This window comes from Pseudomonas sp. DG56-2 (assembly GCF_004803755.1).
GTDB lineage: Bacteria > Pseudomonadota > Gammaproteobacteria > Pseudomonadales > Pseudomonadaceae > Aquipseudomonas > Aquipseudomonas auratipiscis.
Genome location: NZ_CP032311.1, coordinates 4,308,716 through 4,420,835, shown reverse-complemented (window position 1 = coordinate 4,420,835; position 112,120 = coordinate 4,308,716). Strand labels below are relative to the sequence as shown.

109 protein-coding genes (2 of these 109 cut by a window edge) are annotated in these 112,120 nt (G+C 59.3%); 55 read left to right on the top strand and 54 right to left on the bottom strand.

What is annotated here, in order from left to right; all coding sequences use genetic code 11:
- A protein-coding gene (locus tag D3Z90_RS20280) for a LysR substrate-binding domain-containing protein (protein ID WP_136477713.1) crosses the window boundary here: on the top strand, positions 1–844 show its 3' portion. It extends 53 nt beyond the left edge of the window; 844 of the gene's 897 nt are visible here — the last part of the coding sequence; its start codon lies off the left edge, out of view; the stop codon is at positions 842–844.
- Here the strand turns inward: D3Z90_RS20280 and D3Z90_RS20275 are convergent, their stop codons facing one another.
- Entirely contained in the window at positions 845–2,242 is a 1,398-nt protein-coding gene (locus D3Z90_RS20275) for an amino acid permease (protein WP_136477712.1), read from the bottom strand.
- A 202-nt stretch (positions 2,243–2,444) separates the two neighbouring features.
- Between D3Z90_RS20275 and D3Z90_RS20270 the strand changes: the two genes are divergently transcribed.
- Positions 2,445–3,248 carry a phytanoyl-CoA dioxygenase family protein gene (locus D3Z90_RS20270; RefSeq protein ID WP_136477711.1) on the top strand — a complete coding sequence of 268 codons (804 nt, stop codon included), beginning with the start codon at positions 2,445–2,447 and terminating at the stop codon, positions 3,246–3,248.
- A gap of 69 nt (positions 3,249–3,317) precedes the next feature.
- Here the strand turns inward: D3Z90_RS20270 and D3Z90_RS20265 are convergent, their stop codons facing one another.
- Complete coding sequence (locus D3Z90_RS20265) at positions 3,318–3,545, bottom strand: YdcH family protein (RefSeq protein ID WP_136477710.1); 228 nt, start codon at positions 3,543–3,545, stop codon at positions 3,318–3,320.
- A 115-nt stretch (positions 3,546–3,660) separates the two neighbouring features.
- Between D3Z90_RS20265 and D3Z90_RS20260 the strand changes: the two genes are divergently transcribed.
- From D3Z90_RS20260 to D3Z90_RS20240, 5 genes are all read left to right on the top strand, one after another.
- The gene (locus D3Z90_RS20260) at positions 3,661–4,026 is read left to right on the top strand and encodes a 5-carboxymethyl-2-hydroxymuconate Delta-isomerase (RefSeq protein WP_136477709.1); all 366 of its coding nucleotides are present in this window, start codon (positions 3,661–3,663) and stop codon (positions 4,024–4,026) included.
- A 173-nt stretch (positions 4,027–4,199) separates the two neighbouring features.
- On the top strand, positions 4,200–5,828 hold the full coding sequence (locus D3Z90_RS20255; RefSeq protein WP_136477708.1) for a phosphoethanolamine transferase: 1,629 nt from the start codon (positions 4,200–4,202) through the stop codon (positions 5,826–5,828).
- 96 nt (positions 5,829–5,924) lie between these two features.
- Positions 5,925–7,058 carry a ribonuclease D gene (rnd, locus tag D3Z90_RS20250; protein ID WP_136477707.1) on the top strand — a complete coding sequence of 378 codons (1,134 nt, stop codon included), beginning with the start codon at positions 5,925–5,927 and terminating at the stop codon, positions 7,056–7,058.
- On the top strand, positions 7,055–7,348 hold the full coding sequence (locus tag D3Z90_RS20245) for a YcgL domain-containing protein (RefSeq protein ID WP_136477706.1): 294 nt from the start codon (positions 7,055–7,057) through the stop codon (positions 7,346–7,348). The genes rnd and D3Z90_RS20245 overlap by 4 nt, the downstream gene beginning before the upstream one ends.
- A 71-nt stretch (positions 7,349–7,419) precedes the next feature.
- Entirely contained in the window at positions 7,420–8,352 is a 933-nt protein-coding gene (locus tag D3Z90_RS20240; RefSeq protein ID WP_136477705.1) for a D-2-hydroxyacid dehydrogenase, read from the top strand.
- 75 nt (positions 8,353–8,427) lie between these two features.
- Here D3Z90_RS20240 and D3Z90_RS20235 read toward each other — a convergent pair whose 3' ends face one another.
- On the bottom strand, positions 8,428–9,021 hold the full coding sequence (locus tag D3Z90_RS20235) for a nitroreductase family protein (protein WP_136477704.1): 594 nt from the start codon (positions 9,019–9,021) through the stop codon (positions 8,428–8,430).
- Positions 9,022–9,178: 157 nt separating this feature from the next.
- On the opposite strand from D3Z90_RS20235, the gene D3Z90_RS20230 reads away from it, so the two are divergent.
- Positions 9,179–9,628, top strand: coding sequence for a YcgN family cysteine cluster protein (locus D3Z90_RS20230; protein WP_136477703.1), 450 nt, complete (start codon positions 9,179–9,181; stop codon positions 9,626–9,628).
- Positions 9,629–9,683: 55 nt separating this feature from the next.
- Positions 9,684–10,898 carry a hypothetical protein gene (locus D3Z90_RS20225; protein ID WP_136479007.1) on the top strand — a complete coding sequence of 405 codons (1,215 nt, stop codon included), beginning with the start codon at positions 9,684–9,686 and terminating at the stop codon, positions 10,896–10,898.
- Here the strand turns inward: D3Z90_RS20225 and D3Z90_RS20220 are convergent.
- From D3Z90_RS20220 to D3Z90_RS20210, 3 genes are all read right to left on the bottom strand, one after another.
- Positions 10,895–11,254, bottom strand: coding sequence for a DUF2892 domain-containing protein (locus D3Z90_RS20220; protein WP_168198489.1), 360 nt, complete (start codon positions 11,252–11,254; stop codon positions 10,895–10,897). The two genes, D3Z90_RS20225 and D3Z90_RS20220, sit on opposite strands and share 4 nt — an antisense overlap.
- Positions 11,255–11,320: 66 nt before the next feature.
- Positions 11,321–11,791, bottom strand: a complete 471-nt coding sequence (locus tag D3Z90_RS20215) for an RNA methyltransferase (RefSeq protein ID WP_136477701.1) — start codon at positions 11,789–11,791, stop codon at positions 11,321–11,323.
- A 65-nt stretch (positions 11,792–11,856) separates the two neighbouring features.
- Positions 11,857–12,228, bottom strand: coding sequence for a YajD family HNH nuclease (locus tag D3Z90_RS20210; RefSeq protein WP_136477700.1), 372 nt, complete (start codon positions 12,226–12,228; stop codon positions 11,857–11,859).
- Positions 12,229–12,354: 126 nt separating this feature from the next.
- Here D3Z90_RS20210 and D3Z90_RS20205 point away from each other — a divergent pair, with 126 nt between their 5' ends.
- The gene (locus tag D3Z90_RS20205; protein WP_136477699.1) at positions 12,355–12,633 is read left to right on the top strand and encodes a hypothetical protein; all 279 of its coding nucleotides are present in this window, start codon (positions 12,355–12,357) and stop codon (positions 12,631–12,633) included.
- A gap of 33 nt (positions 12,634–12,666) precedes the next feature.
- On the opposite strand, the gene D3Z90_RS20200 is transcribed toward D3Z90_RS20205, so the two are convergent.
- Positions 12,667–14,718 carry a S9 family peptidase gene (locus tag D3Z90_RS20200; RefSeq protein ID WP_136477698.1) on the bottom strand — a complete coding sequence of 684 codons (2,052 nt, stop codon included), beginning with the start codon at positions 14,716–14,718 and terminating at the stop codon, positions 12,667–12,669.
- A gap of 84 nt (positions 14,719–14,802) precedes the next feature.
- Here D3Z90_RS20200 and D3Z90_RS20195 point away from each other — a divergent pair, with 84 nt between their 5' ends.
- Genes D3Z90_RS20195 through D3Z90_RS20185 form a run of 3 tightly spaced genes read left to right on the top strand, consistent with a single transcriptional unit; the run spans position 14,803 to position 16,620 of the window.
- The gene (locus D3Z90_RS20195; protein ID WP_136477697.1) at positions 14,803–15,291 is read left to right on the top strand and encodes an MFS transporter; all 489 of its coding nucleotides are present in this window, start codon (positions 14,803–14,805) and stop codon (positions 15,289–15,291) included.
- 23 nt (positions 15,292–15,314) lie between these two features.
- Positions 15,315–16,088 carry a class II glutamine amidotransferase gene (locus D3Z90_RS20190; RefSeq protein ID WP_136477696.1) on the top strand — a complete coding sequence of 258 codons (774 nt, stop codon included), beginning with the start codon at positions 15,315–15,317 and terminating at the stop codon, positions 16,086–16,088.
- A gap of 10 nt (positions 16,089–16,098) precedes the next feature.
- Positions 16,099–16,620 carry a DUF2937 family protein gene (locus D3Z90_RS20185; protein ID WP_136477695.1) on the top strand — a complete coding sequence of 174 codons (522 nt, stop codon included), beginning with the start codon at positions 16,099–16,101 and terminating at the stop codon, positions 16,618–16,620.
- On the opposite strand, the gene D3Z90_RS20180 is transcribed toward D3Z90_RS20185, so the two are convergent.
- Positions 16,617–17,528 carry a LysR family transcriptional regulator gene (locus D3Z90_RS20180; RefSeq protein WP_136477694.1) on the bottom strand — a complete coding sequence of 304 codons (912 nt, stop codon included), beginning with the start codon at positions 17,526–17,528 and terminating at the stop codon, positions 16,617–16,619. The genes D3Z90_RS20185 and D3Z90_RS20180 overlap by 4 nt on opposite strands.
- A gap of 141 nt (positions 17,529–17,669) precedes the next feature.
- On the opposite strand from D3Z90_RS20180, the gene D3Z90_RS20175 reads away from it, so the two are divergent.
- From D3Z90_RS20175 to D3Z90_RS20160, 4 genes are read left to right on the top strand one after another with little or no spacing between them, the layout of a single operon-like run.
- Positions 17,670–18,956: an MFS transporter gene (locus tag D3Z90_RS20175; RefSeq protein WP_136477693.1), complete on the top strand. Its 1,287-nt coding sequence runs from the start codon at positions 17,670–17,672 to the stop codon at positions 18,954–18,956.
- A 25-nt stretch (positions 18,957–18,981) separates the two neighbouring features.
- Positions 18,982–19,734, top strand: a complete 753-nt coding sequence (locus D3Z90_RS20170) for a 5-oxoprolinase subunit PxpA (protein WP_136477692.1) — start codon at positions 18,982–18,984, stop codon at positions 19,732–19,734.
- Positions 19,731–20,435 carry a 5-oxoprolinase subunit PxpB gene (gene pxpB / locus D3Z90_RS20165; RefSeq protein ID WP_136477691.1) on the top strand — a complete coding sequence of 235 codons (705 nt, stop codon included), beginning with the start codon at positions 19,731–19,733 and terminating at the stop codon, positions 20,433–20,435. The genes D3Z90_RS20170 and pxpB overlap by 4 nt, the downstream gene beginning before the upstream one ends.
- On the top strand, positions 20,432–21,349 hold the full coding sequence (locus D3Z90_RS20160) for a biotin-dependent carboxyltransferase family protein (RefSeq protein WP_136477690.1): 918 nt from the start codon (positions 20,432–20,434) through the stop codon (positions 21,347–21,349). The genes pxpB and D3Z90_RS20160 overlap by 4 nt, the downstream gene beginning before the upstream one ends.
- Positions 21,350–21,403: 54 nt before the next feature.
- On the opposite strand, the gene D3Z90_RS20155 is transcribed toward D3Z90_RS20160, so the two are convergent.
- The 3 genes from D3Z90_RS20155 to D3Z90_RS20145 all read right to left on the bottom strand — a co-directional run bounded on the left by D3Z90_RS20155 (position 21,404) and on the right by D3Z90_RS20145 (position 24,656).
- Positions 21,404–22,582, bottom strand: a complete 1,179-nt coding sequence (locus tag D3Z90_RS20155) for a VWA domain-containing protein (RefSeq protein ID WP_136477689.1) — start codon at positions 22,580–22,582, stop codon at positions 21,404–21,406.
- Positions 22,583–22,599: 17 nt separating this feature from the next.
- Positions 22,600–23,445, bottom strand: a complete 846-nt coding sequence (locus tag D3Z90_RS20150; protein ID WP_136477688.1) for a MoxR family ATPase — start codon at positions 23,443–23,445, stop codon at positions 22,600–22,602.
- 125 nt (positions 23,446–23,570) lie between these two features.
- Positions 23,571–24,656, bottom strand: a complete 1,086-nt coding sequence (locus D3Z90_RS20145) for a DUF748 domain-containing protein (RefSeq protein ID WP_136477687.1) — start codon at positions 24,654–24,656, stop codon at positions 23,571–23,573.
- Positions 24,657–24,785: 129 nt separating this feature from the next.
- Here D3Z90_RS20145 and cysK point away from each other — a divergent pair, with 129 nt between their 5' ends.
- The 4 genes from cysK to D3Z90_RS20130 all read left to right on the top strand — a co-directional run bounded on the left by cysK (position 24,786) and on the right by D3Z90_RS20130 (position 28,147).
- Entirely contained in the window at positions 24,786–25,760 is a 975-nt protein-coding gene (gene cysK / locus D3Z90_RS20140; protein ID WP_136477686.1) for a cysteine synthase A, read from the top strand.
- 161 nt (positions 25,761–25,921) lie between these two features.
- Positions 25,922–26,857, top strand: coding sequence for an aspartyl/asparaginyl beta-hydroxylase domain-containing protein (locus D3Z90_RS20135; protein WP_136477685.1), 936 nt, complete (start codon positions 25,922–25,924; stop codon positions 26,855–26,857).
- Between the two features lie 132 nt (positions 26,858–26,989).
- Positions 26,990–27,151, top strand: coding sequence for a hypothetical protein (locus D3Z90_RS26865; RefSeq protein WP_168198488.1), 162 nt, complete (start codon positions 26,990–26,992; stop codon positions 27,149–27,151).
- A 105-nt stretch (positions 27,152–27,256) separates the two neighbouring features.
- A complete protein-coding gene (locus D3Z90_RS20130) occupies positions 27,257–28,147 on the top strand; it encodes a DMT family transporter (RefSeq protein WP_136477684.1) in 891 nt (296 codons plus the stop codon).
- A 41-nt stretch (positions 28,148–28,188) separates the two neighbouring features.
- Here the strand turns inward: D3Z90_RS20130 and D3Z90_RS20125 are convergent, their stop codons facing one another.
- A complete protein-coding gene (locus D3Z90_RS20125) occupies positions 28,189–29,418 on the bottom strand; it encodes a hypothetical protein (RefSeq protein WP_136477683.1) in 1,230 nt (409 codons plus the stop codon).
- A gap of 52 nt (positions 29,419–29,470) precedes the next feature.
- On the opposite strand from D3Z90_RS20125, the gene D3Z90_RS26975 reads away from it, so the two are divergent.
- On the top strand, positions 29,471–29,701 hold the full coding sequence (locus tag D3Z90_RS26975) for a hypothetical protein (protein WP_218571409.1): 231 nt from the start codon (positions 29,471–29,473) through the stop codon (positions 29,699–29,701).
- A gap of 223 nt (positions 29,702–29,924) precedes the next feature.
- Here D3Z90_RS26975 and D3Z90_RS20120 read toward each other — a convergent pair whose 3' ends face one another.
- The 20 genes from D3Z90_RS20120 to D3Z90_RS20025 form a co-directional block, all read right to left on the bottom strand.
- Positions 29,925–30,884: a PDR/VanB family oxidoreductase gene (locus tag D3Z90_RS20120; protein WP_136477682.1), complete on the bottom strand. Its 960-nt coding sequence runs from the start codon at positions 30,882–30,884 to the stop codon at positions 29,925–29,927.
- Positions 30,885–30,887: 3 nt separating this feature from the next.
- Positions 30,888–31,325 (bottom strand): Rid family hydrolase, encoded by a 438-nt coding sequence (locus D3Z90_RS20115; protein WP_136477681.1) that lies wholly within the window; start codon positions 31,323–31,325, stop codon positions 30,888–30,890.
- Complete coding sequence (locus D3Z90_RS20110; RefSeq protein ID WP_136477680.1) at positions 31,322–32,356, bottom strand: aromatic ring-hydroxylating dioxygenase subunit alpha; 1,035 nt, start codon at positions 32,354–32,356, stop codon at positions 31,322–31,324. Before D3Z90_RS20110 ends, D3Z90_RS20115 begins: the two co-directional genes overlap by 4 nt.
- A gap of 21 nt (positions 32,357–32,377) precedes the next feature.
- A complete protein-coding gene (locus D3Z90_RS20105; RefSeq protein ID WP_136477679.1) occupies positions 32,378–32,605 on the bottom strand; it encodes a recombinase-like helix-turn-helix domain-containing protein in 228 nt (75 codons plus the stop codon).
- Position 32,606: 1 nt separating this feature from the next.
- Positions 32,607–32,924, bottom strand: a complete 318-nt coding sequence (locus tag D3Z90_RS20100; protein ID WP_136477678.1) for a hypothetical protein — start codon at positions 32,922–32,924, stop codon at positions 32,607–32,609.
- A 10-nt stretch (positions 32,925–32,934) separates the two neighbouring features.
- Positions 32,935–34,077, bottom strand: coding sequence for an FAD-dependent monooxygenase (locus D3Z90_RS20095; protein WP_136477677.1), 1,143 nt, complete (start codon positions 34,075–34,077; stop codon positions 32,935–32,937).
- A gap of 13 nt (positions 34,078–34,090) precedes the next feature.
- Positions 34,091–35,056: a VOC family protein gene (locus D3Z90_RS20090; RefSeq protein ID WP_136477676.1), complete on the bottom strand. Its 966-nt coding sequence runs from the start codon at positions 35,054–35,056 to the stop codon at positions 34,091–34,093.
- Positions 35,053–36,543, bottom strand: a complete 1,491-nt coding sequence (locus tag D3Z90_RS20085; protein ID WP_136477675.1) for an aldehyde dehydrogenase — start codon at positions 36,541–36,543, stop codon at positions 35,053–35,055. Before D3Z90_RS20085 ends, D3Z90_RS20090 begins: the two co-directional genes overlap by 4 nt.
- Positions 36,544–36,553: 10 nt before the next feature.
- Positions 36,554–37,357 carry an aspartate dehydrogenase gene (locus D3Z90_RS20080; RefSeq protein WP_136477674.1) on the bottom strand — a complete coding sequence of 268 codons (804 nt, stop codon included), beginning with the start codon at positions 37,355–37,357 and terminating at the stop codon, positions 36,554–36,556.
- A 10-nt stretch (positions 37,358–37,367) separates the two neighbouring features.
- Positions 37,368–39,050: a thiamine pyrophosphate-binding protein gene (locus D3Z90_RS20075; RefSeq protein ID WP_136477673.1), complete on the bottom strand. Its 1,683-nt coding sequence runs from the start codon at positions 39,048–39,050 to the stop codon at positions 37,368–37,370.
- On the bottom strand, positions 39,043–39,843 hold the full coding sequence (locus D3Z90_RS20070; RefSeq protein WP_136477672.1) for an SDR family oxidoreductase: 801 nt from the start codon (positions 39,841–39,843) through the stop codon (positions 39,043–39,045). Before D3Z90_RS20070 ends, D3Z90_RS20075 begins: the two co-directional genes overlap by 8 nt.
- A 1-nt stretch (position 39,844) precedes the next feature.
- Positions 39,845–40,669, bottom strand: coding sequence for an IclR family transcriptional regulator (locus D3Z90_RS20065; protein WP_136477671.1), 825 nt, complete (start codon positions 40,667–40,669; stop codon positions 39,845–39,847).
- The gene (locus D3Z90_RS20060; protein WP_136477670.1) at positions 40,666–41,535 is read right to left on the bottom strand and encodes an alpha/beta fold hydrolase; all 870 of its coding nucleotides are present in this window, start codon (positions 41,533–41,535) and stop codon (positions 40,666–40,668) included. Before D3Z90_RS20060 ends, D3Z90_RS20065 begins: the two co-directional genes overlap by 4 nt.
- Positions 41,536–41,539: 4 nt before the next feature.
- Complete coding sequence (locus D3Z90_RS20055; protein WP_136477669.1) at positions 41,540–42,079, bottom strand: cupin domain-containing protein; 540 nt, start codon at positions 42,077–42,079, stop codon at positions 41,540–41,542.
- A 14-nt stretch (positions 42,080–42,093) separates the two neighbouring features.
- Positions 42,094–42,858: an SDR family oxidoreductase gene (locus D3Z90_RS20050; RefSeq protein ID WP_136479006.1), complete on the bottom strand. Its 765-nt coding sequence runs from the start codon at positions 42,856–42,858 to the stop codon at positions 42,094–42,096.
- Positions 42,858–43,634, bottom strand: coding sequence for an ABC transporter permease (locus D3Z90_RS20045; RefSeq protein ID WP_136477668.1), 777 nt, complete (start codon positions 43,632–43,634; stop codon positions 42,858–42,860). The genes D3Z90_RS20050 and D3Z90_RS20045 overlap by 1 nt, the downstream gene beginning before the upstream one ends.
- A 29-nt stretch (positions 43,635–43,663) precedes the next feature.
- Positions 43,664–44,662: an ABC transporter substrate-binding protein gene (locus tag D3Z90_RS20040; protein WP_136477667.1), complete on the bottom strand. Its 999-nt coding sequence runs from the start codon at positions 44,660–44,662 to the stop codon at positions 43,664–43,666.
- A 39-nt stretch (positions 44,663–44,701) separates the two neighbouring features.
- On the bottom strand, positions 44,702–45,538 hold the full coding sequence (locus tag D3Z90_RS20035; protein WP_256658393.1) for an ABC transporter ATP-binding protein: 837 nt from the start codon (positions 45,536–45,538) through the stop codon (positions 44,702–44,704).
- A 325-nt stretch (positions 45,539–45,863) separates the two neighbouring features.
- Complete coding sequence (locus D3Z90_RS20030; protein WP_136477665.1) at positions 45,864–46,751, bottom strand: DMT family transporter; 888 nt, start codon at positions 46,749–46,751, stop codon at positions 45,864–45,866.
- Between the two features lie 162 nt (positions 46,752–46,913).
- Positions 46,914–47,156, bottom strand: coding sequence for a pyocin S6 family toxin immunity protein (locus tag D3Z90_RS20025; RefSeq protein ID WP_136479005.1), 243 nt, complete (start codon positions 47,154–47,156; stop codon positions 46,914–46,916).
- A 240-nt stretch (positions 47,157–47,396) separates the two neighbouring features.
- Between D3Z90_RS20025 and aceK the strand changes: the two genes are divergently transcribed.
- A complete protein-coding gene (gene aceK / locus D3Z90_RS20020) occupies positions 47,397–49,118 on the top strand; it encodes a bifunctional isocitrate dehydrogenase kinase/phosphatase (protein WP_136477664.1) in 1,722 nt (573 codons plus the stop codon).
- 41 nt (positions 49,119–49,159) lie between these two features.
- Here aceK and D3Z90_RS20015 read toward each other — a convergent pair whose 3' ends face one another.
- Entirely contained in the window at positions 49,160–50,029 is an 870-nt protein-coding gene (locus tag D3Z90_RS20015; RefSeq protein ID WP_136477663.1) for a DUF6279 family lipoprotein, read from the bottom strand.
- A 110-nt stretch (positions 50,030–50,139) separates the two neighbouring features.
- Here D3Z90_RS20015 and D3Z90_RS20010 point away from each other — a divergent pair, with 110 nt between their 5' ends.
- On the top strand, positions 50,140–50,976 hold the full coding sequence (locus tag D3Z90_RS20010) for a S1 RNA-binding domain-containing protein (protein WP_136477662.1): 837 nt from the start codon (positions 50,140–50,142) through the stop codon (positions 50,974–50,976).
- Here the strand turns inward: D3Z90_RS20010 and D3Z90_RS20005 are convergent, their stop codons facing one another.
- Positions 50,977–51,360 carry a hypothetical protein gene (locus D3Z90_RS20005; RefSeq protein WP_136477661.1) on the bottom strand — a complete coding sequence of 128 codons (384 nt, stop codon included), beginning with the start codon at positions 51,358–51,360 and terminating at the stop codon, positions 50,977–50,979.
- A 177-nt stretch (positions 51,361–51,537) separates the two neighbouring features.
- Between D3Z90_RS20005 and D3Z90_RS20000 the strand changes: the two genes are divergently transcribed.
- From D3Z90_RS20000 to def, 3 genes are all read left to right on the top strand, one after another.
- Positions 51,538–51,717 (top strand): CsbD family protein, encoded by a 180-nt coding sequence (locus tag D3Z90_RS20000; RefSeq protein ID WP_136477660.1) that lies wholly within the window; start codon positions 51,538–51,540, stop codon positions 51,715–51,717.
- 156 nt (positions 51,718–51,873) lie between these two features.
- Positions 51,874–52,860 carry a YihY/virulence factor BrkB family protein gene (locus D3Z90_RS19995; RefSeq protein ID WP_136477659.1) on the top strand — a complete coding sequence of 329 codons (987 nt, stop codon included), beginning with the start codon at positions 51,874–51,876 and terminating at the stop codon, positions 52,858–52,860.
- Entirely contained in the window at positions 52,850–53,389 is a 540-nt protein-coding gene (def, locus tag D3Z90_RS19990; RefSeq protein ID WP_136477658.1) for a peptide deformylase, read from the top strand. The genes D3Z90_RS19995 and def overlap by 11 nt, the downstream gene beginning before the upstream one ends.
- Here def and D3Z90_RS19985 read toward each other — a convergent pair.
- On the bottom strand, positions 53,341–53,793 hold the full coding sequence (locus tag D3Z90_RS19985; RefSeq protein WP_371922216.1) for a GNAT family N-acetyltransferase: 453 nt from the start codon (positions 53,791–53,793) through the stop codon (positions 53,341–53,343). The two genes, def and D3Z90_RS19985, sit on opposite strands and share 49 nt — an antisense overlap.
- Positions 53,794–54,077: 284 nt before the next feature.
- Between D3Z90_RS19985 and D3Z90_RS19980 the strand changes: the two genes are divergently transcribed.
- Positions 54,078–54,335 carry a DUF2790 domain-containing protein gene (locus tag D3Z90_RS19980; protein ID WP_136477657.1) on the top strand — a complete coding sequence of 86 codons (258 nt, stop codon included), beginning with the start codon at positions 54,078–54,080 and terminating at the stop codon, positions 54,333–54,335.
- Positions 54,336–54,369: 34 nt separating this feature from the next.
- Here D3Z90_RS19980 and ada read toward each other — a convergent pair whose 3' ends face one another.
- The 3 genes from ada to D3Z90_RS19965 all read right to left on the bottom strand — a co-directional run bounded on the left by ada (position 54,370) and on the right by D3Z90_RS19965 (position 57,474).
- Entirely contained in the window at positions 54,370–55,431 is a 1,062-nt protein-coding gene (gene ada / locus D3Z90_RS19975) for a bifunctional DNA-binding transcriptional regulator/O6-methylguanine-DNA methyltransferase Ada (protein WP_136477656.1), read from the bottom strand.
- A 76-nt stretch (positions 55,432–55,507) separates the two neighbouring features.
- The gene (locus tag D3Z90_RS19970) at positions 55,508–56,131 is read right to left on the bottom strand and encodes a DNA-3-methyladenine glycosylase (RefSeq protein ID WP_136477655.1); all 624 of its coding nucleotides are present in this window, start codon (positions 56,129–56,131) and stop codon (positions 55,508–55,510) included.
- Positions 56,128–57,474, bottom strand: a complete 1,347-nt coding sequence (locus D3Z90_RS19965) for a PLP-dependent aminotransferase family protein (RefSeq protein ID WP_136477654.1) — start codon at positions 57,472–57,474, stop codon at positions 56,128–56,130. Before D3Z90_RS19965 ends, D3Z90_RS19970 begins: the two co-directional genes overlap by 4 nt.
- Positions 57,475–57,561: 87 nt before the next feature.
- On the opposite strand from D3Z90_RS19965, the gene D3Z90_RS19960 reads away from it, so the two are divergent.
- The 8 genes from D3Z90_RS19960 to D3Z90_RS19925 all read left to right on the top strand — a co-directional run bounded on the left by D3Z90_RS19960 (position 57,562) and on the right by D3Z90_RS19925 (position 62,851).
- On the top strand, positions 57,562–58,518 hold the full coding sequence (locus D3Z90_RS19960; protein WP_136477653.1) for a threonine dehydratase: 957 nt from the start codon (positions 57,562–57,564) through the stop codon (positions 58,516–58,518).
- Positions 58,519–58,575: 57 nt separating this feature from the next.
- Positions 58,576–58,830, top strand: coding sequence for a type II toxin-antitoxin system HicA family toxin (locus tag D3Z90_RS19955; RefSeq protein ID WP_136477652.1), 255 nt, complete (start codon positions 58,576–58,578; stop codon positions 58,828–58,830).
- Positions 58,827–59,159: a type II toxin-antitoxin system HicB family antitoxin gene (locus D3Z90_RS19950; protein WP_136477651.1), complete on the top strand. Its 333-nt coding sequence runs from the start codon at positions 58,827–58,829 to the stop codon at positions 59,157–59,159. Before D3Z90_RS19955 ends, D3Z90_RS19950 begins: the two co-directional genes overlap by 4 nt.
- A 94-nt stretch (positions 59,160–59,253) precedes the next feature.
- Positions 59,254–59,910 carry a LysE family translocator gene (locus D3Z90_RS19945; protein ID WP_136477650.1) on the top strand — a complete coding sequence of 219 codons (657 nt, stop codon included), beginning with the start codon at positions 59,254–59,256 and terminating at the stop codon, positions 59,908–59,910.
- A 335-nt stretch (positions 59,911–60,245) separates the two neighbouring features.
- On the top strand, positions 60,246–60,680 hold the full coding sequence (locus D3Z90_RS19940; protein WP_136477649.1) for an SgcJ/EcaC family oxidoreductase: 435 nt from the start codon (positions 60,246–60,248) through the stop codon (positions 60,678–60,680).
- 86 nt (positions 60,681–60,766) lie between these two features.
- Positions 60,767–61,111: a YciI family protein gene (locus D3Z90_RS19935; protein WP_136477648.1), complete on the top strand. Its 345-nt coding sequence runs from the start codon at positions 60,767–60,769 to the stop codon at positions 61,109–61,111.
- Positions 61,112–61,130: 19 nt separating this feature from the next.
- Complete coding sequence (locus D3Z90_RS19930) at positions 61,131–61,616, top strand: SRPBCC family protein (protein ID WP_136477647.1); 486 nt, start codon at positions 61,131–61,133, stop codon at positions 61,614–61,616.
- Positions 61,616–62,851, top strand: coding sequence for an RNA polymerase sigma factor (locus tag D3Z90_RS19925; RefSeq protein WP_136477646.1), 1,236 nt, complete (start codon positions 61,616–61,618; stop codon positions 62,849–62,851). The genes D3Z90_RS19930 and D3Z90_RS19925 overlap by 1 nt, the downstream gene beginning before the upstream one ends.
- A 3-nt stretch (positions 62,852–62,854) precedes the next feature.
- Here the strand turns inward: D3Z90_RS19925 and D3Z90_RS19920 are convergent, their stop codons facing one another.
- Complete coding sequence (locus D3Z90_RS19920; protein ID WP_136477645.1) at positions 62,855–63,325, bottom strand: MaoC family dehydratase; 471 nt, start codon at positions 63,323–63,325, stop codon at positions 62,855–62,857.
- A gap of 35 nt (positions 63,326–63,360) precedes the next feature.
- On the bottom strand, positions 63,361–64,305 hold the full coding sequence (locus tag D3Z90_RS19915) for an alpha/beta hydrolase (RefSeq protein ID WP_136477644.1): 945 nt from the start codon (positions 64,303–64,305) through the stop codon (positions 63,361–63,363).
- A gap of 207 nt (positions 64,306–64,512) precedes the next feature.
- Between D3Z90_RS19915 and fadD2 the strand changes: the two genes are divergently transcribed.
- A complete protein-coding gene (fadD2, locus tag D3Z90_RS19905; protein WP_136477642.1) occupies positions 64,513–66,201 on the top strand; it encodes a long-chain-fatty-acid--CoA ligase FadD2 in 1,689 nt (562 codons plus the stop codon).
- Positions 66,202–66,500: 299 nt separating this feature from the next.
- Positions 66,501–68,198, top strand: coding sequence for a long-chain-fatty-acid--CoA ligase FadD1 (gene fadD1 / locus D3Z90_RS19900; RefSeq protein ID WP_136477641.1), 1,698 nt, complete (start codon positions 66,501–66,503; stop codon positions 68,196–68,198).
- Positions 68,199–68,274: 76 nt separating this feature from the next.
- On the opposite strand, the gene D3Z90_RS19895 is transcribed toward fadD1, so the two are convergent.
- Together D3Z90_RS19895 and D3Z90_RS19890 are read right to left on the bottom strand one after the other, a co-directional pair.
- Positions 68,275–69,582 (bottom strand): FAD-binding oxidoreductase, encoded by a 1,308-nt coding sequence (locus D3Z90_RS19895; protein ID WP_136477640.1) that lies wholly within the window; start codon positions 69,580–69,582, stop codon positions 68,275–68,277.
- Positions 69,583–69,612: 30 nt separating this feature from the next.
- The gene (locus D3Z90_RS19890; RefSeq protein WP_136477639.1) at positions 69,613–70,977 is read right to left on the bottom strand and encodes a glutamine synthetase family protein; all 1,365 of its coding nucleotides are present in this window, start codon (positions 70,975–70,977) and stop codon (positions 69,613–69,615) included.
- Between the two features lie 440 nt (positions 70,978–71,417).
- On the opposite strand from D3Z90_RS19890, the gene hrpA reads away from it, so the two are divergent.
- The 6 genes from hrpA (at position 71,418) to D3Z90_RS19860 (ending at position 80,277) form a co-directional block, all read left to right on the top strand.
- Positions 71,418–75,323: an ATP-dependent RNA helicase HrpA gene (hrpA, locus tag D3Z90_RS19885; protein WP_136477638.1), complete on the top strand. Its 3,906-nt coding sequence runs from the start codon at positions 71,418–71,420 to the stop codon at positions 75,321–75,323.
- Positions 75,324–75,526: 203 nt separating this feature from the next.
- Positions 75,527–76,648, top strand: coding sequence for a beta-ketoacyl-ACP synthase III (locus D3Z90_RS19880; RefSeq protein WP_136477637.1), 1,122 nt, complete (start codon positions 75,527–75,529; stop codon positions 76,646–76,648).
- Between the two features lie 60 nt (positions 76,649–76,708).
- Positions 76,709–77,320, top strand: coding sequence for an RNA polymerase sigma factor (locus D3Z90_RS19875; protein WP_136477636.1), 612 nt, complete (start codon positions 76,709–76,711; stop codon positions 77,318–77,320).
- A complete protein-coding gene (locus D3Z90_RS19870; protein WP_136477635.1) occupies positions 77,314–77,553 on the top strand; it encodes an anti-sigma factor in 240 nt (79 codons plus the stop codon). Before D3Z90_RS19875 ends, D3Z90_RS19870 begins: the two co-directional genes overlap by 7 nt.
- A gap of 198 nt (positions 77,554–77,751) precedes the next feature.
- On the top strand, positions 77,752–79,065 hold the full coding sequence (locus tag D3Z90_RS19865) for an OprO/OprP family phosphate-selective porin (RefSeq protein ID WP_136477634.1): 1,314 nt from the start codon (positions 77,752–77,754) through the stop codon (positions 79,063–79,065).
- A gap of 84 nt (positions 79,066–79,149) precedes the next feature.
- Complete coding sequence (locus tag D3Z90_RS19860; protein ID WP_136477633.1) at positions 79,150–80,277, top strand: GNAT family N-acetyltransferase; 1,128 nt, start codon at positions 79,150–79,152, stop codon at positions 80,275–80,277.
- A 27-nt stretch (positions 80,278–80,304) separates the two neighbouring features.
- On the opposite strand, the gene D3Z90_RS19855 is transcribed toward D3Z90_RS19860, so the two are convergent.
- From D3Z90_RS19855 to D3Z90_RS19840, 4 genes are all read right to left on the bottom strand, one after another.
- Entirely contained in the window at positions 80,305–82,137 is a 1,833-nt protein-coding gene (locus tag D3Z90_RS19855; protein ID WP_136477632.1) for an ABC transporter ATP-binding protein, read from the bottom strand.
- Positions 82,138–82,200: 63 nt separating this feature from the next.
- Entirely contained in the window at positions 82,201–82,758 is a 558-nt protein-coding gene (locus D3Z90_RS19850; protein WP_136477631.1) for a peptidylprolyl isomerase, read from the bottom strand.
- Entirely contained in the window at positions 82,752–83,564 is an 813-nt protein-coding gene (locus D3Z90_RS19845; RefSeq protein ID WP_136477630.1) for an alpha/beta fold hydrolase, read from the bottom strand. Before D3Z90_RS19845 ends, D3Z90_RS19850 begins: the two co-directional genes overlap by 7 nt.
- Positions 83,565–83,578: 14 nt before the next feature.
- Positions 83,579–84,502, bottom strand: coding sequence for a LysR family transcriptional regulator (locus tag D3Z90_RS19840; RefSeq protein WP_136477629.1), 924 nt, complete (start codon positions 84,500–84,502; stop codon positions 83,579–83,581).
- 49 nt (positions 84,503–84,551) lie between these two features.
- On the opposite strand from D3Z90_RS19840, the gene D3Z90_RS19835 reads away from it, so the two are divergent.
- The 3 genes from D3Z90_RS19835 (at position 84,552) to D3Z90_RS19820 (ending at position 87,136) form a co-directional block, all read left to right on the top strand.
- The gene (locus D3Z90_RS19835) at positions 84,552–84,866 is read left to right on the top strand and encodes a 3-phosphoglycerate kinase (protein WP_136477628.1); all 315 of its coding nucleotides are present in this window, start codon (positions 84,552–84,554) and stop codon (positions 84,864–84,866) included.
- A 144-nt stretch (positions 84,867–85,010) separates the two neighbouring features.
- Positions 85,011–85,610 carry an FMN-dependent NADH-azoreductase gene (locus D3Z90_RS19830; RefSeq protein ID WP_136477627.1) on the top strand — a complete coding sequence of 200 codons (600 nt, stop codon included), beginning with the start codon at positions 85,011–85,013 and terminating at the stop codon, positions 85,608–85,610.
- Between the two features lie 647 nt (positions 85,611–86,257).
- Positions 86,258–87,136, top strand: coding sequence for a carboxylate/amino acid/amine transporter (locus tag D3Z90_RS19820; protein ID WP_136477626.1), 879 nt, complete (start codon positions 86,258–86,260; stop codon positions 87,134–87,136).
- On the opposite strand, the gene D3Z90_RS19815 is transcribed toward D3Z90_RS19820, so the two are convergent.
- Complete coding sequence (locus D3Z90_RS19815) at positions 87,077–88,378, bottom strand: mechanosensitive ion channel family protein (RefSeq protein WP_136477625.1); 1,302 nt, start codon at positions 88,376–88,378, stop codon at positions 87,077–87,079. The two genes, D3Z90_RS19820 and D3Z90_RS19815, sit on opposite strands and share 60 nt — an antisense overlap.
- Positions 88,379–88,519: 141 nt before the next feature.
- On the opposite strand from D3Z90_RS19815, the gene D3Z90_RS19810 reads away from it, so the two are divergent.
- Positions 88,520–89,845 (top strand): DEAD/DEAH box helicase, encoded by a 1,326-nt coding sequence (locus D3Z90_RS19810; protein WP_136477624.1) that lies wholly within the window; start codon positions 88,520–88,522, stop codon positions 89,843–89,845.
- Between the two features lie 108 nt (positions 89,846–89,953).
- On the opposite strand, the gene D3Z90_RS19805 is transcribed toward D3Z90_RS19810, so the two are convergent.
- Positions 89,954–90,223 carry a hypothetical protein gene (locus D3Z90_RS19805; protein WP_136477623.1) on the bottom strand — a complete coding sequence of 90 codons (270 nt, stop codon included), beginning with the start codon at positions 90,221–90,223 and terminating at the stop codon, positions 89,954–89,956.
- A 119-nt stretch (positions 90,224–90,342) separates the two neighbouring features.
- Between D3Z90_RS19805 and D3Z90_RS19800 the strand changes: the two genes are divergently transcribed.
- Together D3Z90_RS19800 and D3Z90_RS19795 are read left to right on the top strand one after the other, a co-directional pair.
- A complete protein-coding gene (locus D3Z90_RS19800; protein ID WP_136477622.1) occupies positions 90,343–90,735 on the top strand; it encodes a transcriptional regulator in 393 nt (130 codons plus the stop codon).
- A gap of 105 nt (positions 90,736–90,840) precedes the next feature.
- Positions 90,841–91,767 (top strand): DMT family transporter, encoded by a 927-nt coding sequence (locus D3Z90_RS19795; RefSeq protein WP_136477621.1) that lies wholly within the window; start codon positions 90,841–90,843, stop codon positions 91,765–91,767.
- On the opposite strand, the gene D3Z90_RS19790 is transcribed toward D3Z90_RS19795, so the two are convergent.
- The gene (locus D3Z90_RS19790) at positions 91,718–92,899 is read right to left on the bottom strand and encodes a YbfB/YjiJ family MFS transporter (RefSeq protein WP_136477620.1); all 1,182 of its coding nucleotides are present in this window, start codon (positions 92,897–92,899) and stop codon (positions 91,718–91,720) included. The two genes, D3Z90_RS19795 and D3Z90_RS19790, sit on opposite strands and share 50 nt — an antisense overlap.
- Positions 92,900–93,005: 106 nt before the next feature.
- Between D3Z90_RS19790 and D3Z90_RS19785 the strand changes: the two genes are divergently transcribed.
- Both D3Z90_RS19785 and D3Z90_RS27160 read left to right on the top strand, forming a co-directional pair.
- Complete coding sequence (locus D3Z90_RS19785) at positions 93,006–93,899, top strand: LysR family transcriptional regulator (RefSeq protein WP_136477619.1); 894 nt, start codon at positions 93,006–93,008, stop codon at positions 93,897–93,899.
- A 123-nt stretch (positions 93,900–94,022) separates the two neighbouring features.
- Positions 94,023–94,148, top strand: a complete 126-nt coding sequence (locus tag D3Z90_RS27160; RefSeq protein ID WP_256205393.1) for a PA1414 family protein — start codon at positions 94,023–94,025, stop codon at positions 94,146–94,148.
- A gap of 54 nt (positions 94,149–94,202) precedes the next feature.
- On the opposite strand, the gene D3Z90_RS19780 is transcribed toward D3Z90_RS27160, so the two are convergent.
- Together D3Z90_RS19780 and speB are read right to left on the bottom strand one after the other, a co-directional pair.
- The gene (locus D3Z90_RS19780; protein ID WP_136477618.1) at positions 94,203–95,582 is read right to left on the bottom strand and encodes a sodium:solute symporter; all 1,380 of its coding nucleotides are present in this window, start codon (positions 95,580–95,582) and stop codon (positions 94,203–94,205) included.
- 144 nt (positions 95,583–95,726) lie between these two features.
- Positions 95,727–96,677 (bottom strand): agmatinase, encoded by a 951-nt coding sequence (gene speB, locus D3Z90_RS19775; protein ID WP_136477617.1) that lies wholly within the window; start codon positions 96,675–96,677, stop codon positions 95,727–95,729.
- Positions 96,678–96,900: 223 nt separating this feature from the next.
- Here speB and D3Z90_RS19770 point away from each other — a divergent pair, with 223 nt between their 5' ends.
- Both D3Z90_RS19770 and D3Z90_RS19765 read left to right on the top strand, forming a co-directional pair.
- Positions 96,901–97,794: a LysR family transcriptional regulator gene (locus tag D3Z90_RS19770; protein WP_136477616.1), complete on the top strand. Its 894-nt coding sequence runs from the start codon at positions 96,901–96,903 to the stop codon at positions 97,792–97,794.
- Positions 97,795–97,889: 95 nt separating this feature from the next.
- A complete protein-coding gene (locus D3Z90_RS19765; RefSeq protein WP_136477615.1) occupies positions 97,890–98,492 on the top strand; it encodes a tRNA-uridine aminocarboxypropyltransferase in 603 nt (200 codons plus the stop codon).
- Positions 98,493–98,572: 80 nt separating this feature from the next.
- Here D3Z90_RS19765 and D3Z90_RS19760 read toward each other — a convergent pair whose 3' ends face one another.
- Genes D3Z90_RS19760 through D3Z90_RS19750 form a run of 3 tightly spaced genes read right to left on the bottom strand, consistent with a single transcriptional unit; the run spans position 98,573 to position 103,499 of the window.
- Entirely contained in the window at positions 98,573–99,928 is a 1,356-nt protein-coding gene (locus D3Z90_RS19760; RefSeq protein ID WP_136477614.1) for an HlyD family type I secretion periplasmic adaptor subunit, read from the bottom strand.
- An 11-nt stretch (positions 99,929–99,939) separates the two neighbouring features.
- Positions 99,940–102,087 (bottom strand): type I secretion system permease/ATPase, encoded by a 2,148-nt coding sequence (locus D3Z90_RS19755; protein WP_371922328.1) that lies wholly within the window; start codon positions 102,085–102,087, stop codon positions 99,940–99,942.
- Between the two features lie 38 nt (positions 102,088–102,125).
- Positions 102,126–103,499 (bottom strand): TolC family outer membrane protein, encoded by a 1,374-nt coding sequence (locus tag D3Z90_RS19750; protein WP_136477612.1) that lies wholly within the window; start codon positions 103,497–103,499, stop codon positions 102,126–102,128.
- A gap of 517 nt (positions 103,500–104,016) precedes the next feature.
- On the opposite strand from D3Z90_RS19750, the gene D3Z90_RS19745 reads away from it, so the two are divergent.
- Positions 104,017–112,120: the 5' portion of a retention module-containing protein gene (locus D3Z90_RS19745; protein WP_256658260.1), read on the top strand. It continues 2,690 nt past the right edge of the window; 8,104 of the gene's 10,794 nt are visible here — the first part of the coding sequence; it begins with the start codon at positions 104,017–104,019; the stop codon falls past the right edge of the window.

The window sequence follows — 112,120 nt, the reverse complement described above, 5'->3', positions numbered from 1 at the left end:
GGGCAGTGTCAGTGCTGCGGCACGGGCCAAGCATATCTCTCAGCCGTCGGTGTCGTTGGCGTTGTCGCAGTTGGAGGCCACGCTGGGTGAGAAGCTTTTCCATCGCCAGGTAAGCCGTGGCCTGGAACTGACGCCAGCGGGGCGCAAGCTGCTTGAGCAGACGCGAGACATGCTCAGCCTTGCCGCCTCGATCAGCGGCAAGGGCATAGAGCAGGATGTGGTGCGCGGATCGTTGAGTCTAATCTGCTTTCAGGACCTTGGCCCCTACTATGCGCCGCGCCTGCTCAGCGGTTTTCGTCGACGTTATCCGGACGTCACCATAACGTTGCTGGAAGCTGACCTGGCCGAGGTAAACCGTCGCCTGGCCGATGGCAAGGCCGAGCTGGCGCTGACCTACGATGTCGGGCTGGATTCACCGATAGAGAAACGCGTGCTGGCGCAATTGACGCCCTACGCCTTGCTGCCCGCCGACCATCCACTGGCGTTGCAGGAGCGGGTATCCCTGGTGGATCTGGCCAATGAATGCCTGATCCTCGAAGACATCTCGCGAACCCGTGAGTACTTTCTCTCGCTGTTCTGGGCCCACGACCTGCAACCGGGATCGTTGCAATTGACCCAGACATTCGAAATGCAGCGCGGTCTGGTCGCGCACGGTTATGGCGTGGCGTTGTCGTGCACCCGGCCGGTGGCAGATTGTAGCTACGACGGTCAGCCATTGGCTTGCCGGCCGCTGCTCGAGAGCGTCAGCCCGCAGCCCGTGGTGTTGGCCCAGTCCAGTGCCATGCGCCCTTCGTTGGCGGCACAAGCGTTCCTCGACTGGGCCAGCCAGCAGTTTGTGGATTGATCAGCGGGTGACTGAGTCAGCCAGTGCAGGCACCGGTTGGCGTGCCACGAACAGCCAGTAACCCAGCGACAGCAACGCCAGCCAGCCGATACCCACATACAGCGCCATGCGGGTGTCAGGGAACCAGGCCAGGACGCCGAAAATGAACAGCATGAAGACCGCCGCGCAGGCCGGACCCACTGGCCACAGGGGCACGGGGAAACGTAATGCGGCGACTTCCTCGGCGTTCATGCCGCGGCGCATCACCATCTGCGACAGCAGAATCATCAACCACACCCAGACGATCGAAAAGGTGACCACCGCCGCGAGGATCAGGAACAGGTTTTCCGGTGCCAGGTAATTGAGCACCACGCCAAGCAACAGCGCGACGGCCATCACCACCACAGTCATCCACGGCACGCCAAAGCGCGACAGTTGCGCAAAGCTTGCCGGCGCCTGACCGTTCTGAGCCATGCCATACATCATGCGCCCGGCGCTGAAGATGTCGCTGTTGATCGCCGAAATCGCCGCCGAGATCACCACGATATTGAGCAAGGTGGCTGCTGAGCCAATACCCAGGCCACTGAAAATCTGTACGAACGGGCTGCCTTCGCTGCCGATCCGTGTCCATGGGTAAATTGACATCAGCACGAACAGGGTGAGCACGTAAAACAGCAAGATACGCAGGGGCACCGAGTTGATCGCCTTGGGAATGACCCGTTGCGGGTCCTTGGCTTCGCCAGCGGTAATACCGATCATTTCGACCCCGCCGAAAGCAAACATGACCACTGTGAACGAAGCGATCATGCCGCTGATGCCATTGGGGAAAAAGCCGCCATGGCTCCACAGGTTACTGATCGTTGCCAGTTGTTCACCGGAACCGCCCAGTTGGATACCAAACATCAGCACTGCTGCCCCGGCAAGGATCATCGAGACAATCGCGGTAACCTTCAGCAGTGACAGCCAGAACTCCATTTCCCCGAAGACCTTCACGCTGCACAGATTAAGGGCGCCGATGAACAACACGATACCCAGCACCCAGATCCAGCGGGGCGTCTCCGGAAACCAGAAGCTCATGTACACCCCGAAGGCGGTGACGTCGGCCAGGCACACCACCAACATGGAAAAGGCATAGCTCCAGCCGGTCAGAAAACCTGGGAAGCGTCCCAGATATTGACTGGCGTATTGACCGAAGGAGCCGGAAATCGGGTTGCGTACTGCCATCTCGCCCAGGGCGCGCATCATCATGTAGATGGCCGCGCCACCGATCAGGTACGCCAGCAGTACGGAAGGCCCAGCCAATTTGATCGCCGCCGCGGAGCCATAAAAAAGCCCGGTGCCGATAGCAGAACCGAGCGCCATGAAACGAATGTGGCGGGTACTCAGACCGCGCCGCATAGCGGAGCTGTTTTCGTTCATCCCAGGTAACTCCTCATTGTTCTTATTCTTGGATAGCAAGGCGCCTCAGGACACAGGCAAGGCTATTAACCGGTCAAATACGGGGGCTGACAACAGCTGCGCCATACAGATTGCCTATAGTGGCGAATAGGTAATCTGTGGTTTACCGCGCGGGCGACGCCACCCAATACTTTTGTCATTACAACAAGAGAGGTGGCCCCCGATGAATGCCGATATCGAACAGTTTCAGCGCGACGGTGCAATCGTGTTACGTGGCGTTTTCCGCGATTGGATAGAGCGCCTGCGTGAAGGCTTCGAACAGAACCTGGCTGCGCCCAGTGCCTTTGCTATCGAGAACGTTGGCAGTGGTGAAGGCGGGCGATTCTTCGAGGATTACTGCAACTGGCAGCGCATTCCGGCGTTCACGGATTTTGTCTTGAATTCACCGGCAGCGGCGATTGCCGGTGAGCTGATGCAGTCCCAGGCAGTGCAGGTGTTTCATGACCATATTCTGGTCAAGGAACCGGGCACCTCCAAGCCGACGCCCTGGCATCAGGACCTGCCGTACTATTGCGTGGATGGCTTGCAGACCGCCAGCTACTGGATTCCCCTCGATCCAGTGACGCGTCACAACACCCTGAGCGTGGTGCTGGGCTCACATCAATGGCCCAAGCCGGTTCGACCCAAAAGTTGGGCCAGCAACAAGGACTTCTATGGCGCCCAGGACGCCGAGACGGGCCAGAGCCTGTTCATGGACATGCCAGATGTGGAAAACGGCGAGTATGAAATCATCTCGCCAGAACTGGAGCCGGGCGACGCGGTGGTGTTCGATTTTCGCACCGTGCATGGTGCTGCCGGCAACATTGGCGGCAATCGGCGTCGAGCGTTTTCGACGCGCTTCATGGGGGATGATGTGCGTTATGTACAGCGCCCAGGTCGAACTTCGCCGCCGTTTCCCGGTATCGATCTGCAAAACGGCGATCGCATGCGCGAGGACTGGTTCCCGGTAGTCTGGTCAAAACGTTGAGCCTGATGGCTAAAAACGAAGAGCCCCGCAGTGAGTCTGCGGGGCTTTTTTTTTCTGTTGCCCTGGTGGTTACTGCTTCACATGGGCGACGATCTCGTCTTTGATCATCAAGCGTTTTTTCCGCAGTTGCGTAATCTGGTCGTCGGAGGCGCTACTGCTTTCTGCCTTGACCACTTCACCATCGATGGCATTGTATTTTTCGTGCAGCTCGCTGAGCCTTGCGTCGGTTTTTTTCTTGGCGTCGAACGCGTCCCTGGTCATGTTCAGGTCTGCGAGCAAATCGTGCTTGACCGGCATTTCTTCACCTCTCGGGGTTTGGGGTGGAAGTCATGAACTATCAGGATAGTCGTGTTTGTAGGGTTTCGTGATTGAGGTAGTCTGTTGCAACATTTCTGACTTCAGGACCTGCCCAATGCCTCATCTGCATGTGGAATACAGCGACAACCTGCGTGATCTGGATGTTGATCGATTACTGCTGCGCCTGAACCATACGCTGGTGGGGAGTGGTCAGTTTGCCGACGAACTGGATATCAAGAGCCGGGCAGTGGCGCTGGCCAGCTACCGGGTAGGTACGGCCTTGAGCGAGCGGGCGTTCGCGCATATCAAGCTTTCGATTCTCAGCGGCCGCTCGCCAGAGGTGAAGCGGCAGCTGTCGACGGCTCTGCTGGAGGTGCTTAAAGAGGCCGTTCCGGCAGTGGCAGGTGTGGATATACAGTTGTGCGTCGAAGTCCTGGATATAGACCGTGACTCTTATTCAAAAACGCACGTGCCTGCTTAATGCGTCAGGCATAACTAATGTGAAAAAATTGTAATTATCAAAAAGGCGCTCACCGACTAAATGTTAGCGTCTTTTTCACAAAAAATTGATCCCGTTGTCCTTAACGTTCGCTTGGTCTAAAGGCCGTGCCGCAATGGCACTCATTACCGAACAATAGCCAAGCGAGCGTTAACGTGAAGATCAAACCACTGCGGGCCGAATGGGTCACTCTGCTCGCTAGTCTGTACCTGCTGATCGCCTTTAATCCGGTGCTCTGGCAGTATCTTTCCAGTGTAATTGAACCCGGAGTTTCCGGTGTTTTCCTGCGCCTGGCCTTCGCGGTGCTGATCTTCTGTGCGTTTAATTTGCTGTTGACCTTTGTGGCCTTCAAGGGGGTATTGAAGCCGGTATTGATTACCTTGCTTTTTGTTGGCGCTGGCGCGGCGTATTTCATGAATCAGTACGGTGTTCTGATTGATGTTGGCATGTTGCGCAATACAATGGAGACCAATGCTACGGAAGTGCGCGATCTGCTTTCGATCAAGCTTGGCTTGTATATATTGTTGTTGGCAGTTGTACCGGCTTTGCTGTTGTATAAAACACCTGTCAATTATCGCGTGTGGTATCGCGAACTGTTCGCAAAGTTGATTTCCAGCGTGGCGTGTATTGCCTTGATCGGTATGGTGGCGCTGCTCAACTACCAAGGCCTGGCCTCACTGTTTCGCAACCATCATGAGATTCGCCTGATGGTTGTGCCGAGCAATGTGGTGGGTGCTTCCATGGGCTATGTAAAGGAGCGTATCGGCACTGCGGCCAAGCCCTTTGCCAAGATCGGCGAAGACGCCAAGCGTGATCCGTTGTGGAAGCATGAGCGCAAGTCTCTGACAGTGCTGGTGGTTGGTGAAAGCGCTCGGGCGCAGAACTTCGAGTTGCTCGGCTATGACCGTGAAACTACCCCGCAACTGAGTAAAGAGGCCGGGCTGATCGTCTTCAGTGATGTTCATTCCTGCGGAACCGAGACGGCAGTATCAGTGCCCTGCATGTTTTCCGGGCTCAGCCGCAAGGACTACCAGGCTAGCAAGGCCAAGAATCAGGAAGGTTTGCTCGATGTGCTGCAACGCGCGGGTTTGAGTGTTCGCTGGCGTGACAACCAGTCCGGTTGCAAAGGTACCTGCGACCGTGTCCAGTTCGAAGATGTGAGTAATGCCAAGGACCCGGTGCTGTGCACCAATAGCGAATGTCACGACGAGATCCTGTTGCAAGGCTTGGCATCGATGATCGACAACCTGCAGCAGGACACCGTCTTGGTATTGCACCAGATGGGCAGTCATGGCCCGGAATACTTCAAGCGTTACCCCATGCAATATGAGCGCTTTACGCCGGTCTGCCCGAGCAATGCGTTAAACCAGTGCAGTGAACAGAGCATTATCAATGCCTATGACAACACCCTGGTGTACACCGACCATGTATTGGCATCGCTGATCGACATCTTGCGCAGCAAGCAAGGCACGGTCGACACCGCCATGCTTTATCTCTCCGACCATGGCGAGTCGCTAGGTGAGTACAACTTGTTCTTGCACGGTACCCCCTATGTATTGGCTCCGGAGCAACAAAAGCATGTGCCAATGCTGGCCTGGTTTTCCGACAGCTATGGCAAGGACTATGACGTCGATACCAACTGCCTGAACAAGATGCGTGATGAGCCCCTGAGCCAGGACAACCTGTTTCACTCGATGCTGGGGCTGTTGCACGTACGCACCGCCCTCTACGACCCGCAACTGGATATGTTTGCCAGCTGCCGGCCGACGCTTGCACAGCACTAAAACAACCCTCGGGCCAGGCAGGGATAGCGGTCGAGCGGTCTCCCGGCAATGGCCTGCGCCGTATATACTGCGCGCCATTGTTTGTGGGAGAGCCTTGTGGCCATCGAAATACACTGGATTTGCGACGACGCCAGCCTGGCCGAACATTGCCAGCAGTGGCGCAAGCTACCCTTCGTGGCAGTCGATACCGAGTTCATGCGGGTCGATACCTTTTATCCAATTGCCGGGTTGATCCAGGTCGGCGACGGGGCGCGTGCCTTTTTGATCGATCCGTTGCGGGTCAATAACTGGCAGCCGCTGGCCCAATTGCTTGAAGACACTCAAGTCATCAAGGTGCTGCATGCCTGCAGCGAAGATCTCGAAGTGCTTTCGCGCCTGACCGGCAGCCTGCCGGCACCGCTGTTTGACACCCAACTGGCTGCGGGTTACCTGAACCTGGGCTTTTCCATGGGCTACTCGCGTCTGGTCCAGGAAGTTCTTGGCATAGAGCTGCCCAAGGGCGAAACCCGTTCTGACTGGTTGCAGCGTCCGCTGTCGGAAACCCAGGTCAGCTACGCCGCTGAAGATGCGGTGCACCTGGCCGAGCTGTACGAACGTCTGCGTCCGCAGTTGTCGGACGAGAAAAACGCCTGGGTACTCGAAGACGGTGCCGAGCTGGTGGCGCAGTTGCGTCGGGAAATCGACCCCAACGAGCTGTACCGCGACGCCAAGCTTGCCTGGAAACTCTCTCGTGCTCAGTTGGCCGTGTTACGCGATCTGTGCGCCTGGCGCGAGCGTGAAGCACGGGCCCGCGATCTGCCGCGTAATCGCATCCTGCGTGAAAACGCCCTGTGGCCGATGGCCAAGACCCAGCCCGACTCGTTGTCGGCACTGGCGAAGATCGAGGACATGCACCCGCGTACCATTCGTCAGGATGGCGAGTTTTTGCTCGATCTGATCAAGAAGGCTGCAAGCCTGCCCCCCGAGCAATGGCCCCCGGCGGTACCCGAGCCACTGCCAATCGAGGCTTCGGCATTACTCAAGAAGCTGCGTGCCATTGGCCAGGCCGAGGGTGAACGCCTGAACATTGCGCCGGAACTGATGCTGCGCAAGAAAGTCCTCGAGTTGCTGCTCAAGAGCGGCTACCCCTCAGGACCTTATCAACTTCCCGATTCGTTGCGCGGCTGGCGCCGTGAGCGGATGGGGCAAGCGCTGCTTGACTGTCTGGCCAGCGCTGGAGAACCGCAATGAAACGTATCTGCTCGATCTACAAGAGCCCACGCAAGAACGAAATGTACCTCTATCTGCTCAAGGCCGATGGCCTGGAGCGCGTTCCGGAAGCCTTGTTGCCGTTCTTTGGCAAGCCGGTGCATGCCTTCGACCTGGTACTCACCCCAGAGCGCCAATTGGCCCGTGAAGACATCACCAAGGTCCTGGAAAACCTGGAGCAGCAGGGGTATCACCTGCAGATGCCACCCGTCGAAGATGAGTACATCGAACACCTGCCCGAAGAGTTGTTGCGTCGCAACGACCCGATTTGAGTCCAGCCGCTGTAATGCCGCCAAGCCACCGGGCCTGGCGGCCTTCGTTGTTTCTGCCAAGGTTGTAAACCATGCGTGTTTTGATCGCTGAACAGGATCATGCCCTTTACGCTCGCTTGCTGCGCGAAGCGGCACCGGCGCTTGAGGTCTTGACCAGTGGCAACTCGGCCGAACTGGCCGATTATGCCGCTCAATGCCCCGTGTGGCTGGGGCAGCCGGATCTACTGGCTACTCTGTTGCGCCAGGGCCATCAGCCGCAATGGCTGCAATCGACCTGGGCCGGGATCACGCCGCTGCTGGCTGACGGCCTGCAACGTGAGTACCGCCTGACCCGTGCAGTCGGCATCTTTGGCCAGGTGATGGCCGAGTATGTCCTGACCTACATGCTCGGCCATGAGCGGGAAGTCTTGGCGCGGCTGGTCAGTCAGGTCGAGCGTAAATGGGATGATCGGCCTGGGCGCAGCCTGGAAGGGCGGCGGGTGCTGATCGTTGGCACGGGCGACATCGGGCAGCGGGTGGCCGAGTTCCTCCTGCCGTTTGGCGTCAAACTTTATGGTATCGCCAGCCAGGCTAGAGAGCAGGCACCGTTCATTGAAGTGGCAGCCATGAGCGAGCTGGGGCGTCTGGTCGGCGAGGTCGATTATGTCGTCAACCTGTTGCCCGACACCCCGGCTACCCATGACCTGTACGATGCCGCGCTGTTTGCGCGCTTCAACCCCGAGGCGTTGTTCATCAATGCTGGACGTGGCGTGGCGGTGGTCGATGGCGACCTTGTCGATGCCTTGAAGCTCGGCCATCTGGCCGGTGCAGTGATTGATGTTTGCCGCCAGGAGCCGCTGCCGGCACGTCATCCGTTCTGGACTGCCTGGGGGTTGCTGTTGACCGGCCACAGCTCGGCACCGACTTCGCCAACGGCGATGGTGCGTTTGTTTGTCGAGAACCTTCGGGCGTATCAGGCGGGTGAGGGGTTGCGTGGGGAAGTGGATTTCGTGCGCGGCTATTGACCGCATCGGCGAGCAAGTCCGCTCCCACAGCCGTGTTGCTAAAACCTGTGGGAGCGGGCTTGCCCCGCGCTAAGCTTACAGGCTGAAATCACCCTCGGCCGCCAGTTCGCTCAGCGGACGGCGCGGGCTTGGCACTTCACGGGCTTGCAGGGCTTCAGCCAGGCTGGCCTTGTCGCCCAGCTTGCCGATCGCCACGGCAGCGTGCAGGGCATAGCCTTCGGGGATTTTCAGTTCCTTGCGGGTCAGCTCCTGGTCAAAACCGGTCATGCCGTGGGTGTGCCAACCACTGATGCTGGCCTGGAGTGCCAGATGCCCCCAGGCGGAGCCGGTATCGAAGGTGTGCCACAGCGCTGGAGTTTCTTCGCTGGCGCCGGGAGCCGTGAAGGTGGTCTTGGACATCACGATCACCAAGGCCGAGGCATGTTGTGCCCAACTGCGATTGAACGGGTTGAGCAGGCTCAGGTAGCGCTCCCAGTTTGGCGTGTCGCGACGGGCATAGAGAAAGCGCCAGGGCTGCGAGTTATAGGCCGAAGGCGCCCAGCGTGCAGCCTCAAGGAAGCTCAGTAGGGTGGTTTCGCTGATCGGTTCGCCCGTGAAGGCGCGTGGCGACCAGCGCTTGATGAACTGATCGTCGATGGCATGTTCGGCAACACGAGGGTTGGCACTCATTGCAAGTTCCTGAAAGTGAGGAAAAGGTGGGGAGCAACTGCCGGCCAAACTACTGTGTCGAACCAACCCTGACAAGCGGTCTGGTGTTGACGCAAGACACGCCCTAGACTGGCGCCGCCGTACTGCGACGCCCCTATTGAAACAGGACCCCCGTTACATGAATGCCAGCGCCGAATCCTTCTGGAAGCGTAAAACCCTTGAACAGCTCGACCGCCAGGAATGGGAGTCGCTGTGTGATGGCTGTGGCCTGTGCTGTTTGCAAAAGCTTGAAGATGAGGACGACAGTAGCGTCTATTACACGCGTATCGCCTGCAAACTGCTGGATCTGCAATCCTGTCAGTGCAGCGATTATCCGAACCGGCTCAAGCTGGTGCCCGATTGCATTCAACTGACGCCGGGCAAGGCCGACCAGTTCAAATGGTTGCCGACCACCTGTGGTTATCGGCTGATCAGCGAAGGCAAGGACCTGCCAAGCTGGCATCACCTGGTTTGTGGTGATCGTGACCAGGTGCATAAACAACGTATTTCCCAGTCCGGACGCATGCTGAGCGAAAACAGCGTGGACGAGGACGACTGGGAAGATTATCTGATTTTCCGCGCCGGCTGAGCCGCCCAGGCTTAGCGGGTATCGCGTCAGTGGAACAAGGAGTTTCGGTATGCGGGTGCGTTGCCATTGGCTGTTGGTACTGACGGTACTTGCCAGTTCGCCAGCCTGGGCGAAGAAGGTCAATCTCGATTATCACGTTCGATTGCTCCCTCAAAGCGAGCAGGCCGAAGTGCGCCTGACCCTGGAGGACGGTGAGGCAGTGCGCAGCCTGGATTTCGATTTGGGCAAGGAGGGCGCCTACAGCGACTTCAAGGCCGACGGTCAGTGGTTGCTGCAAGGTGATGGCTTGCGCGGTAAATGGCAGCCGTCAGCTGGCAAGAGCGAGCTGACCTATCGCGTGCGTCTGGCGCATCACCTGGGTAATAGCAACTACGAATCACGCATGACGACCGACTGGGCGCTGTTTCGCGGCGACGATCTGGTCCCCCCGGCACGGCTCGACCAGCAGGATGGCACCGAACTGGTGTCGCGTCTGAGCTTTGACTTGCCTACTGGCTGGAGAAGTGTCGAGACGCCATGGCCACGCATCGGCAAGCAGCGTTTTCGCATCGACAATGTTTCACGTCTGTTTGATCGCCCCACCGGCTGGATGATCGCCGGCAAGGTCGGCACGCGGCGTGCGCGTCTTGGCGAAACCGAAGTCAGTGTGGCCGCTCCCCAGGGCCAGGGCATGCGACGCCTGGATAACCTCACCCTGCTGACGTTTGTGTGGCCACAACTAACGGCAGTGTTCCCGCGCAACCCGCCAAAATTGTTGCTGGTCGGTGCACGCGATCAGCTTTGGCGCGGTACACGTGCCGGGCACAACTCGATCTACCTGCACAGCAGTCGGCCACTGGTCAACGAAAACGGCTCAAGCCCATTGTTGCGCGAAGTGGTGCATGTGTTCGCGCAGATCAACGACCGCCAGGGCAGTGACTGGATTGGTGAAAGTATCAATGAGTATTACGCCATTGAGTTGCTGCGTCGGGCGGGCGGTATCGCCGACGATCGTTACCAGGCCCTGCAAGGTGGCCTGGAGCGGCGCAGCGCCAAGGTCACCAGCCTCAAAGGCGATCAGGTGGACGGTGCAGTGACTGCGCGCGGGGTGCTGCTGTTGCAGGCACTGGACCGGGAAATCCGCGTACACACCCACAATCAGCGCTCGCTGGATGACGTCGCGCGGGCGCTGATGCGTTTAAACAGTGTCAGCACCCAAGAGTTCATTTACCTTAGCGAAAGCGTGCTGGGGCGTGAGTCCGAGGTGCTGTCGAGCAAGCTGCTGCGTTAGCTTTTCGGGTTTTTCAATGAATCGTTGCCGGTGACCGTGGCGCTGTGGGTCGCCGCTTCGGCACTGGCTTTTAGGGCTTCAAGCTCGGCGCCGCTGCGTTCGATCGTTGCGCGGATGTTGTCGAGGTCATTGCGGCCGCGCTCCAGCAGGCTCTTGACCGAACTGTGGCCGGTAATGCCACGCGCCAAGGCCACGCCGCCGATCGCCATTTGAATCAAGCCGAACAACCCACCGCGGCGCAACCCCTTGCCAACCATCACGACACCGCCGGCCACGGAGCCTGCGCGCTCCCAGCCAGTCACGTTGGATGCGGGTTTGTCTTGCAGGACACGGATCGGCGTCTTGTTATCGGACATGGTCATTCTCCAGTGGGGGCGATGATAATCAAATGACCATCGCAGGCGCCGGGCTGTTCATTCGAATTACTTGAATTTTGGTCCCGAACGGGTGTTCAGGCCCTTGGCGAGGCGGTCGTACAACACCACATTGACCGTGGCGGCGAGGTTCATGCAGCCATTGGTCGGGATGTAGATGGTTTCTTCGCACCAGGCACGAACACTCGGATCGAGCGAGCCGTCCTCCGGGCCGAAAATATAGATCGCCCGGTCCGGGTGGGTGTATTCGGGTAGTGGGCGAGCCCCTTCGATCAGCTCGACCGCAACCGGGGTACAGCCCAGGGGAATGATTTTTTGCAAATCGTCGATGCCGATCAACGGGATGTCGTAGTGCACACGCTTGGTGTCGGTGACGAAATCTCGGGCACGCTCGTAGCGTTTACCGGTGTAGAACACCGAGTTGACGCCGTAGCAACCCGCTGCGCGCATCACCGAACCGACGTTCTCTGCTGACTTGGGGTTGAACAGACCAATGCAGCTGTACCGTTTGTTCGCCACGTGCCGGGGCCCTTCACAAAAAAGAACGCGATTATACGGGCTTGCCGGCAATGTAGGGGGGCGGTTCAGTCTTTTTTCAGCAGACCGGCCAGTCCCGCGAACGGGTTATGAGTGGCTTTGGCGATGCTTGGGCTGCTGGTAGAGCCTTCGCTGAAGTATTGCTGGTCGGTGTAGCGCGAATGCTCGTTGTCGTGGCAGTACAGGCACAGCAGTTCCCAGTTGGAACCGTCCTGTGGGTTGTTGTCGTGGTTGTGGTCACGATGGTGCACGGTCAGTTCGCTCAGGCGCTTGCCGGCGAACTCCCGGGCGCAACGGCCGCAGACGTGCGGGTACATTCTCAGGGCTTTGTCGCGATAGCCCATTTCCTTGTCGCGCTTGGCGTCGGCAAGGATGCGGTCGAGCCGTGCGGTTGCAGCGGCGGAGGATGGCGAACTCATGGGATTACCTTTTCTCGGGCTTGTTACGGTTATGCCTTGAAGTTTAGCGTGTGCACGGGGGATTCGGACAGGCAAACCGCTTCGCTTGGGAGTAGCCTGTAAGAAGTTGCTACGAGGAGTCTGCGCATGCGCTTTTTGACCATCGCTGTCCTGTTCTTTGCCAGCCTGCAACTCGCAACGGCGGCCGAGTTGCAACCGCGACCGATAGCACCGGTACCTGGCGCGCCGGGAACGCCGACGCCAACACCCTACCCGCAGATCACCCCAAGCGCGGTACCCAGGGCAGGAGATGCACGGCCGGGCGCGCCGCTGCTACCGGCTATCAAAGTGCCTGTCCCGCCCAGGGACCAGCCGTTGCCAGGCCTGACGCCCCAGGACAGCAAGGCCAAGGGGAAGTCGGACTAGCACAGCCCGGCAAGGCTGCGCCAGCCCCTGGGGTCACACCAGGCCCAGGACCTTGAAGACAAAAGCGTATTCCAGCGCCACATCGCGCAGCCCCTGATAACGCCCGCTCATGCCGCCGTGACCGGCGTCCATTTCAGTCTTGAGCAGCAACAGGTTGTTGTCTGTCTTGCTGACCCGCAACTTGGCTACCCACTTGGCCGCTTCCCAATACTGCACGCGGCTGTCGTTGTAGCCCGCCACCACCAGCAGGGCAGGGTAGGCCTGGGCCTTGACGTTCTCGTACGGCGCATAGGCCTTGATGCGTTCGTACACGTCGGGCTCTTCAGGATTGCCCCATTCGTCGTACTCGGTGATGGTCAGCGGTAGCTCGGGGTCGAGCATGGTGTTGAGCACGTCGACAAACGGTACTTCGGCGATTGCCGCCTTGAACAGCTCCGGGCGTTGATTGAGCACCGCGCCAATCAGCAGGCCGCCAGCGCTGCCGCCACTGATGGCGAGTTGGTCGGTGCGGGTAACGCCTTGGCTAATCAGGTGTTCAGCACAGGCGATGAAATCGCTGAAGGTATTGTGCTTGTGTTCCTGCTTACCAGCCCGATACCAGGCTTCACCCAGCTCACCGCCGCCGCGTACATGGGCAATGGCAAAGGCTACGCCGCGGTCGAGCAGGCTCAGGCGGGCGTGGGAAAACCACGGGTCAAGGCTTTCGCCGTAGGCGCCATAGCCATACAGGTACAGGGGCACGGGCTTGCCCACGTCACTGCGGCGTTGCACCAGGCTGATCGGCACTTGGGTGCCGTCAGCGGCGGTCGCCCAGAGGCGTTGGCTGACGTAGGCATCGGCGTCGAAGGGGCCCAGTACCGGGGTTTCCTTGAGTACCACCTGAGCACCCGTGGCCAGCTCCAGTTGACGTACCTGGGCCGGGCGGTTCAGGGCCTGATAGCGCAGGCGGATGCGCGAGCTGGCAAACTCCAGGGTGTCCTGCACGTACAGGCTATAGGCGGCATCGGGCAACTCGACCCGGTAAGGCGCCAGGCCTTGCGGGTGCACCTCGATAATCGGCAAGCCGCCTTCGCGCAAGCTCAGGGTTAGGGCGCTGGCGTTCAGGCTCAGGCCTTCGAGCATCCCCGTGTCGCGGTGCGCTACCAACAGTTGCCACTGATCGCGGACAGGCACTTGATCGCTCGCAGCCTGGTACAGGGCGAAGTTGATGCCGTCCTGGTTGGTGCGGATAAACCAGCGCCACTGGCCCTCGAGTTGACCGTGGTCGGGAAAGTACTCGTGACCTTCGACCCGTGGTGCCAGGCAGGTAAAGGCATCCTCCGGCCGTTCGGCGTCCAGCACCCAGGCTTCACTGGTGGTCTTGCTGTTGAGCAGCAGGATCAATTGGCGTTCGGAGCTGGCCCGGTAACAGTGCAGGAAAAAGCGCCCGTCACTTTCTTCGTACACCACCTGGCAGCCTTCGCGCCCAAGACGATGCCGCAGCAGTTTATGCGGGCGGTGGGTGTCGTCCAGTTCGGCAAAGAACAGCGTCTGGCTGTCGTTGGCCCAGGTCATGCTGCCGTCGCAGTCCTCGAACGGCAGTTGCTCGATAGCGCCGCTGATCAGGTCCTTGACATACAGGGTGTAGATCTCATCGCCCGTGGTATCGAGACTGTAGGCCAGGCGCTGATGATCGGGGCTGACGTTGAAGGCGCCAAGGGACAGAAACCCGCCGTTGGCCAGTTGGTTGGGGTCCAGTAGCAGTTCTTCGTGGTTTTCATCGACTGTGTTGGAGTCATCGGCCGGACGCGGGCAACGGTAATGACGTGGGTACTCTTCGCCAGCAGTGGTGCGGCTGTAATAAAGCCAGGGGCCCCAGGGGGAAGGCAGCGACAAGTCAGTTTCCAGGATCCGGCCTTTGATTTCTTCGAACAATTGTTCGCGCAGGATCGCCTGGTCGGCCAGTTGAGCTTGCTGGTAGGCGTTCTCGGCGTTCAGGTAATCGATGACTTCTGTGCTGTCGCGTTCCTGAAGCCAGGCGTACGGATCAGCGCCTTCGGCCTTGCGGGCAATCGGGGCGTGGGAGGCTGTGGCGTCTGCGGACATGCGGGGATCTCTTGGCTGGGGGGCGCCTGCGCGCTGAAATGTGTTTATCATAAGCGTCTATTTGCCTAGCTTGCCACGGACACCATGACCGAGAACGACTATCTGCTCGCCTGGGGCCTTTACGCCCTGGCCGCCCTGGGTTGCCTGGCGGTGGGCTTTCGCCTTACCCGCTGGATGTGGCGTTGGCTGCGCGAACCCCTGCGGGTATTGATGGCAGTGCTGCTGCTGACCCCGACCATCATTGACCCGGTCAAGGAAAAATTTGCCCCGGCCATTGCCATTACTGCCCTCGACCTGCTGTTCAAGGTTGGCAACAACGTCTTGCGTGCCGCGGCTGACCTGGCGATGTACGGCATGATCGCTTTCGCGCTGTACGGGGTATTCGTGGTGGTGCGTTGGCCGCTGGAAAAGCGCGCCAGAGCCCGAAGTGAGCAAGCTGAGGCAGCCGCCAAGCGCGATGCCGAGGAAGCTACACCCAGTGAGGCATTCGCCGCCGACAATCGCGACCGTTATCGCAATCCGCCTGAAGCACCACTGGGCGGCAACCGTTCGCGGGTTGAGCCGCGCTTGTAGGATTTGCCCCGGAGCAGCCAAGCATGTGTGAACTATTGGGCATGAGCGCCAACGTGCCGACCGATATCGTTTTCAGCTTTACCGGGCTGATGCAGCGCGGTGGCCGCACCGGTCCACATCGCGACGGCTGGGGTATCGGTTTCTACGAAGGCCGTGGCCTGCGCCTGTTCCAGGACCCGGCGGCAAGTTGCGAATCGGAAGTGGCCAATCTGGTCCAGCGTTATCCGATCAAGAGCGAGGTGGTGATTGGCCACATTCGCCAGGCCAATGTCGGCAAGGTGTGCCTGTCCAATACCCACCCCTTTGTGCGAGAGCTATGGGGTCGCAATTGGTGCTTTGCCCATAACGGCCAGTTGGGTCAGTTTCAGGGCTCGACCAGTTTCTACCGACCGATTGGCGATACCGACAGCGAAGCAGCGTTCTGCGACTTGCTCAACCGCATACGCGAAGCCTTCCCGGAACCGGTCGAGGTCGAAATGCTTCTGCCGGTGCTGGTCGAAGCCTGCGCCGAGTACCGTGGCAAGGGGGTGTTCAATTGCCTGCTCAGTGATGGCGACTGGCTGTTTTGCTTCTGCTCGACCAAGCTTGTGCATATCACCCGTCGCGCCCCGTTCGGGCCGGCGCGGCTCAAGGACGTCGACATGATTGTCGACTTTCAGGCCGAAACCACCCCCAATGACGTGGTGACGGTGATTGCTACCGAGGCGTTGACCGAGAACGAGACCTGGCAGCGCTATGAACCCGGTCAATGGGCATTGTGGCGCCAAGGCGAGTGCCTGGCCCAGGGACAACGCTAAGGGATAGTCCATGTTCAGAAGTTACCTGCGGTTGATACTGTTCACCTTCGGTTTGCTGGTGGGTGTGCAGGTTCCTGGTTTGATCAACGACTATAGCCAGCGAGTTGACGCGCACCTGCTTGAGTCTCGCGAAGGCCTCAAGGGCTTCCAGGCAACGGCGCAGCGTTTCTTCAATGGCGATTTGCAGGCGTTGGTTCGCCACTACCGCAGCAGTGACGATCCGGTGTTCAACAGCGATGCCAACAGCATCGAAAGCCTGTTGATCCGCAATCGCGTGTTCGAGCACGAATGGCAGATGCTGCAGAGCGGCTGGCTGGAGCGAACCTGGCACGTGCTGGTCAACGCCGATAGTCAGTTGCGTGAAGAAACCCTCAAAGGCTACAGCTACCAGATTCTCCTCGCACCCGAAGCGCTGGCCTGGGGGCTGAGCTGCGCCTTGGTGCTGGCGCTGTTGGTGGAGAGTCTGTTGTTGCTGGTCGGCTGGGTAGCACTTGGCGGGCGGCGCAAGCCGGTTGCCGAGAGCTGGCGCTAAACCAGTTTGATACGCTCGGGGCCGGCATTGGCGGCGTAACGTTCAAGCACATTGCGACACAGCGCTACCACTTCATCTACCAGCTCGACCCCGGTTTGCCAGGCCACCACCAGCTCCAGGCTTGGCGGTTGTTGCACCAGCGCCAGTTGGGTCAGTTCACCACGCGCCAATTCCTCGCTGACCAGCGCCGGGGGGAGGGCGCCGATACCGAAGCCGTCACGTAACAAGCGGGTAATGGCTGCCACCGAATTCACGCAGTTCAAGCGCGGTGCACTGACACCTTCGGCCTGAAGCAGGCTAAGCACTTCTTGATGCGGCCGGGAGTTTTTCGAGAAGGTCACGATACGCTCGCGAGCAAGCTCGGCCAGCGAAGAAAAATCGCGGTTGTAGATGGACTGGGTGGCAACGATCCAGCCCATGGGATAGCGCGCCAGGTCCAGGCTACGGATCGATTCCTGACGCAGCAGGTCGGTTTGCAGAATGACATCGAGGAAGCCTTTTTGCAGTTGTTCGCGCAAGTTGAGTGCGGTATCGGCGACCAGCTCGATTTCGACCTGTGGGTAGCGCTCCATCAGTTCCGACACCAGCGGGCTCATCCAGGTATGGATCACCGTATCCATGACGCCCAGGCGCACGCGGCCGACCTTCGCCCGATCGCTGTCTAGCGATTGCTTGAGCGCCTTGGCGGTGTCGAGCATCTGTTCGGCGTATTCAAGCACCTTGCTGCCTTCAGGCGTAAGGCTGACCCCACGCGAATCGCGCAGCAGCAACTTGACCCCAAGGTCCGCCTCCAGCGCGGCAATACGGCTGGAGATCGAGGCCTGGGTGGTGAAGAGCTTCTCGGCGGTCAGGCGAAAGCTCTTGAGCCGGGCCACCCAGACAAAGGTTTCGAGGAACTTGAGGTTCATGTGTGCTCACTGATCAATTTTTTCTTATGCCAGACAGCTGGTTTTTCTCGTTGGACGTAACGGCGCCAGGGTCAAAAAATATCGGCATGGTTGCGACGTAGATCGCCGCCTTTAAAACAATACCAACAAGCTGAGGCAACCATGAACCCATCGGGCGTGCAGCAACAGACCAAATCCAGATCCGTGGCGGGACCTTTCGACTGGTACCGCAACATCAACAAGCAGGAACGCCGCACCTTCTGGAGCTGCAAGATCGGTTACGGCCTGGATGGCATGGACACGCAGATGCTCAGCTTTGTCGTTCCTACCCTGATTGCACTGTGGGGGATCACTACGGCCGAAGCCGGTTTGATTCACACCAGCACCCTGATCGCTTCGGCCCTCGGTGGTTGGATCGCCGGTATTCTGTCCGACCGTATCGGCCGGGTGCGCACCCTGCAACTGACCGTGCTGTGGTTCGCCTTCTTCACTTTCCTCTGTGGTTTCGCCCAGAACTACGAACAGCTGTTGATCGCTCGCACCCTGATGGGCTTCGGTTTTGGTGGTGAGTGGACCGCCGGCGCCGTGTTGATCGGTGAAGTCATTCGCGCCAAGGACCGCGGTAAAGCGGTGGGCATGGTGCAGTCGGGCTGGGCTATTGGCTGGGGCCTGACCGCGATTCTCTACGCGGTTCTGTTCACCCTGCTGCCACCGGAAGATGCCTGGCGGGCCCTGTTCCTGTTGGGGATCGTGCCTGCGGTGTTCGTGATTTTCGTACGACGCCTGGTCAAGGACCCGGAAGTCTACCGCCAGGCCAAGGCGGCGGAAAAAGCCGAGGCACCGTCGCATTTCTATGAAATTTTCGCTCCCGGCATGCTTTTCACCACCCTTCGCGCTTCGCTGCTGACCACGGGTGCCTTGGGTGGGTACTACGCCATCACCTCGTGGCTGCCGACCTTCCTCAAGAACGAACGCGGCCTGAGCGTACTCGGCACGGGCGGCTACCTGGCCATGGTGATCTTCGGTTCGTACGTAGGCTATGTGATCAGCGCCTACCTGACAGACCTCCTGGGGCGTAAAAAGAACTTCATTCTGTTCGCCGTGGGCTCATTCGTTATCGTGCTGCTCTACACCCAGATGCAGGTCAGCGATGGCGTCATGCTTTGGCTTGGCTTTCCTCTGGGCTTCTTTGCCTCGGGTATTTTCAGTGGCATGGGGGCGTTTCTCACTGAACTCTTCCCCACGCGTATCCGTGGCTCGGGCCAGGGCTTTTGCTACAACATTGGACGCGCCCTGGCAGCGTTCTTCCCGCTGCTGATCGGTATGCTCAGCCAGAAGGTGCCGCTGGGCCTGGGTATCGGCGCATTTGCCGCGGTGTCCTACGGAGTGGTAATTCTGGCAGCGTTGAGCCTGCCGGAAACGCGCGGCAAAGAACTTGAAGCCCATTAAGGCCAAGCCTGAAGGAGTTACAGACGTGAGCCGCCTACTACTGAATTGCGATATGGGTGAAAGTTTCGGCAGTTGGACCATGGGCCTGGATGCCCAGGTCATGCCCTTTGTCGACTGTGCCAATATCGCCTGCGGTTTCCATGCCGGTGATCCGGGCATCATGCGCAAAGCGGTGGCCTTGGCTGTTGCCAGCAACGTAGGCATTGGTGCCCATCCGGCCTATCAGGACCTTGCAGGCTTCGGTCGTCGTTCCATGGCCTGCAGTGCTGAAGAAATCCGTGACCTGCTGCATTACCAGATCGGTGCGCTCGATGGCATCTGTCGCACCCAGGGCACGCGCGTTGCTTATGTGAAGCCCCACGGTGCGCTGTATAACGACATGATGGCCGACCCGCTCAAGCTGCGCGCCGTGCTGGAGGCGGTGAGCAGCTACGGTCGGGATTTACCGTTGATGCTCATGGCCACGGCTGACAACAGTGCTGCCCAGGCCTTGGGCGATGAGTATGGCGTCACGTTGTGGTTCGAGGCCTTTGCCGACCGTGGCTACGATGCCGCCGGGCACTTGCTGTCGCGGCGCTTGCCGGGCGCTGTGCATCATGACCCGGCGCTGATTGTCGATCAGGCCTTGCGCCTGGCTCGAGGCGAGCCGCTGATCGCCGTGGACGGCAGCGAACTGCGCCTGCACGCGCATACGCTGTGCGTGCATGGCGACAACGAAAGTTCGGTGGCGGCGGTGCAGCAGATTCGTGAAGCGCTCGATAGCCTGGTGAACTCATGAAGCAGCGCATTGAAACGGCGGCCATTGACTGCCTGATGGTGCGTTTGTTCGACGCTATCGATGAGACCAACATGCCCTGGATGCTGGCGGCGAGTCAGCGCTTGCGGGCTGTATTCGGCGCACAGCTGATCGATCTGGTGCCGTCCTATACAACAGTGATGGTGCATTTCGACCTCATGCAACTGTCGCCGCAGCAGGCCCGAATCCTGATTCGCGAAGCGCTGGAAAACCTGCAACTCGATAATGGCAGCGGTGGCAGCCTGCACGAAATTCCAGTGTGGTACGACCTCAGTGTCGGGCCGGAGTTGAGCCTGTTGGCGGCGCGCTGCAATGCCTCGGTGGCCGACATCGTGCGTCGTCACAGTGAGCGCGAGTATCAGGTGTTCGCCTTGGGCTTCGCCCCGGGGTTTGCGTTCATGGGCCTGGTTGAAGAGGCGCTGGCGGCGCCGCGCTTGTCCACCCCACGCAAGCGCGTGGCGGCAGGCAGCGTGGGGATCGCCGAGCGCCAGACCGCTGCTTACCCTGCGGTGTCGCCTGGAGGCTGGAACCTGATCGGCCGCACCCCGAGCACACTCTTTGACCGTCAGCGGCAAGGCTACAGCCTGCTGCAGCCGGGCGATCGGGTGCGATTCGTGGCGGTGGACCGTGGCACCTTTATCAACCTGGGCGGCGACGATACCCCGCAGGAGAGGTTGGCATGAGCCGCTTGTCGATCGAGGCCAGCACCGCGCTGTGCCTGTTGCAGGACGCCGGGCGCTTTGGTGTGCGTCATCTGGGCGTGACCCAGGGTGGGGCGCTGGATTGGGTGTCGATGCGGTGGGCCAACTGGCTGTTGGGCAATGCTGCCGATGCTGCGGTAGTGGAAGTTACCTTGGGTGGTTTCAGCCTGGTGGCTGAGCAGGATTGCCACCTGGCACTTGCAGGGGCAGATCTGGATGCGCGCATTGATGGCCAGCCGCTCAAGCCCTGGTCCAGCTTCACCTTGGCGCGAGGTCAGCGTCTGCGCCTGAACCAGCCCTTGCAGGGGGCTCGCGCCTACCTCGCCGCACCGGGTGGGTTCGACGCTGTACAGGTCCTGGGCAGTTGTGCCAGCGTGGTGCGTGAGGCGTTGGGCGGGCTTGACGGTCTGGGCTCGACGCTGGCCAAGGGGCAGCAACTGAGTTACAGCGGCCAGTCGTGTGGCGGGCGAGAGGTGCCGCTGGCATTGCGCCCGCAGTTCAGCAACAACAGCCTGGACTTGCTGCTGGGCGCCCAGATTGGCGACTTCAGCGGCATGAGTCTGTTCGACGTCTTCAACCGTGACTGGACCCTGGACAACCGCGCCGACCGCATGGGCATGCGCTTGCTTGGCCCTGCCTTGCAGTATCAAGGGGCGCCGATGATTTCCGAGGGTATTGCGCTGGGCGCCGTTCAAGTTCCGTCGGATGGCCAGCCAATTGTGTTGCTCAACGATCGCCAGACCATTGGTGGCTATCCGCGCTTGGGCGCGTTGACGCCGTTGGCGCTGGCACGCCTGGCGCAGATGCTGCCGGGGAACGTAGTGAGATTCCGGCCAGTGGTGCAGGAGACGGCTTGGCAGGAGCAGCGGACGTTCATCGAGAGATTTGCAGGATGATGGATCGCTAGGCAAGCACGCTCGGTCAGGAGCGGGCTTGCCCGGCGAAAAGCACTACTTGGACAAGAACCGCATTCCTTCTTCCAGCCCCCGCAAGGTCAATGGAAACATCCGGTCCTCAACCAGCTCGCGAACGATGTTGGTCGAGGTGGTGTAGCCCCAGGTGTCCTTGGGATACGGGTTGATCCAGATGAGTTTCTTGTACTTCTCCATGAAACGCTGCATCCACACGTATCCGGCTTCTTCGTTCCAATGCTCGACGCTACCGCCCGGCTGGGTGATTTCGTAGGGGGCCATTGCCGCATCGCCGACGAACACCACTTTGTAATCAGCGCCGTATTTGTGCAGCAGGTCCATGGTCGAGGTGCGTTCGGAGGTGCGACGCATGTTGTTCTTCCACACCGACTCATAAACGAAGTTGTGGAAGTAGTAATATTCCAAGTGCTTGAATTCGGTCTTGCAGGCCGAAAACAGCTCTTCGCAGATTTTCACGTGAGCATCCATCGAACCGCCGATATCGAACAGTAGCAGCAACTTGACGCTGTTACGGCGTTCCGGACGCATCTGGATATTGAGCAAGCCCGCATCGCGCGCGGTGTGGTCGATGGTGCCGTCGATATCCAGCTCTTCGGCCGCGCCCTGGCGCGCAAACTTGCGCAAGCGGCGCAGTGCCAGCTTGATGTTGCGCGTGCCCAGTTCGACCTGATCGTCGAGGTTCTTGTACTCGCGCTGATCCCAGACCTTGACCGCCTTGCCTTGACGCTTGCCAGCATCGCCGACCCGAATGCCTTCGGGGTTGTACCCACCTGAGCCAAACGGACTGGTACCGCCGGTGCCGATCCACTTGTTGCCGCCGGCATGGCGTTCCTTCTGCTCTTCAAGACGCTTCTTGAACTCTTCGATGAGCTTGTCCAGCCCGCCCAGGGACTGGATCTGGGCGCGTTCTTCGTCGGTCAGCGAGCGTTCGAACTCCTTGCGCAACCAATCTTCCGGAATCAGTGCTTCCAGATGCTGGTTAAGGTTCTCAAGGCCCTTGAAGTAGGCAGAGAACGCGCGGTCGAACTTGTCGAAATGACGCTCGTCCTTGACCAGGATCGCCCGCGACAGGAAGTAGAACTCGTCCATGTCGGCAAAGGTGACCCGCTGCTTGAGCGCATTGATCAGATCGAGCAGCTCGCGGACCGACACCGGCACCTTGGCTGCGCGCATTTCATTGAACAGATTGAGCAACATGGCTATTGCCCCCTGGCTCAGCGGTTACCGCGACGGCTCATGAAGGCCAGGCGCTCGAGCAGTTGCACATCCTGTTCGTTTTTAACCAGGGCACCGGCCAATGGCGGGATAGCCTTGGTCGGATCGCGTTCACGCAACACGGCTTCGCCAATGTTGTCGGCCATCAGCAGCTTCAGCCAGTCGACCAATTCGGAGGTGGACGGCTTTTTCTTCAGGCCCGGCACCTTGCGCACGTCGAAGAACACGTCCAGCGCTTCGCTGACCAGGTCCTTCTTGATGTTCGGGTAATGGACATCGACGATCTGCTGCAGGGTGTCGCGGTCGGGGAAGGCGATGTAATGGAAGAAGCAGCGGCGCAGGAAGGCGTCGGGCAGTTCTTTCTCGTTGTTCGAGGTAATGATGATGATCGGACGATGCTTGGCCTTGATCGTCTCGTCGGTCTCGTAAACGTAGAACTCCATCTTGTCCAGTTCTTGCAACAGGTCGTTGGGGAACTCGATGTCGGCTTTGTCGATTTCGTCGATCAGCAGAATGACCCGCTCCTCGGCTTCGAAGGCTTCCCAGAGCTTGCCCTTTTTCAGGTAGTTGCGTACGTCGTGAACCTTGTCCACGCCCAGTTGCGAATCGCGCAGGCGACTCACCGCGTCATATTCGTAGAGCCCCTGGTGGGCCTTGGTGGTCGACTTGATGTGCCAGGTGATCAGTTTGGCGCCAAAGGACTCGGCCAACTGTTCGGCGAGCATGGTCTTGCCGGTACCGGGTTCACCCTTGACCAGCAGTGGCCGCTCCAGGGTGATTGCCGCGTTGACTGCCAGTTTCAGGTCGTTTGTGGCGACGTATGTGCTGGTGCCTTCGAACTTCATGAACCGATCCTCTAACGTAGCGCCGGGGTGCATGGCCCCTGGCAGAAAAATTGTCATGCACGACTATAACGCGGGCTCTGGTCGACTGGGAACGCAGACGGTCCATTCAGTCTCTGAATAGCCCGTCACTTGTTGACTTGGTCAGACTGGGGAGGCGCTTGCTCGTAGCGTGCATTAAAGGCCTGGACAAAGCCGTTGCGCAGAATCTGCAGGAACGCTTCAAAGGCACTGATATCGCTTTTGTGCACGCTGCCGCTCAGTTCTACACGGGTAGCGAATTGGTTCTTGCGCTGGTTTTTCAGCACCGTTTCAGTGCCGCCTACCAATGCTTCCCAGATCGAGCGAAAAAAGCCTTTGTCTTCGTTTTTTACATCCTGCTGCCAGTTGAACACGTCGACGTCGCGCAGCAGGGGCTTGATGTAACCGGTAAGACGACCGTTTTTCGCTTCAGCTTCGATGACCAGGTCGCCGTGCCCGGCGTTGAAGTCGAACTTGCCGTAGGCACTGGCAAAGTCGTTGAGCCTTCGCAGTTGGATGTCCGTGGCACGCAGGCGAAACTGGAAGTCGTCGAAGTCGCTGAATGGGTCGAACGTGGCACTGCTTTGTACCTCGGCATCGCCCAGTAGCCGGGCCTTGCCATTGAAGCGCGCATCGCGCCGGCCCTTGAGGTCTTCGACGTTGGTCAGGTTACGGATGCTGGCATCCAGGTGGGTGGCCTTCAAATCGACCGGAGGCTTGGAATTGAAGTTGTTGAAGGTCAGGGTGCCGTTATCGATACGCACCTCGTTCAACGTAAGGGGCAGCAGTTTTTCCAGCTGCTGACGCCAGTCGGTCCCGCGCCCGGTCTGCGATGTTTGCCGGGAACCGCCGTCGACGAAATTCAGCTCGGGACGCAGGAACACCACCTCGGCGACGACCGCATGCTCGTACCATAGCGAGCGCCAGCTGACCGAGAGGTCGATCATGGGTGCCTGCAGGAAGGGCACAGGCACCTTGCCGGTGGTCTTGACGATGGTCAGGCCGTTGATCTTGTAGGCGCCGCGCCACCAGGCAAGATCAACGTCGGTGACGTGCCCGCGGTAGTCGCCCATGTCGGCAAGTTTGTCGTTGAGGTAATTGCGTACCAGCACTGGCAGGCTCAAATGCAGGACCAGCAACAGCAGGGCAAGGCTCAATAGTCCCCATAGGGGCCAACGGTAGTGGGGTTTCATCGACGATGGTTCCGGTCAGGGGTATTGATCGGTTGACTGCGGGCAGCCCCAGGGGTTCGCAGTGATGGACGCACCGGCCTGGCAGGCTTACCCTTGGAGTTTTCCCTTCGGTGCAAAAAGGACCCCGCGATGAGCCGTATCTTTGCTGACAACGCGCACTCCATCGGCAACACGCCGCTGGTGCAGATCAATCGCATCGCCCCGCGCGGCGTGACCATCCTGGCCAAGACGGAAGGGCGCAATCCAGGCTATTCGGTCAAATGCCGGATCGGCGCAAACATGATCTGGGACGCTGAAAGCAGCGGTAAGCTCAAGACTGGCATGACTATCGTTGAGCCAACCTCGGGCAACACCGGAATTGGTCTGGCCTTCGTGGCTGCGGCGCGCGGTTACAAACTGATGCTGACTATGCCGGCCTCGATGAGTATCGAGCGCCGCAAGGTTCTCAAGGCGCTGGGGGCTGAACTGGTGCTGACCGAGCCGGCCAAAGGTATGAAAGGCGCTATCGAGAAGGCTGCAGAGATCGTTGCCAGCGACCCGGCGACCTATTTCCTGCCTGGCCAGTTCGAAAACCCGGCCAATCCGGCAATTCACGAAAAAACCACCGGCCCGGAAATCTGGAACGATACCGACGGTGCGGTCGATGTGCTGGTTTCCGGGGTGGGTACCGGTGGCACCCTTACCGGGATTTCGCGCTATATCAAGCAGACTCAGGGCAAAGCCATTATTTCGGTAGCAGTTGAACCGATGGTCTCGCCCGTGATCACCCAAGCCCTGGCCGGCGAAGAAATCAAACCGAGCCCGCACAAGATCCAGGGCATTGGCGCAGGCTTCGTGCCGAAGAATCTTGATCTGGCCATGGTCGATCTGGTCGAGCTGGTCAGCGATGAGGAGTCCAAGGCCATGGCCCTGCGCCTGATGCAGGAAGAAGGCATCCTGTGCGGGATTTCCTCCGGCGCAGCCATGGCGGCCGCCGTGCGCCTCGCGGAAAAACCCGAGATGCAAGGCAAGACCATCGTCGTTATCCTCCCAGACTCGGGAGAGCGCTACCTGTCGAGCATGCTTTTCAGCGATCTGTTCACGGAGCAGGAAACCCAGCAGTAAGCCCGTCCACGCTGACCCGGCGCAATTAATTGCGTCGGCGTTTATTGCACAATCCTTAACAGTGAATGCTGGCAGTGGTTGTTTTTACCAGGACCGGATCAGTTTATGATGCCCGATTAATCTGGCAGCGATGATCAGATCGAAATTCCAAGGAGTGTTGCATGACCTTTTCCTTTGTCGCCAAGGCAGGTGTGTTGTTGCTGTTTTTCGGCAGCACCTTGTATGTTCACCTGCGCGGCAAGGCGCGTTTGCCAATGTTGCGCCAATTCGTCAACCATTCGGCGCTGTTCGCTCCTTATAACGCCTTGATGTACCTGTTTTCCGGAGTACCGTCCAAACCGTACCTGGACCGTACGCGCTTTCCCGAGCTCGATGTGCTCAAGGATAACTGGGAAGTGATCCGCGAAGAGGCCATGCACTTGTTCGACGAGGGTTACATCCGTGCCGCCGAAAAAGATAACGACGCAGGCTTTGGTTCCTTCTTCAAGAAGGGCTGGAAGCGCTTTTACCTGAAGTGGTACGACAAAGCCCTGCCGTCTGCTGAAGCGCTGTGCCCGAAGACCGTCGAACTGGTCAACAGCATTCCCAACGTAAAGGGCGCAATGTTTGCCCTGCTGCCGGGTGGCAGCCATTTGAACCCGCACCGTGATCCGTTTGCCGGTTCGCTGCGCTATCACCTGGGCCTATCGACGCCGAACTCCGACAGCTGCCGGATCTACGTCGATGGTCAGGCCTATGCCTGGCGCGATGGTGAAGACGTGATGTTCGATGAAACCTACGTGCATTGGGTGAAGAACGAAACCGAGACCACCCGGGTAATTCTGTTTTGCGATGTCGAGCGTCCGCTCAACAGTCCGCTGATGACCCGCATCAATCGCAAGGTCAGTGCCTTCCTCGGCCGTGCGACCGCACCGCAGAACACCGACGACGAGCGCGTGGGTGGGATCAACCAGGCCTATGCCTGGAGCAAGCGCTTCAGCAACGTGATCAGTGGTCGGGTCAAACAGTTCAAGCGTGCCAACCCCAAGGCTTACCGCGTGTTGCGTCCGGTGTTGGCGGTGGTTGTTGCCTACCTGTTGTATCGCTGGTTGTTCTGATGTTTTACACGGTGTGAGCCCTGGCCCGATCGCCGGCAGGGTTCGTGCCTGGCAAATGCACACCAGCCTGCTTGCCAGACGGAAATAGGCTGGTCTATAGTCTGCGAACTTCATCTCACCGAAGACCTGCTCATGCCAGCTTCCCCACTCAGCATCGTATTCACTACCGCGCCCGACGCGGTGGTAGTCGTGCGTGGGCGTCAGCAGCCGGCCATGATCAGTCACTACCCACCACCTGTCAGTAGCGTGGTTGTGTGCGTTCTCGCACCACCAGGCGTGGTAGTGCTGGGCTAAGCGGTCAATCGCTGCGTCGCCCACACCTGCACCCTACTGATTACGGTTGGCTGCCCGCATCGGGCAGCACCGTTCGGCTTATTTGCCCGAATACAGGTGGCATTCATGTTTGCTCTTTCGAAAGAATCCGTGGCCGCGGCGGCCACCACCAGCTTGTTCGTCCTGCTCTGGAGTAGTGGGGCGATTGTCTCCAAGCTGGGTCTGGCCCATGCCAGTCCCTTTGCCTTCTTGCTCATGCGTTCGGCGCTGGCGTTATGTGGTCTGTTGGTGCTTGCACCGATGCTCGGGCTGCGCTGGCCGCGAGGGCGCACGGCAGTGCTGCAGGCACTGGTAACCGGTGCTGTGCTGCTCGGCGCCTATCAGATCTTCTACTTGCTGGCGCTCAATACCCACGTGACACCCGGCATCATGGCGACTGTGATGGGCGTGCAGCCGATCCTCACGGTGGTGTTGATGGAGCGTCAGCGTTCCTGGAGCCGGTTGTTCGGCCTGGGATTGGGCTTGAGCGGCTTGATCATGGTGGTGTACCAGGGCATCGGTTTTGGCGGTATTTCTCTGCTCGGCATGCTCTTCGCCTTGCTGGCATTGGCAAGCATGACCTTGGGTTCGATCATGCAGAAGCGCATTACCGACAATCCCATGGGGACCCTGCCTTTACAGTATGTTGCCGGGCTGCTGATGTGCGCGCTGTTCGCCCCACTGCAACCCTTGCATGTCGAGATGACTGGCAGCTTTGTCGGCGCCTTGCTGTGGATGGGGCTGGTGGTTTCGCTGCTGGCGACGTTGCTGCTGTACCGGCTGATTGCCCGTGGCAACCTGGTTAACGTCACCAGTCTGTTCTACCTGGTGCCCGCCGTGACTGCAGTGATGGACTACCTGATCTTCGGTAACCGCCTGGCAGCGTTGAGCCTGTTGGGCATGGGGCTGATCGTGATCGGCCTGCTGTTTGTGTTCCGCAAGCCAGCGGCAGCTGTTACGCAGCTACGTACCGACTAGTGTTGCGAGCCGCCCGGCGCCTAGGCCGGGCGGCTTGCGTTTCAGAAGTAGTAACCAATGTTGATGTTGGTGCGGTAATACCAGTCATTGCTGCCGATGGAGCTGGTGCTGGTCCAGCCGGTGCCATTTTCCGCGCCGCCGAAAGGGTTGGCGTTCTTCGCCCAGGTCAGGTCGAGCCAAGCCATGATCGGCATGGCCAGGAACTGCGCACCGACGGTGAACATCTGCGAGTCGTCCCAGCCGCTTTTGTCTTTCATCATCCGGCTGTAGTCGTTGTACAGCTTGATCTTCTTCAACTGCCCCAGGCTTGGCGTAAAGATGTCGTAGCCGATGTTGACCGACGCAATGGTTGCCTTGGATGCGATCAGGAAGGCCGGCGTCAGGCCGTTGCCGCCCATCAACACGGAGTCGTCACTGACACCGTCCGGGTTTTTCGGGTCATATTCATAGCGGATGGCTTGGCTGGTAACGGTCCACGGACCGGCGTTGATGATGGCGTGGACGCCACCTGCCCAGTAGTCGCCATTGTCGTCTGTGGTGGCGTTGTAGAGTTGCGCAGCGGCCAGCGAGGCGCCGATTTCGGTTTTCCAGCCATCCCCGGTAAAGGTCCGGGCGACCCTGGCGTTGACCTGATTGCGCTTTTCGTTGTCTTGGCGCGATTGGGTGAAAGGCACGGCGTTGTCGTTCAGGTCGGAGTAGCGACCGACTTCCGGTGAGTAGCGAATGCCGCTAGGCAGCATGCGCGGAAAGTAGCCTAGCTGCAGATCCCAGTCCTTGTCCTTGTAGCTGTATTTGAGACCCGTGCCGGCACTCACGCCGTAGCCCATGAAAAACGGAATGTGATAGCTCCAGCCAAACTGTGGGTAAGGTTCCAGGCCAAAGGGTTTGAACGGCGCACCAACTTGAAGGTTGGCATTAGGGGTAAACCGATAACCCACGTAGCCGCGGTCGATAGAGCGTTTGCCGTCGTCCTGAAACCAGTAGCCGACATCACTGAACAATTGTTTGTGGGTGGCCTGGACATCGATACGGAAGGTATCGAAAAGAAAACGGCCATTGTTCTCTGTGGTGTCCCAATGTTCATCCCGGTAGTTCACCCGCAGGGCACCGCCGATATCCAATGAGCTTTGTCCGTCGTCACTGCGCCAGGCAATGTGTGGGAACGGCTTTTTTACCGCAGGTGGCTGATCGGGTGCGGCCGGACCGGGTTCGGAGGCGAAACTTGCACAACTACTGAGGATCAGGCCCAGGCTTACCACGTACTTGTTCATATCATGCCCTGCAAGGTTGAGCCATTTCTGTGGGCAACAGCTGTCCGTTGCCTTGAACAAGGCGTTAAACGAGAATCAGCGTTGGTGCACAGTTGGCTGGCGGTGTTGGGTTTTTATTGTTTTATCGGCGGTACGTTGTTTTATGCTTGAACGCGATAGAGAAAAAGCAGGAACTGTGCCAGTGCGGGAAAATACTGGGAAGTTTGATAAAAGCTATATAAAACAATTATTTATATTTGAAACGATTGAATTTGTATCGTCGGTGGAACAGGGTGGGAATTAAGTAACAGGCGTGTGCAGTTGCAGTGCGGTTTAATTGCACAGCGCGCGTTAGTGGCGCATGGTTTGTTTTATGAGTGGATAATTAGCTGGCTATTTTAAACGGACACGCCGGGTAGCCAGGTCAGGCTGCCGTTTCGCGCCAGATCGCAGGACAAGCCCGCCACAGGCGGCAAAAAAAACCGGCACATCGGTGCCGGTCAATCGTGCGCGTAAAGCTTCAGCGATTACAAATCGAGGACCATGCGCCGGCTCTTGCAGCCCGATACACAGACCATCATCGATTTGTTTGCCGCACGTTCAGCCTTGGTCAGCACCCCGTCGCGGTGGTCGATATCACCTTCCAGCACGCGGGTTTCGCATGACCCGCATACCCCTTCGCGGCAGCTGTATTCAATGTCGCATCCCGCTTCGAGAAGCACATCGAGCAGGTTCAGCCCCGGTTCGATGTTCAAGGTTTTGCCGGACTTTTTCAGTTCGACGCTGTAGCTGTCCTGGGCATCTTCGGCCGGCGGCAATTCGGCAGCGGCGAAGCGTTCGATATGGGCGTGAGGATAGCCAAGGCTTTCGCAGGTACTTTCGAAGGCATCGAGCATCGGTGTCGGGCCGCAGCAGTAGAAGTGCGTGTCACAAGGCTGGCCGGCCAGGTAGCGGGCCAGATCCGGCACCGTACCTTTCTCGTCGTTGAAGTGATAAATCACCTTGGCATCGAGGCCGCTCAGTTGTTCCAGCAGCGCCGCTTCCTTGCGTGAGCGGGCGCAGTAGATCAACTCGGCGGATTTACCCAACGCCAGCAACTGGCGAAACATGCAGTAGATCGGGGTGATGCCGATGCCACCCGCCACCAGCACGTTGTGGCTGGCGTGCGGGTCGAGGGCAAAATTGTTGCGTGGCTGCGAAATGCTCAGTTGCGAGCCGACGCGTAGCTGTTCGTGTACGAAGGCCGAACCGCCACGGCTGTTGCGATCGCGCAAAATGCCAACCACATAGCGACCCTGGTCCGTTGGCGAATTGAGCAGCGAGTAACTGCGTACCAGGCCGTTGGGTAGGTGCAGGTCGATGTGCGAGCCGGCTTCGAATGGCGCGAATACGGTATCGCCCCAAGGGCGCAGTTCGACGCTGATGATACCTTCGGCTTCATGGCGCAGGGTATGCACCAGCGCTGTAACAGTAGAGGAGTTGGACATCATTCACCTCGTTGGCGCAGTGCGCATGTCAATGTCGAGCCGGGCGCTGGCTTCGATTTCCACCACCAGTTCCGGAAATACCAGGGCGCTCACTTCGACCAGAGTGGAGGTGGGGTAGCAAGCAAATCCTGCGAAGAAGTCGCGGCGTGCGCGACCGACTTCGTCTTTGTCGGCGATCCGGGTGAGGTACAGGGTCAGCCGGTAGATATTGCCGATATGCCCGCCCGCGGCCTCCACCAAAGCCCGCACCTTGTTCAGCACCACCAGGGTCTGTGCATAGGCATCCAAGGGAGTTCCGGCTTCGGCTGCATGTCGAGTGGCGGGATGCCCGGTCATGCCGGACATCACCAGTTCATTGCCGAGCAGCAGGGCGTTGGACCAACTGGCCGTAGCCAGCTCGCCCACAGACTGTGCCTGAATACGCTGCACGGCCTGGCTCATGACAGCTGCTTCGCTTCGATCAGCGCCAATTGCTCCTTGGCCTGGCCCTTGAGGTAGCGGCGCAGGCGCACCACACCCAGGTCATGCTGGTAGAGGTTTTCACGCTGATTGGCATCGGCTTCCATGAACTCCAGCAACACCCGGTCCTGTTCCAGTACGGCCCAGTGGCGTGCTTCCAGGCGGTTCTTGTAGAGGAAACGCCAGGTGTCACGCTGCCAGCCGGTCAACGGCCGGGCGCGCCAGTGGAACACTGCGGACAAGTTGCGACTGCTCGGGGTATAGCTGCCGATGATGGTGAAGTTACCGCCTGGTCCACCGGTCTTTGGATATGGAATTTCCAGACGCAGCCAATGACAACCGTTGTCGAGGAATTCGGTCCAGTCGAAGTTGACCCCGCGCTGGCCTTCCTTCTCGAAGACGAAACCCTGGTCGGTGTCGCGAGTGACGAATTTGGCGGTAGCTTCGCCTTCGCTCATTGAGTGCGACATTTTGTGCAGGTAAGTGCCGTGCATCGGGTCCATGACGTTGTCGAGCACGTAGCGATAGTCGCCTTTCCATTCGGTGTAGCAGAGGAAGCTGCTCCACTCGGGCGAGGTCAACTGCTCAGGCAGTACCAGCGCGGGTGGGTTTTGCAGATGTGGATCGGTGGCGTTGAACAGGAAGATCGCACCGGCCGCTTCGTGGGTGTGGAACATACGGGTAGGGCGGCTGCCTTCGAGCTTGCAACCGGGGCTGCCAGGGACCTTGGTCACGGTACCGTCGCAGCGCACTTCAACGCCGTGGTACGGGCACTGCAGACGGTCACCCAGCACCGGGCCCTGGGAAAGCGGCGCGCCGCGGTGCGGACAGTGGTCTTCAAGGGCGTGTACGCTGCCATCGTTATCGCGCCACAAGGCGATCTTGTAGCCCAGGCGCCGTACCGATACCGGCTTTTCGCCGAGCAGGTCCGACGGTAGGACCGGGAACCAGAGGTCTTTGAGGCCATTGGCCAGGTGATTCTCAACAGGGTCGACGGTGAATTGCATATTCATCTTGTTCTTACCTCCGGCGGGTCATGCGCCCAGCCGTGCCATCAGGGTTTTGTAGGAGTCTTCAGTCCATTCGCCACTGGTCAGCGGGCAGGGTGGACCGGCCAGATTGAGGTGCGCGAGCAGCTCGGGCAGTTGCGTCACGCCATTGCCGTAGGCGCGCTCGATGGAGTCGCCAAGCAGCTCCTCGAACTGGGTGTTGGGCCGTTTGCGCGCCTGGTGTGGGTCCAGGTAACGTTCGGTGTTGCTCATGTCATTGACCTCCATTGCGGACCCGTTCGCGGATCATTTCGCGGACCGGGACAAAGTCGTACGTTGGATAGCATTCGGTGCGGAAAACGCCCCAGGCGGCGCGCTCCAGCTCTACATTGACCTTACTCAGCAAGCTCGGCGGCAAGCGCAGGGTGACGATCTGGCCCAGGCCCATGGCCACGGTCCAGGACACCACTTCGACGCCTTGCGGCGGGAAGCTTTCCCACCAGCCCATGGCTTTCATATGCGCCTGGATCTGCTCCAGGTTCTTCGACTGGTCGTGCTTGAGCAGCACGGTCAGCAGCATCGATTCGTTCATCGGCCAAGACTCATGCGGCATGGGTGGTCGGCACGGTCCAGGCGTCGTAGCCGTAGACCCAGTCGGCATTGCCACCCGCCTTGAGCCATTGGTTGCCACGCGAACCGATCTGGATCTGACTGGTACGCTCAAGACGCGCCTGTTGATAGCCCTGCAAGGCCCTGGCTATCTGGGACGCATCGGTCACACCGTGAAGATGACGGGCCAGGACCACGGCATCCTCGATGGCTTGACCGGCTCCTTGGGCCATGAATGGCATCATCGGGTGGCAGGCGTCACCCAACAGGGTAATTGCCCCTTGCGACCAGAAAGGCAGGGGATCACGCTCATACAGTGCGGTCTTGAGCACTTCATCGCAGGCATCGAGCAAGGCGCGGGCATCGGGATGGAAGTCCTGATAGTGACTGCGCAATTCGGCGGCGTCGCCCGCAGTGGTCCATGACTCCAGATGCCAACTGTCCTGGGCTGTGGTGGCGAAAATGAAGATGTCGCGGCCCTGGTTCAGCGGGAACGTGACAATCTGGCTTTGAGGGTTTGGTCCCCACCATTTGGTAAAAGCCTGAATGTTCGGGACGTGGGCCACACGGCTGGCCGGGACCACGGCTCGATAGGCAACCACGCCAGTGAAACGCGGTTGCTCCTCGCCAAACAGCGCGTTGCGCACCACCGAATGAATACCGTCGGCGCCGATCAACAGGTCTGTGCGATGCTGGCTGCCATCTTTGAAGTGCAGTTCGATGCCGCTGGCATCTTGGCGCACCTGCTCGGCACGCTTGCCGAACTGCACGTTCTGTAGTGGAAATACCTCAGCCAGCGCCGCCAGCAAGTCGGCGCGGTGGATCGTCAGTTGCGGTGCGCCGTACTGGCTTTCGGCAGCTTCGGCCATCTCCAGGCGCGAGGTTTCCTCGCCGCTGTCCCACAGGCGACTGATGCGGTGTGTGGGGCGTGCGGCCGGAACACGCACCGCCGCGCCAATGCCCAGGCCATCGAGGGCTCGGACGGCGTTGGGGGTCAGGTTGATGTCGGCACCGACCCGCAGAAAGGCCTTGGACTGCTCGAAGACGGTGACCTGATGACCGGCCTGGCGCAGGGCAATAGCGGCGGTGAGGCCGCCGATTCCGGCACCGTTGATAGCGATGTTCAACGAAGACATGGGCGACTCCTGTTCAAGGTTTCGGTTTGTCGGTAAGAAACTTGCCTTGCGGCGCCTCGACATGCTGCTGGCGTCGGGTGTTGCCATCGATGCCACCGGCGATTGCCCACTCGGCGAAGACGGTCGGTCCCGGCTCGAACTCGCGGGGTTGCCACTCAGCGGTCAACTGGTCTTCATCGGCGTAATACTCGACCAGCGCGCCAGCCGGGTTCTTGAAGTACCAGAAGAACGCCGAGGAAACCGGGTGACGCCCCGGGCCGATTTCGGTAGCCCAGCCGCTGCGAGAGATGTGCATGCCACCACCGAACACTTCATGCAGGTCGCGCACGGTGAACGCCACATGGTTCAGGCCTGCCCTGGGTGCTGGCAGTTGCAGCATGAACAGGTCGTGGTGACCGCCTTCCTCGGCGGTACGCAGGAAGGCGCCACGGTTGGGATAACGGTCCGAGGCCTGGAAGCCGAAGCGTTCGTGGTAGAAGGCTTCGCAGCTATTCACGTCTTTGACGAAGAACACCACGTGGCCCACTTCGATAGGCGTGGCACGCTCGTAGACCGGCGCCGGCTTGTTGATTCGGCCTTTGCTCTGCCAGGTGTTGTGGCCGCTGCATTCGATGTCCAGGGCACGTTTGCGCGTAACCTGCAGGCGAATCGCCAAGCCGTTGGGGTCGGTGCAGCCGATACGCCCGTTGCCTTCGACAAAGCCCGGGTCATTGGCGATGCGCTGGCTGTACACGGTCAGGTCAGCTTCGCTTTCCACACCCCAAACCACTTCCCGCACTGTGGAGCCCGGTTCGATGGCGGGCGGTAGGTCGGCCTTGTTGATGTCTGCCAGCACCACCCGGCAGCCATTAAGCGTTTCGAAGACCACCTGGTCGGCTGCTTCGCTGACCTTTGTCAGCCCCCAATCGCTGAAAAAACGCACGCAGGTGTCGAGGTTCTCGACGCCGTAGGTAACTTCATCGATACCTAAAACACTCATGACGTTGCCTCCGCTGCGGCCCAGGCCAGGGGTTGTTCGTTCATGCCCCAATAGAGGCTCTTTTGTTCCATGTATTGCAGAATTCCCAAGCGACCTTTTTCACGGCCCAGGCCGCTGTCACGCCAACCGCCGAAGGGGGTGGAAATGGAGAATTGCTTGTAGGTGTTGATCCACACGGTGCCCGCCTGAATCTTGCGACCCAGGGCCCAGGCGCGTTTGTAGTCGCGGCTCCAGATCCCGGCGGCGAGGGCGTACAGGCTGTCGTTGGCTTGCTCGATCAATTGCTCTTCGTTGTCGAAGGGCATCGCCACCAGCACCGGGCCGAAGATTTCTTCCTGGCAGGTCTGCTGGTCATTGCTCAGTCCTTCGAGAATCGTCGGTGGATAGAAATAGCCCTGATCGTAGATGCCTCCTGCGGGACGCTGGCCGCCCTGCAGCAGGCGCCCGCCTTCAGCCAGGCCAAGGGCCACGTAACGCTCTACCGACTCGCGATGCCCGGCACTGATCAAGGGCCCCATCTGGGTGCTTTCGTCCGCCGGATCACCCAAGCGCAGGCGCGCTGCGCCTTCGACCAGGCGCTGCATGAAAGGTGCATACAGGGCACGGGCGACGAACAGTCGGGAACCGGCGATGCAGGCCTCGCCCGATGAGCTGAAGATGCCATACAGCACGCCGGCCACGGCGTGGTCCAGATCGGCATCATCGAGGACGATGGTCGGCGATTTGCCACCCAGTTCCAGCGACACCGGCATCATTTTTTCGGCGGCAATATGGGCGATGTGCTTGCCGGTTCGGGTACCGCCGGTGAACGACACACGCTTGATCAGCGGGTGCTGAGTCAAGGCGTCGCCAAGTACTGAGCCTTTACCCGGCAGTACACTGACCAGGCCCTTGGGCAAGCCTGCGTCGTCGCAGATCCGGGCCAGTTGCAGGGCCAGCAGCGGGGTGATTTCCGCAGGCTTGATGACCACCGCGTTGCCCGCCGCCAGCGCCGGGGCAACCTTCTGTGCCTCGCTGGCGATCGGCGAGTTCCAGGGGGTGATCGCGGCGACCACGCCCATGGGTTCGTAGACGCTCATGCTGACAAAATCGCCGCGCGATGGGGTGATGGTTTCTTCCAACGTTTCGCAGGCCGCAGCAAAAAACTGGAAGGTACCGGCAGCGCTGGCCACCAGCGCGCGGGTTTCGTTGATCGGTTTGCCGTTGTCCTGGCGCTGCAGTTGGGCCAGCTCTTCACTGCGCTGGCGGATCAGTTCGGCAATGCGGTACAGCACAGCAGCACGTTCATGGGGTTTGCGCTGTGCCCAGCCGCTGTGCAGGAAGGCCTGGTGAGCGCCTTGCACAGCTTGCTCGACGTCTTCGAGGCTGGCGGCGTTGAGCCACGCCACGGGTTCACCCGTTGCAGGATAGCGGGTGGCATAGCGCTCACCGCCACCCAGACGCCAGGTGCCGGCAATGCAAATGGGTAGAGTCTGTTCCAGCGTCATCGATATTCCCCTAGATGGAAATGGCATGAGCGTGATTGCCCAGCGCACGGACCACGCTGTACACCGTCAGCGCCGACGTCTTCGGGTTGGCTTGCAGTGGCTTGCCGCGCAGGCTCATCTCGAAACCGCCAAAGGCGCCGCGAGCCTCGAAGTGATGGACGTTTTCCTCGCTCAGCGGATCGGCGATCAGCGTCACGTGGGTGCGGTCCAGGCCCAGCCCGGCTAGCGACAGGGTGGCGGCGACGTTGGCGTTCTTGGGATACAAGCGCGCCGCTTCACGGGCGCTGCCCTGGAAGATCACCGTGGCCTGATCGATGGTTTCCAGGTCGCAAATCTGTTCGGCTGGGGTGTTCTTCCATGCCTTGGCCGGCTTGCGACCGGTGTAGTCGACCGAATCCAGGCCGCCGACCTTGGCCGCCGACAGCGCATCGATACCACCGATGGCGCCGGGCAGCAGTTCTATGCGGGTATTGCCGCGGGCCGCAGCCGCTTCCAGGCGTTCGACCAGACCCACCTGCGAAAGCGCACCCACCGAGACAATCAGGCAGGCGACCCCTCGCTCCAGTGCCGGCAACACGTGCTCTTCAATGGCCATATGCCCGGCGCACTCGACCAACAGGTCCGGACGAGCGTCGGCGGGCAGCGCGGTGAGCACCAGCGGAGGGTTTTTGAATGCCGCCAGGCGCTGTTGCACCAGCGCTTCAGAGCCCGCCGAGGCGATCACATGCTCGACGCGCATTTGCGTGTCGTTCTCCAGTAGCTCCAGTACGGCAACGCCAATGGCGCCGCAGCCGATCATGGTGATGTTGAGCATGTGCTGGTCCTCAGGCCGTGGCTTTCTGGGCTTTGGTTTCGCTGTTCGGCGGGCCGGCGAACTGGGTGGCGAAGCCGCCGACGCTGAGCATGTCGACCTCCAGCAGGAACGGTCCTCCCTGGCTCAGGGCGTTGTCGAGTACCGGGCCAAAGTCTTTCAGGTCGCTGACCAGGCCATGGCGCAGGCCAATGGACTCGGCAAGCTTGGTGTAGTCCGGGGTGTGCAACTCGACATAGGCGTGGCGGGCGCCGTAGATGGCGTCCTGAATGTTGCGAATCACGCCGTAGCGCTGATCGTTCATCAGCAGGATTACCACGTTGGCTTTTTCCTGCACCAAGGTGGCCAGTTCACCCAGATTGAGGATGAAGCCACCGTCACCGGCCAGGGCAAACACTTTGCGTTGCGGGTCGGTTTCTGCCGCGGCAACGGCGGCGCCGATGCCCATGGCCAGCCCCTGGCCGATTCCACCGCCCAAGGCATGTACGCCTGCCAGCGGGTGGTACAGATTGAGCAAGCGGTTGCCCCAGATGCTGTTGGACAGGGTCACGTCGCGTACCCAGGAGAAGTTGCGACCGGTGAGCGCCTGCAACTGTTCGACCATGGCCGAATAAGGGCCAAGGTCTGCTACCAGTTGCGTGCGCGATTGAGCGCGTACCGCCTTGAGTTCATCAATGAACGTCGGGTCGATGTTCAAGCGCCCTTGCAAACGATCAGCCAGCCCCTCAAGCGCCAGGGCGGAGTCTCCGCAAATGAACAGTTCGCTTGAGTAGCTGCGACCTTCGATGGCTGGGTTGGCGTCGATGCGCAGGGTAGTGCGGGGCAGCTTCAAGGCGTATTTGAAGGTTTCGTTGCTGCGCAGGCGCGAGCCGGCCACTACCAGGGCGTCGCACGTCTGCAGGAAGCCTTCGACCAGTTTGTTCTGCGAGAATGCACCGAGGCAGCGCTCGTCGTCTTCGTTGACTACACCGCGGCCTTGGGTCGAGGTGATTACCCCGACACCCATGTCGAGCAAGCGCTTTACCTGCGCGCCTGCATGACGGGCGCCGCCGCCGAGCCACAGCAGGGGACGCGTTGCAGTAGCCAGGCGTTCGGCGACCAGGTCCAGTGCTTCAGGCGCAGGCACCGCGGGCGGAACCGGCAGCGGCGAAAGATCGGTGGGCATCGGGATAAAGGTCGACTGGATGTCGATTGGAATTTCCACGCTGACCGGACCGGTAGGCGCCGTCAGGGCGGTTTGGACGGCCAGTTTCAGGGTACTCAGCGCGGTTTCTACACTACGTACGCGAAAGGCTGCCTTGGACACGGCCTTGAGCATGGTCAGTTGGTCGCGGGCTTCGTGGATATAGGCGAAGTCCTGGTCCAGATACGGGGTTTCGATCTGGCCGGTGATATGCAGCAGCGGCGTGCCGGCGGTGAGTGCTTCGACCAGGGCGCCGGCGGCATTGCCGGCGGCGGTACCGGTTGAGGTCAGGCATACACCGAGGCTGCCGGTGGTACGGGCGTAGGCGTCGGCCATGTTGGTGGCTCCGGCTTCACCACGGGCCATGACAAAGCGGATGTTGCCACGTACGGCAAAGGCATCGAGGATTGGCATGTTGTGAATCGAGATCACCCCGAAGGCAGCTTTGACCTCGCATTGCTCAAGGAAGGCAGTGATGGCAGCGCCAACGGTGACAGTGTTTTCATTACGCATGGCGGGACAGGCCTCCAGAAACATCGATATGGCTGCCAGTGGTGTAAGCCGACAGGGGCGAAGCCAGGAACAGGATGGCCTGGGCTGCTTCTTTGGGCAGACCCAGACGACCCAGGGGAATGTGTTTGCGTTGTGCCAGTTGTGCGGTCCATTGCGACCAGTCGAGCTCGCGTTCTTCGCGGGCTTCGAAGCGCCGCCGCCACTGGCCGGACTCAACCAGGCCAATGAGAATGCCGTTGACCCGAATGCTCTTTTCGGCGAATTCGGTGGCCATCGATCGCACCAGATTCTTCAGCCCGGCACGTGCTGCCGAGGTAGCGACCATGTGCGGCTCCGGCTGGCTGGCCAGCAGTGAATTGACGCAGACGATCGAGGCGTCGCGCTGCGCTTGCAACTGTGGCAGGAAGGCGCGAACCGGATAGATCACCGAGAAGAATTTAAGCTGCAGCTCTTCGCTCCAGGCCTCATCGGTGGTGTCGGCGAAGGTAGACACCCGACCTTGTCCGGCGTTGTTGATCAATACCTGCGCCGGGCCGAGCGCGGCCAGGCTGGCGGCGGCGAAGGCCTTGACCGATTCGGCATCAAGCACATCGCAAACCTGGGCCAGCAGACGCGCTTGGGGAAAACGTTCGCGCAGGCGCGCTTGAGCGCTGTTCAGACGGTCCTGGTCGCGGCCGCAGAAAGCCACCGCGGCGCCGGCTTCGAGCAGTTGCTCGACACAGGCCAGACCAATCCCGGAAGAGCCGCCGGTAACAATTGCGGTACGCCCTTGCAGTTGATAGAGGTTGCTCATGTCAATCCCTCATCAGTGCGGTAACACGGCCACCGGCATGGGGCGTGTAGTTGAGCAGGCGTGAGAGCTCATCGGCGCTGCCGCGCACGTGGCCAAGCAGGCCATCGAAGTTGATGTGGCCAACTTGCGCGGTAGGGATGGTTACCCCCATGGCGGCAACGACTTTGCCGCTGTGATCACGCACCGGCGCAGCGATGGTCGAGATCGACGACTCGAAGAAACCTTCACCGCTGACAAAGCCGCGCTGACGGTCGCTCTGTACCAGGTCGAACAGCTCCAGCACGGTTTTCGGCGTGCACGGCGAGTGCTGCTCGAGGTGTTCTTCCGGGTACAGATCGCGCAGTTCGGCCAGGCTCAAGTCTTCCAGCAGGATGCGGCCGAGCACCGTGGCGTGGGCGGGCAGGCGAGTACCGACGTTGACCGCGCTGGAGAACACCGACGGCGGCGAGACCTTGGCCACATAGACAATCGAGCGACCGTCACGCACCACCAGGTTGCTTGGATAGTTAAGGTGGTCGCACAGGCGTGCCAGCAGCGGCTGACCCAACTCGGTCAGTTCCAGCGAGGCGAGGTATTCGAAGCCCAGGCGCAGTACCGACATGCCCAGGCGATATTCGTTGCCACTACGGGTCACGAAACCCATGGTTTCCAAGGTGGTCAGCAGACGGAAGATGGTCGAACGCGGCAGTTCCAGGCGGCGCGCCAGCTCCGGTGCCGTCAGGGTACGGTTTTGCCGGCTGAACTCGCAGAGCAGCAACAGGCCGCGCTCAAGGCCGGGGACGATGTATTTATCCTGGTTGTCTTTCAACAGATCCGAATCATTCATAGCGCAGTACCTGTCAGTGAGACGTCGAGTGCCTGGGCAAGCAGGGTTGCCACGGCCTCGGGTTGTTCGATCGGGCTGGCGTGGCCGGCCGCGGCGATCAGATGAAACGCAGCGCCCAGGGTGTCGGCCAGGGCTTTACAGTCGGTTGCGGTGGTGATGCTGTCGGCGGCCCCGCAGTGCACTTCGCAAGGCACAGAGTGGTTCGCGTAGCGCAGCAGGTGGTCGCCGCACAACAGTTCGATGGCCTGGCGATAGCCTTGTGGCAGCAGACGCGCCATATTCCATTGCACCCAGGCGCGCGCATCGCTGTTGGCCGCTGCCGAAAGCATGTGTGCGCTGCGTTGCTCGGCGAGCTTGGCGATGCCCAGTTGCTCCAACCCCTGCAAGCGCTTGCTGCGCACTTCATCGGCCTGTGCTGCGCGGGCGGGGTCGCCGTAGCCCTGCGCCGGGCTGAGCAGCACCAGGCGGCTGACTCGTTCGGGGGCATTGCAGGCAAACGCTGCAGCGGTGAGGGCGCCGAGGGAGTGACCGACCAGCACACAGCGTTCAATGTCCATCGCATCGAGCAACTGGCGCAGGCGCCGAGCATAGTCCGTTGCCTTGGGTGCCGGGTCAGGCAATGGGCTGGATTGCCCATAACCGGGTGCATCCCAGGCGATCACCCGTGCTTTGCCACTCAATTGCACGGCCACCTGCAGCCAGGACGCGGCCCCTGAACCGATGCCATGCAAAAGAACGATGGCCGGACCCTGTCCTGCTTCACGTATCGCTTGCGTGCGCTCGTCCAGTTGCACCAGGCGCAGCGGGAAGCGTTGCTCCAGCTGGGCGGGCAACGCGAGGGTCGGATTGTCGGTGGCGTGCAACATAGCCTTACCCGCGCTTGATCGAGGCCAGCGGGTGCGCTGGCGGATAGGTTGGCGTTACCGGCTTTTTCGCCCCGAGCATCACGCACATCAGCGCATCTTCATCACCGATGTTGATCTCTTCGCGGTATACCCCTGGCGGTACCGAAATCAGGTCGCGGTCGGAGAGGATGGTTTCGTAGCGCTCGCCATCTTTCTCGATGATCACTTTCAACTTGCCGCGCAGGACGAAGAACACTTCCTCGACGTCGGTATGAATGTGCGGTGGACCTTCATGGCCGGCCGGGATGACCATGGTCGAAAAGGTAAAGTTCTCCGAGGCGATAGTGTTCATGTCGGTGTTGACCCCGGTGCCACCGGTGCCCACGTAGCGCATTTGGGCACGACGGAACTTGGGATCGAAGTCGGCCTGGAACTTCAACGCATCCCAGTCGTACTTGCGGGTTTCGTAGCGGGCGATGCGGGTTTGCATCCAGCCTGCCAGATCAGTGCCTGCAGGTTGTTCCCAGGTCTTTGGTGCGTCGTTTTGAACGGAAAGGTCGGTCATGGATTTCTCCTTGGTCAGGGCATGACGAACCCGCCGTTGACCGGCAGGGTTTGTCCAGTGATGAAGCGAGACAGATCGGACAGGGCGAACAGCACGGCGCCACTGACGTCTTCTGGCAGTTGCGGGCGTTGAATGGCCCGTTGTTCGGTGTACAGCCGGTGGCGCGCCTCGGGTACGTAAGCGGTGGCCTCCACCAGCACCAGGCCAGGGGCAATGGCGTTGACGGTGATGTTGTCGCTGCCAAGTTCACGGGCAAGGCTGCGGGTCATGGCGATGATCGCACCCTTGCTGGCGACATAAGCCAGCAGGTTCGGCGCTCCCCACAACGGCGTGTCGGAGGCCAGGTTGATCACCGCACCTTTGCCGCTGGCACGCAGGGCTGGCAGGCAGGCGCAGGTCATTAACCAGGTACCGCGTACATTCACCTGCATCACCTGGTCCCAGGTTTCGATGTCCAGTTGCTCGCAGGTCTTGCCACCGGAGTTGGTAATTGATGCGTTATTGACCAGGCCGTCCAAGCCGCCGAGTTCGGCAGTGGCCTGGGCGACGCAAGCAGTGATCGAATCGGGGTTGCCCAAGTCGAGGGTGACGCCGCTGACCTGCAAGCCTTGCTCGCGCAACTCGCAGGCAGCCTGCTGCACGCGCTCGATGAGGATGTCGGCGATCACCACCCGCGCACCCGCCTGGCCGATGGCCTGAGCGAAGGCGTAACCGAGGCCGCGAGCACCGCCGGTGACGAGCACGCGACGGCCTTCAAGCATGGTGTTGAATGGGCTCATCATTGGGTACTCAGCATGGCTTTGGGCAGGTAGTGGAGGACACGCTTCTCGGCCCAGACCACGGCGCCATAGGCCAGCACGCCAATCAGGGTAAGCATGACAATGGCGACGAAAACCCCGGCGGTGTTGCCCTGGCCTTCAGCGTCTACCAGCAGGAAACCCAAGCCCTGGTTGCCGCCAACCAGCTCACCGACGGTGACGCCGATCACCGCCAGGGTCGAAGCAATGCGCAGGCCGGAGAACAGCGCGGCCATGGCCGAAGGGAATTCCACCAGGCGGAAGATCTGCCAGCGGCTGGCGCTCATGGTGCGTACCAGGTTGATCATGTCCGGGTCCACGGTGCGGATTGCCGACAGCACGTTGATCATTACCGGGAAGAACACGATCAGAATGGCGATGAGAATCTTCGGATAGATGGTGTAGCCCAGCCACATTACGAACAGCGGGGCGAAGGCCACCTTCGGCGCGATCTGCAACGCCAGGATGTAGGGCGAGAGCATGGCTTCGGCCGATGGCGACAGGCCCAGCGATACACCGATGGCAACGCCGAGCAAAGCGCCGAGGCCAAAGCCTACGATGATTTCGAAGGCCGTGATCAGGGTGTGTTCGAGCAGCGCGCTGGACTGCCACATGACCACGCTTTCTTGCACTACGCGAGTCAGTTGCGGCATGACGAACTCGGGCATGCCGAGCAGGCCAGGACCCCATTGCCAGGTCAGCAGGAACAGGATCAGCAAGGCAATGCTGCCGAGCACGGAGGTGTTGAGATTTCTCATCGGGCTAATACCTTTTTATACATCCAGGCTTATTGCGCGGCCGTGGTGGTTTCGATGAACTGGTTGCTGTAGAGCTCGTCGAGCTTGGGTTCTCTGGCGACGATGCCTTCGCTGACATAGAACTTGCGTACCGTGTCCAGTCGTGCGGGATCGATCCGGCCGAGCACGGGCTGATTGGCGTAGACATGCTCGACGTAGAGGCGGAAAGTTTTCTCCAGCGCCGCTTCCTTGCCGGCGTAGGCCGGGACGGCTTTGGCGAACGTCGCAGCCGCAGCTTTCGGGTTCTGGATGATGTCGTGCATGCCCTGCAGGGTGGCCTGGACAACGCCTGCGACAATCTTTGGCTGATGCTTGATGGCGTCATCGGAAGCCAGGATGGCCTGGGCCATGCTTTCGAAAATCTGTTCCTGAGGAATCAGGTTGATCTTCAGTCCGGCCTCTTCGGCATTGACCACCCAGTCCGGCACACCGGCCATGGCCTGCGCCTTGTTCGCCGAGAACAACTGCCAGACGCCCGACGGGCCGGCGGCCTGGATGTCGACGTCGGTTTTGCTCAAGCCAGCTTTGCGCAAGGACGCGAGGAGGGCGTAGTAGGTCGTGTCGGAGTACGACATCACGGTCAGGGTCTTGCCCTTGAGGTCCTTGACCGACTGAATGTTCTCACCGGCATTAGTGGCGATCATGGTCACACCGCCGGCACCGAGCACGGCCACGGCGCGTACCGGAATACCGTTGGCACGAACCACAATCGGGGTGTCACCGATGGCGCCACCGAGCATGGCATTGCCGGCGCCGATCTGTTTGGCGACATCCACGCCGCCCTTGGCGGCGATAAAGGTCAGGTCCAGGTCCCTGGCACTGTAATAGCCCTTTTCCTTGGCAATGATCCATGGCGCAAAGGCCGGGGAGTTGGGCGGCGCGGGCAGCAGGTAAGTAACCTTGGTCGGCTCTGCCTGGGCAGACACTGCCAGACCAAGCCCCAGGGTAATGAGCGAAGTCTGCGCAAGGCGTTGCAGGGACTTGAACATGCGTACTCCTTAATCGGTTGATGGGCCGTGAGGCGTTGATCAATGCAGTTCGGTGTCTTCGCCGACTTTCAGCAGTTCCATCAGGCGGCCAGCCAGGGGGCCGATCTCCGGCAGCTTGCGGCGTTCAAGCGGGTTGTCGCGAAACGGCAGGTCGACATCGATTTCTTCGATGATGGTGCCGGGGCGGGCACTCATGACCAGCAGACGGTCGGACATGGCAATTGCCTCGACCAGGTCATGCGTGATGAACAGCGCAGTTTTTTTCTCTTCGTAGAGCATCTTTGCCAGATCCTGCTGGAGGATCATTTTGGTTTGCGCATCGAGGGCCGAAAACGGCTCATCGAGGAACAATACTTGTGGATCGACCGCCAGGGTTCGGGCCAGCGCTGCACGTTGGCGCATGCCGCCCGACAGCTGGAAGGGATAGTGGTCGGCAAAACCTTGCAGATGGCAGCGGTTGAGCAGATCTTCGGCAATGGTCTGGCGTTGGGACGCGGGCATGCCCTGGATTTCCAGGCCCAACTCGACGTTACGGCGAATGCTGCGCCACGGCATCAGCAAATCTTTTTGCAACATGAAGGCGACTTTGCGCACCGGTCCAACCACGGCTTCGCCACCGACGAAGACTTCGCCTTCGCTGGGGCGGTAAAGGCCCGAGCCCATGTTGAGGATGGTGCTTTTGCCACAGCCGGACGGACCGATGATCGATACCACCTCACCGCGACGAATCTTGAAATTCACCTCGCGAATGGCGAAGGGCGCCTCGGACTTGCCTTTGGCTGGGAAACATTTGCCGACATTGCGAAATTCGATTTCGGTCGGCTCCAGGTCTTCCCTGGAGCGTGGCGAATTCCATTGAGGGGCGATTGCGTACATCTCTTTCACAGCCATTGGGGAAGCTCTCTGGTCTGTTTTATAGGTGATACGCGGTTTAGTGCATGAACAATGCCAAGTGACTTGTTGTCGTGGTTTATTTAAAAAATCGTTATTTATTAATTACTTACTCAAAGTAAGTGAAAAGTAAGTTGTTTTATATATGAAACAAGGTTTTCTATATGGCACGAAATTGCACAGCAATTGCGCTGGGCGATTGCTGATGCAATAAGAAAGGGCTTTTTCGGTAACGGATTTTAGCTAATGGTTTCGTAGGTGAAACCACGGCGAAGAGGCCGAATAGACGGCCTCTGCGCGAGTGATATATTCAGTGAGCCTTGGCGGGCTTGAGCACCAGCCACAAGGCCAACGCGATCAACACACCGCCATACAGGTGCGCCATCGACAAGGGTTCATCCAGCAGCCAGGCGCCCCACAGCACCCCGAACGCCGGGATCATGAAGGTGACGGTGGTAGCCTTGACCGGCCCGATTTCGCTGAGCAGGCGGAAGTAAAGAATGTAGGCGAACGCAGTACACAGCAGGCCCAGGCCCAGCAACGACAGCCACACCTGCCAACCGCCCCAGCTCGCCGGAGGCTCGGTCATCACGTTGTAGGCGAACAGTGGTAACAGCAACAAGGTCGCGCCCATCATGCTGCCCAGCGCCGACAGACGACTGTCCAGGCCGCCCTGCTGGTCAAGCCAGCGCCGGGCGAGAAACCCGGCAAAGCCGTAGCACATGGTGGCAGCCAGGCACGAAAGAGCGCCTTGGATCAGCTTGTAGTCGAACTCCACCGGCCCAGCGCCGCTGAGAATACCGACCCCGAACAGGCCCAGGAAAATACCGCTGAGCTTGGCCAGGGTCATTGGCTCGCGGAAGAACAATGCGCCAATCAACACGCCCATCAACGGTGTTGTCGCGTTGAAAATTGCCGAATAACCGGCTGGCAGCACCTGGGCGGCAACCGAGTACAGGGTCGCCGGTATACCCGAGTTGACCATGCCCAGTACCAGGCAGGCGCCAAGCTTGCCGTTGAAATTCCAGCGCACGCGCAGCAGGGCGAGTATCACCACCAGGCCCAGGCAAGCGATCGATACCCGGAAAAACGCCGTAGGCAGCGTGCCGAGCACTGGGGCAATGATGCGCATGAACAGAAAGCTTGCACCCCAGACAGCGGCGAGTATCAGCAGGCGGGTGATGGCAATGGGGCTCATGGGCTCTCCAGGTCCTTTGAGGCGGGGCGCGAGTTTACGCCAGAACCCGAGTTTGGCTCTCTCCCTTTCTTGCGCTGGAATTCTTGAGGCGGTGAGATTGGCCGATACGTCTGTGTCGCCGGGCTTCATTATGCCCTTTTCAGGGATAAAGCCCGTCGATAACTACGCCATCACACTTATGCAGACATCAAGGTCTCGCGGTATGGTTTTATCAAGTATCGCCTCGATCTGCGTAATTTGTGTTGGAGTTAGATCTACGACACCATCTTTTACACCCGCTTGAAGGGACGCCCAGCCAACCACTTCAAGCACGGCTTGGGTGAATTCTGGTTCTACGTCGAGTTCAAACTGCACGAATTCATTTTCGTGGCCATCAGGAAAAAAGCCTTCGATACATAAAATCATAATCACGCCTAACGCTTATTTTGGCCTTGTTCTTCCCGGTACTATAACGTGGAGCGTTAGCGGCTGGCTGTGGGGCGATTCCCAAATTCAAAAAGTTCAATGAAGGACGCTCAGCTAGTAGTTGCTGTACTGAAACTTGTGGGTCGGCGAGTTTGGCCGATACACCCGTATCGTCGGGCTTTCCCTGCCCACGGCGACTGGCTAAGCTCAAGCTTTGACACTCCTGCAGAGGTTCGATGTATGCCCCAGCACTGGCCGGCCGCCGATATCGCGCGGATGATCCTCGATGGCTTCGACGATTACCGTGAGCATTTTCGCCAGATCACCGTCGGTGCCCGCGCTCGCTTCGAGCAAGCGCAGTGGCAGCAGATCCAGAGTGCTTCGGCGGCGCGTATCAATCTCTATGAGGAAAAGGTCAGCGAGGTCAGTGACTGGCTGCACAAGGCGTTTGCCGCTGAAGTGTTGCTGGATGTCGCCCAGTGGCCGCTGGTCAAGAGTGCTTATATAGGCTTGATCGATCCGCGCCTGGACGATGAGCTCTCGGAAACCTGGTACAACTCGATTTTCTGCAGTCTGTTCAGCCATGACCTGATCAGCGACGGCTGCATGTTCATTCATACCACCCGGCCATCATTGCGCAGCCACGAACGGGCCGCGCAAACGCGCATCTATCATCCGCAAGGCAGCTTGAGCAGTGTACTGGCGCAAGTCTTTGACGATTACTGCTTCGACGTGGCGTATGGCGACCTCCAAGGTGACCTGGCGCGTTTGGAAGGACAGTTGCGCGAGAATTTGCCGGATTGGGTGTGCAAGGACCCGGCGCTGGCGGTGGAACTGTTTTCTCCGGTGTTGTATCGCAACAAAGGCGCCTACCTGGTCGGACGCCTGTACACACAGGATGAGCAGTGGCCACTGGTGATTCCTTTGTTGCACCGCGAGGGTCATGGCATCGAAATCGATGCACTGATCACCGACGAAGCGGAAGTGTCGATCATCTTTTCCTTTACCCGTTCGTATTTCATGGTGGATGTTCCGGTGCCCGCCGACTTTGTCGGCTTTCTAAAACGCATCCTGCCGGGCAAGCATGTTGCCGAACTCTATACCTCTATCGGCTTCTACAAGCACGGCAAGTCGGAGTTCTATCGTGCGCTGATCAATCACCTGGCCAATACCGATGACCGTTTCATCATGGCGCCGGGTGTGCGCGGCATGGTGATGAGCGTATTTACGCTGCCGGGCTTCAATACCGTGTTCAAAATCATCAAGGACCGTTTTTCGCCGTCCAAGAGTGTCGACCGGGCGACGGTGATCGAGAAGTACCGGCTGGTGAAAAGTGTCGATCGGGTCGGACGTATGGCCGATACCCAGGAGTTTTCCGATTTCCGTTTCCCGTTGAGCAAGTTTGAGCCTGAGTGCCTGGCGGAGCTTTTGGAAGTGGCGCCCTCTACGGTGCAAGTTGAAGGTGACACCGTGCTAGTTCGGCACTGTTGGACGGAACGGCGTATGACGCCGCTCAATCTTTATCTGGAGAATGCCAACGACGCTCAGGTACGCGAGGCGTTGGAAGATTATGGTCTGGCGATCAAGCAACTGGCGGCAGCGAATATTTTTCCCGGCGATATGTTGCTGAAGAATTTTGGCGTTACTCGGCATGGTCGCGTGGTGTTCTATGACTATGACGAGATTTGCTTTCTGACTGAGGTGAATTTTCGATACATCCCGCCAGCGCGGTATCCCGAGGATGAGATGTCCGGTGAGCCGTGGTATTCGATTGGGCCGCACGATGTGTTCCCCGAGGAGTTTCCTCCGTTTCTGTTCGCCGATAGCGGGCAGCGGCGGCTTTTCAGTCAGTTGCATGGCGAGTTGTATGACGCTGACTATTGGAAAAGTCTGCAGGAAGCGATTCGCGGGGGAAAAGTGATTGATGTGTTCCCGTATCGGCGCAAGGCCCGGGAGTGTTGAGCTCAAGCCCGCGGGGAACACAGTGGTAGCGGGCTTGCTGTTTAGCTTTTCAGGCACTTGAGGTCGCTTAGGTCTTTTTGCACCTGGCTCAGCCGTTGTTCCAGGTGTTGGCGTTGCTGGGGAGTGCTCTGGGCGATCAGGTCAACCAGCAACTGTCGGGCGGCTTGTTCTGTACGTTGGTAGGCCACGCGGTATTCGGGGGTCCAGAGGCTTTCGCGATTTTTCAGTAGTTGTTCGAGTTGAGGTTCGAAGTTGGCGTTTTTACGCTGCTCCATGGCTTCGCTGAAGTGCGCCTGCCAATTCGCTCGATTGGCAATCCACTGGCGGTTCTGTTCGCCCAGGCTCTGCGACCAGGTGACTATCCGCAGTTGTTGCTGCGCAGTGAGTTCACCGAGCCAGGGGGTAAGGCGCTTTTCCATGCGTTCGCTACGTGCTTCGATCTGACGGGCAAGAGGTGTCTTGACGAATTTGGCCTGGCGTTCGCGGATGTCTTCGCTGAAGGCCTGGCGCATTTCGCGTACTTGATCGTCGTCCATGGCACTTAGCAGTTGTGCGGCGGAGGGGGTGATCTGGTCCGCAACTTTGGCGATGGCCTGTTTTGCTTCTTGGGTGCGCAATTGCAGTTGCGCGTCAGTGACTTGATCATCGGCGACCATTTGTCGGACTTTATCGATCCAGGTCAGGTACTCGGGCAGTTGCGTGCGGCAGTGCCAGGCCAGATGCTGTTTGAGGCGCTGATTGAGCCAGGTCTTTTGCTGGCGGTTCATGTCCAGGTAGTCATTGAGTGACCAGGGCACCAGTACATCGAGGTTGCGATAGGCCAGGTCGATGCGGCTGCACGCCACCACCAAGAGGGCAGGAGCGAGTAGCAGCAGGCAGGGGCGCAGGTACTTGTGCAGGCAGGCGTACATGAGCGAATCCTTGCAGTGGCTTGCGTGTCTTTATAGAACAGCTTGGCTCATTGCGGTTCCTTTTGCCGGTTGGGTGTAGAATGCCGGGCTCGCAAAGAGGATTTCCGGAAATGGCTTTAGTTGGGCGTTACAACAGTTTGCAAATCGTCAAATACACAGACTTCGGCCTGTACCTGGACGGCGGCGTGGATGGCGAGATCCTCTTGCCCAATCGCTACATTCCGAAGGACACGCCCACCGAGGTCGAAGATTGGCTGAACGTCTTCGTCTATCTGGACAGTGAAGACAAGCTGATCGCTACCACGGAAAAGACCAAGCTACAGGTCGGCGAGTTCGCGAGCCTGAAGGTCAAGGAAATCAACAGCATCGGTATTTTCCTCGATTGGGGCCTGCCCAAAGACCTGCTGATGCCGTATTCCGAAGAAAAACGCCAGATGAAAGCCGGCGAGTACTGCGTGGTGCACGCCTATCTGGACAAGCGTACGCGTCGTATCACCGCGACCGCGCGTCTGGACCGTTATCTGGATAAAGTGCCGGCCACCTATAAGGAAGGCCAGGAAGTTGATTTGCTGGTGGTCGAAGAAACCCCGATGGGTTTCAAGGCAATCATCAACAACAAGCACTGGGGCCTGATCCACAAGAACGAAGTGTTCAAGTACATGCGTTCGGGCAAGCAAGAGAAGGGCTATATCAAGGAAATGCGCAGCGACGGCAAGATAGCCTTGAGCCTGCAGCCGATTGGCCAGGACCTGGCCAACAGCTTGAACGACAAGATTCTGGCCAAGCTCAAGGACGCCAATGGCGTGCTGCCGGTCAGCGACAAGAGCGATCCGCAGGTGATCAGCGATATGTTCGGGGTCAGCAAGGGTAACTTCAAGAAGGCCATCGGTGCCTTGTACAAGGATGGCCACATCGTCATTCACGCCGACCGCATCGAACTGGTCTGATCAGGCCTGGCGAAAGCCTGCAAAGTTCAGGTTTTCGCCGCCTTGACGAGTGTCCTGGAGCAGCGAGTCGCGATCGGCGCTCAGTGCCAGGCTAATGGTGGAGCGCCGCTTGCCGGGGTGGCGCACTTCCATTTTTTCCAGATGGGCTTTCAGAAAGTTCACCGGCACCTTCAAATGCTGCAGCTCGTCGGTTTCGGGTGTATGCAGCAGCAGGTTGACCCAGTCGGCCGCCCCTTTGCGCAGCACCAGCTTCACCGGCACATCGAACCACCACAGGCTGCGTTTGCTGTCGAGCACGGCGAATAGGCTGTTGTCGCTGGAGAGCACCGGTTTTCCCAGCTCCAGGTTACGACGGGCGATGGCGGCGGGTTTATCGAGTTTCATGCAGGTTCCTACGGGTGACGCTTGAAAGGTCGACTATTGTGCTGGCAACGCGGCGAAACATAAAGCGGCGTAATGATTGAACCGGCGCCCGACAAATAATTGAAACTCCTGAACACAGCCATTGGTCCACTGACTGTCGACTCTGACAACCCGTTTTTCCCCTTCAGGAGAACTCTCATGAGTGGCACCAAAGATAAAGTCAAAGGCATGGCCAACGAAGCGGTTGGCAACATCAAGCAAGGCGTAGGTAAAGCAACCGACAATGATCGCATGCGCGCAGAAGGTGAGATGCAGGAGCGCAAAGGCGAGGTTCAACAAAAGGTCGGAGAGGTCAAGGACGCAGTGAAAAAGCCTTGATAGTTGTAGGCAAGGTTACGCGACGGCCATCCTGAGATGGCCGTTGTGCTATCTACGCCAATCAATCGCAACTTTGGGCCAATCGTCGTTTAGACTTCAGTGCAAAGCTTATTGAGGCGCCGTGCCCATGATTTTCGAGCGGCGAAAGGAGACGCTATGATTTTTCCCGCCCTGCGCGGCTTGCCGTTGCATCGAGTGCTGGTACGCACCGTAAAGGAATTTCTCGACGACGAGATGTCGACCTATGCCTCGGCTCTGGCCTATCAGATGTTGTTCTCGCTGTTTCCCTTCCTGTTGTTCCTGATCGCTTTGATCGGCTTTCTGCACTTGCCTGACTTTTTTTCCTGGCTGCGTCTGCAGTCAGAGATGGTATTGCCACCACAGGCATTGGAGCAGGTCAATCCAGTCATTGACCAACTGCAGCAGTCCAAAGGTGGCTTGCTTTCGGTGGGTATCGTGATTGCTTTATGGACGGCATCTGCAGGTGTGCGCTTGATGATGAGTGCGATGAATGCCGCTTACGATGTGGTCGAAGGCCGCCCAGTGTGGAAGCGCATTCCACTGTCGGTCGTCTACACCGTGGGAATCGCGGGTATGTTGCTGGCCGCGGCGGCGTTGATGGTGCTCGGGCCGCAGGTGATGGAGTGGATCGCCTCGCAGGTCGGCATGCAGGAGTTCATCGTGACCTTGTGGACGATTCTGCGTTGGCCGGCAATCATCATTTTGATGATGGTGGCAGTGGCGTTGATCTACTACGTAATGCCCGATGTAAAACAGGAGTTTCGTTTTATCACCCCAGGCTCGGTACTGGCGGTGGTGGTATGGATCATCGCTTCGTTGGGGTTCGGCTATTACGTCAAAACCTTCGCTGACTACAACGCCATGTACGGCAGTATCGGTGCGATTATTGTCCTACTGCTGTATTTCTATATTTCTGCCGCGGTGTTGTTGTTGGGGGCGGAAATGAATGCAGTCATTGAACATATGTCCGTCGAGGGTAAGGATCCCGGTGAGAAAGAGGCCGGTGAAAACCTCCATGAACATGATAAAAAGCATGTTTCCGGGTTGGGACGCGATCACTCGCTCGACCACCCGGCTACCTCGGAAGATGAGCCCGTGAGACGTACATCCCATGATTCGTGACATTCTGAAAATGGGCGACGAGCGTTTGCTGCGTATCGCTGCGCCGGTGCCTGAGCAATTGCTTGCCAGTGCTGAGCTCGAGCAGCTGATTGCTGACATGTTCGAGACCATGCGCCATGTGGGCGGCGTTGGCCTCGCCGCCCCGCAAATCGGTATCGACCTGCAATTGGTCATTTTTGGTTTCGAACGTAGCGAACGCTATCCGGACGCCGAGCCTGTTCCCCAGACCATCCTCCTCAATCCGCTGATCACGCCCTTGGACACCGAAGTCGAAGACGGCTGGGAAGGGTGTCTTTCGGTTCCGGGCCTGCGGGGGGTGGTACCGCGCTTTCGACGTATTCGCTACCAGGGGATCGATCCTCAAGGCCAGGTAATCGATCGGGTCGCGGAAGGTTTCCATGCCCGAGTGGTGCAGCATGAGTGCGATCACTTGATCGGACGGCTGTATCCGTCACGCATTCATGACTTCAATAAGTTCGGTTATACCGAGGTGCTGTTTCCCGGGCTGGATCCTGCCAGCGACGATTGAACCCGGGCCATGGCCAATAACTGTTTGCTGCGCTGGTAACGCACCAGGCGCTCAGCCAGCGCGGCGGGCAGATCAATGCGCAGCTCGAAGCCTTGTCGCTGATAGAAGGGTACAAGCTCGGGGTGGCAGAATAACCAAGTGATTCCTTGCGCGTCTTGCATGGCCGTGTCAATCAAGTGCTGAGCGATCCCTTGTCCTCTATGTTCATGCGCGACCCAAAGTCCGGTCAGCCAAAAGCCACCTGAAACCGGCGTCAGGCACATCGCTGCGACGAGGTCTTCGGCACGGGCCACCCACAACTGCCCTTGAGCCGCCGCGCGCATGGAAGAACCCTGGCTTTTATAGAATTTATTCAGCAATGGCCGCTCAAGGGCGGTCAGCTGACAGTAGCGTAATTTGGTCACGGCAATCGTCCAGCAAAGGCTCTGGCTTGGGCTTTTACAGGGGCAACGTTCACCTGTCGAGGGTGAACATTCCAGTGGATTGTTACAGTTTTGGTAATAGTGATTGTCCGGCTTAGGGATTTAACCCGATTGGCCAACTTGTAAACTATGTTTGTCCCGACAAAAAGTAGCAGCGGGACCGGTACTTCGTGTTATGTCAAAGTGGTAGATGTAACAACTTCTCCGCGCCTCTGTTGGCCAATGAAGTCAATCGATTAGTTTGATTGCTTTGCAGGCTTATTATCATGAAAAGTTTACTTGTTCTTGCCCTTGTCGGTATGTCTTCTTTTGCCTTGGCTGATGAAGTTAAAGTCGCCAATGTACAGCCGGTAGTTGAACAGTACGATTATTCGACCAACCTGGATATTGCCAAGGTTATCAGCTTGTCGACCATTCCCAACGTCTGTGAAGTGGTGCCGGCAACCATGGTTTACGAAGATCACCAAGGTCAACGCCACACCCTCGAATACCGCGCCATGGGTAATGGGTGCACTAACGGCTGAGCCCAGCCCAGCCCAGCCCAGACCTATTACCGTGCTACGGATTTTCGCGCTCCAATAGCTGACGCTTTCGTTCGACGCCCCAACGGTAACCGGAAAGGTTACCGTCGCTGCGCACCACCCGGTGACAGGGGATCGCCACGGCGAGCGCATTGGCAGCGCACGCTTGGGCCACCGCACGCACCGCTTTGGGCGCGCCGATGCGCTGGGCTATTTCGGCATAGCTTGCCGTTGTCCCGGCCGGGATCGTGCGCAGCGCTTGCCAGACCCGTTCTTGAAAGGCTGTGCCGCGCAAGTCCAGGGGCAAATCCAGGCCGATTCCGGGTGCCTCGATCAATCCCACCACCCTGGCCACCAGAGATTCAAACTCGCGATCACCGCCGAGCAGATTTGCCTTGGGGAATTTGTCCTGCAGATCCTGCAACAAGGCCTGTGGGTCGTCGCCCAGGAGAATCGCACAGATACCGCGTGCGCTTTGCGCCACCAGAATCGCCCCCAATGAGCACTGGCCGAGGGCAAAACGAATATCGGTATTGGCCCCGCCATCGCGGTAAGACCCCGGGGTCATGCCCAGGCGTGCGTTGCTCGACTCGTAGAAGCGACTGTTGGAATTGAAGCCGGCTTGGTACAAGGCATCGGTTATGCTGCTGGAGTGCTGTAACTGATGACGCACTTTGTCTGCGCGGTGGGCCGAGGCATAGGCCTTGGGCGTCACTCCGGTAATGGCCTTGAACACCCGATGCAGGTGAAACGGGCTCATGCTCAATTGTTCGGCCAGTTGATTGAGGCTGGGTATCGACTCGGCGTCCTCGATCAGTTGGCAGGCTTGGGTGACCTTCGCCCGATGTTGCTCGGCCATCAGCGTCTGGTCAGCAACCTTTCGTTTGCTAGGCCGGTAACCCGCCGCTTCAGCTTGCGTCGGGGTGTCGAAGAACTCGACGTTGTCGATACGCGGCAGGCGCGAGCTGCTACTGGGCCGGCAGTACACACCGGTGGTGCGCACGGCATAGACAAACTCACCGTCGGCCGCCGGGTCGCGGGCGAGCATGGCTTGCCAGCGTGGATCGGATTCGCTGATGGAGGATTTACCTTGGCTCATACCGAGAATCTCTTGGTCAGTAGGGATGTGCTCAGGTTAGGGCGGACGTTGAAGGAATAAACTCCGGGTCTTGCGTTCAAACTCGCGGGTTGGGCACGCGCCACAGGTACCAGGCAGCGACCGTGCGGTAGGGGCGCCATTGCTCACCCAGCTCGAGCATTTGCCGGCGGCTCGGCTGCGTGTCCAGACCTTGCAGGCGACGGTAACCTTCACGCACGCCGAAGTCATCGACGGGCAGGATGTCCATACGTTCCAGGGTGTAGATCAATAGCATCTCCACGGTCCAGCGGCCGACACCGCGTAAACTGACCAGGCGCTCGATCAGCGCTTCATCGGTCATTGTCAGTGCCTGCTCATGGTCTGGAACCACACCTTGCTGGCGCGCCTGGGCAATGCCCTGGATGGTAACCAACTTGCTCCCCGAGAAGCCGCACGCCCGCAGTTGCTCGGCTGGCGTGGCCAGCACTTGTTCGGGACTGGGAAAATCACTGCCTGGATACAGTGCAAGAAAGCGCCCGAGGATGGCATCGCCTGCCTTCACGTGCAGTTGCTGGTAGGCAATGGCGCGTACCAGTGCCTGGTACGGGTCTCGCTGCGGGCGTGGCTGATGCAGGCATGGACCAATGGCCTGGACATGCGCGGCCCATTTCGAATCCAGCGTGCGCAGAAATTGCTCGGCCTCAGTGAATAACGTGTTCATGTCGCCTCCATGGCGTGGACCACCCGCTCCAGGGCCTGTTTGAGTTCCGCGCGGCTGCTGGCGGCCGAAAGGCTGACACGCACCGCCGGCAGTTCGCTCTGCTTTACGGCAAATACTTCTGCAGGCACCACTTCCACGGCATTGGCCCGACAGCGTTGTACCAGCGTTTGTGCAGGCACCGAACAGTTCACCCAGACATGCGGCGACGGCGCCTGGCCATAGAGCCTGTCAGCACCCAAAATTCTGCGCGCCAGGCGCCAGCGCTGTTGGGTCTCGGCACGTTGCCAGGCCAGGCGCCGATGTGCAGTGCCGTCACTGATCCAGCGACAGGCTATCTGCAAATTCAGCGGCGATACCTGCCAGTGTGTTGCCTGGGCGTGCGGGTCGATCCTGGCCAGCAACAGCGAGTCAGCGACGATCCAACCCAGGCGTAGCCCCGCCCCGACTGTCTTTGACAGGCTGGTTATCAATATTCCCTGCGAACCCAGTAACGGCCATAGGGGCGGCTGATCGGTCAGAGCACCATACACATCATCCTCGACCAACAGCAGGCCATGGCGCTGGATGACTTCGACAATCGCCTGCTGACGCTCGCGACTCATGGTGGCCCCCGTGGGGTTTTGCAGGCTGGGGGTGAGTACTACGAGCCGTGCACCGGTGGCGCGGGCGACGCGGTCCAGATCCTCAGGCAGAATTCCTTCCTGGTCCTGGGCGATGCCGTGCAGCGGCAAACGCAATTGGCGGCACGCAGCCTTGATGCCCGGCGCGGTCAGCGCTTCCACCAGCACCGGGTCTCCAGCCTGGCAGAGCGATAACAGAACACTGAACAGACCTTGTTGAGCGCCGCCGCACAACAGCAGTTGGCTGGCGTTCAGGTGCAGCCCGCGATTGGCTAGCCAGCTTGCCCCATGGGCGCGGGCCATTAGCAGCGCTTCGGCATTCAGATAATGGTCCAGGCCGCGAACTGCACCTTCGTGCAACAGTGCCTGCAAGGTGCGCTCAATATCCTGGTTGTCTGGATCGATCACCGGTACGTTGGTGGACAGATCGATCAGGCTGGGCTGCAGGCCGTTTTGCTTGAGATGAAACAGCGTTGCCTCTTTGCTGCCCGCCAGGACATAGGTGCCGCGACCCACTTCACCACTGACCAGATGGCGAACGGCAGCTTCACGGTACGCCTGTTGGGTGGTACTCGGGTTCAGCCCCAGGGCCCAGGCCAGGCGACGCTGTGGTGGCAGGCGTTCGCCGACTTTCAGTTCACCGCGCTCGATGGCGTCGGCGATGGCCTCGACCAAAGCCAGGTAGCGGGGTTGTTCAGTGGCGGGGAGGGTGGGCGTCCACATTTATTGTCGGCCATGCAATATAAGGTTTTACCCATACAATGGCTCGGCGCTAGGATCTGGTCAAATCCACTGTTGCCGAGGTGTTCCATGTTCGACCTGAATGACTTGCGTGAAGCTGCCCGCCTGGTACATGCCAGCGTGCCTGCCACTGCCCAGTACGCTTGGCCCCGGTTGGCGGAGCGACTGGGATGCGAAGTCTGGGTCAAACACGAGAACCACGCCCCGACCGGTGCTTTCAAGGTGCGCGGTGGATTGCTCTATGTGCAATGGCTGCAGGCCCAGAAGCCACAGGTTCGCGGCCTGGTCACTGCCACTCGTGGCAATCATGGGCAGAGCATGGCTCTGGCGGCGCGCAAGGCCGGGTTGCCGATCATTATCGTGGTGCCGCAGGGCAACTCTCGAGAAAAAAACGCGGCGATGCGTGCGCTGGGTGCGGAGTTGATCGAATACGGCGTCGATTTTGATCAGTCTCGGGAAGAAGCGGCCCGTCAGGCACAGATGCATGGCTATGAAATGGTACCGTCATTCCACCCGCAACTCGTTCGCGGAGTGGCCACCTATGCCCTGGAGTTGTTCGATGCGGTACAGAACCTGGATTGTGTCTATGTGCCGATCGGCATGGGCTCGGGAATCTGTGGGCTGATTCAGGCCCGCAACCTGCTGGGGTTGAGCACCGAAATCGTGGGCGTGGTCTCCAGCGCGGCCGATGCTTTTGCCTCGAGTTTCGAGCAAGGGCGCATCGTTACTACCGCGACCGCCGATACCTTTGCCGACGGTATGGCGTGCCGTATTCCTGTGCCCGAAGCATTCAAGCTGGTTTACCAGCATGCCGCGCGCATCGTACGGGTGAGCGATGAAGAAGTCGCTCAGGCTATGCGCATCTATCACGAAGATACCCATAACACAGCTGAAGGCGCTGGGGCTGCCGGCCTCGCTGCCCTGATCCAGGAGCGCGATCGCCAGCAAGGGCGCAAAGTGGCGGTAATCTTGAGTGGCGCCAATATCGACCGGCAACGTTATGCGCAGGTCTTGGCGGGTGACTGAAAAATTCTGAATTGATCAATAGGAAAAAATGCTATCTTAATTTGATAGCATTTTCCGATGAACAATCGATACCGCAGAATCCTCGAGAGTATTTTTCGCTCACCTACAAGCGCCAGTCTGGCGTTCAGCGACATTGAAGCGCTGGTGCTGTATTTAGGCGGGCAAGTTCTGCAGCGTGAAGGTTCCAGGGTCAAGCTGGTTCTAGGTGCAGAGCAATGGCGTTGCCATCGCCCCCACCCCGGTAAAGAGACCAAGCGATATCAAGTAGAAGAAGCCCGCGAATTTTTGCTGCGGGCAGGAGTTCAGCTATGAACGCGATGAACTACAAGGGCTATAACGCTCGAGTCGAGTATGACCCTCGTGACGACATTTTCGTCGGTCGGGTGCTGGGGGTGCGTGACATTATTAGTTTCCACGCCAGCTCTGTGAGCCAGTTACATGAAGCATTCCACCTGGCACTGGACGATTATCTTGCAGATTGTGCGGAGCGAGGCGTGCTCCCTGAGCGTCCAGCCTCGGGCAAAGTCATGTTGCGCATTCGCCCTGAGGTGCATGCCGCTGCGACGATCGCCGCGAAATCTGCAGGCAAAAGTCTCAATCAATGGGCGGATGAGGTTTTTGCGCGTGCAGCCCAGTTCTGACAGACCGGGGTAAAGGCAAGGCAGTTTTTCCAGTACAGCGCCCGTGTTTCCGCTTTAATAGCGCCTGCCTTCAACGCTGCCTATGGAATGCCCCATGCCTTTCTCCAATGGATTTCTTCTCAGTCTTTCCTTATGCCTCGATATCGGCATTGCCAACATCGCCATGATCACCCTGGCCATGCAGCGTGGGTTCTTCCAGGGCTTCTGGTTGGGGTTGGGTACGTGCGTCGGTGATCTGGTCTACGCAGTGGCTGCGCTGGTCGGGATGACCGTGTTACTGCAATTTGAGACGGTGCGCTGGGTGCTGTGGCTGGGCGGATCACTTTTGCTGGTGTGGTTTGCCGTGAAGATGCTGTTGGCCGCCTGGCGCGGTGACGGCCAGGTACAAGCGGGGCAGGTGGTTGTGGAGTCGTTCTGGCGTGAGTTTCTGCGCGGGATTTTCCTGGCCATGTCATCACCGACGGCGATCCTCTGGTTTGCGGCTGTAGGCGGGGTGCTGATCTCCCGTTCCGGTGGTGGCAGTCTGATTGAGGCGGGTCTGTTTCTGTCAGGTTTTTTTGCTGCAGGACTCATCTGGTGCCTGTCGCTGTGCTTGATCGCCAGTCATGGTGGACGACTGCTGGGCAATCGACTGCTGACGTGGTCCTATCTGCTTTCAGCGGCGATTTTCTGTTACTTCGCCGTCTATGTAATTGTTTCCGGCTATCGGGAATTCATCCTTGCCGTGCCTGCCGCCACAGCGGGTCTATAATCATTCGGGGTGCCCATTTGCAGGCGCCGACAGGCCGGAGGATCTTCGAGATGAAAGGTCTGGATGCAAAGAAAATGGCCAAGAAAAAGCCCCTCAGAACCATTGATGAAAAACGCGCCGCCAAACGCGCCAAGCGCTCGGCCAACAGTGGATTCCTTCCATGACATCCACAAGGAGCCCCGCAAGGGGCTCCTTGTGGTTTCCAGGTGCCGCGTTTTTCCCGGCGCAAAAGTTTTCCAGCAGCGTTGTCGATTTTTCCAGCAGCCATTCGACCATCTGTGAACGCACCGATTTGCTCGGTGCCTGGCACTCATCGAATCTGTGAGGATAAGATCATGAGCAGCACTGCCGAAAATGAAGTACGCCAACTCATCGAACGCTGGATACCTGCCGTTCGTGCGCGAGACATCCCTGCCATTCTCGCCCCATATACCGAAGACATCGTTGCATTCGATGCGGTCAAGGAATTGCAATTCAAAGGCAAGGCAGCTTATCGCGACCACTGGCAAGCCTGTATGGAGCACTGTCCCGGCGACATGATCTTCGAGATGGAGCAACTGCAGGTTCATGCCAGCGCCGACCTGGCTTTTGCCCACTGGCTGGTCCGCTGTGGTCCGGCCAGCGATGAGAGTGGCGAAGACAAGAGCTGCTACATGCGCGCCAGCGCCGGTTACAAGCGCATCGATGGGCAATGGATGGTTGTTCATGAGCATTGGTCGGCACCTTTCGACATGGAGACCGGTGCTGCGTTGTTCTCGCTCAAGCCTTGAGTCGAACACTTTCGAAAACGTGACCAAAGGCGCCTGCTGCAGCGGCGCGACTTGCAGCCATGTTGGCATTTGCGCTGGAGAAGACGATGAAATACCTATGCCTGGTCTATTGTGAAGAAGGTCTGCTGCACAGCTTGCCCGATAGCCCCGCCGATGCCGAGTGCATGGCGTATGCCGAAGCGATCCAGGGAACTGGGCGGATGCTCGCCGCCGAGGCGCTCAAGCCCGTGCAGACTGCCACCACGGTGCGTGTCCGGGGTGGGCATATGAGTTTGACCGACGGGCCGTTTGCCGAAACCAAAGAACAACTTGCGGGCTTCTATCTGGTAGATGCCCGTGACCTGAATGAAGCCCTGAACATTGCCAGGGGTATTCCTGCCGCCAGAGTTGGCAGTGTCGAAGTGAGGCCGATCCGCGAGTTGCAACCTTGAGTCGAAGGAGAACAACAAGATGAGCCTTCACCCTCCAGGGGCTGCGCAGTATGAGCTGTCCCTCAGCCGATTGATTGATGCTCCACGTAGAAAAGTGTTCCGGGCCTGGACTGACCCGCAGTTGTTGGCCCAGTGGTGGGGGCCGAACGGCATGATCACCCCGGTGTGTGAAATGCAGTTGTGGGTAGGCGGGTTGTTTCGCACGGTAATGCAGGCGCCAGACGGTGCCGAGTACCCCAACCAGGGGGTGTTCCTGGAAATTCTTGCACCTGAGCGAATTGTTTTCACTGATGCTTTCGGGCCAGGCTGGGTGCCGTCGAGCAAGGCATTCATGACGGCGGTAGTGACCTTCGAGGATGTTCAAGGCAAAACCCAGTACACCGCACGCGCCTGGCACTGGAATGCCGCCGATTGCTTGACCCATGAAGAAATGGGTTTTCATCGCGGGTGGGGTGAAAGCCTGGACCGACTGGTGACTGTGGTGACCACGCAGATGCCGGACTGATGGCAACGCAGGCCCAGGTGCAGGCCGAGGTCGAGTCTGTTTATCAGCGAGAATCGCGGCGCATTCTTGCTACATTAATTCGTTTGCTGGGAGATTTCGACCTGGCCGAGGAGGCCATGCACGAAGCGTTTTTTGTTGCTGTCGAACGTTGGCAGCGCGATGGAATACCCGCCAGTCCAAGGGCCTGGCTGGTGTCCACCGGCCGCTTCAAGGCCATCGACGGATTGCGTCGGCGCGCTCGTTTCGACCGCACCCAGGCGCAGTTGATGATCGCCTTGGAGGCACAGCAGGAGGATGAGGTGAAAGACGAGGAGCTGGAAGATGATCGCCTGCGCCTGATCTTTACCTGTTGTCATCCGGCGTTGGCCGCCGATGCCCAGGTGCCACTGACCTTGCGTGAGGTCTGCGACCTGACCACCGAGGAAATCGCCCGGGCCTTTCTACAGAGCCCGGCCACTATTGCCCAGCGCATCGTGCGTGCCAAGGCGAAGATCCGTGATGCGCAGATTCCCTATCAAGTGCCGGCGCTGAACGAATTGCCGGAGCGCCTGGACAGTGTGCTGAGGGTCATTTATCTGGTGTTCAACGAAGGCTACTCGGCGTCCTCGGGCGACAACCTGATGCGCAACGACCTCAGTGATGAAGCGATTCGCCTGGGGCGGCTGTTGCAGCAATTGCTGCCAGACCCGGAAGTGCTGGGGTTGCTGGCGTTGATGTTGCTGCAGGCTTCGCGGCAGGACGCGCGCAGTGACGACAAGGGCGAATTGATTTTGCTCGATGAACAGGATCGCAGTCTTTGGAATCGCGCATTGATCGCCGAAGGCAGCGAGTTGGTGCAGCAGGCATTGCGAACGCGCCACTTCGGGGTGTATAGCCTGCAAGCTGCAATTGCTGCGGTGCATGCTGAAGCGGCCAGCGCAGAACAAACCGACTGGGAAGAAATTGTCGGCCTTTACGATGTATTGCTGCGGGGCTGGCCATCGCCTGTGGTGGAACTCAATCGTGCCGCTGCCTTGGCGTCACGCGATGGCCCCCAGGCGGGGTTACTGGCGGTGGACGCGATTTTGGCGCGAGGCCAGTTGCAGGACTATCACCTGGCCCATTGCGCCCGTGCTGAACTTTGTCGGCAACTGGGGCGCGTGGATCAAGCGCGCGCGGCCTATCAAACCGCGCTGAACCTAACCCAACAAGGTGCCGAGCGGCGCTTTATCGAACGCCGCTTGAGCCAGTTGTGAGGTTTAGCCGATGGTGATTGGCGGCGGGCTGACCAATTCCACTGTCTGTTGTTTACGCGGCGCGAGGATCTCAGCCTCGCCATCGACGACCAATTCGTCATTCTGATTGAACACCCGCGTGGCGATGCGCACTTTGAACTTGGGCAGTTTTTCCAGGATTTCCAGGCGCACGGTCAGGGTGTCGCCGAACTTGACCGGCTTCTGGAAGCTCATGGTCTGTCCCAGGTAGATGGTGCCCGGGCCAGGCAGTTCGCAGGCAACTGCGGCGCTGATCAGTGCACCGCTGAACATGCCGTGGGCGATACGCTCCTTGAACATGCTCTTGGCTGCGAACTCGGCATCCAGGTGGACGGGGTTGTGGTCACCGGACATCGCTGCGAACAGCTGGATGTCACGTTCTTCGACGGTCTTGCTGAAACTGGCAGTCTGGCCGACTTCAAGGGCTTCGTAAGGAGTGTTGGTGACCTGGGACATCGATTCGGTTCCTGCTAAGGGCGGGGAAACGGCCATTATTCACTGCGGGCAGGGCGGCACAGGGCCAACGCGTGCTCACACCAGTCAATGATCGCGGCCGTGACCTCGTCACGGTTGGTTTCGTTGAGCAGTTCATGTCGCGCTTTTGGATAAAGCTGCAACTGAACATGCTGGTTGCCGGCCAGGCGCAAGGCACCGGCCAGATCCTTGAGACGCTTGCCGGCACTGACCGGATCACATTCGCCGCCCATGACCAGGATCGGCAGGTTCGGATCGATCTGTTTGAGGTTGGCCGGTTGGCTGATTTGTTCAAGCCCCATCAGCAGGTCGATCCATAACCGGTTGGTGCAGCGAAAACCGCACAAGGGGTCGGCAATATAACGGTCGACTTCGGCAGTGTCGCGACTGAGCCAGTCAAAGGCTGTGCGAGTGGGTTTGAACGCTTTGTTGAACGAGCCAAAGGACAACCATTCGATCACTGCGCTGTGCCCCAGTGGTCCCTGACGCCAGGCCTCCAGGCGGGCGATCATGCAGGCCGCGCGGTACAGCGCCGGTGGCTGGAAATTCGAGCCACTGAGAATCGCACCTTGCAGGCTGGCGCCGTGGTGGATCAGATACGCTTGGGCAATGTAGCTGCCCATACTGTGGCCGAAAAGAAACACAGGGGTGCCAGGGAATTGCTGGCCGATGTGCTGGTTGAGCAGCCCGAGATCGTTGACCACGGCGCTCCAGCCATTGTGGCGAGCGAACAGCCCCTGGGTTCCGAGTTCGGCGGTACGGCCATGACCGCGTTGGTCATGGGCAATCAGGGCATAACCTGCAGCACTCAGGGCCTGGCCTAGGCGCTGATAGCGACCGGCATGTTCGGCCATGCCGTGGGCCAGCAGCACGACGGCCTTGATGGGCGTACTCGGCAGCCATTGGTAAACATAAAGGCTGCAGTGATCGCTGGCCGGTAGCCAGAACGCATCGTGGTGCATGGCGAGTCCTTGTGCGCACAGGTGAATGAATCAGCTCAGTGTATAACTCAAGCGCACAATCGAGAGGTCGCAATAAACAAGATTCATAATGTTAATGACAGTGCTTGGCATATTTGCCACCTGCGGCATACCTGCTACCGTCGGCACAACATCCTCTCGTCAAGCAGACAGAGGTCAGGAGCGGCCAAGGTATGAGGACAAGAATAAATGCAAGCTGATTTCTGGAATGACAAACGTCCTGCAGGTGTTCCGTCGAGTATCGACATGAATACTTACAAGTCTGTGGTCGAAGTATTTGAGCGCTCTTGCAAGAAATTCGCTGACCGTCCTGCGTTCAGCAACCTGGGGGTAACCCTGACGTATGCCGAGCTGGAGCGGCACTCCGCAGCCTTCGCCGCTTACCTGCAGCAACACACCGATCTGGAACCGGGCGACCGCATCGCCGTGCAGATGCCCAACGTGCTGCAGTACCCCATTGCCGTGTTCGGTGCCTTGCGCGCCGGACTGATCGTGGTTAACACCAACCCGCTGTATACCGCGCGTGAAATGCGCCACCAGTTCAAGGATTCCGGCGCCCGGGCACTGGTGTACCTGAATATGTTCGGCAAACTGGTGCAGGAAGTGCTGCCCGATACCGGCATCGAATTCCTCATCGAGGCGAAGATGGGCGAAATGCTGCCGACGGCCAAGGGATGGCTGGTCAACACCATCGTGGCCAAGGTCAAGAAGATGGTGCCTGATTACCATCTGCCCCAGGCTGTATCGTTCAAGACCGCTCTCGGCCAAGGCCGCGGGGTGGTACCGAAGCGCGTGTCGCTGAGCCTCGAGGATATCGCCGTACTGCAGTACACCGGCGGCACCACTGGCCTTGCCAAGGGCGCGATGTTGACCCATGGCAACCTGGTCGCCAACATGCTTCAGGTGCTGGCGTGTTTCTCGCAACATGATGAGGACGGTCAGCGGCTGATCAAGGAGGGGCAGGAGGTGATGATTGCCCCACTGCCGCTCTATCATATCTATGCCTTCACCGCGAATTGCATGTGCATGATGGCCACCGGTAATCACAACGTGCTGATCACCAACCCTCGAGATATTCCAGGGTTCATCAAAGAACTGAAAAAGTGGAAGTTTTCCGGGCTGCTTGGCCTGAACACCCTGTTCGTGGCGCTGATGAATCACCCGGAGTTTAAGAACCTCGACTTCTCTGCCCTGAAAGTCACCAACTCCGGTGGCACGGCTCTGGTCACCGCCACCGCTGAACGCTGGGAAAGTCTTACGGGCTGTCGCATTGTCGAAGGGTACGGCTTGACTGAAACGTCGCCCGTGGCCAGCGCCAACCCCTATGGCAAGCTGGCACGCCTTGGTACTGTCGGCATTCCGATGCCGGACACAGCGTTCAAGGTCATCGACGATGATGGCATTGAACAACCACTGGGGGAGCGCGGCGAACTGTGTATCAAAGGCCCGCAGGTCATGAAGGGCTACTGGGAGCAACCGCAGGCCACTGCCGAGGCACTGGACAGCGAGGGCTGGTTCAAGACCGGTGATATTGCCGTGATCGATCCGGATGGCTTCACCCGGATTGTCGATCGCAAGAAGGACATGATCATTGTTTCGGGCTTCAACGTGTACCCGAACGAGATCGAAGAAGTGGTCATGAGCCACCCTCAGGTGGTCAATTGCGCAGTGATCGGCGTACCGGACGAGCGCTCGGGAGAAGCCGTGAAGCTCTTCGTAGTGCCGCGAGATGGCAACGTCAGCGTTGAAGAGCTCAAGGCCTTCTGCAAAGCCAACTTCACCGGCTACAAAGTACCCAAGCAAATCGTCCTGCGTGACTCGCTGCCGATGACGGCAGTGGGCAAGATCCTGCGCCGCGAATTGCGCGACATTGCCTGAAGGCAAGTACAGCCGCCGGCTTCAAGCGGCAAGTGATGCAAGACGAACCAAGCCGTTCGGTATGCCGCTTGCCGCTTGAATTCTCTGCTTTAGTCTTTTTACTCTAAAAATGACCATTGAGTTATCAAGAGTCATTTTTGTGACTGTTTGGGCTTCTTTAGCTCTAGTCGACCGTTTGCAAAGCTGCTAATCTCGGCCCGCTTGTGATTTTCTGGTTTGCAATAAACCGTAATCTTATATCAATAATAATCGCATCGACTGCGGTGAAGAATTCGCTGGTGCTGGAGGAGTGGGCTTCCATGATCGAAAACTTTTGGAAGGATAAGTACCCAGCCGGGATTGCTACGCAAATCAATCCGGATGAGTACCCGAATATCCAGGCAGTATTGAAACAGTCCTGCCAACGCTTTGCTGACAAGCCAGCCTTTAGCAACCTGGGCAAAACCATCACCTACGGCGAACTGTACGAGCAGTCGGGGGCGTTTGCCGCTTACCTTCAGCAAAACACGGACTTGCAACCCGGTGATCGCATCGCCGTTCAACTGCCCAATGTGCTTCAGTATCCGGTTGCTGTGTTCGGCGCTTTGCGTGCGGGCCTGATCGTGGTCAACACCAACCCGTTGTATACCGCACGGGAATTGGAGCACCAGTTCAACGACTCCGGCGCCAAGGCGCTGGTGTGTTTGGCCAACATGGCGCACCTGGCTGAAAAGGTAGTGCCCAAGACCCAGATCAAACACGTTATTGTCACCGAAGTGGCCGATATGCTGCCACCGGTAAAACGTCTGCTGATCAACAGCGTGATCAAGTACGTGAAGAAAATGGTCCCGGCTTATCATTTGCCGAAGGCGGTCAAGTTCGTTGACGTGTTGCGTCAGGGCGCCGGCAAACCGGTGCAGGAAGCGAATCCTGACCGCAATGATGTTGCCGTGTTGCAGTACACCGGTGGTACCACCGGCGTTGCCAAAGGGGCGATGCTTACACACCGTAACCTTATGGCAAATATGCTGCAGTGCCGGGCGTTGATGGGCTCCAACCTCAATGAAGGTTGCGAAATTCTGATCACCCCGTTGCCGCTTTATCACATTTACGCCTTTACCTTTCATTGCATGGCAATGATGCTGATTGGCAACCACAACATCCTGATCAGCAACCCGCGCGATTTGCCGGCGATGGTCAAGGAATTGTCGAAGTGGAAGTTCAGTGGATTTGTCGGTCTGAACACGTTGTTCGTTGCCCTGAGCAACAACGAGAACTTCCGCAAGCTGGACTTCTCGGCACTGAAAATCACCCTGTCCGGTGGCATGGCCTTGCAGATGAGCGTTGCCGAGCGCTGGAAAGCGGTAACCGGTTGCGCCATTTGCGAAGGCTATGGCATGACTGAAACCAGCCCTGTGGCGACAGTCAATCCTGCCGAGCACAACAAGGTCGGCACCATTGGTATTCCAGTACCTTCGACCCTGTGCAAGATCGTCGATGACGCCGGTGTCGAGCTGCCGTTGGGTGAAGTGGGCGAGTTGTGTGTCAAGGGCCCGCAGGTGATGAAGGGCTATTGGCAGCGACTGGAAGCTACCAACGAGATTCTCGACAGTGAAGGCTGGTTGAAAACCGGTGATATTGCCCTGATCCAGCCCGATGGCTACCTGCGTATCGTCGACCGTAAGAAAGACATGATTCTGGTGTCCGGATTCAACGTCTATCCCAACGAGCTCGAGGATGTTCTGGTGGCACTGCCGGGTGTGCTTCAGTGTGCCGCTATCGGTGTGCCTGACGAGAAGTCCGGTGAGGTGATCAAGCTGTTCATCGTCGTACGACCAGGTGTCACGCTGACCAAAGAGCAGGTGATGGCGCACATGCGTGCCAATGTCACTGGCTACAAGGTGCCGCGCTTCATCGAGTTCCGGGATGCTCTGCCGACCACCAACGTCGGTAAGATCCTGCGTCGTGAACTGCGTGACGAGGAGCTGAAAAAGCTCGGTCTGAAGAAGATCGCCTGATAACGATCCTGTCACAGCAACCGGCGTTGCCGGAAAAAAGGGCCGCTTTGCGGCCCTTTCTCGTTTTGCCTTGGTTTCAGCGCAATTTCTCGAGCATTTGGTAGTACCACATGCCTGCCGCCAGCAACGGATTGCCCAGCACATCGCCCATCGGCACTTTGATGTGTTTGCAGCCGGCAAAGGTATCGAACTTCTCCAGCGTGCCGGTCAGTGCCTCAGCCATGATTTCACCCATGATGTGGCTGGTGGCAATGCCGTGTCCGGAATAGCCCTGGCAATACCAGACGTTGTCCGAGAGCTTGCCCAACTGCGGAATACGGTTGACCACGATGCCCATGGCGCAACTCCACTGGAACTCCAGTGGCACCCCTTTCAATGCCGGGAAGGTGCGCTCGATGCAGGGACGCAGCTCGCCGGCAATGTCACGCGAGTCACGACCTGAATAGTTGGCGCCACCCCCGAACAGCAGGCGACCGTCAGCCGTCATACGGTAATAGTCGAGAACAAAGCGGCAGTCATAAACCGCCAGGTCCTGCGGGTTGATTTGTGCTGCCAGCTCCCCGAGTGGGGCAGTGGTAACGATGCCGCCCATGGCCGGGAATATCTTGCCCTTGAGCTGACGCTTTTCCAGTTTGTGGTAGACATCACCGGCCAACAGGATCTGCTTGGCTTCGATGCGTCCCTGCGCAGTCACTACTGCCGGGTGATCACCGTGGACGATCTCCAGTACTTCGGAGTTTTCAAAGATCAGCGCACCAAGGCTGTGGGCTGCACGGGCTTCGCCCAGGCACAGGTTGAGCGGATGCAGGTGCAGGTTGCGCAGGTTCTTCAAGGCGCCGATGTACAGCGGGCTTTGCAGGTGTTTGCTGACCGCGTCGCGATCGAGCAATTGCACCTGATCACCCATGCCGCGGCGCTGGGCTTCGGCCTCAAAGGCCTGCAGTTCTTTCATGTGCGAAGCTTTCATTGCCGCATGCAAGTGACCGTGCTTGAGGTCGCATTCAATCCCGTAGCGAGCGATCCGCTGTTCGATGATCTGGTGACCACGCCAGCGCAATTGCCAGATGAAATCATCGACGTCGTCGCCAAGCTTTTCGCGCATCTGCTTGCGCATTGCCTCGTCACCGGAAAGGCTGCCAGTGACCTGGCCGCCGTTGCGTCCGCTGGCGCCCCAGCCAATGCGATTGGTCTCGACAACGGCGACCTTGAGGCCGCGCTCGGCCAGTTCGACAGCGCTGGCGACGCCTGTGAAGCCGCCACCAATGATTGCGACATCGACCTTCACGGTACCTTTGAGCGTCGGGTACTGGGTGGTGTCGTTGAGGCTGGCGGTGTAATAGGACGCACTGCGCTGGGCGGTGCTGGTGTTCACGGCTGCATTCATAAAAAATCCTTGGCGCAAAAATAAAAGGGCTCAGGCCTGGGTCAGGTACCAGCGCCAGTCCTGTTCGCCGACTTCGGCCATGAACTGTCGATACTCGGCGCGCTTGACCGCCAGGTACACCCCCAGAAACGCTTCGCCGAATGCCTCACGCGCCCACTCCGACGCTTCCAGCGCCTTGAGCGAGGCGAGCCATTCGGTAGGAAGCAGTTCCTTGGCCTGGGCATAGCCGTTGCCTTCGACAGGGGCGCCCGGGTCGAGCTGCTGACGAATGCCGCTGTGCACGCTGGCGAGAATGGCGGCCGCGGCCAGGTAAGGGTTGGCATCGGCGCCACAGATGCGGTGCTCGATATGACGGCTGTTGGCCGGGCCGCCTGGCACGCGCATGCTTACGGTGCGGTTGTCGACGCCCCAGGTCGGCGCCAGCGGTGCGTAGCTGTTGGCCTGGAAGCGGCGATAGGAGTTGGCGTTGGGGCAAAACAGCAGCAGCGAATCGAGCAGATGCTTGAGCATACCGGCCACCGACTGGCGCAGCAGTGGTGTGCCCGCCTTATCGTCGCTGGCGTAGAGGTTGTTACCTTGGGCGTCGGCCAGACTCACATGCATGTGCATGCCGGTCCCGGCGAGGTGATCGAACGGTTTGGCCATGAAGCAGGCCTGCATGCCGTGCTTGTGAGCCACACCTTTTACCAGGCGCTTGTAGCGTACAGCCTGATCCATGGCCAGCAAGGCATCGCCATGCTCCAGGGTGATTTCCACCTGGCCTGGGGCGTATTCGGAAATCGCTGTGCGCGCCGGAATGCCTTGGGCCTTGCAGGCACTGTAGAGATCGGCGAGGAACGGTTCGATCTGTTCCAGTTCGCGCAGGCCATACACTTGCGTGCCGCGCGGACGTCCGCCGTCGCTGTCCAGAGCGGGTTGCGGGCGCCCCTGATGGTCACGTTTCTGATCGAGCAGGTAGAACTCCAGTTCACAGGCCATCACCGGATGGTAGCCCTCGGCCTTGAGCGCATCGATCACCTTGACCAGCAAATGGCGCGGATCGGCGATGGTTGCTGGCATGCCTTCGCTAGGGTGCATGCTGACCTGCACCGCGGCGGTGGGAATCTGCCGCCAGGGTAAACGTACCAGGCTGTCTTCCAGGGGGTAGGCACGACAATCGATATCACCCACATCCCAGACCAAGCCGGAGTTTTCCACATCGTCGCCATTGAGGGTCAAGCCGAGGATGGTGCTGGGCAGTGGTCGGCCGCTTTCATACACCGCCAGCAGCTCTTCACGGTGCAGAAGCTTGCCGCGTGGTACGCCGTTGGCATCAAGAATGAACAGTTCGATCATCTCGATATCCGGGTTTTGTGCCAGGAATGTTCGGGCTTGCTCGATGGAGGCAAATTGCATGCAGTTCTCGCTCGCGCCATCAGGCGCACAGGACTGTTTCCGCTACGGGGCGACAGTCAAAGACAGGTAGGCCAAGGCTGGCCGATGAAATCAGTCTAAGGCGAGAAAAGTATCTGGTGGGCGGGCATGGCGGCAGTGCCACAAGGCCCAGAAAGCGAGAATAATGTGAACCAGCGGGTTTTCCCCAGAGCGAGCCCGTACCTTCGGAAACGAAGGGCGCAACAACGAACGGGGCTTACACAGGGGCGAAGTCATGCCGCGATACTCCCATGCCAGCGAAGGTTCATTAAATCAGCCTTTGTATACCTTCAGTTTGTCTGGCGCTAAACAATCATCGCGCCACCCTGACCGTGCCGAACGGGGGCAAATCTGCGACAATCGCAGCCCTTCCTATGCCGATCATGAAAAAGCAGGCTCACCTGCACGACTAAAAAGCGCCCATGACTGACCACGCTATCGATCAACTGTTGAAAAACCTCGACCATGCAATGATTGCCGAGCGTCATCGCCTGCGCCGGCAACTGCACGAAATACGCAAGCGCCCGGACGAGGCCAGGCTGGCTCAGTGGGTGGAAAAGGTCCAGGCGTCCTGCGCGCAGGTCAGCGCGCGCAAAGCCAGTGTGCCGAGCATCCGTTACGACGACAGCCTGCCGATTGCGGCCAAACGTGACGAAATCATGAAGGTTCTGGCCAAGCATCAGGTGCTGATCATTGCCGGCGAAACCGGCTCGGGTAAAACCACTCAGTTGCCAAAAATCTGCCTCGAACTCGGGCGTGGCCAGCATGGTTTGATTGCTCACACTCAGCCCCGGCGTATCGCGGCGCGCAGTGTAGCCGCACGCGTGGCCGAGGAATTAGGTACGCCGCTGGGCGCACTGGTGGGGTACCAGGTGCGCTTTGAAGACCAGAGTGACGCCAATACCCTGGTCAAACTGATGACCGACGGTATTCTTCTTGCCGAAACCCAGCACGACCGTTTTCTTGAGCGCTACGACACCATCATTGTTGACGAAGCCCATGAACGCAGCCTGAACATCGACTTCCTGCTCGGTTACTTGAAGACCTTGCTGCCACGGCGTCCGGACCTGAAGGTCATCATCACTTCGGCGACCATCGACCTCGAACGTTTCTCCAGGCATTTCAACGATGCGCCGATCATCGAAGTCTCGGGGCGTACTTATCCGGTGGACACCTGGTACCGACCGCTGACCAGCGAGCAGGACGAGGAAGGTAATCAGGTAGAAAACGATCTGACCGTTGACCAGGCGATTCTCGCCACACTCGACGAGATTGCCAGTTTTGAGCGTGGCCAAGGCAAGGGGCCTGGCGATGTGTTGGTGTTCCTGCCCGGTGAGCGCGAGATCCGCGATGCCGCCGAGATGCTGCGCAAGGCACAATTGCGACACACCGAGATCTTGCCGTTGTATGCACGCTTGTCGCCGGCCGAGCAGCAGAAGATTTTCCAGTCCCATCCGGGGCGACGCGTGGTGCTCGCCACCAACGTTGCGGAAACGTCGTTGACGGTGCCGGGTATCCGTTACGTGATCGACAGTGGTACTGCGCGGATCAGCCGCTACAGCTACCGCGCAAAGGTTCAACGCCTGCCGATCGAGGCGGTGTCGCAGGCCAGCGCCAATCAGCGTAAGGGCCGTTGTGGCCGGGTCGAGCCGGGCATTTGCGTGCGCCTGTACAGCGAAGAAGATTTCAATGCGCGGCCGGAATTCACCGACCCTGAGATTCTGCGCACCAACCTTGCTGCGGTGATCCTGCAAATGCTGCACCTGCGTCTGGGTGAGATCGACGCCTTCCCGTTTATCGAGCCCCCGGACGGCAAGGCCATCAGCGATGGCTTCAACCTGTTGCAGGAACTTTCTGCGGTAAACCGTGAGAACCAGTTGACCCCCCTTGGGCGTCAGTTGGCGCGCCTACCAGTCGATCCGCGCCTGGGGCGGATGTTGCTCGAAGGTGCCAAGCAGGGCAGCCTCAACGAGTTGTTGATTGTCGCCAGTGCCTTGTCGGTGCAAGACCCACGCGAGCGTCCACCGGAGCGCCAGCAGGCCGCCGACCAGGCGCATGCGCAATGGAAGGATGCCGACTCCGACTTCGCCGCTTTGGTCAACCTGTGGCGTGGCTTTGAAGAACAGCGTCAGGCCCTGACAGCCAGCCCGCTGCGTAACTGGTGTCGGAAGAACTTCCTCAACTATCTACGCCTGCGTGAATGGCGTGATGCTCATCGGCAACTGAGCCTGATTTGCCGCGAACTGCAGTTGAGCATCAACAAAGAGGCGGCCGATTACCAGAAGTTGCACAAAGCGATTCTTTCCGGCCTGCTCAGCCAGGTCGGCCATAAAACCGAAGACGGCGATTATCTGGGGGCTCGCCAACGACGCTTCTGGGTACATCCATCTTCGGGCCTGGGCAAGAAGCGCCCGCAGTGGATCATGAGCGCCGAGCTGGTCGAAACCACCAAGTTGTACGCGCGTATGGTAGCCAAGATCGAGCCGGACTGGATCGAACCGCTGGCAACCCATCTGATCAAGAAGAACCATTTCGAACCGCACTGGGAGAAGAAGCGCGGCCAGGTGGTGGCTTTTGAACAGGTGACGCTCTATGGCCTGATCGTGGTCGGTCGTCGTCCGGTGCACTTTGGTCCGATCGACCCGGTGATGTCCCGAGAATTGTTCATTCGTGAAGCGCTGGTCGGCGGCGAAATTCAGACGAAGGCCAAATGTCTGAGCGCCAACCGCAAGTTGCTCGAGCAGCTCGACGAGCTTGAGGCTAAAGCCCGGCGCCGCGACATTCTGGCCGATGAAGAAACCCTCTTCGGCTTTTATGAAGAACGTCTGCCGGCCGAGATTCACCAGACCGCAACTTTCGACAGTTGGTATCGGGTCAACAGCCAAAAAGATCCGCAACTGCTGATCATGCGCGAAGAAGACGTGCTTGCACGCGAAGCCAGTGAAGTTACCGCGGCGCAGTATCCAGATACCTTGCGCCTGGGCGACTTGACCCTGGCGCTGAGTTATCACTTCGAACCCAATCATCCGCGAGACGGTGTCACCGTGCGGGTGCCGGCGCCTTTGCTGCCTAGCCTGCCAGGCGAACGCCTCGAGTGGTTGGTGCCAGGTTTGGTCGAAGCCAAATGCATTGCCCTGGTGCGTAACCTGCCCAAGGCGCTACGCAAGAATTTCGTGCCGGTGCCGGACTTCGTCAAGGCAGCCCTGCAACGCCTGACTTTTGCCGAAGGCTCGTTGCCTCAGGCTCTGGGGCGGGAATTGTTGCGCATGACCGGGGCACGGGTCAGCGATGAAGCCTGGGCTGAAGCCGCCGGGCAGGTGGACAATCACCTGAAGATGAACCTGGAAGTGGTCGATGCCCACGGCAAGTTTCTTGGTGAAGGTCGCGACCTGACCGAACTGACCGCACGCTTTGCGGCTGCCAGTCAGGCTGCACTGGCTGTGCCGCAGACCGAAAAGAGCCAGCAGCCGGTCCAGGCCAAGGCCTTTGCTCAGGTTGCCGAAACCGTCCAGCAAAAGATCGCCGGTCTTTCCATGACGGTTTATCCGGCGTTGGTGGAAGAAAACGGGACGGTCAAGGAAGGACGCTTCTCAACCCTGGCCGAAGCCGAGTTCCAGCACCGTCGCGCCTTGCAGCGCCTGCTTTTGCAACAACTGGCAGAGCCGGCCAAGTTTTTGCGTGGCAAGCTTCCCGGTCTGACCGAACTGGGCTTGTTGTATCGCGAGTTGGGGCGCGTCGACGCGTTGGTGGAGGATATCCTTCTGGCCAGCCTCGACAGCTGCATTCTGGAAGGAGAAAGCAACTTGCCTCGCGATGGCGCGGGCTTGGCCTCGCTGGCCGAACGCAAGCGCGGTAGCTGGACCGAGCACGCGGAGCGACTGGCCCGCCTGACCCTGGAGATCCTCAAGCTCTGGCATGGCCTGCAAAAGCGCTTCAAGGGCAAGATCGACCTGGCCCAGGCTGTGGCGCTCAACGACATCAAGCAGCAGTTGAGCAACCTGGTTTATCCGGGCTTTGTCCGCGAAACCCCAGGGGTGTGGCTCAAGGAGCTGCCGCGCTACCTCAAGGCGGTTGAATTGCGCCTGGAAAAACTTGGCTCGCAGGTGCAGAAGGACCGGGTCTGGAGTGGCGAACTGAGCAACTTGTGGGCGCAGTACAAGGCTCGCGCTGACAAGCACGCTCAGGAAGGCAAGCGTGATGAACAGCTGACGGTGTACCGCTGGTGGCTGGAAGAGTACCGGGTTTCACTTTTTGCCCAGCAGTTGGGCACCAAGGTGCCGGTTTCTGACAAAAGACTCAGCAAGCAGTGGAGTCAGGTAGAAGCCTAAACCCCAGGAGTTGTGGCACACTTGGCCGATATTCGCCGCTGCCGTGCCATTGTTGCCGGCAGCAGCGCTTACTGAATGTGGTGCCCTGCAGCGGTCCCGCGTGCCGGGATAATTATGTGCAAGAGTTGGTACGTTAGTGCCAGCCAAGCGAATTGAACAGGCCGGTGCCCGTCAGGCATCGGCCCCTGAACAGAGGAACGACCGTGCATAACGTCGTCATCAGCGGCACCGGCCTGTACACCCCGGCCAACAGCATTTCCAACGAAGAGCTGGTGGAGTCTTTCAACGCCTATGTGCAGCAGTTCAACGCTGACAATGCTCAAGCCATCGAACGCGGTGAAGTGCAGGCGCTGGCTCCATCCGACGCCGCGTTCATCGAAAAGGCCTCGGGTATCAAGAGCCGTTTTGTCATGGACAAGGCAGGGATTCTCGATCCCCAGCGCATGAAGCCACGCTTGCCGGAACGCTCCAACGAAGAGCCGTCGATCCTCTGCGAAATGGCTGTAAAAGCAGCCGAACAGGCATTGCAACGCGCCGGCCGCAGCGCTGCCGATGTCGACGCGGTGATCGTTGCCTGCTCCAACTTGCAGCGCCCGTATCCGGCCGTTGCCATCGAAGTGCAGCAAGCTCTGGGTATCAACGGCTTTGGCTTCGACATGAACGTCGCCTGCTCCTCGGCCACTTTTGGTATTCAGACTGCCTGTAACAGCGTGCAGTTGGGCCAGGCTCGTGCGGTACTGGTCATCAGTCCGGAGATCTGCACGGGTCACCTGAACTTCCGCGACCGTGACAGCCACTTCATCTTTGGTGATGCGGCGACTGCGGTGTTGGTGGAACGCGCCGACCTGGCAACCTCTGCGCACCAGTTCGATATTGTCAGCACCAAACTGCTGACGCAGTTTTCCAACAATATCCGCAACAACTTCGGCTTCCTCAATCGCGCTGCCGAAGAGGGCATCGATTCCCCGGACAAACTGTTTGTCCAGGAAGGCCGCAAGGTGTTCCGTGAGGTCTGTCCGATGGTCGCTGAACTGATCGCTCAGCATCTGGCGGAAAACGCCATCGACGTGAATGACGTCAAACGTTTCTGGCTGCACCAGGCCAATCTGAGCATGAACCACCTGATCGTCAAGCGCCTGCTCGGCCGCGAAGCGCAGGAAGAAGAAGCACCGGTGATTCTCGACACCTACGCGAACACCAGCTCGGCAGGTTCAGTAATTGCGTTGCACAAGTACCAGGATGACTTGGCTAAAGGATCCCTGGGTGTGCTCAGTTCCTTCGGTGCTGGCTACTCGATCGGCAGCGTGATTCTGCGCAAGCGCTGAGTCTGATGTAACAAGCCGCACGTTTCGACGTCAATTGCGCACGTCCAGAATGAGGTGGCGATGTCGGCCGATAATGAAGCACGCTTGCTTGAGCGCCTGTTGCTCGCCGATCAACAGGCATTCAAGGAGCTGGTAACAACGTATCAGGGCGCCATGCGCGCCGTGGCCTATGCCATTCTAGGCAGCCGTCAGGCCGATGAAGCGGTGCTGGATGCCTGGCTGGCCGTGGTGCGTGGCCTGCCAGGTTTCCAGCGGCGTTCCAGTCTGAAAACCTGGTTGCTGACCATCACCGCAAACGCGGCCAAAAACCGATACAAACAAAATCGCCGCGAGGTGCTGCTCGATGACTTGCCTTCCCCGCATGGCACTATCGGCGACGCACGCTTCGCCAGCGATGGTCATTGGTTGGCGGCGCCTTCCTCGTGGCACGAAGACTCTCCGGAAGCACTGCTCAGTCAGGATGAACTGCGTGAATGCCTGGAACACACCCTGCTCAGTCTGTCGCAGTTGCAAAGTAGCGTTCTGATCCTGCGCGAACGTCAGGGGCTGGAACTCGAAGAAATTTGTAACCTTCTTGGTATCTCGCTCTCCAATGTTCGCGTCCTGCTGCACCGGGCAAGGTTGAAGGTCTTTGCCACTTTGGAACACTTCGAGGAGACGGGCCAATGCTGAGTTGCAAGGAACTGGTCGCCTGCTCAAGCGACTACCTCGACGGGCAACTCAGCCTCGGTGAAAAGCTGCTGGCTCGTCAGCACCTGCTGTTTTGCCGGAACTGCCGGCGATTCCTCAGGCAGATGCGGGTGACCCAAGCGACGATCAAGGCTATGCCGGAGGCGCCGGTAGACGATGTTGATGAAATCGTCCAGCGGATGACGAAAGCGCAGCCACCTCACGAGGCTCCCTGAAAACCCTGCTGGAAGGCTCTGCAATGGGGCTTTTCGGCTTATTCGCATTCGAAGTAAAAAGTTCCCCTGTCATAAAAGATTTATATAAAAGCCACTGATCTGACACACCTCCCCGCCAAGATTCCTCCCCAGCACAAGTGGCCCAAGCCGCGTGTTTTTCCAACATTATCAAGACCATAAAGTAGGGGAGCTTCTTCGATGATCCGTAAGCACTTCGCAGGTTTCGCAGCCAGCGCCTTGGCAATGGCCGTTACCGCCCAGGCTTTCGCGGGTACCGTGACTACCGACGGCGCCGATATCGTAGTCAAGACCAAAGGTGGCCTCGAGGTCGCTACCACCGACAAGGAATTCAGCTTCAAGCTGGGCGGTCGAATCCAGGCTGACTACAGCCGTTTTGACGGTTTCTACACCAACAACGGCAACACTGCCGACGCCGGTTACTTCCGTCGCGCCTACCTGGAACTGGGCGGTGTGTTGTACACCGACTGGGCCTACCAGATTGCTTACGACTTCTCGCACAACTCCGGCGGCGACAACCGTTCCGAAGACGGCTACTTCGACGAAGCCTCGTTGGCCTACAACGGCTTCAAGCCAGTTTCGATCAAGGTGGGTCGTTTCGACCCCGAGTTCGGTCTGGAAAAAGCCACCAGCTCCAAGTGGGTAACCGCCCAGGAGCGTACCGCTGCTTATGATCTGGTCGACTGGGCCAACGCGCACAACGGCGGTATGGGCCTGCAGGCATCCGGTAACGCCGGTGACTCGCTGTACGGTTCGGTAGGTGTATTCGCCAAGGACGCCACCAACCAGGACGAGGATGGTGACAGCACCAAGCAGTTCAACCTGCGCGGTGTCTTCGCGCCGATGCACGAAGCCGGCAACGTCCTGCACTTCGGTATCAACTACGCTCAGCGCGACCTTTCCGACACCGCCTTTGATGGTCGTATCCGCAGCCGCCTGGGCATGCGCGGTGTGAGTACCGATGGTGGACAGGATGCTGGCAGCAACGGCAATCGCCTGGTGCTGGGTGGCGCCAACAACACCCCGGCCGGTGCATTCGACACCGACAAGGCCTGGAACCTGGAAGCTGCATGGGCCATGGGCCCATTCTCGGTACAGGGTGAATACATCAAGCGTGACACCCAGGCCGACGACGATGCGTTCAGCGACATCAAGTCTGAAGGCTACTACGGTCAATTGGCTTACACCCTCACCGGTGAAGCGCGTGGCTACAAGCTTGGCAAGTTCGACGCGATCAAGCCGTCGAACAAGCAGATCGGTGCCTGGGAGCTGTTTTACCGCTATGACCACCTGAGCGTCGATGATGACAACGGCGCATTTGCCGACATTGGCGATGTCGAAGCCAAGGTGCACAACGTGGGCCTGAACTGGTACGCCAACGAGTCGATCAAGCTCAGCGGCGTCTATGTCAAAGCCAAAGTCGACAACGCTCAGAACGCTGCCGGCGACGACAGTGGCGACGGTTTCGTAATGCGCGCGCAATACGTGTTCTAAGCAGCACCGCTCCTTATCCGTTAGATCTTCAGCCCCGCACACGCGGGGCTTTTTTTCGTCGGTGTGACGAGGCAGACTGCAGCAATGCCTATCCATATCCTGTCACAGCTTGCCGAGCTCACACCTGCCACCTGGGATACCCTGGTGCCGGGCGAACAGCCTTTTTTGCGTCACGCTTTCCTGAGCAGCCTGGAGGACAGCGGCAGTGTCAGTAAGCACACGGGCTGGATACCGGTCCATCGGGTGTTTGCCGATGCTTCTGGCCACCTGCAGGCCGCTATGCCGTGCTATGTGAAGTCTCACTCTTTCGGTGAGTACGTGTTCGATCACGGCTGGGCAGATGCCTGTGAGCGGGCGGGCATTGCCTATTACCCGAAACTGCTGTGCGCCGTGCCGTTCTCGCCCGTATGTGGCCCACGCCTGCTTGGCGATCCCAGCGTGGCGGCTGAACTTGTGGAGCAGCTTGCCGAAGATTTGCCTGGGTTGGGGTTGTCCGGTGCGCATATCAACTTTACCGACGATATGGGTGACGCGGTGATGCACGGCCGCGAAGGATGGATGGAACGCCTGGGGTGCCAGTTTCACTGGCGCAACCAGGGTTACCGCGACTTTCAGGATTTTCTCGACAACCTTAGTTCACGCAAGCGCAAACAGATGCGCAAGGAGCGTGAGCAGGTTGCGGGGCAGGGCATCGAGTTTCGCTGGTACCGGGGCGATGAACTGAGTGAAGCGCAGTGGGATTTTGTTTTTGCCTGTTACGCCAACACCTATGCAGTGCGTCGTCGTGCGCCGTACCTGACCCGGTCATTCTTCAGTTTGCTGGCCGAGCGTATGCCTGCAGCGATTCGTGTGGTCATGGCCCGTCAGGCAGGGCGTGATGTAGCCATGGCTTTCAGCCTGGTAGGCGGCGACAGTCTCTACGGTCGTTACTGGGGGTGTCTTGATGAGTTTGACCGGTTGCATTTCGAGACCTGCTTCTACCAGGGCATGGACTTTGCCATTGCTGAAGGCTTGCAGCGCTTTGATGCGGGGGCGCAAGGCGAGCATAAGCTGATCCGTGGGTTCGAGCCTGTGATTACCCGCTCATGGCATTACTTGTTGCACCCGGGGTTGCGCCGCGCCGTGGAGGCGTTTCTCCACCAGGAGCAGGCAGAGGTGCTGGCCTATGCCGAAGAGGCACGCACGGCGCTGCCTTATCGGCGGGCTGGATAGCAGGAGAGCAGTTGTTGTGCAGGCGATTCAATCGATCCCGACAAACCCTCCGGTCTGGTGATGCCACAGGCGTGCATACAAGCCTTGGTGCGCCAGCAGCTCGGTATGGCTGCCCATCTCGGCGATGCGGCCTTTTTCCAGCACGACCAGGCGGTCCATGCGGGCGATGGTCGAAAGACGGTGGGCAATGGCGATCACCGTCTTGCCCTGCATCAGCGTCTCGAGGCTTTCCTGGATGGCGGCTTCGACTTCCGAGTCCAGCGCTGACGTGGCTTCGTCCATGATCAGAATCGGCGCGTTTTTGAGCAATACCCTGGCGATCGCAATGCGCTGACGCTGGCCGCCGGAGAGTTTAACCCCTCGCTCACCCACGTGTGCATCGAATCCCGTACGCCCCTGGGCATCGGATAATTGCGGTATGAACTCATCGGCACGGGCGCGGCGCACGGCTTCCCAGAGTTCTTCTTCGCTGGCATCCGGGCGCCCGTACAACAGGTTCTCGCGGATCGAGCGGTGCAGCAGTGAGGTGTCCTGGGTGATCATGCCGATCTGGGCACGCAGGCTGGCCTGGGACACTTGGGCAATGTCCTGGCCGTCGATCAGGATCCGTCCGTTATCAAGGTCGTACAGGCGTAGCAGCAGATTGACCAAGGTCGACTTGCCGGCACCGGACGGGCCGATCAGACCGATTTTTTCCCCGGGGCGGATGTCCAGGCTCAGGTCGTCGATAATTCGATGGCCTTTGCCATAGTGGAATCCGACATTCTCGAACTTGACTGCGCCGCGTTCGACTTTGAGCGCTGGAGCGCCGGGTTTGTCGGTCACGCTTACCGGCTGGGCGATGGTCTGCAAGCCATCTTGGACCATGCCGATATTTTCGAAGATGCCGTTGACCACCCACATGATCCAACCCGACATGTTGACGATTCGAATGACCAGGCCAGTGGCCAGGGCAATGGCGCCGACCGTGATCAGTGACTGTGTCCACAGCCACAGGGCAAGCCCCGTGGTGGTAACGATCAACAGACCATTGAGGCTGGTGATGACCACATCCATGCTGGTAACCACGCGGGCAGCCAGTTGGGTTTTTTCGGTCTGTTCGCTGATCGCCTCGCGCGCGTATTGTTGTTCGAAGTCAGTGTGGGCAAAGAGTTTGAGCGTGGCGATGTTGGTGTAGCCGTCGACGATGCGGCCCATCAGTTTGGAGCGCGCATCTGAAGAAATCACGGCGCGGGCTTTGACCCTGGGTACGAAATAGTAGAGCGCGCCGATATAGCAGGCGATCCAGCTTATCAGTGGCAGCATCAAGCGCCAGTCCGCCTCCGCAAACAGCACCAGCGAGCTGATGGCATAGATCAATACATGCCACAGGGCATCAACCGCTTGTACGGCGGAGTCGCGAAGGGAGTTGCCGGTCTGCATGATGCGCTGGGCAATACGACCGGCAAAATCGCTCTGGAAGAAGTTAAGGCTCTGCTTGAGCACATACGTGTGGTTTTGCCAGCGGATCATGCTGGTCATGCCGGGGCTGATGGTCTGGTGCACCAACAGATCGTGCAGACCGACGAACACTGGCCGCAGAAGAAGAGCTACCACCAGCATCCAGATCAGCTCGTTGGCATGCTCGCTGAAGAAGTTGACGTTGGGAGTGCCCTGGGTCAGATCGATGATTCGACTCAGGTAACTGAACAGCGCCACTTCGATCAGCGCACCGATCAGGCCAACCACCAACAGCGCTGCAAAACTGGGCCATACCTGGCGCAGGTAGTACAGGTAGAAGGGCAGCACTGTACTGGGTGGCGCAGCGCTGGGTGCTTCACGAAATATATCGATCAGCCTTTCAAAACGGCGGAACAGCATGAAAACCTTAACTCCTGTTCATAGACCCGCAGGCCTTGGCTCACGTCCCTGTGAGGCTCGGGGTCAGTCGATACGCTTGGCCGACTTGATGAATACCGGATCGACCGGCACATCACGCATACCGCGCTTGACGGTGGTTGGTGAGTTGACGATCTGATCGACCACATCCATGCCTTTGACCACTTTGGCGAAAACTGCGTAACCGGCATCACGGCCCGGATCGAGGAAGGCGTTGTCGGCTACGTTGATGAAAAACTGGCTGGTAGCCGAGTTCGGGTTCGATGTGCGGGCCATCGACAAGGTGCCGCGTGTGTTGTGCAGACCGTTGCTGGCTTCGTTCCTGATCGGCGACTTGGTTTCCTTCTGCGACATCTGCTCGGTGAAGCCACCCCCCTGGACCATGAAGCCCGGAATCACCCGGTGGAAGATGGTGTTGTTGTAGAAGCCGCTGTCCACGTACTCCAGAAAGTTCTTGCTGCTGATGGGCGCCTTGACCGGATCCAGTTCTACTTCAATCTGGCCAAAGCTGGTGTCGAGCAGTACATGGGGCGCTTTATCGGCCGCCATCAGGCTGGTGGCGAAGACGACCGAGCAGGTGGCGAGCAGGAGTTTTTTCAGCATGGGCTCAATGTTCCTTGAGGGGTGGTCGACGCTGCCAGAAATTGCAGCAGCGTCTGATTGAATACATGGGGTTGATCCAGCGGCGTAGCGTGCCGGGAATCTTCGATGACCGCCAGTCGCGCCTGAGGTATCAGGCGCACATAACGCTCCTTGAGGAGTACCGGGGTGTAATCCTGGTCAGCGCTTATGACCAGGGTAGGACAGCGGATCTGCCCCAGGCGTTCGCTGACGCCCCAACCGACAATGGCATCGAAGCTGGCCAGATAGGCACGCTTGTCGTTCGTCGCCCAGCGCTGGGCCATCTTGCGGCGCAGGTCCGCCTGCTCCGGTTTGGGGAATAGTCGCGCCGCCAGGCCTTTGCCAATCGTTTCAAGGCTGAGCATCCGGGCCAGGGTCCAGCGCTTGGCCCACCAGATCCAGTCCTGGCGGCTACGACGCTTGACCTCCGGTGCGCTGTTGACGATGCACAGGCTGCGCAGCGACTCAGGGTGATCAACGGCGAATTGAAAGCCGACCATACCGCCCATGGACAGCCCCACCAGATGCACCGGGCCGGTCTGCAGTTGCTCGAGCAGGGCCAGCAGGTCGGCGCTGAAACTGGCGATGCTGTAGCGTTCGCGCGGTTTGTCGGAGCGGCCATGGCCACGGATGTCCATCAGGATCACCCGGTAATGGCGAGCAAGCGCGGGCACCTGCATTTCCCAATCCTGGCAGCTGGAACCCAAGCCGTGCAGCAATACCAGTGGCTCGCCCTGGCCGTATTCCTCGTAGTGCAGCGAGCAACCTTCGTGTTCGAAATAGGCCATGGGCGTGATTCCTGTCAGGCTTGGGCGGGGGCGGCGAAGGGCACGTCCAGTGGCGCGGTATCGAAATTGCGCAGCAAATCGATGAGAATCTGCGTGGCCGGGCCCAAGGGTTTGTCCTTGTTGGAGTAAAGGTAGAACAGTGGATGGCGACTGCCACCCTGATCCAGTGGCAGCGGTTTGAGCACGCCTTCGCGCAACTCGCGTTCGATCAAGTGACGGGGTAGCCAGGCAAAGCCCAAGCCACTGCTGACGAATGTCGAGGCGGTCGCCAGGCTACCGACGGTCCAGCGCTGTTCAGCGCCGAGCCAGCCGACATCGCGCGGTTGCGCCCGACCCGAATCACGGATGACCACTTGCAGTTGGCTTTCCAGGTCCTGGAAGCTCAGTTCACGACCCAGACGGTGCAGGCTGTGCTCGGGGTGGGCGACAGCGACGAACTCCACTGAACTGAGTTCAGTGCCCAGGTAGCCGGAAATATTGAAGCCGCTGATGGCAAGGTCAGCGATGCCCTCATGCAGCACTTCTTCAACGCCCGACAGTACTTCCTCGCGCAGACGTACACGACAGCCACGGCTTTGCGGCATGAAGGCGCTCAAGGCACGGACCAGGCGGGCATTGGGATAGGCAGCATCCACGACCAGACGGACTTCGGCTTCCCAGCCTTGTTCCATGTGATGGGCAAGATCTTCCAGCTGGCTGGCCTGCTTGACCAGTTGCCGGGACCGGCGCAGCAGCACATTTCCAGCCTCGGTCAGCACAGCTTTGCGACCATCGATACGCAGCAGCGGCACCCCTAGTTGATCCTGCATGCGTGCGACGGTGTAGCTCACGGACGATTGCGAGCGATGCAGCGCTTCGGCCGCCTGGGCAAAGCCACCGTGGTCGACCACCGCTTGCAGGGTTCGCCACTGATCCAGGGTAACGCGTGGCGCTTTCATCTTCGGCTCCTGTTGTCCTAAGCTGGCGCTCTTTCATGGAGAGCGTCGTATGAAGAAATGTTGTGCTGTATTGCTGGCCCTGCTTCCACTCACCGCGATGGCATACCCAATCGAGGTAGAAAAGAATCTCGAGGGCGTCAAACTCGACTACAACACCTATGACACCGACTACGACATGGGCTCGATGACCTTGAACAACTACGGCGACGTTGCCGCCCAATGCACGGTGCGTTTTCGCAACGGCCCGGAGGCTCCGCGGGTGCGCCGGGTGCTGGTGGAAGCCAAGCAGAGCAAGGACGTCACCGCCAAATTCAACCGCAAGATCATCAAGTTGCGCATCGACCTCAGTTGCAAACCGCAATAGCCTTGCTGTGAATGAGGGTAGTGCACAGGCACAATAAAACAAATTAACTGATAGATTGCACCCAGATTTTACGCTTTTTAATCGATCGGTTACTGAATAATCTTACCTCCATTGACTTACCGCATTCGCCGATGGAGGCAACCCATGTCCCGTGTACTCGTTATCGAAAGCAGCGCCCGCCAGCAGGGCTCGATCTCCCGGCAACTGACCGCTGATTTTGTCAGCCAGTGGCAAGCTGTCCATCCGGCCGACCAGGTCGCCCTGCGCGACCTGGCCGTGAATCCGGTGCCGCATCTGGATGCCAACCTGTTGGGCGGCTGGATGAAGCCTGAGGACCAACGTAACGCAGATGAACTGCAAGCGCTGGCTCGCTCCAACGAGTTGACCGACGAAGTGTTGGCCGCCGATGTGCTGGTGCTGGCAGCACCGATGTACAACTTCACCATTCCGAGCACCTTGAAGGCTTGGCTGGACCACGTGCTGCGCGCTGGCGTTACCTTCAAATACACCGAGACCGGTCCCCAGGGCCTGCTCACCGGTAAAAAGGCTTACGTTCTCACTGCCCGGGGCGGTATCCATGCCGGAGCCACGAGCGATCATCAGGAACCATACCTGCGTCAGGTGATGGCGTTTATCGGTATTCACGATGTGACCTTCATTCACGCCGAGGGCCTGAACCTGGGGGGGGACTTCCACGAGAAAGGCCTGAATCAGGCCAAGGCCCAGCTGGCTGCAGTGGCCTGATCGAACTGAATTTTCCCGCCTGACACCTGTTGCTCCTTTGGGTGTACCTGCCCGGTCAATGACCGGGCTTTTTTGTGGTTCTTTACGCAATCCCCAGGAGTATTATCTTGGGGCTGGGCTGGGCTGGGCTGGGCTGGGCTGGGCTGGGCTGGGCTGGGCTGGGCTGGGCTGGGCTGGGCTGGGCTGGGATTTGATTGGGGGCTTATCCATTCAATGCGGCGCCGCTGTTGGCCCCTTCCGCCCTTACGGCGGGTCCCTTTTGTCTTGGCAAAAGGAACCAAAACCGCTCGCTCCTGCATACGGCCCTACGCTGCGCTTCGGGTCCCCTCGCTACGGCACCTTCCAGGGCCACGCGGCCTACGACTTGCTACGCCAAGTCTACGTCTCGCGTCTTCGGCTAACGCCGAAGGTGCTGCGCACCGCCCCTACAGGCACCTCCACTCGGCCTTCTGAAGTCGCACTCTGCGGCGCCTGAGCTGACGTGCAACAAGATCAAGAGCGTGAGGAGAGCGGGTCACCCACCCACCCCAATCAGAGGGGTATAGCCCCCGGGATTACTTGAAGACCCTTTTTTATGTGTGCTGTCCGGCAGTTGCCGCAGATACCGCGAACGGCTAAGGTCGCCGCCTCTACTGCAAGGGGCACCCATGGGCTATTTATTGATCGTTGCACTGATCCAGGCGTTTTCTTTTAGTCTGATCGGTGAGTACCTGGCTGGCCACGTTGATAGCTATTTCGCCGTGTTGGCGCGGGTGGTGCTGGCTGGACTGGTATTTTTGCCATTGACTCGCTGGCGTCAGGTCGAGCCGCGCTTCATGCGCTCGATGCTGTTGATTGGCGCGCTGCAATACGGCATCACCTATGTTTGTCTGTACTTGAGCTTCCGGGTGCTTACGGTGCCGGAAGTCCTGCTGTTCACCATTCTCACACCGCTGCATGTGACCCTGATTGAAGATGCTTTGAACCGTCGCTTCAATCCCTGGGCGCTGGTGGCGGCTCTGGTGGCCGTGGCGGGCGCGGCGGTGATTCGTTTTGATCGGATCAGCCCGGACTTTTTCATGGGCTTTTTGCTGCTGCAGTTGGCCAACTTCACCTATGCCGCCGGTCAGGTACTGTACCGTCACCTGATCGCTAGAAATCCCAGCGACCTGCCGCATTACCGGCGTTTCGGTTACTTCTACCTGGGTGCCTTGTTGGTGGTGCTGCCTGCGTTTGTGGCGTTCGGCAACAGCCAGCACCTGCCAAGCACCGACGTGCAATGGCTGGTGCTGCTGTTTTTGGGTCTGTGCCCGACGGCATTGGGCTTGTACTGGTGGAACAAGGGCGCGTGTCTGGTTTCCGGCGCGACCCTGGCAGTGATGAACAACCTGCACGTACCGGTGGGGCTGCTGCTCAACTTGCTGATCTGGAATCAGCACGAGCCCCTGGGCAGGTTGTTCATCGGCGGGGCGGTGATTCTGGCGTCCCTATGGCTCGGCCGTCTCGGCACTCAGCGTCCGTTGCAGGCTGGGTTGGGAAGACGGTAACAGGCCGGCACGCAGGTCGTTGCCGCTAGGTTGCTGGTACAGGCTCAGGCCGAATTCCGGCATCACTGCCAACAGGTAGTCGAAGATGTCGCCCTGGATGCGCTCGTAGTCAGCCCATGCGGTGGTGCGGGTGAAGCAGTAGATTTCCAGCGGCACGCCCTGGGCGGTGGTGGCCATTTGGCGGACCATGCAGGTCATGTTCGGCTGGATTTCCGGGTGGCTCTGCAGGTAGGCCAGGGCGTAGGCGCGGAAGGTGCCGATATTGGTCATGCGCCGACGGTTGGCCGACAGTTCGGCGACATTGCCCTGTGCTTCGTTCCAGGCCTTGAGTTCGGCACGCTTGCGGGTGATGTAGTCGGACAACAGCCGAACCTGGCTCAGGCGTTCTTCTTCGGCGTTGTTCAGGAAACGCACGCCGCCGGCGTCGATGAACAGGCTGCGCTTGATACGTCGGCCGCCGGACTGCTGCATGCCGCGCCAGTTCTTGAACGACTCGGACATCAAGCGCCAGGTGGGGATGGAGACGATGGTCTTGTCGAAGTTCTGCACCTTGACGGTATGCAGGGTCATATCCACCACGTCGCCGTCGGCACCGACCTGCGGCATTTCGATCCAGTCGCCGACGCGCAGCATGTCGTTGCTGGTCAGTTGCACGCTGGCGACGAACGACAGCAAGGTGTCCTTGTACACCAACAGGATCACCGCCGACATTGCACCCAGGCCCGACAGCAGCAGCAGCGGCGAGCGGTCGATCAAGGTGGCAACAATGACGATCGCGCCAAATATGAACAGGACCATCTTCGCCAGTTGCACGTAGCCCTTGATCGAGCGCGTGCGGGCATATTCAGTGCGGGCGTAGATGTCCAGCAGGGCATCGAGCAGTGCACTGATCGCCAGCACCAGGAACAGGATGGTGAACGCCAGTGCTACGTTGCCGAGGAAATGCTGGCTGGTGCTGCTGAGCTCCGGCACCAGTTTGAGCCCGAATTGCACAACCAGTGACGGGGTCATTTGCGCCAAACGGTGGAAAACCTTGTTGTGCAGCAGGTCGTGCATCCAATGCAGGGCCGGTTGTCGGCCCAGCAGCTTGACGGCGTGAAGAATCAGAAAGCGTGCCACTCGTCCCAGAACCAGGGCGATGACCAGCAAAATGGTCAGTCCAAGGCCTGCATGCAGCACGGGGTGTTGATCGAGAGTGCCCCAGAGATCGAGGGCGTTTTGCCAGAACTGTTCAATAGCCATGCGGTAGTTGACGTGTCCGAATAGAAAATGAAGGGTTATTAGAGCCCGGAAAGGTGCATCAATGCCAAAAGAAATTCGGCGTAGGCGCTGGAAAACGTTACCCTATACGGCTGAATTTCTGCTCATGCCCGAGGTACACCCGTGTTTTCCCAATTCGCCCTGCACGAACGCCTGCTCAAAGCCGTTGCTGCATTGAACTTCGTAGAGCCGACTCCCGTGCAGGCGGCCGCTATTCCCCTGGCCTTGCAGGGACGTGACCTGCGCGTAACGGCGAAAACCGGTAGTGGCAAGACTGCTGCATTTGTACTGCCTGTGCTCAACCGTCTGGTTGACCTGAAACAAAAACGTGTCGAGATCCGCGCCCTGGTGTTGCTGCCAACCCGTGAGTTGGCTCAGCAGACCCTCAAGGAAATTGAGCGTTTTGCCCAGTTCACCTTCATCAAGGCCGGCATGATCACCGGTGGTGAAGATTTCAAGGAGCAGGCTGCAATGCTGCGCAAGGTGCCGGATATTCTGGTCGGCACCCCAGGCCGCATGCTCGAGCAACTGAATGCCGGCAACCTCAAGCTTGAGCATGTGCAGGTAGTGATTCTTGACGAAGCCGACCGCATGCTCGACATGGGCTTCGCCGAAGACGTCGAGCGCCTGTGCGGCGAGTGCCCGAACCGTGAGCAAACCCTGCTGTTCTCCGCCACCACTGGTGGTGCGGGCTTGCGCGATATGATCGGCAAAGTGCTCAAGGACCCCGAGCACCTGATGCTCAACACTGTCAGCCAGCTCAACGACGGCACCCGTCAGCAAATCATCACTGCCGACCACAACCAGCACAAAGAACAGATCGTCCAATGGCTGCTGGCCAACGAGACCTATCAAAAGGCGATCATCTTTACCAATACCCGGGTCATGGCCGACCGTATCTACGGCCACCTGGTAGCCAAGGACATCAAGGCTTTCGTCCTGCACGGCGACAAAGACCAGAAAGATCGCAAGCTGGCCATCGAACGCCTGAAGCAGGGCGGCGCCAAGGTGCTGGTAGCCACTGATGTGGCGGCCCGTGGTCTGGACGTGGACGGTCTGGATCTGGTCATCAACTTCGACATGCCACGCAGCGGCGACGAGTACGTGCACCGTATCGGTCGTACCGGCCGTGCCGGTAACGAAGGTCTGGCGGTGTCGCTGATCTGTCATGGCGACTGGAACCTGATGTCGAGCATCGAGCGCTACCTGAAACAGAGCTTCGAGCGTCGAGTCATCAAGGAAGTCAAAGGCACCTACAGCGGACCGAAAAAGGTCAAGGCGTCGGGCAAAGCCGCGGGCGTGAAGAAGAAAAAGACCGACAAAAAAGGTGACAAGAAGGTGGTAGCCAAGCGCAAGCCGACCGCCAAGCCAAAGCCGAATGCACCACTGGCAAGCGCTGATGGCCTGGCGCCGTTGAAGCGTCGCAAGCCGGCACCGGCTGCCGAGTAAAGGCGGGCCTCAGGCAGGCGTCAGCCTTGCTGGCGATGCCCGGTATAGCCGGGCATCGCGTACATCGGGCGCTCGCCGGCACCGCCGACGCCTGCACACATTACGGCTTCACACCTTCTTCTCTGCCGATCTCAGCTCTTGCAGCCGCTTGTCGATCAGTTGGCATTTGTCCGGCAGGTCCTTGCTGGCGCTGTCCAGCTTCATGCCTTGCAGCTCGTCATTGATTTCTTTGGCCTTCTGCGGATTCTGCTCCGTCAGTCGGGTAACCTCCTTGGCCAATTCCTCACGCTTTTGCGTGGCTTCTTCAAGTGTGCATGCCCAACTGGGCAGGGCCAGCAACAGGCTAGCGGCGGCGGCAATGTTCAACAGGGTTTTCATCGGCACAGCTCCCTTGGCATGGTTGTGTGGTTGAGCGCCAGAGTGCGCGCAAAGTTCAGTCGAACCGCTGCCGTTGGTGTCGGTCACAACCATACACATCCTTGAGTGAGGCCATGCCGATGAGTAACTACGACTGGGACTTGATCGAACGTTTGTTGCACGAAGTGCAGAACGGTGCCGGTCACAGCTTTACGCCGCGTCCCTACGCTGAGCAGCATGCAGCGGACCTGGCCGCCAAGGGCCAGATGTCGGGTGATCTGGATCATCTGAAGACACGCGCCTGTGAGTATGAAAAGTTGCTGTTTGAGCGCGGCTATATCGAAAGCCGTCCTGAGGAAGAGGGGGGCAATGGCGAGAACTTTGTCCTCACCGCTCGTGGCTCATGCCTGCTCAGCCTGATCGACAGCAGTATTCCGGGCAACGATCACCCACGTGAGGTGCTCGATCAGCAGGAGGATGCACTGGATGAAGCGACCTTCGACGCATTGGCGTCGAAAGCGCAAATTGCCTGAGTGCATACAAGGCTGGTAATGAAGACCGTGGGCCGCTGATAATTGGCGTTGGATCCACAGCTGCCGAGAGTCTGCCATGCCCTTCGCCGATAGCGGGTGCCCGCAATGAGCGCCACCCGCCGTAATACCGATGCCTTTGCTCTGCAAATAATGCTGGTGCTGTGCCTGATCTGGGGCATTCAGCAGGTGATGATCAAGATGGCCGCACCGGATATCGCGCCGGTCATGCAGCAAGCCCTGCGTTCCGGCATGGCAGCGGTGCTGGTGGGGCTGTTGATCTGTTTTCGTGGCGGCTGGGAACAGGTTGCGCACACCTGGCGAGGCGGGCTGTTGGCGGGCGCGCTGTTTGGGGTGGAGTTTTTGTTCATCGCCGAAGGTCTGAAACTGACCTCGGCGGCGCACATGTCAGTGTTTCTTTATACCGCGCCAGTCTTTACCGCCCTGGGCTTGCACCTGCTGTTGCCCAGTGAACGGCTGCGACCGTTGCAATGGTTGGGCATTGTCTTGGCCTTTGCCGGCATCGCCTATGCCTTCGCCGGTGGTGTTTCGCTGTCGGACATGGACAGCCGGATGCTCCTGGGCGACGCGTTTGGTGTGCTGGCAGGCCTGGCCTGGGGGGCAACCACTGTAGTGGTGCGTGCTTCGCGGTTGTCCGAGGCGCCTGCGACGCTGACCTTGTTCTATCAGTTGGCAGTGGGTTTCGTTGGTCTGTTGCTTATCGCCGTCCTGAGTGGACAGGTCACCGATGTTCATTTCACGCCGCTGTCGATTGGTAGCTTGCTGTTCCAAGGGTTGATCGTGTCGTTCTTCAGCTACCTGACCTGGTTCTGGTTGTTACGGCGCTATCTGGCGTCGAACCTGGCGGTGTTTTCCTTTATCACTCCGTTGTTCGGGGTGACCTTTGGTGTGGTGCTTCTGGGCGAGCCTCTGAGCCTGAATTTCGTGCTTGGTGCCGTGATGGTTTTGCTGGGGGTCACCATGGTCAGTGCTGAGCAGTGGGTGCGCCGACGTTTGCGTAGCCTGCTGGGGTAGGTTGCACTCGCCAGAGCAGCGCGCCAGCCAGCAGCAGGCCGCAGCCCGCGATAATCAGCGCGGGCTGCAGGCTCGCGGCGAACTGATGGCTCAGCGCAGCTAGCAGCGGGCCGCTGAGTTGGCCTAGCGCGAAACAGGCGGTCAGAAGGCCGGTGTTGCGCTGGTAGCCCTGGGGCGACAGTTCGCGCAGGCGCTGCATTACCAGCAACATGCACGCTAGAAACGGCGTGCCACAGAGCAATACGCCCATGGCCAGTCCCAGGCCGTTGCCCAGCAGGCAGGCGAACACACCCGCGGCTTGTAGCCAGAGCGTGGCCATCAACCAGCGTGATGTACTGCCCCAACCTGGTCGGCGCAAGCTTGTCAGCACCACCCCCAACGCCGCCGACAGACCGAACCCCGGCCAGAATAGATCTGCCAACCAATGCCCGTGCAGGCGGGCGCTGGCCATTTGCGACATGAACGTGGCTGGGATGATGTAGCCGATGCCGTAAAGCGCATAGATCAGGCCCAGGCGTGTGATCCCGTGGGTCGGCTCTTGCGCTGCTTGAAAGGCACTGGGCGCCGGTGCGGCTTGTGGTCGGGGCAGAAAAGGCACCACTGCCAGCAACATTGCCAGCGCAGCACTAGCGTAGACCAGCCACAGCGAAGCGGCGCCCAGCCCGTAACGGTTGGCAAGCAGCGCCAGCAGGCCGGTGAGCGCGATGCCCAGCCCCGGCCCGGCAAACACCAAGGCACCGAGCCTGGGCCGATTACTGGCGGCGGCCACTTGCTGGCTGAGTGTGGTGAGCATCACCAGTACCCAGGCACTGGCCACGCCCGTGCCGAAACGCAGCACCAAATGGCTGCAGAAACCGTTGGCCCAGAACGAGGCCAGGGTCAACAGCACACACAGCCACAAGCCACCCTGAAGGCGAGCACTCACTTGACGGGGGCGGCGGGCGAACATTGCATCCAGTGCACCTAAGAAGTAGCCCAGGTAATTGGCGGCGGCAATCAGGCCGGCGGCGGTCAGGGTGATCTGGCCTTCGCCAATCAAGTGCGGTAATTGCGGGGTGAGGGCGAAGCGGCCGATACCCATGGCCATCATCAGGGCCACGGCACTGGCGAGCAGGCGGCTATGTGCAGACATGGTCGAGTTCCTCAAAGGGGCTGCAATGACCGTCAGGCTAAGGGTGATTGACTTTCAGTAAAATTGAATAATCATGATTAACTTGTTCTGTTCTGGAGAATAACTTGTGGAGCTCAGTCAGTTGCGTATCTTCCAGGCGGTCGCCGAAGAGGGGTCGATAACCCGCGCTGCGGAGCGCTTGCACCGCGTGCCGTCGAACCTTTCCACGCGCCTGCGGCAACTGGAAGAGCAATTGGGGGTCGAGTTGTTCCGTCGTGAACGCCAACGCCTGCAACTGTCACCGGCCGGCAAAGTGCTGCTCGATTACACCGGGCGCATGCTGGCGCTGCGAGATGAGGCGGTTGCGGCGGTGCAGGGCGGTCAACCAGCGGGCAATTTTGCCCTTGGCACCATGTACAGCACGGCGGCGATACAGCTTCCGGCACTGCTGGCGCGCTATCACAAGGCTTATCCTGCGGTGAACCTGCAAGTCCAGGCCGCTCCCAGTGGCGAACTGCTCGAGGGGCTGGTCAGTGGTCGACTGGATGCTGCCTTGGTGGATGGCCCACTGGCCTTGGCCGGGCTGGATGGCGTGCCGCTGTGCGATGAAACCCTGGTGCTGATTACCGACCCTGATCATCCGCCGGTACTCAGTGCTCAGGATGTGGCTGGGCAGGCCGTATTCACCTTTCGCCAGGGCTGTTCCTACCGGATGCGCCTGGAGGCCTGGTACGCCCACGACCATGCTGCCATGGGCCGAGTCATGGAGATTGAGTCATATCCCAGTATGTTGGCATGCGTGATTGCTGGGGCAGGGGTGGCGTTGATGGCTCAGTCGATGCTCGATAGCTTGCCCGGACGTGAGCGTGTGACGGCGCACCGCTTGCAGACGCCGTTCGATCAGGCAACCACCTGGTTGATGTGGCGCAAGGGTATGTGCGGCGCAAATTTGAGTGCGTGGATCGATCTGCAACAAGGCGAAACAGTTGCGACGGCGACGGAGTGCGCGGTTAGGGCTTGATTAAGGTCAACATCGACCCAAGTTGTAGTCCAAGAGAATGCGTAATGTAAGACATAGGGCTATGATCTGTATGAAGCATCGCAGGATTGAAACGCCGTGCAGGCTGACCCGTGAGGGGGATTTATGAGAAATAATCTGTTCAACTGGCTTCACGACCTGGCAGCGGCTCTGGGTTTGATTCCACCGCCATTGCAGCCGGTGCCGATCCCTACCGATGAAGAGCAGCGCAAACGCCAGCCTCGTCGCTAGCGTCAGGCTTGGGCCGCCGCATCAGGGTGATGCGACGGCCACCGTTGGTCAGGCTCAGGCCAAGTTGACTGCACCCGCCGGGCGGCGAGACATCACGCTTACAACCACAAAGCTGATCAATGCCACCGACAGGCTGTAGTAGATCGGCGTGTTAGCATCCATCCCATCCTTGATCATGAAGGCCAGGGCAGTGACAAAGCCCAGGGTCATGCTGGTGATTGCACCGGCAGTGGTCGCACGCTTCCAGTAGATCGCTCCGATCAGTGGTACCAACATGCCGCCGACCAACAGGTTATAGGCCAGGGTCAGGGCACTGATCACGTCTTCGACAACCAGGGCGATACCCAGCACGGCAATACCGGTGAGGCAGGTGAACAGGCGGTTGATCGCCAGGCTCGACTGCTTGCCACCGCGCAGTTTGGGCAACAGGTCTTCGGTCAGTACAGTCGAAGCTGCCAACAGGCCAGCACTGGCAGTGGACATCATGGCCGCCAGGGCAGCAGCAATTACCAGGCCGCGGATGCCGTCAGGCAGTGCGGATTTGACGATGGCGGCAAAGGCGTTGTTGGCGTTGCTCAGGTCCGGCAGCAGGACATGGGCTGCCATGCCGATGGTTGCACACACCAGACCGTAGATCACACAGTAGATGCCAGCAGTGGTACCAGCGCGCTTGGCGACTTTTTCGTCCCGCGCGGTGAACACCCGTTGCCAGATATCCTGGCCGATCAGAATGCCGAAGAAGTAGATCAGGAAGTAGGTGATGATGGTGTCCCAGCCGATGGTGGTCAGGCTGAAACTTGAAGCCGGCAGCTTGGCTACCAGTTCATCCCAGCCGCCCACGCGGTACAAGCAGATCGGCAGCAGGACAAACATCAGACCGACAGTCTTGATCACGAACTGGACGATGTCGGTCAGGGTCAGCGACCACATGCCGCCAACAGTGGAGTACACCACCACCACGCCGCCGCCCAGAAGAATCGCGGCCCAGAACGGCAATTCGAACAACACTTGCAGCACGGTACCCATGGCCAGGGTCGAGGTCACGGCGATCATCAGCGCATAGGCGAGCATGATCACGGCGCTGGCTTGGCGAGCCATAGGGTTGTAGCGCTGCTCCAGTACCTGAGTCACGGTAAAGATTTTCAAGCGCAGCAGCGGCTTGGCCAAGAATAGGTTCAACGCGATAATACCCAGGCCTAGGGCTGCACACAGCCAGAACCCCGAGATGCCGTAGACGTAGCCCAGTTTTACTGTGCCTACGGTCGAGGCGCCGCCCAAAACGGTAGCCGCCATGGTGCCCATATACAGGTTTGGGCCCAGGTTGCGTCCCGCTACCAGATAGTCTTCATGGGTTTTCGCTTTGCGCATGCCGTACCAGCCCAGCCCGAGCATGCCGGCCGCATAGATCAAGACAACGAATAAGTCTAAGGCCATGGGTGTCTCCGATTATCTTTATTATGGTGAGATCGATCCTGGCGCCAGGCAAGCCTGGCGCCGGTCATTCGTCTACTGCGCAGGCCGCTTGTGCGACCCGGCGATCATGGCTCCTGCCTCGTTGTAGCTCCTTGTGCCTGTCGATCAGCGATGAGCGACACCCGGCAGGACACAGAGCATTTCGTACAGCAGGTTGGCACCGAGCAAGGAGGTGTTGCCGGTGGTGTCGTAGGGGGGGGAGACTTCCACAAGGTCACAACCAATCAGGTCGAGACCCTGGCAGCCACGGATGATTTCCATGGCCTGGATGGTGGTCAGGCCGCCGATTTCAGGGGTGCCGGTGCCAGGCGCCCAGGCCGGGTCGATACCGTCGATGTCGAAGCTCAGATAAACCGGGCCATCGCCCACTTTCTCGCGAACCTCAGCCATCAGCGGGGCCAGGGACTTATGCCAGCATTCTTCGGCCTGAACGACACGGAAGCCCTGCTTGCGGCTCCAGTTGAAGTCTTCGGCGGTATAGCCTTGGGCGCGCAAGCCTATCTGCACTACGCGGTCACAGTCCAGCAGGCCTTCTTCGACGGCGCGGCGGAAGGTGGTGCCATGGGCGATCTTCTCGCCGAACATGTGGTCGTTGACGTCGGCGTGCGCATCGATGTGTACCAGGCCAACCTTGCCATGCTTCTTGTGGATCGCCCGCAGGATCGGCAGGGTGATGGTGTGATCGCCGCCCATGGTCATGGGAATGACGTTGTGTTCGAGGATCTCGTCGTAGGCCTCTTCGATGATCCGTACAGCGTCGAGCAGATTGAAGGTGTTGATCGCTACGTCGCCAATGTCGGCAACCGACAGGGAATCGAACGGGGCAGCGCCAGTGGCCATGTTGTAGGGGCGAATCATCACCGACTCGGCACGGATCTGCCGTGGACCGAAGCGGGTGCCGGAGCGCAGCGAAGTACCAATGTCCAGCGGAATGCCGATGAACGCGGCATCAAGGCCTTCGGCGCTTTGCAGGTGAGGGAGACGGAGCATGGTGGCGATGCCGCCGAAGCGCGGCATTTCGTTGCCGCCCAGTGGTTGGTGAAGAATTTTGTCCACGGTCGGGCCTCATCGGTTCGATTGTTCTAGTTGTTTGAATCTGTCTTGCCGGGGCGATTTAAACCCTGGAACGCTGGCAAGCAGGTGCATTGCCGCAGAGTCTGCAAAAGGTAGTGGGCAAAGAGAATCGCTACAGACAAATACTTAGTTCAGGTTTTTCTAAACTAATACCGTTAAGCTGGTTAGACTTTTCCTACTGCCATCTTCCTGAGTGCTAGCAACCATGGCTTCTGCGGTACCTGACCTGAAACTTCTGCGCATTTTTGTCAGTGTTGTGCGCCATCAAGGCTTCGCCAACGCTCAACGCGAGCTCAACCTTTCCACGTCAGCCATCAGTACCTATATGAGTCAGCTGGAGGCAGCGTTAGGGATTGTCCTGTGCCATCGCGGCCGCGGAGGATTCAGCCTGACCAGTAAAGGTGAGTTGTTTCATCAGGAAACCTTGCGCCTGCTGGCAGAAATCGATGGTTTCGAGCAGTACGCTGCAGCCCTCAAGGGTGAGCTGCGTGGCACGCTGAATTTGGGGGTGATCGACTCGACGGTAGGCGATCGGGCCTTGCCGTTGGCTGAGGCCATCGGTGCCTATAGCCAGGAACATCCCGCGGTGCATTTGCACCTGTCAGTGTCCAGCCCCTATGAGTTGCAGCTGGGCGTCCAGGACAACCGCCTGGACCTGGCGATCGGCGCGTTCTCCACGCGCATGAGCGGGCTGGTCTATCAACCGTTGTACCGCGAACAACACTGGTTGTACTGCAGCAACCGTCACCCGCTGTTCAACGAACGGCGCATTCCCGAACAGGTGATTACCCAGCAGCGTATGGTCGGGCGCGGCTATTGGAGCCAGGCGGAACTCGCTCGCCATGGCTTCAAGCACAGCGCCGCAACGGTGGAAAGTATGGAGGCGCAACTGATCCTGGTGTTATCCGGTGCCTACATCGGTTATTTACCCGAGCACTATGCCCAGGCGTGGGCTGACAAGGGGGATTTGCGCGTGTTGTCACCAGCGACGTTCGGTTATCAGGCGCCGTTTTCCATGATCATTCGGCGGGGCCGCAGCCGGGAACCCTTGATTCAAACCTTCCGCGATTTGCTCAAGGCACAGTTGACCCCGGCATGACCGAACGCTTCAACCGCTGAAGTTCTTTGTTTCCCTACAGGGAAGTGGGTTTTTATCGGGACTGCTGGCACACTTTGTCGGCCCAGGAGAACCCGATGTCCAGAATTCACTGCGAGCGCTGCCTGCGCCCCCAAGCCCATTGCCTTTGCGCGTTGATTCCGTCACTCGAAAGCCGCACGCGTGTGCTGGTGTTGCAGCATCCCAGTGAAGTGCGTCACGCCCTCAATACCGCGAAACTGGCGGCACTTGGTTTGCGTAATGCGCACTTGCGGGTGGGGGAGGTCTTTGACGACCTGGCCGAGTTGATCGACGTGCCGGGGTACCGCAGTGGGTTGCTGTTTCCGGGAGGCGAGGCGCAGCCTTTGCTGGCCTATACCGATATCGCCGATCAACGCCCGTGGCTATTGGTTGTACCCGATGGCACATGGCGCAAGGCAAGTAAGCTTTTGCACCTCAATCCACAATTGGCGGCGCTGCCACGGGTGACATTGGCCGAGGTCCAGCCTTCGCGCTACCGCCTGCGCAAAGCACCGGCAGCAGGGGCACTGTCGACGGTGGAGGCAGTGGTGCAGGCGTTGAATGTGCTCGAGGCGCCGGCCTGTTTCGATGAGTTGCTCAAGCCGTTCGAGGCCCTGATCGAAGGGCAGATTGCAGCAATGGGCCCAGAGACGTATCAGCGCAATCACCTCGAGCAGTAAAAGCAGGCTTGCCCCGCGAGGGGGTTGCGTTGCGGCCTTTTCTATTCAGGCGGCACTGGCCTGATCGCAGGGCCGGGAAATCAGCGCTCGCGCATGGCTTCGGTGCGTGCCTTGAGCACGGGTTTGAGCAGGTAGTCGAGCACGCTTTTGTGTCCTGTGATGATATCTACAGTGGCCGTCATACCAGGAATGATCAGCAACGGCTTTTTGTCTCCGCCCAGGTGGTTTTTGTCGGTGCGCACCTGGATCAGGTAGAAGGAGTTGCCCTTGTCGTCAGTTACGGTATCGGCGCTGATCAGCTCCAACTTGGCCTTGAGCCCGCCATAGATGGTGTAGTCATAGGCGCTGAACTTGACCATTGCCTGTTGCCCGGGGTGCAGGAAGGCAACGTCCTGTGGGCGTACCTTCGCCTCGATCAGCAGGTTGTCCTCCAGGGGCACGATCTCTACCAGATCACTGCCCGGCTGCACGACGCCACCGATGGTGTTGATCTTGAGCAATTTGATGATGCCATGCACTGGCGAGACCACAGTAGTGCGCGAGACGCGGTCATCAATGGCGATGCTTGAGGCGGTAATTTTCGACAGGTCGGTGCGTTTTTCGTTGAGTTCCTTGGCCGCTTCCGAGCGAAAGCCTGCTTCCGATTCTTCAATCTTGCTTTTCATTTCCGCAACCGCCGCCTCTGCCCGGGGAATGGCCAGCGTGGTCGCGTTCAGCGAGCCACGGGCTTCCACGGTGCTGCGTTTAAGGCGAAGAATCTCCACCGGGGAAATGGCGCCAGTACCCACCAGGGGTGTGGACATATTCAGTTCCTGTTGCAGCAGGGCCAGCGCCGAGCGGTATTGCTCGGCCTTGGAACGGAACTCCGCCAGTTCCTGGGTTTTCTGCCGGAGCTGTTCACTGAGTGTCTGCTGCTCGCTGTTCAGGCGCCGTTGCCGGGACTGGTACAGCGACAATTCGTCCTCGGCCACCTGAGGTGCCTTTTTGAGTACTTCCTCAGACACCTGGAACGGGCGGCCCTCGGCTTCGGCAGACAATCGTTCGACCTGGGCGGTCAGGGCATAGCGGTCTGCTTCGCTTTCACCCTTGTTGGATTTGAAACGGGTGTCGTCCAGGCGCAGCAAGGTATCGCCCTTGTTCACCACTTGGCCTTCGCGAACAAAAATTTCAGTGACGATACCGCCTTCAAGGTTCTGGATGACCTGGATCTTGCTCGATGGAATAGCTTTGCCTTCGCCCATGGTGACTTCGTCGAGCACTGCGAACCAGGCCCAGGTCAGGGCTGTGAGCAACAAGGCGGCAGCCAACCATACAGTGATTCGCGACAGACGCGGCGAATCCTGCAATGTGGCGCCGGCCAGATCGGGCATATAGTCGCGCTCTGCAGTCTTGCCGAAACTCTGGAAGTAACTGCGCAAGCCTTGGCTGATAGACATGACTGAACTCCCTAGATGGCCGAACCCACCCGGCCTTTGCGCAGTGCATCGATAACCGCTTCCTTGGGCCCATCGGCCACGACTTTGCCGTTGTCCAGCACCAGCAGCCGGTCAACCAGACTGAGCATCGAGGTGCGGTGGGTAACCAACAGCAACGTCTTACCCTGAACCCAGCCATGCAGACGCTGGCGCAGTTGGTCTTCGCTGGCGTTATCCATATGGCTGGTGGGCTCGTCGAGAATCATGATGGGTGGCTCCAGTAGCATTGCCCGGGCCAGCAGCACCGCTTGGCGTTGCCCGCCGGAGAGCAACTGGCCACGCTCACCCACAGGGCGGTCGAAACCTTGCGGATGCTGACGTGCCAGGTCGCTGACGCCAGTCAGTTCGGCAACTTCAAGCATGCGCGCATCGCTTATGTAGCGCGCGCCGAGGGTGAGGTTGTCGCGCAGGCTACCGGCCAGCAATGGTAAATCATGGGCAACGTAGCCGATCTGGGTGCGCAGGTCAGCGATGTCCAGTTGGCGCAGGTCAAGATTGTCGAGCAGAATTTGCCCTTCGTCAGGGGCGTAGAAGCCCATCATCAAGCGCGCCAGGGTGCTTTTACCCGAGCCGCTACGGCCAATGATGCCGATGCGTTCACCCGGCTTTACGGTGAAACTCACCGCATTGAGGGCGGGGGCGTTCTGACCGGCATAGCGGAAGCTGACATGGCTGACTTCGAGCGCACCGTGCAACTGGGTGCGCTCCAGCGGTTGTTGGCCGGTCTGGCGTTCCTGCGGCAAGGCCATCAAGGCGTCGGTGCTGCGCATGGTCAGTTGCGCCTGCTGGTAGCGTGTGATCAGCCCGGCAATCTGCCCCAGCGGCGCCAACACACGGCTGCCGAGCATGTAGCTTGCAACCAGCGCGCCGACGCTGAGATTCCCGGCGATGATGCTGTAGACACCGGCGACAATCGTCGCCATGCCGCAAAACTGCTGGATGAACAATGTGCCGTTGGTGGCCAGTGCCGACAGGTTGCGGGCGTGGGCGTCGAGTCGAGTCAGGGCACCGTGGGTGCTTTCCCATTGGAACTGACGCTCGCTCTCGGCACTGCAGGCTTTGAGCGTTTCCAGGCCGCCAAGGGTTTCGATCAGCAGGGCCTGGCGCACTGCGCCCAAGGCCAGGCTTTTTTCCACGGTATCGCGCAGCCGTACCTGGATGAGCAGGGCAAAGATAATGGTCACTGGAAAGGCGATCAGGGGAATTACCACCAACCAGCCACCCAGCAGGCCGATAACCACCAACATCAACACCACGAACGGCAAGTCGATGACGCTGGTAAGGGTTACTGCGGTGAGAAATTCGCGCAGCCCCTGGAAGTCGTGGATGCTTTGAGCAAAGCCGCCAATAGTGGCGGGGCGTGCTTTCATCGACATGCCAGTGATGCGCTCGAACAAGGTCGCCGAAAGAATCAAATCGGTCTTTTTCCCGGCCTGATCCAAAAGATGAGCGCGCACCACCCGCAGGATCAGCTCGAACAGGGTGCCGATCAGCAGGCCAGCCACCAGCACCCACAAAGTCGAGATAGCCTGGTTGGGCACCACCCGATCATAGGTCTGCATGACAAACAGCGGCACCATGAGACCCAGCAGGTTGATCAGCAGGCTGGCCAACACCGCATCACTGTAAAGCCAGCGCGACAGTTTCAAGGTGTCGCGGAACCAGGCATTGACCCGTGGCATCAAGGGTGTGCGCAGGTCTTCGAGCTCATGGCGGGGGCGGGCAAACAAAGCTTCGCCGCTATAGGCCTGGGCCAGTTCCTCACGGCTGACCCATTGCTCACCGCCTTCGGCCTCGCTGGGCAGGATCAACGCCTGATCATTCTCGCCCCAGCGTCGCAGCACCGCGCAACGACCCTCCTTGAGCAGCAGCAGCACCGGTAGATTGAGCGCGGAAATCGCGTTCAACTCTCGGCGCAGCACACGTGCCTGTAAGCCGGCACGCGCGGCAGCGCGTGGCAGCAGGTCAGGAATCAACCGCTGTTGCGCCAGCGGCAGCCCGGCGCTCAGGCCGGCACGGCTGAGCGTGCAACCATGCAGCTTGCAGAGAATCAGCAATCCATCGAGTAACGGGTCATCGAAACTCTGGCGCGGATCCGCCGCCGAGCTCGCAGGTTGCATGCTGGTCACAATGGCCTACTCCTGCAGCGGTTTGAGGATTAGCGCATATCAGGCAAACGGGCTTCGCTCCTCACTTCACTCGCGGCAATGGCTTCAGGGGGCAGAGATATTCGCTGTTTGTTCAGTAGTTCACCCATGTTGGCCAGAACCCGATACATCGAGAACTCCTCGACATAGCGTACTTCGGTATACCGGCGGTTGGCGTTGTACAGCTCGTTTTCACTGTCGAGCAGGTCAAGCAGGGTGCGCTGGCCGAGCCCGAACTGGTCCTGATAGGCGGCGCGTACTCGGGTTGTGGTGTCGGCGTATTCGCGCGCGGTTGGTGTTTGCTTGCGGGCGTTGGTCATGGCGTTCCACGACAGCGCCAAGTCCTCGTTGAGGGTTCGCAGGGCGTTGTTGCGAATGTCCATCGCCTGGTTGATCTTGTGTGCGTCCGACTGCAGGCGGGCTTTGTCACTGCCGCCACGGAACAGGTTGTAGCTGAGCTCGACACCGGCTTGCCAGTCGTTGTTATCGTGACCGACCTGGCCTGCGGTGTTGTTGTTCGCACCGGTGGCCAGCACTGCGTCCAGACGTGGATAAAACGGCGACTTGGCCACTTCGTACTGCTGCTCGGCGGCTTGCACGTCGGCCTGGGCCGACTTCAGGTAGGGGTTGTGCTCCAGCATGTCCTGGCGTGCATCCGGCAGGGTTGCTGGCATTTCGCCCTTGATGGTAACCGGTGTTTCGAGCTCATCGGGGACGCGTCCCACAACGCTGTAGAAGTTGGCTTCGGCATCGGCAAGGTCGACTTCGGCGGTGTACAGGTTGTTTTCTGCCAGGGCGCGACGTGCGGTGGACTGATCGCGGTCAGCGATACTGCCCACACCACGCTCACTGCGCAAGCCAATCTGGTCATTGACGCGCAAGTGTGCCTGGAGGTTGTTGGTGGCCAAGGTCACCAGTTCGCGCCGCTTGAGCACTTCTAGGTACACCTCGATGGCGCGCAAGGCAACACTCTGGGCGGTTGCCTGGGTGTAGTAGGCGCGCGAGTTCACCACAGCCTCAGTGCGGCCGACTTCGTTCGGGGTGTTGAAGCCGTCAAACAACATCTGCCGCAAGCGCAGATCCGATTGGGTGTAATTCAGTGTTTCCTTGTTGTGATCGCGTGAGCCGTCGATGTTGGAACCGCGGGTGTTGGTGTTGTCGGATTTCTGCCGACCATAGCCTGCAACCAGATCAACGCGTGGGTACCAGCCACCTTTGGCAACGTTGACGTCTTCGTCTGCAGATAACCGGCTGTTACGGCTCGCGTTGATTTCAGGATGTTGGTCCACGGCGCTTTGAACAGCTTCCGTAATCGACATCGCCAGGGCATTGGCAGAGGCCATAGCCAAAAGAATCGCGCCGGTGATGGGGGTCAAAACGCGCATGGGGTACTTCTCCCTGATTTCTAATTTATGTATTGCTGTCGTCAAAAAAATGACGGAATTTTAAGTCCAAACCGTTTCAAACTTGTAACATGAGAGCTAAGAACATTTATAAGGATAGCTAAGAAGAATTTTTCATAAGGGTTATGCGAAAAAAAACTTATGCGTTCTAAGGAATCCACGACATTGTTCATATCGGGCGACCCGTGGATTCCCCGCTGGAGTGCATTTTTCGGGCGTCGGCAATTAGTTCAATTTTTTTTGCAGCAAAGGGCACGGATGTAGCGGAGGGGATGGAGGAAAATCAGATTTGGCGACAATTTTTTGGCATTTGCCGGTTTGCCAGATCAATTCCACGTTCACTGTGTGTCGGTCACGCGAAGGTGTTGATTTCATTGAAAATCAGCCTTCGCCTTTAGCGCTTGTCGAGTAACGACTCCAGGCAGGCGCCGCAGGCCGACCACGCGCGATTCAGAGTGCTTTCCTGCGAAAAACCGTTTTGCAGCAGAGGAGAGCGCTCATGGCCAAGCTAATCGGTGTTGTCAGCAAAGTAGTCGGAGAGGTCTTCGCAGTCGCCAACGACGGTACTCGTCGGGCACTTGCCGAAGGTGACCGGCTGTTTGCCGGCGAGCAGTTGGAAACGGGGGCCGCTGGAGCGATTGCCGTTCATCTGCAAAACGGTGCCGAATTGACCTTGGGCCGTGACAGTAGTCTTGAGCTTACGCCTCAACTGCTGGCCAATCAGGCCCCCCATGCCGATGCGCCAGAAGCGCTGGCACCTAGCCAGGCTGAACTGACAGACGTGGAGAAACTCCAGCAGGCCATCGCTGCGGGTGCTGACCCGAGCCAGGAAGCTGATCCAACTGCCGCCGGTCCTGGTAGTGGCGGTGCTCCGGGCGCCGTCGGTGGCGGGCACTCCTTTGTCATGCTCAGTGAGGTGGCCGGTCGAGTTGATCCGATCATTGGCTTTCCTACCGCGGGCTTCAACGGTTTTGCCGAACTCCGGGATCTGGATGTCGGTTTGCTCAATGACAGCAACGACGACGCTCCGCCGCCGCTCGTTCCTGAAGTAGACCATCCGGTTATTCTTGACGGCCTGGACGTTGGCGGCGGCGAATTGTCGCTGAATGAAGCCAATTTGGCGCAAGGATCGGCCAGCGATCCAGCGGCGCTCACCCAGAACGGCAGTTTTACCGTGGTGGCTGCAGATGGGGTGTTCAATCTGAATGTCGGTGGCATCAACGTCGTCACTGCGGGTGCGGTGACCGGCGTGGGCCAATCCATTGTCACTGGGCTTGGGAACGTTCTAACCATCACCGGATACGACGCCGCGACCGGTGTCGTCAGTTACAGCTACACCCTGACGGGCGCCGAGTCCCACGCCAATGGGGCTGGGACCAATGGGCTGGGGGAGAGCATCACCGTATCTGTCAGCGATACCGATGGCGATGTGGCCAGCGGCTCGCTGGACATCAACATCGTCGATGATGTGCCAAAGGCTATGGCAGACACCAACGCGGTGACCGCCACGGAAAATCAGCTGAGCCTCACCGGCAACGTGCTGGATAACGACACCCAGGGCGCCGACCGTATCGCCTCCGGCCCGATCACCCCGCAAACCATCGAAGGGACCTACGGCAAGCTGGTGCTGGCCGCCGATGGTTCCTACACCTACACGCTGAATTCTTCCGACCCGGACTTCATCAACCTGCACGGTGGTGGAACCGGCATCGAGACCTTTACCTACACCTTGAAGGACGCCGACGGCGACACGTCGACCGCCAACCTGGTGCTGAATGTCACCAACCTCAATGACCCGGTAACCCTCAACGGCCTGAATGTCGAAGGCGGCGAACTGACTGTCTTCGAGAAAAACCTTGTCGATGGCAGCAGCCCCGATGGCACCGCGCTTACCCAAGGCGGCAGCTTCACGGTGACCGCGCCGGACGGCCTGCAAACCCTGACCGTAGGCGGGATTGCCGTGGTCACTGACGGCGCCGCAGCTGGCTTCCCGCAGTCGGCAGTCACGCCGGAAGGCAACACGCTGACCATCACCGGCTATAACGCCAGTACGGGTGTGGTGACCTACACCTACACCTTGCTCGACAACGAGGCGCACACCGCTGGCAATGGCACCAGCCTGGGTGAGGGCTTCAGCGTGGTCGCCACCGACACCGATGGCAACAGTGCCACCGGCAATATCGACGTCAACATCATCGACGACGCGCCGAAAGCAGTTGATGACAGCAACAGCGTCACTGCGACCGAAGCGCAATTGACCTTGACCGGCAACGTGCTCACCAACGACACCCAGGGTGCTGACCGCATCGCCAGCGGCCCGATTACTCCGCAAACCATCGAAGGGACCTACGGCAAGCTGGTGCTGGCCGCCGACGGTTCGTACACCTACACCCTGAACTCTTCCGATCCGGACTTCATCAACTTGCACGGTGGTGGTACCGGCATCGAGACCTTCACCTACACCCTGAAGGATGCCGATGGCGACACGTCGACCGCCAACCTGGTGCTGAATGTCACCAACCTCAATGACCCGGTAACCCTCAACGGCCTGAATGTCGAAGGCGGCGAACTGACCGTCTTCGAGAAAAACCTTGTCGATGGCAGTAGCCCCGATGGCACCGCGCTGACCCAGGGCGGTAGCTTCACCGTGACCGCTCCAGACGGTTTGCAAACCCTGACTGTAGGTGGCATTGCCGTGGTCACCAACGGTGCTGCGGCAGGCTTCCCACAGTCCACCGTTACGCCGGAAGGCAACACGCTGACCATCACCGGCTATAACGCCAGCACGGGTGTGGTTTCTTACACCTATACCTTGGTGGGCAATGAGGCGCACACCGCAGGCAATGGCACCAACCTAGGTGAGAGCTTCACCGTGGTAGCCACCGACACGGATGGCAGCAGCGCTACCGGCAACATCGACGTCAACATCATCGACGACGCGCCGAAAGCGGTTGATGACAGCAACAGCGTCACCGCGACCGAAGCGCAATTGACCTTGACCGGCAACGTGCTCACCAACGACACCCAGGGCGCCGACCGTATCGCCTCCGGCCCGATCACCCCGCAAACCATCGAAGGGACCTACGGCAAGCTGGTACTGGCTGCCGATGGCTCGTACACCTACACCCTGAACTCTTCCGATCCGGACTTCATCAACCTGCACGGTGGTGGAACCGGCATCGAGACCTTTACCTACACCTTGAAGGACGCCGACGGCGACACGTCGACCGCCAACCTGGTGCTGAATGTCACCAACCTCAATGACCCGGTAACCCTCAACGGCCTGAATGTCGAAGGCGGTGAATTGACCGTCTTCGAGAAAAACCTTGTCGATGGCAGCAGCCCCGATGGTGCCGCGCTGACCCAAGGCGGCAGCTTCACGGTGACCGCGCCGGACGGCCTGCAAACCCTGACCGTCGGCGGGATTGCCGTGGTCACTAACGGCGCCGCAGCTGGCTTCCCGCAGTCGGCAGTCACGCCGGAAGGCAACACGCTGACCATCACCGGCTATAACGCCAGTACGGGTGTGGTGACCTACACCTACACCTTGCTCGACAACGAGGCGCATACCACCGGCAATGGCACCAGCCTGGGTGAGAGCTTCAGTGTGGTCGCCACCGACACCGATGGCAGCAGTGCCACCGGCAATATCGACGTCAACATCATCGACGACGCTCCGAAAGCAGTTGATGACAGCAACAGCGTCACCGCGACCGAAGCGCAATTGACCTTGACCGGCAACGTGCTCACCAACGACACCCAGGGCGCCGACCGTATCGCCAGTGGCCCGATCACCCCGCAAACTATCGAAGGGACCTACGGTAAGCTGGTGCTGGCTGCTGACGGTTCATACACCTACACCCTGAACTCTTCCGATCCGGACTTCATCAACTTGCACGGTGGTGGTACCGGCGTCGAGACCTTTACCTACACCTTGAAGGACGCCGACGGCGACACGTCGACCGCCAACCTGGTGCTGAACGTCACCAACATCAACGATCCGGTAACCCTCAACGGCCTGAATGTCGAAGGCGGCGAGCTGACTGTCTTCGAGAAAAACCTTGTCGATGGCAGCAGCCCCGATGGCACCGCGCTGACCCAGGGCGGTAGCTTCACCGTGACCGCTCCAGACGGTTTGCAAACCCTGACTGTAGGCGGGATTGCCGTGGTCACCAACGGTGCTGCGGCAGGCTTCCCACAGTCCACCGTTACGCCGGAAGGCAACACGCTGACCATCACCGGCTATAACGCCAGTACGGGTGTGGTGAGCTACACCTACACCTTGCTCGACAACGAGGCGCATACCACCGGCAATGGCACCAGCCTAGGTGAGAGCTTCACTGTGGTCGCCACCGATACGGATGGCAGCAGTGCCACCGGCAACATCGACGTCAACATCATCGACGACGCGCCGAAAGCGGTTGATGACAGCAACAGCGTCACCGCGACCGAAGCGCAATTGACCCTGACCGGCAACGTGCTCACCAACGACACCCAGGGCGCCGACCGTATCGCCAGTGGCCCGATCACCCCGCAAACCATCGAAGGGACCTACGGCAAGCTGGTGCTGGCTGCTGACGGTTCATACACCTACACCCTGAACTCTTCCGATCCGGACTTCATCAACTTGCACGGTGGTGGTACCGGCATCGAGACCTTCACCTACACCCTGAAGGATGCCGATGGCGACAGTAGCAGTGCTAAGTTGGTACTTAACGTCACCAACATCAACGATCCGGTAACCCTCAACGGCCTGAATGTCGAAGGTGGCGAACTGACCGTCTTCGAGAAAAACCTTGTCGATGGCAGCAGCCCCGATGGCACCGCGCTGACCCAGGGCGGCAGCTTCACGGTGACCGCGCCGGACGGTTTGCAGACCTTGACCGTGGGTGGCATTGCTGTGGTCACCAACGGTGCCGCAGCTGGCTTCCCACAATCGGCGGTTACGCCGGAAGGTAATACGCTGACCATCACCGGCTACAACGCCAGCACGGGTGTGGTGAGCTACACCTACACCTTGCTCGACAACGAGGCGCACACTACCGGCAATGGCACCACCCTGAACGAAAGCTTCACTGTGGTCGCCACCGATACGGATGGCAGCAGTGCCACCGGCAACATCGACGTCAACATCATCGACGACGCGCCGAAAGCGGTCGATGACAGCAACAGCGTCACCGCGACAGAAGCGCAATTGACCCTGACCGGCAACGTGCTCACCAACGACACCCAGGGCGCCGACCGAATCGCCAGCGGTCCGATCACCCCGCAAACTATCGAAGGGACCTACGGCAAGCTGGTGCTGGCTGCCGATGGCTCGTACACCTACACCCTTAACACGGCCGATCCAGATTTCATCAACCTGCACGGTGGTGGCACCGGCGTCGAGACCTTCACCTACACCTTGAAGGATGCCGACGGTGACAGTAGCAGCGCCAAATTGGTGTTCAACGTCACCAACATCAACGATCCGGTGGTGATCAACGGTCTGGATATCTGTGGCGGCGAGCTGACCTTTTACGAGAAGAACCTCACCGAGGGCAGCAGCCCGAACCCAGGTGAGCTGACCAAGGGCGGCACCTTCACGGTCATCGCCCCGGATGGCCTGCAATCGCTGACCATTGCTGGCGTGAGCATCGTCAGTGGTGGTGTGGTCAGCGGCTTCCCGCTGCATGGCACGACCCCGATGGGTAACGCCTTCACCATCCACAGCTATGATCCAAGCACGGGTGTCGTAACGGCAAGCTATACGCTGGATCACACCAACACGCATCAGAGCGGCAACGGCGCCAACAACATCCTCGAAAGCCTGGAAGTGGTGGCAGTCGACACCGACGGCAGCACCGCCAAGGCCAGCGTCGATGTCAATATCGTCGACGATGTTCCACTTGCGGTTAACGATACCAACGCGACGGCGGCTACCGAAGCTCACCTGACCCTGACCGGCAACGTGCTCACCAACGACACCCAAGGCGCCGACCGCATCGCCTCCGGCCCGATCACCCCGCAAACTATCGAAGGGACCTACGGCAAGCTGGTGCTGGCTGCCGATGGCTCGTACACCTACACCCTTAACACGGCCGATCCAGATTTCATCAACCTGCACGGTGGTGGCACCGGCATCGAGACCTTCACCTACACCTTGAAGGATGCCGACGGCGACAGCAGCAGCGCCAAATTGGTCCTGAACGTCACCAACATCAACGATCTGGTGGTGATCAACGGTCTGGATATCTGTGGCGGCGAGCTGACCTTCTACGAGAAGAACCTCACCGAGGGCAGCAGTCCCAACCCAGGTGAGCTGACCAAGGGCGGCACCTTCACGGTTATCGCCCCGGATGGCCTGCAATCGCTGACCATTGCTGGCTTGAGCATTGTCAGTGGCGGTGTGGTCAGCGGCTTCCCGCTGCATGGCACGACACCGATGGGTAACGCCATCACCATTCACAGCTACGATCCAAGCACGGGTGTCGTAACGGCAAGCTATACGCTGGACCACACCAGCACACATCAGAGCGGCAATGGCGCCAACAACATCCTCGAGAGCCTGGAGGTGGTGGCAGTCGATACCGACGGCAGCACCGCCAAGGCCAACGTCGACGTCAATATCGTCGACGATGTTCCACTTGCGGTTAACGATACCAACGCAACGGCGGCTACTGAAGCTCACCTGACCCTGACCGGCAACGTGCTCACCAACGACACCCAGGGCGCCGACCGTATCGCCTCCGGCCCGATCACCCCGCAGACCATCGAAGGGACCTACGGCAAGCTGGTGCTGGCTGCTGACGGCTCATACACCTACACCCTGAACTCTTCCGATCCGGACTTCATCAACTTGCACGGTGGTGGTACCGGCATCGAGACCTTCACCTACACCCTGAAGGATGCCGATGGCGACAGTAGCAGTGCTAAGTTGGTACTTAACGTCACCAACATTAATGACCCGGTAACCCTCAACGGCCTGAATGTCGAAGGTGGCGAACTGACCGTCTTCGAGAAAAACCTTGTCGATGGCAGCAGCCCCGATGGCACTGCGCTGACCCAGGGCGGCAGCTTCACCGTGACCGCGCCGGATGGCCTGCAGACCTTGACCGTGGGCGGGATTGCCGTGGTCACCAACGGTGCTGCGGCAGGCTTCCCACAGTCCACCGTTACGCCGGAAGGCAACACGCTGACCATCACCGGCTATAACGCCAGCACGGGTGTGGTGACCTACACCTACACCTTGCTCGACAACGAGGCGCACACTACCGGCAATGGCACCACCCTGAACGAAAGCTTCACTGTGGTCGCCACCGATACGGATGGCAGCAGTGCCACCGGCAACATCGACGTCAACATCATCGACGACGCGCCGAAAGCGGTTGATGACAGCAACAGCGTCACCGCGACAGAGGCGCAATTGACCCTGACCGGCAACGTGCTCACCAACGACACCCAGGGCGCCGACCGCATCGCCTCCGGCCCGATCACCCCGCAAACCATCGAAGGGACCTACGGCAAGCTGGTGCTGGCTGCCGATGGCTCGTACACCTACACCCTTAACACGTCCGATCCAGATTTCATCAACCTGCACGGTGGTGGAACCGGCATCGAGACCTTCACCTACACCTTGAAGGATGCCGACGGCGACAGTAGCAGCGCCAAATTGGTGTTCAACGTCACCAACATCAACGATCCGGTGGTGATCAACGGTCTGGATATCTGTGGCGGCGAGCTGACTTTCTACGAGAAGAACCTCACCGACGGCAGCAGCCCGAACCCAGGTGAGCTGACCAAGGGCGGCACCTTCACGGTCATCGCCCCGGATGGCCTGCAATCGCTGACCATTGCTGGCGTGAGCATCGTCAGTGGCGGTGTGGTCAGCGGCTTCCCGCTGCATGGCACGACCCCGATGGGTAACGCCTTCACCATCCACAGCTACGATCCAAGCACGGGTGTCGTAACGGCAAGCTATACGCTGGACCACACCAGCACGCATCAGAGCGGCAACGGCGCCAACAACATCCTCGAAAGCCTGGAAGTGGTGGCAGTCGACACCGACGGCAGCACCGCCCAGGCCAGCGTCGATGTCAATATCGTCGATGACGTGCCCCATGCGGTTAACGATACAAACGCCGTCACGGCGACCGAAGCGCAGTTGACCCTGACCGGGAACGTGTTGACTAACGATATTCAGGGCGCCGACCGCGTCACCAGTGGCCCGATTACCCCGCAAACCATAGAAGGTATCTACGGCAAACTGGTGTTGGCCGCAGATGGCTCCTACACCTATACGCTGAATACCGCTGACCCAGACTTCATCGCGCTACACGGTGGCGGTAGCGGTGTGGATACCTTCACCTACACCCTCAAAGATGCCGACGGTGATACCAGCAACGCGACCTTGAAGATTGACGTCAGCAGCCAGGATCACCCGGTTGTCATCAGTGGCCTGGATGTCGATGGTGGTGAGTTCACGGTCTACGAAAAAAACCTCACTGATGGCAGCAGCCCGGATCAGGCTGCGTTGACACACACTGGCAGCTTCACCGTGACGGCTGCTGATGGCCTACAGACCCTTACGGTGGGCGGCATCACTGTCGTTTCCGGCGGCAACG

What these genes read in the sequence shown, in the direction of transcription:
- D3Z90_RS20275 (WP_136477712.1), bottom strand. Translation starts at nt 2,242, where the DNA reads ATGAACGAAAACAGCTCCGCTATGCGGCGCGGTCTGAGTACCCGCCAC.
- D3Z90_RS20270 (WP_136477711.1), top strand. Translation starts at nt 2,445, where the DNA reads ATGAATGCCGATATCGAACAGTTTCAGCGCGACGGTGCAATCGTGTTA.
- D3Z90_RS20265 (WP_136477710.1), bottom strand. Translation starts at nt 3,545, where the DNA reads ATGCCGGTCAAGCACGATTTGCTCGCAGACCTGAACATGACCAGGGAC.
- D3Z90_RS20260 (WP_136477709.1), top strand. Translation starts at nt 3,661, where the DNA reads ATGCCTCATCTGCATGTGGAATACAGCGACAACCTGCGTGATCTGGAT.
- D3Z90_RS20245 (WP_136477706.1), top strand. Translation starts at nt 7,055, where the DNA reads ATGAAACGTATCTGCTCGATCTACAAGAGCCCACGCAAGAACGAAATG.
- D3Z90_RS20240 (WP_136477705.1), top strand. Translation starts at nt 7,420, where the DNA reads ATGCGTGTTTTGATCGCTGAACAGGATCATGCCCTTTACGCTCGCTTG.
- D3Z90_RS20235 (WP_136477704.1), bottom strand. Translation starts at nt 9,021, where the DNA reads ATGAGTGCCAACCCTCGTGTTGCCGAACATGCCATCGACGATCAGTTC.
- D3Z90_RS20230 (WP_136477703.1), top strand. Translation starts at nt 9,179, where the DNA reads ATGAATGCCAGCGCCGAATCCTTCTGGAAGCGTAAAACCCTTGAACAG.
- D3Z90_RS20220 (WP_168198489.1), bottom strand. Translation starts at nt 11,254, where the DNA reads ATGTCCGATAACAAGACGCCGATCCGTGTCCTGCAAGACAAACCCGCA.
- D3Z90_RS20210 (WP_136477700.1), bottom strand. Translation starts at nt 12,228, where the DNA reads ATGAGTTCGCCATCCTCCGCCGCTGCAACCGCACGGCTCGACCGCATC.
- D3Z90_RS20205 (WP_136477699.1), top strand. Translation starts at nt 12,355, where the DNA reads ATGCGCTTTTTGACCATCGCTGTCCTGTTCTTTGCCAGCCTGCAACTC.
- D3Z90_RS20200 (WP_136477698.1), bottom strand. Translation starts at nt 14,718, where the DNA reads ATGTCCGCAGACGCCACAGCCTCCCACGCCCCGATTGCCCGCAAGGCC.
- D3Z90_RS20195 (WP_136477697.1), top strand. Translation starts at nt 14,803, where the DNA reads ATGACCGAGAACGACTATCTGCTCGCCTGGGGCCTTTACGCCCTGGCC.
- D3Z90_RS20190 (WP_136477696.1), top strand. Translation starts at nt 15,315, where the DNA reads ATGTGTGAACTATTGGGCATGAGCGCCAACGTGCCGACCGATATCGTT.
- D3Z90_RS20185 (WP_136477695.1), top strand. Translation starts at nt 16,099, where the DNA reads ATGTTCAGAAGTTACCTGCGGTTGATACTGTTCACCTTCGGTTTGCTG.
- D3Z90_RS20180 (WP_136477694.1), bottom strand. Translation starts at nt 17,528, where the DNA reads ATGAACCTCAAGTTCCTCGAAACCTTTGTCTGGGTGGCCCGGCTCAAG.
- D3Z90_RS20175 (WP_136477693.1), top strand. Translation starts at nt 17,670, where the DNA reads ATGAACCCATCGGGCGTGCAGCAACAGACCAAATCCAGATCCGTGGCG.
- pxpB (WP_136477691.1), top strand. Translation starts at nt 19,731, where the DNA reads ATGAAGCAGCGCATTGAAACGGCGGCCATTGACTGCCTGATGGTGCGT.
- D3Z90_RS20160 (WP_136477690.1), top strand. Translation starts at nt 20,432, where the DNA reads ATGAGCCGCTTGTCGATCGAGGCCAGCACCGCGCTGTGCCTGTTGCAG.
- D3Z90_RS20155 (WP_136477689.1), bottom strand. Translation starts at nt 22,582, where the DNA reads ATGTTGCTCAATCTGTTCAATGAAATGCGCGCAGCCAAGGTGCCGGTG.
- D3Z90_RS20150 (WP_136477688.1), bottom strand. Translation starts at nt 23,445, where the DNA reads ATGAAGTTCGAAGGCACCAGCACATACGTCGCCACAAACGACCTGAAA.
- D3Z90_RS20145 (WP_136477687.1), bottom strand. Translation starts at nt 24,656, where the DNA reads ATGAAACCCCACTACCGTTGGCCCCTATGGGGACTATTGAGCCTTGCC.
- cysK (WP_136477686.1), top strand. Translation starts at nt 24,786, where the DNA reads ATGAGCCGTATCTTTGCTGACAACGCGCACTCCATCGGCAACACGCCG.
- D3Z90_RS20135 (WP_136477685.1), top strand. Translation starts at nt 25,922, where the DNA reads ATGACCTTTTCCTTTGTCGCCAAGGCAGGTGTGTTGTTGCTGTTTTTC.
- D3Z90_RS26865 (WP_168198488.1), top strand. Translation starts at nt 26,990, where the DNA reads ATGCCAGCTTCCCCACTCAGCATCGTATTCACTACCGCGCCCGACGCG.
- D3Z90_RS20130 (WP_136477684.1), top strand. Translation starts at nt 27,257, where the DNA reads ATGTTTGCTCTTTCGAAAGAATCCGTGGCCGCGGCGGCCACCACCAGC.
- D3Z90_RS20125 (WP_136477683.1), bottom strand. Translation starts at nt 29,418, where the DNA reads ATGAACAAGTACGTGGTAAGCCTGGGCCTGATCCTCAGTAGTTGTGCA.
- D3Z90_RS20120 (WP_136477682.1), bottom strand. Translation starts at nt 30,884, where the DNA reads ATGTCCAACTCCTCTACTGTTACAGCGCTGGTGCATACCCTGCGCCAT.
- D3Z90_RS20115 (WP_136477681.1), bottom strand. Translation starts at nt 31,325, where the DNA reads ATGAGCCAGGCCGTGCAGCGTATTCAGGCACAGTCTGTGGGCGAGCTG.
- D3Z90_RS20110 (WP_136477680.1), bottom strand. Translation starts at nt 32,356, where the DNA reads ATGAATATGCAATTCACCGTCGACCCTGTTGAGAATCACCTGGCCAAT.
- D3Z90_RS20105 (WP_136477679.1), bottom strand. Translation starts at nt 32,605, where the DNA reads ATGAGCAACACCGAACGTTACCTGGACCCACACCAGGCGCGCAAACGG.
- D3Z90_RS20100 (WP_136477678.1), bottom strand. Translation starts at nt 32,924, where the DNA reads ATGAACGAATCGATGCTGCTGACCGTGCTGCTCAAGCACGACCAGTCG.
- D3Z90_RS20095 (WP_136477677.1), bottom strand. Translation starts at nt 34,077, where the DNA reads ATGTCTTCGTTGAACATCGCTATCAACGGTGCCGGAATCGGCGGCCTC.
- D3Z90_RS20090 (WP_136477676.1), bottom strand. Translation starts at nt 35,056, where the DNA reads ATGAGTGTTTTAGGTATCGATGAAGTTACCTACGGCGTCGAGAACCTC.
- D3Z90_RS20085 (WP_136477675.1), bottom strand. Translation starts at nt 36,543, where the DNA reads ATGACGCTGGAACAGACTCTACCCATTTGCATTGCCGGCACCTGGCGT.
- D3Z90_RS20080 (WP_136477674.1), bottom strand. Translation starts at nt 37,357, where the DNA reads ATGCTCAACATCACCATGATCGGCTGCGGCGCCATTGGCGTTGCCGTA.
- D3Z90_RS20075 (WP_136477673.1), bottom strand. Translation starts at nt 39,050, where the DNA reads ATGCGTAATGAAAACACTGTCACCGTTGGCGCTGCCATCACTGCCTTC.
- D3Z90_RS20070 (WP_136477672.1), bottom strand. Translation starts at nt 39,843, where the DNA reads ATGAGCAACCTCTATCAACTGCAAGGGCGTACCGCAATTGTTACCGGC.
- D3Z90_RS20065 (WP_136477671.1), bottom strand. Translation starts at nt 40,669, where the DNA reads ATGAATGATTCGGATCTGTTGAAAGACAACCAGGATAAATACATCGTC.
- D3Z90_RS20060 (WP_136477670.1), bottom strand. Translation starts at nt 41,535, where the DNA reads ATGTTGCACGCCACCGACAATCCGACCCTCGCGTTGCCCGCCCAGCTG.
- D3Z90_RS20055 (WP_136477669.1), bottom strand. Translation starts at nt 42,079, where the DNA reads ATGACCGACCTTTCCGTTCAAAACGACGCACCAAAGACCTGGGAACAA.
- D3Z90_RS20050 (WP_136479006.1), bottom strand. Translation starts at nt 42,858, where the DNA reads ATGAGCCCATTCAACACCATGCTTGAAGGCCGTCGCGTGCTCGTCACC.
- D3Z90_RS20045 (WP_136477668.1), bottom strand. Translation starts at nt 43,634, where the DNA reads ATGAGAAATCTCAACACCTCCGTGCTCGGCAGCATTGCCTTGCTGATC.
- D3Z90_RS20040 (WP_136477667.1), bottom strand. Translation starts at nt 44,662, where the DNA reads ATGTTCAAGTCCCTGCAACGCCTTGCGCAGACTTCGCTCATTACCCTG.
- D3Z90_RS20035 (WP_256658393.1), bottom strand. Translation starts at nt 45,538, where the DNA reads ATGTACGCAATCGCCCCTCAATGGAATTCGCCACGCTCCAGGGAAGAC.
- D3Z90_RS20030 (WP_136477665.1), bottom strand. Translation starts at nt 46,751, where the DNA reads ATGAGCCCCATTGCCATCACCCGCCTGCTGATACTCGCCGCTGTCTGG.
- D3Z90_RS20025 (WP_136479005.1), bottom strand. Translation starts at nt 47,156, where the DNA reads ATGATTTTATGTATCGAAGGCTTTTTTCCTGATGGCCACGAAAATGAA.
- aceK (WP_136477664.1), top strand. Translation starts at nt 47,397, where the DNA reads ATGCCCCAGCACTGGCCGGCCGCCGATATCGCGCGGATGATCCTCGAT.
- D3Z90_RS20015 (WP_136477663.1), bottom strand. Translation starts at nt 50,029, where the DNA reads ATGTACGCCTGCCTGCACAAGTACCTGCGCCCCTGCCTGCTGCTACTC.
- D3Z90_RS20010 (WP_136477662.1), top strand. Translation starts at nt 50,140, where the DNA reads ATGGCTTTAGTTGGGCGTTACAACAGTTTGCAAATCGTCAAATACACA.
- D3Z90_RS20005 (WP_136477661.1), bottom strand. Translation starts at nt 51,360, where the DNA reads ATGAAACTCGATAAACCCGCCGCCATCGCCCGTCGTAACCTGGAGCTG.
- D3Z90_RS20000 (WP_136477660.1), top strand. Translation starts at nt 51,538, where the DNA reads ATGAGTGGCACCAAAGATAAAGTCAAAGGCATGGCCAACGAAGCGGTT.
- D3Z90_RS19995 (WP_136477659.1), top strand. Translation starts at nt 51,874, where the DNA reads ATGATTTTTCCCGCCCTGCGCGGCTTGCCGTTGCATCGAGTGCTGGTA.
- def (WP_136477658.1), top strand. Translation starts at nt 52,850, where the DNA reads ATGATTCGTGACATTCTGAAAATGGGCGACGAGCGTTTGCTGCGTATC.
- D3Z90_RS19980 (WP_136477657.1), top strand. Translation starts at nt 54,078, where the DNA reads ATGAAAAGTTTACTTGTTCTTGCCCTTGTCGGTATGTCTTCTTTTGCC.
- ada (WP_136477656.1), bottom strand. Translation starts at nt 55,431, where the DNA reads ATGAGCCAAGGTAAATCCTCCATCAGCGAATCCGATCCACGCTGGCAA.
- D3Z90_RS19970 (WP_136477655.1), bottom strand. Translation starts at nt 56,131, where the DNA reads ATGAACACGTTATTCACTGAGGCCGAGCAATTTCTGCGCACGCTGGAT.
- D3Z90_RS19965 (WP_136477654.1), bottom strand. Translation starts at nt 57,474, where the DNA reads ATGTGGACGCCCACCCTCCCCGCCACTGAACAACCCCGCTACCTGGCT.
- D3Z90_RS19960 (WP_136477653.1), top strand. Translation starts at nt 57,562, where the DNA reads ATGTTCGACCTGAATGACTTGCGTGAAGCTGCCCGCCTGGTACATGCC.
- D3Z90_RS19955 (WP_136477652.1), top strand. Translation starts at nt 58,576, where the DNA reads ATGAACAATCGATACCGCAGAATCCTCGAGAGTATTTTTCGCTCACCT.
- D3Z90_RS19950 (WP_136477651.1), top strand. Translation starts at nt 58,827, where the DNA reads ATGAACGCGATGAACTACAAGGGCTATAACGCTCGAGTCGAGTATGAC.
- D3Z90_RS19945 (WP_136477650.1), top strand. Translation starts at nt 59,254, where the DNA reads ATGCCTTTCTCCAATGGATTTCTTCTCAGTCTTTCCTTATGCCTCGAT.
- D3Z90_RS19940 (WP_136477649.1), top strand. Translation starts at nt 60,246, where the DNA reads ATGAGCAGCACTGCCGAAAATGAAGTACGCCAACTCATCGAACGCTGG.
- D3Z90_RS19935 (WP_136477648.1), top strand. Translation starts at nt 60,767, where the DNA reads ATGAAATACCTATGCCTGGTCTATTGTGAAGAAGGTCTGCTGCACAGC.
- D3Z90_RS19930 (WP_136477647.1), top strand. Translation starts at nt 61,131, where the DNA reads ATGAGCCTTCACCCTCCAGGGGCTGCGCAGTATGAGCTGTCCCTCAGC.
- D3Z90_RS19925 (WP_136477646.1), top strand. Translation starts at nt 61,616, where the DNA reads ATGGCAACGCAGGCCCAGGTGCAGGCCGAGGTCGAGTCTGTTTATCAG.
- D3Z90_RS19920 (WP_136477645.1), bottom strand. Translation starts at nt 63,325, where the DNA reads ATGTCCCAGGTCACCAACACTCCTTACGAAGCCCTTGAAGTCGGCCAG.
- D3Z90_RS19915 (WP_136477644.1), bottom strand. Translation starts at nt 64,305, where the DNA reads ATGCACCACGATGCGTTCTGGCTACCGGCCAGCGATCACTGCAGCCTT.
- fadD2 (WP_136477642.1), top strand. Translation starts at nt 64,513, where the DNA reads ATGCAAGCTGATTTCTGGAATGACAAACGTCCTGCAGGTGTTCCGTCG.
- fadD1 (WP_136477641.1), top strand. Translation starts at nt 66,501, where the DNA reads ATGATCGAAAACTTTTGGAAGGATAAGTACCCAGCCGGGATTGCTACG.
- D3Z90_RS19895 (WP_136477640.1), bottom strand. Translation starts at nt 69,582, where the DNA reads ATGAATGCAGCCGTGAACACCAGCACCGCCCAGCGCAGTGCGTCCTAT.
- D3Z90_RS19890 (WP_136477639.1), bottom strand. Translation starts at nt 70,977, where the DNA reads ATGCAATTTGCCTCCATCGAGCAAGCCCGAACATTCCTGGCACAAAAC.
- hrpA (WP_136477638.1), top strand. Translation starts at nt 71,418, where the DNA reads ATGACTGACCACGCTATCGATCAACTGTTGAAAAACCTCGACCATGCA.
- D3Z90_RS19875 (WP_136477636.1), top strand. Translation starts at nt 76,709, where the DNA reads ATGTCGGCCGATAATGAAGCACGCTTGCTTGAGCGCCTGTTGCTCGCC.
- D3Z90_RS19870 (WP_136477635.1), top strand. Translation starts at nt 77,314, where the DNA reads ATGCTGAGTTGCAAGGAACTGGTCGCCTGCTCAAGCGACTACCTCGAC.
- D3Z90_RS19865 (WP_136477634.1), top strand. Translation starts at nt 77,752, where the DNA reads ATGATCCGTAAGCACTTCGCAGGTTTCGCAGCCAGCGCCTTGGCAATG.
- D3Z90_RS19860 (WP_136477633.1), top strand. Translation starts at nt 79,150, where the DNA reads ATGCCTATCCATATCCTGTCACAGCTTGCCGAGCTCACACCTGCCACC.
- D3Z90_RS19855 (WP_136477632.1), bottom strand. Translation starts at nt 82,137, where the DNA reads ATGCTGTTCCGCCGTTTTGAAAGGCTGATCGATATATTTCGTGAAGCA.
- D3Z90_RS19850 (WP_136477631.1), bottom strand. Translation starts at nt 82,758, where the DNA reads ATGCTGAAAAAACTCCTGCTCGCCACCTGCTCGGTCGTCTTCGCCACC.
- D3Z90_RS19845 (WP_136477630.1), bottom strand. Translation starts at nt 83,564, where the DNA reads ATGGCCTATTTCGAACACGAAGGTTGCTCGCTGCACTACGAGGAATAC.
- D3Z90_RS19840 (WP_136477629.1), bottom strand. Translation starts at nt 84,502, where the DNA reads ATGAAAGCGCCACGCGTTACCCTGGATCAGTGGCGAACCCTGCAAGCG.
- D3Z90_RS19835 (WP_136477628.1), top strand. Translation starts at nt 84,552, where the DNA reads ATGAAGAAATGTTGTGCTGTATTGCTGGCCCTGCTTCCACTCACCGCG.
- D3Z90_RS19830 (WP_136477627.1), top strand. Translation starts at nt 85,011, where the DNA reads ATGTCCCGTGTACTCGTTATCGAAAGCAGCGCCCGCCAGCAGGGCTCG.
- D3Z90_RS19820 (WP_136477626.1), top strand. Translation starts at nt 86,258, where the DNA reads ATGGGCTATTTATTGATCGTTGCACTGATCCAGGCGTTTTCTTTTAGT.
- D3Z90_RS19815 (WP_136477625.1), bottom strand. Translation starts at nt 88,378, where the DNA reads ATGGCTATTGAACAGTTCTGGCAAAACGCCCTCGATCTCTGGGGCACT.
- D3Z90_RS19805 (WP_136477623.1), bottom strand. Translation starts at nt 90,223, where the DNA reads ATGAAAACCCTGTTGAACATTGCCGCCGCCGCTAGCCTGTTGCTGGCC.
- D3Z90_RS19800 (WP_136477622.1), top strand. Translation starts at nt 90,343, where the DNA reads ATGAGTAACTACGACTGGGACTTGATCGAACGTTTGTTGCACGAAGTG.
- D3Z90_RS19795 (WP_136477621.1), top strand. Translation starts at nt 90,841, where the DNA reads ATGAGCGCCACCCGCCGTAATACCGATGCCTTTGCTCTGCAAATAATG.
- D3Z90_RS19790 (WP_136477620.1), bottom strand. Translation starts at nt 92,899, where the DNA reads ATGTCTGCACATAGCCGCCTGCTCGCCAGTGCCGTGGCCCTGATGATG.
- D3Z90_RS27160 (WP_256205393.1), top strand. Translation starts at nt 94,023, where the DNA reads ATGAGAAATAATCTGTTCAACTGGCTTCACGACCTGGCAGCGGCTCTG.
- D3Z90_RS19780 (WP_136477618.1), bottom strand. Translation starts at nt 95,582, where the DNA reads ATGGCCTTAGACTTATTCGTTGTCTTGATCTATGCGGCCGGCATGCTC.
- D3Z90_RS19770 (WP_136477616.1), top strand. Translation starts at nt 96,901, where the DNA reads ATGGCTTCTGCGGTACCTGACCTGAAACTTCTGCGCATTTTTGTCAGT.
- D3Z90_RS19765 (WP_136477615.1), top strand. Translation starts at nt 97,890, where the DNA reads ATGTCCAGAATTCACTGCGAGCGCTGCCTGCGCCCCCAAGCCCATTGC.
- D3Z90_RS19760 (WP_136477614.1), bottom strand. Translation starts at nt 99,928, where the DNA reads ATGTCTATCAGCCAAGGCTTGCGCAGTTACTTCCAGAGTTTCGGCAAG.
- D3Z90_RS19755 (WP_371922328.1), bottom strand. Translation starts at nt 102,087, where the DNA reads ATGCAACCTGCGAGCTCGGCGGCGGATCCGCGCCAGAGTTTCGATGAC.
- D3Z90_RS19750 (WP_136477612.1), bottom strand. Translation starts at nt 103,499, where the DNA reads ATGCGCGTTTTGACCCCCATCACCGGCGCGATTCTTTTGGCTATGGCC.